The sequence below is a fragment of the Streptomyces sp. ATCC 21386 genome (genome assembly GCF_018728545.1).
GTDB lineage: Bacteria > Actinomycetota > Actinomycetes > Streptomycetales > Streptomycetaceae > Streptomyces.
On record NZ_JAAVVL010000001.1, the window covers coordinates 2,175,214 to 2,290,556 of the forward strand.

Here is a 115,343-nt window from a genome sequence, read left to right on the forward strand (position 1 = left end):
GGGTTGGAGCCGGGGGCGGGCCGGTGTGGCGCACATCTTCTCCTTCTGGGAGAGCCGTGCCTTCTACGACTCCTTCATGGCGCGCTCCCACGACCGGCTCGCCGCGTCGCAGTCGGGCACTTTCAAGGACATGCAGGCGAAGCTCTTCGACCACCGGTTCGACGTGAAGACCGGATTCGAGCCGCGCTTCACGGACGCCGATCTGGTGCGGGTGGCGCACTGCCGTGTCCACGAGGAGCGGGCCGAGCATTTCGCGCTGATGCAGGAGAAGGTCTGGAACCCCGCGATGGCCGGCTCCCCGGGCATGGTGCGCGGCCTCTTCGGTGAGGCACCCGCTCACGAGTTCATGATCCTCTCCATGTGGCAGTCGGCGGCCGAGCACGGCAAGTACCGCGTCGAACGCATCGAACGCCTCGCCCTCCGGGCGCAGATCGAGGCCGACGTCGCCGCCATGACCGGCGACATCGTGGAGCTGGAGCCGAGCTGGACGGTTTGAGATTCCAACTCGTACGAGTTTGATCTTCAAACCTGTGAGGTCGGCGGGCGGGACCCGTGTGACCTACGCCGTATGGCACCCGGACGAGTGCTCGATCCGCCCTCGTCCCCCTTAGGGTCTTGGCATGGCACGACCACGGCGCATCATCCTTGTCCGACACGGCGAGTCAACGGGCAATGTTGATGACACCGTGTACGAGCGCGAGCCCGACCACGCCCTCGCGCTCACCGACCTCGGCTGGCAGCAGGCGGAGGAGACCGGCAAACACATCCGCGACGTCGTCGGCAGCGAGCGCGTCAGTGTCTACGTCTCCCCCTACCGCCGGACGCACGAAACGTTCCAGGCGTTTCACCTGAACCCCGAGCAGGTGCGGGTGCGCGAGGAACCACGGCTGCGCGAGCAGGACTGGGGCAACTGGCAGGACCCGGACGACGTCCGCCTCCAGAAGGCCTACCGGGACGCCTACGGCCACTTCTTCTACCGCTTCGCGCAGGGGGAGTCCGGCGCCGACGTCTACGACCGGGTCGGCGGCTTTCTGGAGAGCCTCTTCCGCAGTTTCGAGGACCCCGACCACCCGCCGAACGTCCTGCTGGTCACCCATGGGCTCGCCATGCGTCTGTTCTGCATGCGCTGGTTCCACTGGACCGTCGCAGAGTTCGAGTCGCTGTCGAACCCCGGGAACGCGGAGATGCGGATGCTCGTTCTCGGGGAGGACGGCAAGTACACGCTCGACCGGCCGTTCGACCGCTGGCGGGACCCGGAGTCGTACGGGGCCACCAGTTAGAGTGGCAGGGCGATGACCGCTGACTCCTCTCCTCCCGGCCCCCTCGAACGGGCCCTCTCCAGCCTGCGCGGACTCGCGGTGGGGGACGCGCTGGGCTCGCAGTACTTCGTGCCCGTGAACTACCCGCTGCTCAAGCGCCGCGAGATCCCGCCCGGCCCCTGGCAGTGGACCGACGACACCGAGATGGCCTGCTCCGTCGTGGCCGTCCTCGTGGCCCACCACCGGATCGACCAGGACGAACTCGCCCGCTCCTTCGCCGTGCACCATGACTTCGACCGGGGCTACGGGCCCGCGGTCAACCGCCTGCTGCGGCTGGTCCGCGAAGGCGGTGACTGGCGTGAGCTGGCCTCGGCGCTCTTCAACGGGCAGGGATCCTGGGGCAACGGCGCGGCCATGCGGATCGCCCCGCTGGGTGCCTGGTACGCCGACGACCCCGAGCAGGCCACCCACCAGGCGGAGATCTCGGCCTACCCCACGCACCAGCACCGTGAGGCCGTCGTCGGCGCCATGGCCGTCGCCGCTGCCGCCGCCCTCGCGGCCGATCCCGCCGGACCGCCGAGCCCCGGCGATCTGCTCGACGGGGTCATCGCCCTCGTGCCGAAGAGCGCCGTCGGCGCCGGCCTGCGGCGCGCGCGGGACATGCTCGACTACGCCGACGCGGACACCGTCGCCGCCGTGCTGGGCTGCGGGCGGCGTACAACCGCGCACGACACCGTGCCGTTCGCGCTCTGGTCGGCGGCACGCGCCCTCGGTGACTACGAGCGGGGCTTCTGGACGACGGCCCAGGTGGGCGGCGACGTCGACACGACCTGCGCCATCGTCGGCGGAGTGGTGGCCTCCGGTAAGGCCGGGGCGCCCCCCGAGGCATGGACGCGGCAGACCGAGGCGTTCCCGGACTGGCTCCGGGTGGGATGACCGACCGACCGGGGCCTACCTGCGCCGACCGCGGCGCGAGAGGCGTCGGGGGGTAGCGGACGTGCTTCCCCGGTCTCTTCGATCTCAAGCACCTCAACTGTCACAGGAGTGACACAGTGGCTTCCCAGGCCGACCCTGTGCGCTCATCTGCGGCATACCCTGGCCGCCACGCTGCCTGTTGATCATGACGATACGCGGCGACGAGGGACCGGTCATGAGCCGTCTGCCGCAGCCGCGCGCTGCGTGAGGTGGCGAGGAGGGCCGGTCCGGGAGGAGGGGGTCCCATGTCCGAGACACCGTCAGCACCAGCAACGCCAGAACCCGAAGGCCCGCCGCCGAGGGCCCGCGCGGGAACCGAGAAGGCCCGCGGTCGGTCGGCGGCCTCCGCGAACGCCGACCCGGAGGGCAAGGCGGACAGGCCCGGACCCCTACCGGGCGGGCCGGCGCGCATACCGTCTCGACCAGCGCCCTCATCGCCACTGAGCGACTTCGGCCCCGGTGAGCCCGCGCCGATCCGCACCGCGACCCTGTGGGCGGCCCTGGCCACCGGCCTGCTCAGCATGGCGCTGCTGGGCGACGGGCTGGCGATCAACCTGGTCTTCGTCGCCGTGCCCGCCACGCTCGCCGTGTACGCCGCGGGCCGTCGGGCGGGGCGACGCCCGCGTCCCTGGGCCCTCGTCTGGGGCGCCGGAGGGCTCGCCCTGCTGGCCGTGCCCGCACTGCGCGCCGCGGAGTGGCCCTCGTTCCTCGCCGTCGTCAGCGCGTTCGCGGCGGGTTCACTGGCCCTGCACGGCGGGCGCACCTGGCCGGCCGTCCTGCTCGGACCCGTCGGTGTCTTCACCTCGCTGGTCACCGGACCGGCCTGGGCCTGGCAGGGGCTGCGTGAGCGGATGGGCGGCAGTCGCGGCCGCCTGGCGCCTGTGCTGAGGGCGTTCGTCGTGGCCGCGGTCCTCCTCTTCGTCTTCGGCGCGCTGTTCGCCGGGGCCGACGCCGCCTTCGCCGATCTGCTCGGCGCTCTGGTGCCCGACGTCTCCGTGACCGACGGCCCCTGGAGGTTCCTGCTTCTCGTGCTCGGCCTGTTCGGCACCCTCGCTGCGGCCCGTACGGCGGCCGCACCCGCCCGTTGGGACCGCCTCCCGGTGCCGGCCGGCCGCGCCTGCGGCCGCGTCGAGTGGGCGCTGCCCCTGGTCGGACTGGTCGCACTCTTCGCCGTCTTCAACGCCGTTCAGCTCGCCGTGCTCTTCGGCGGCTACGACGCCGTCCTGAAGGAGACCGGCCAGACCTACGCGCAGTACGCGCGCCAGGGCTTCTGGCAGCTGCTCATGGCCACGCTGCTCACCCTGCTGGTCATCGTGATCGCCCTGCGCTGGGCCCCGCGCACCCGCCCGAGCGACCGGACGCTCGTGCGCGGGGTCCTGGGAACCCTGTGCGCACTGGCCCTCGTCGTCGTGGCATCCGCGGTGCGACGCATGGACATGTACGTGGAGGCCTACGGGCTGACGCGACTGAGGATCTCGGTGCTGACCATGGAGCTCTGGCTCGGCCTGGTCATCGTGCTCATCATGGCCGCCGGTGTGTGGGGTGCCCGGTGGCTGCCGCGCGCCGTCGTGGCCAGTGCCGTCGCGGTGCTGCTCGCGTTCGGACTGCTGTCGCCGGACGGACTGATCGCCAAGCGCAACGTCGAACGGTACGAGACCACGGGTCGCTTCGACCTCCCCTACGCCGAAGGCCTGTCCGCCGACGCGGTGCCGGCCCTGGACCGGCTGGAGGAGCCCATGCGGTCGTGCGCGCTGTGGAGCATCAAGGAGGAACTGGACGAGCGGCGCCACGTTCCCTGGTACGCCACGAGCTGGGGCGAGGCCGAGGCGAGGCGCATCCTGGAGGAGCGCCCGCCGACGGGGGGCGCGAGCGGACCGGCGTGCGGTGAGCTGGGACCGGAGTTCTACCGCTGACGGTCGCGGGTCCGCACGGGACGGACCGCGCCCGGGGACACGGTCCCCCGGGCGTGATCCGGCTGGTGGTGCACGCCCGGGGATCGGAGCCGGCGTGCTCCGGCTGCTGGTGCACGGTCGGCTCTGCGCTCTCCGTGCGTGTCGCGGCTGGTGGGCGGCCGCTTCCGTGACCGTCCCGTCAGCCCTCAGCCTCCGGCGGTGGGTCCGGCCGCGCCGGAGAGGGCTTCCAGGTCGCTCTTGCGAACCCTGATCACCACGAGGGCGGTGGCCAGGGCGAGGACGGCCATCGCGACAGCGGGTATGAAAGCCGTCGAGATGCCCTGGGAGAGCACCTCGTGGCTCCAGGGAGCCGGCAGCTGCTGGGTCTTGGCGAAGTCGGCCTTCTGCGCGTCCGTGGCCTGGGACATGAAGAGCTGGACCTGCTTTTCCGCCTCGTCGCGGCTGGCCGTACCGAAGACCGTCGTGAGGATGGACAGGCCGAGTGAGCCGCCCACCTGCTGCGTGACGTTGAGCAGCCCGGACGCCGCGCCCGCCTCGTGCGGGGCCACCCCCGAGACCGCGGTCAGGGTGAGGGTCACGAAGTTCAGGCCCATGCCGAAGCCGAACGTCACCATAGGACCGAGCACGCCACCGACGTAGGAACTGTCCGGGCTGATGAAGGTCTGCCAGGTCAGACCGAGCACCACGAGCGTGGAGCCGACCACCATGAACGGCTTGGGGCCGAGCACCGGCAGGAACCGCTGGGACAGACCGGCACCGGTGACGATCGCGACGGTCACCGGGAGGAAGGCCAGACCGGCCTCGATAGGGGTGTAGCGCAGCACGTTCTGCACGAACAGCACGATGAAGAAGAACATCCCGAACATCGCCGCCGCGAGGCTCAGCATGATCACGTACGTGCCCGAGCGATTGCGGTCGGTGAACATCCGCAGCGGGGTGATGGGCTCCTTGGCGCGCCTCTCGATCAGGCCGAACAACAGCAACAGGACCACCGCGGCCGTGAAGGAACCGATGGTCAGGCCGTCGCGCCAGCCGTGCTCCGCCGCGCGGATGAACCCGTAGACCAGCGAGGCCATACCGGCGGTCGAGGTGAGCGCGCCCGCGATGTCGAACCGTCCCGGGTGCCGCTCGGACTCGCTGATGTACATCGGGGTGAGGACTGCGATCAGCACGCCGATGGGCACGTTGACGAACAGTACCCACCTCCAGTCGAGCCACTCGGTGAGCATGCCGCCCGCGAGCAGGCCGATGGCGCCGCCACCGGCGGAGACCGCTGCGAAGACGCCGAACGCCCGGTTCCGCTCGGGCCCTTCGGGGAAGGTCGTCGTGATGAGCGCCAGCGACGTCGGCGAGGCGATCGCCCCGCCGACGCCCTGCAGCGCGCGGGCCGCGAGCAGCTGCCAGGGTTCCTGAGCGAGGCCGCCGAGCAGCGAGGCGAGGGTGAAGACGAGGATTCCGGTCATGAACACCCGGCGGCGGCCGAGGATGTCACCGGCCCGGCCGCCCAGGAGGAGCAGACCGCCGAAGGTCAGCGTGTAGGCGCTGACCACCCATGTCAGGTCGGTGGTGCTGAACTTGAGCGCGTCTTGAATGTGCGGGAGCGCGATGTTCACAATCGTCGCGTCGAGTACCACCATGAGTTGGCAGGCCGCGATGACGGTGAGTGCGATGCCGGGACGCCCCTCCCGGCGGGCGGCTCCCGGCTTCTGATCCTGAATCAACGGAGAGGTTGTCACTATGGTTCCCCCACAAGTGCCTTAGTGAACGCTTGCGTTCACTGACGCGTCCACGGTAGTGAGTCCCCCTTAGTGAACGCAAGCGTTCATTGAAGTCGCCGTCGTGGTGCGCGTCGTCCGTCCGCTTCCGCTTTCGGTATCCCCGCCCCCTGGCTCAACGGAGAAACACAGATGGTCACTTCGCGCTGGACGGCCGCTCCTGCCCCGACGGTCTCCCCGCGCCGGCGTGGCGCCGTGCTCGAGCGCGCCATCCTCGACGCGGCGCTGGAGCAGCTCAGCACGGTCGGCTGGAGCGGCCTCACCATGGAGGGGGTCGCCGCGGGCGCCCAGACGGGCAAGGCGGCGGTCTATCGCCGCTGGCCCTCCAAGGAGGACCTCGTCGCCGACGCCCTGCAGGCCGGGCTGCCGCGTTTCGAGGAGGCGCCCGACCTCGGGAACGTGCGCGAGGATCTGTTGGCGCTGTGCCGTCAGGCCCGTGAGGCGATGTTCTCGCGTCCCGGGTTCGCTCTGCGTTCGGTGATTCACGAATGCGACACCACCCAGGCCGAACGCTTCCATGGTGTGATCATCGAGGGTGTCGTGGAGCCGACGGTCAAGCTGCTGCGCGAGGTCGTCGAACGTGGAATCAGGCGGGGTGAGGTGCGCCCCGACGCGGCCAACGGCTATGTCTTCGACGCGATTCCGGCGATGATGATGTACCGCTCGAAGGTGTGCGGGAGCGAATGGAGTGAGCGGGACATCGAGGAGATGATCGACCAGTTGATGGTTCCGCTGCTCTGCCGGTGAGGCCCGCCCGGGCGGGCCGGCGAAAGGGCTCAGGTTGCCCGGGGAAACCTGGGTGTCGCGCGGGGACGCGGGCGGCGTAGGCTAAGGGCGCCATGCCGTACGAACCACCTACCCACACCGTCGAGCGCTCTCTGCGTGCCACGACCGGAGCGAAGGTCATCGCCGGTGTCGACGAGGTGGGGCGCGGCGCCTGGGCCGGTCCCGTCACCGTCTGCGCGGCGGTCACCGGACTGCGTCGACCGCCCGAGGGCCTCACCGACTCCAAGCTCCTGACGATCAAGCGACGCGAGTCACTCGCCGAGGAACTGCTGCGGTGGGTCAGCTCGCACGCCCTCGGTCACGCCTCTCCGGAGGAGATCGACGACCTGGGTATGACGGCCGCGCTGCGGCTGGCCGCCGTACGGGCCCTGGAGGCCCTTCCGGTGCGGCCCGACGCGGTCATTCTCGACGGCAAGCACGACTACCTGGGGTCACCCTGGCGGGTTCGGACGGTGATCAAGGGCGATCAGTCCTGTGTCGCCGTCGCGGCCGCCTCGGTGATCGCCAAGGTTCAGCGCGACAAAATGATGGCCGAACTGGGTGTCGACCATGCAGACTTCGGTTTCGCGGCCAACGCCGGGTATCCGTCGCCTGTCCACAAGGCCGCGCTGGCGGAGCGGGGCCCCACCCCGTACCACCGGTTGTCGTGGGCGTATCTTGATGCGCTGCCCCAGTGGCGGCACCTCAAGAAGGCCCGCAACTGGGCGAACGGAAGCGTTCCGGAGATCGAGGGTCAGCTCGGCTTCGATTTCTGACGGATTCGTTCGCACTCATGTGCCACCCGCCGACGCGAGTCGCACCGGCGTTTGATAAATATCAGCTCATGCCTCTCATTCCCGAGGAGCCTCAGATTCACGAGAGTGCCCAGGGCCCGCGTGCCACTCCGGCCAGCGGCCGGGTCGCGCCGACCCCCCGTCCCGTACCCGGTCCCCGTCCCGCGGCCCCGCCGCGTCCTGGTCGTCCGGGTCCTGCCCGGCCGGTGCCGGCTCAGCGCGCGGCTCACACCGCGCCCAAGCCCGGGCCGTCCGCCCCTGCCCCGACCCCGCAGATCCAGCTGATCCCGGCCTCGGCCGAGGGCGCGCTGGACGCCGCCGAGGAAGCCGTCGACCTGCTGTTGGATTCGGGCCGAGCCCCCGGTGACGTGCTGGTGATCACCACCGGCGAGTCGCACCCGTGGGCCGACCACGAGCTCTCCTTCGGCGAGGCGGCCTACTGGGCGCAGCACGACGCGGGCGACGACGTCTTCTACGCCGATGCCTCGGCCACCGACCGGGCCGCGCCGCGTCCCGTCGTCGTGGTCGCCGTCAACGGCGGAACAGATGCCGTCACCGCCCAGGCGCTGCCCAAGGCCCTCGGCCGGGCCCGGACCCTGCTGATCGTGTGCGGCGACCCGCAGACGATCAACTCGGTGCTGGGCGCCGGAGTCTGAGCGACTGCGGAGACCCGGCCCCGGTCGGCCCGTGAGGGCCCGCCGGGGAGCCGCGCATGCCCGCGAACGATCCGGGCGGCATCGCGGCCACACCCCGTGACGGGGCGCTTCGGCGTGCCTGCGGGGTGTTTCGGCGTGTCCGGGGGCTGCGTCGAGCGTCGTCGGCCGGTTCCCGGGGTGCCGTGGCTCTGCTTGTCGGTGCGGTGCGGTGCGGTGCGGTGCGGTGCGGTGCGGTGCGGTGTCGAGCGGTGCGACGGTGCCGGGCGTGACGTGCTGTGCGGCTGGGCGGTGCTGAGCTCCGCGACGGCGCGGTGCATGACGTGCTGTGTGCTGTTGCGCGAGGGCACCGAGGGTGGTGCTGCCCCACCCCCGTGGCCTTACGGGGATGGGGCGGGCGTTCGCGGTGTCCGGGCCGGGCGTGCCGAAGCCGGACGGAGTGGCCGCGGCTCAGCGCGCCGCGGCTCGGCGCAGTACCTCCGACGCGACGCCACCCGTGCGTGGCATGGGCGGCGGCGCCACGGCCGTGGCAAAGGGCTCGGCCGGTGAGTCCGCGTGCGGCCGACGGCCTCCCCGGCCCTCGCCGAGGACCTGCCAGCCGTCACGTGTCAGCGTGATGTACGCCCCGCAGCGCAGCCCGTGAAGGGTGCAGGCGTCCCGCAGCCCCCACATCCATGCCCCGTCCTCCTCCGTCCAACGCGCTTCGCCGTCACGGCAGTAGAGCAGCACGGCCGTACGCACCGGGGTACGCCGGCGCAGATCATGCGGAATGACCCGGCGCAGCTGCGCGAGGAGGGCGTTGCGGAACATCCACCCGTCGGCCGGGGTCGGGCGCCGGACGAACGAGGCGCTCGCCAGCAACCTCTCGTCCGGATCCAGGACGGCGATGACGGCCGTCGCGGGCCGGGGCTGATGCCGCGCGTGCAGCCCGCTGACGACCTCCCGGGGATTGCGCAGCAGCGGAATCCCGGCGGCGGCCCATTCCGCGGGCTCGAGCAACCGGTTGGCGGAAGTGGCGGAGAGGTCGGCAGAGGTCGACACGGAGCCCGCCGAGGACGGAGCGAATCCGAAGGTCACGATCCTCCCTTCGGCTACGCGCCCACACAGCGGGGCGAGGGTCGGACTTGGGGGAGCGCACGCCGCAGCAGAAGCCCTACCTTCACGAGGGGGCCGTGCGGGGAGCGGACTCCAATTCTTCCTGGCGAAGTTGGTTGCGGCAACGAGCAATTGGGGCCACTGACAGTTTTGTGGTGATCCACCGCTTATATCCCTGCGCATGGGACGCGTTCGCAACGCCCAAGCGGCACGGGGCTCACGCGCGGTTGACGGTCGGTCACCCCCGGACGGCGAGGACGAGCGGCAGCACCCCCTGCGCCCCCGCGCGCCGGAGCACGCGCGTGGCGACCGCGAGTGTCCAGCCGGTCTCCGTGACGTCGTCGACCAGCAACACGGGCCCGTCCGCCTCCGCGAGAGCGGCGCCCAATTCAGGGGGCACGGTCAGTGCCCCGTCGAGCGCCTTGAGGCGTTGCGCGCTGTTGCTCCGGGTGACCTGGGAGACAGCGCCGGTGTAGGCCACCGACCCCAGCAGGGGCAGGCGACCGATCTCGGCGATCCGCGCACCGAGGGAACCGATCAACTGCGGCCGCGTACGGGACGCCATGGTGACGACACCCACCGGACGGGGCTGTGCGTCGGCCTGGCCGGAGGCCCAGCCGCCGGGGCCCTTCGCCCAGTCGGCCAGTACGGCCACCACCGCCTTCGCCACATCGTCCGGCACCGGCCCGTCCGGGGCCTGCGGCGCGAGCATCGGCCGTAGTCGGTTGCCCCAGCCGATGTCGGACAGTCGCCCCAACGCTCGTCCCGGAGCGGCCTGTTCACCGGACGGAATGCGTCCCTTCAGATTGACGCCGACCGCGGGCAGCCCGGTCGGCCACATCTTGCGGGGCTCCACCTCGACCCCGGCCCGCCCCAACTCGCCGCGCGCCGCGTCCAGCGCCGCCGAGGACACGGTCTCCGCGAACCGGGGCTTCGCGCAGGTGTCGCAACGTCCGCACGGCGCAGCCTCCTCGTCGTCCAACTGCCGCCGCAGGAACTCCATCCGGCAGCCCGTCGTCGTCACGTAGTCGCGCATCGCCTGCTGTTCGGCCGCGCGCTGCTTGGCGACCCACGCGTAGCGCTCGGTGTCGTAGGTCCAAGGGACGCCGGTGGAGATCCAGCCACCCTGGACGCGGCGGACCGCGCCGTCCACGTCGAGGACCTTCAGCATCGTCTCCAACCGGGAGCGGCGCAGTTCCACCAGAGGCTCGAGAGCGGGCAGGGAGAGCGGTCGCTCCGCGTGCGCCAGGACATCCAGGGTCCGCCGCACCTGTTCCTCCGGAGGGAAGGCGACCGAGGCGAAGTACTCCCAGATCGCCTGGTCCTCCTTGCCTGGCAGCAGCAGCACCTCGGCGTGCTCGACGCCTCGGCCCGCGCGGCCCACCTGCTGGTAGTAGGCGATGGGGGAGGACGGTGAACCGAGGTGCACCACGAACCCGAGGTCGGGCTTGTCGAAGCCCATTCCCAGGGCGGAGGTGGCGACCAGCGCCTTGACCCGGTTGGCGAGCAGGTCCTCCTCGGCCTGCTGCCGGTCGGCGTTCTCCGTCTTGCCGGTGTACGACGTCACGGTGTGCCCGCACTGGCGGAGGAACGCGGTGACCTCCTCGGCGGCGGCCACGGTGAGCGTGTAGATGATCCCGGAGCCCGGCAACTCGTCCAGGTGGTCGGCGAGCCAGGCCATCCGGTGGGCGGCGTCCGGCAGTTCGAGCACGCCGAGGCTCAGGCTCTCGCGGTCCAGCGGCCCGCGCAGGACCAGGGCGTCCGTGCCGCCGCCCGTGCCCAGCTGCTCCGCCACGTCGGCCGTCACGCGCGCGTTGGCCGTCGCGGTCGTGGCGAGCACGGGGACACCCGGCGGCAGATCGGCCAGCATGGTGCGCAACCGGCGGTAGTCGGGGCGGAAGTCATGACCCCAGTCCGAGATGCAGTGCGCCTCGTCGACCACGAGCAGCCCGGTCGCGGCGGCCAGCTCGGGCAGGACCTGTTCACGGAAGTCCGGGTTGTTGAGCCGCTCCGGGCTGACCAGCAGCACGTCGACCGCGCCCGCCGTGACCTCCTGGCGGATGGTGTCCCACTCCTCCGTGTTCGACGAGTTGATGGTCCGGGCGTGGATGCCGGCGCGGGCGGCCGCCTCCACCTGGTTGCGCATGAGGGCGAGGAGCGGGGAGACGATGACGGTGGGGCCCGCGCCCCGCTCGCGCAGAAGCGCGGTCGCGACGAAGTAGACCGCGGACTTGCCCCAACCCGTGCGCTGCACCACCAGCGCTCTGCGCTGCTCCGCGACGAGCGCCTCGATGGCGTGCCACTGGTCCTCGCGCAGCCGCGCGGCGCCCGCGGGGGCGCCGACGAGGCGGGCGAGCACGGTGTCGGCGGCCGTGCGCAGATCTTGGCGGTCCGTGGAGGGCAGGTCTTCGTCGCTCATGGCCCCATGCAACCCGATGCCTCGGACATTGCGCGAACGAGCGGGGCGAAGTGTGGACAGCTTCTGACGTGATCATGGTCGGACTTATCCACAGGGCCAAGCGGAATCTCAAGATCCGCGAGATGGTCACGGCATGACGAATCACAGCGAAGCGGCCGGAACCTCCGGCAGCAGTGGCATCGGCAGGCAGAACGGATGCGGGCGCGGGAGCGAGCCCTCCGCCTACCTGGGGCACGGCACGAACACCGGACCCGCCGACGGACAGCAGGTCACCCTCCGCACCCCGGCCGAACTCGCCGATGCCCTGCCCTACCTCCTCGGATATCGGCCCGAGGACAGCATCGTCCTCGTCGCTCTGCACGACCGGGACGCGCGGGGACGCTTCGGCGGACGCGCACGGCTGGGCATTCCGGCCCAGGCCGACGACTGGCCGTCCGTGGCCCAGCAGCTGGCCCATGGACTGGTGACCGGAAGTGAGCGTCGAGGAGCCAGGCCGGAGAGCATGGTCGCCTTCCTCTGCCAGGACCCGGTGAGCGGTGAGTCTCCACGCGACGTCATGGAACGCCTGCGGCCCCTCGCCCAACTGCTGCGCAGGGCCTGCGGCGCCCTCGACGTCCCTGTGGTCGAGGCCCTCTGCATCTCGGACGGCCGCTTCTGGTCCTACTGCTGCCCCGGCAACGGATGCTGTTCTTCCGACGGAGAGCCGATGGGGCTGCCGGGTACCTCCGTGCTGGCTGCCGCCGCGACCTATGCGGGCCTCCAGGTGCGCGGCACGCTGAAGGAGATGCGGGCCAGGCTGTTGCCCTGGGAGACCGCTGCCGCGCTGCAGCAGGAGGCCGCCCTCGATGCCGCGCAGTCCGCGCTCGTCCCTCGCATCCTGCACGCGGAGAGCCGCGCGGACGTGGCCGAGGAGACCCTCGCCGTGGCACAGCGCGCCCTCGGGCGACTGGCCGCCGCTCCGGCCGTGCCCGGCACGCTGGACGCGGACCTGCACGACGACGAACTCGTCGGCCACGAGGACGCGGCCACACTGATCCTCGGCCTCCAGGACCGCGCCACCCGCGACCGCGCCGCCGAATGGATGGAAGGCGACGAAGCCGGCCCGGCTCTTCGGCTCTGGCGGGCCCTCGCCCGCCGCTGCGTCGGTCCCTACGGCGAGCACGCCGCGGCCCCGCTCACGCTCGCGGGCTGGGTCGCCTGGTCCTCGGGGGACGAGTTGGAGGCCCGCGAGGCCTTGGCCATGGCCCTCGCCGCAGACCCCGACTACCTCTTCGCCCGTCTCCTGCACCAGGCCTGCAACGAAGGCCTCGATCCCGAATCCATTCGCCGCTGCCTGCGCGCCGAACGCAGGGGACGCGACCTGACACCGGACCCTGCCAGTGCCAGTGCCAGTGCCAGTGCCAGTGCCAGTGCCAGTGCCAGTGCCAGTGCCGATGCCGATGCCGACGGTGGGGAGGGCCCTTTCGAGCAGCGTCCGGTTCCTCAGCCGGCCTCTGCCGAACCCTGCACCGCGACCGGCCCTCGACGCCGACGCAGGTCGCACCCGGGAGGGAATGCTGACGGCCGCACCGTTCGTCGAGCATCCGGCGCAGCTCCAGCCCGTCGATCGCGCTCCGCCACCGGCAACGCACCCGCAGGCCGTCGACCGGGCAGCAGGGCCGACGGAGCGAGTGCTCGGGCGCGGGCCCGCCGCGGTGGTGGGCAGCCCACGGAGGGGGAGACGTGAGCACGCCGATCAGGCAATGGGTGCGCTGCGTGGTGCTGTTCTGGTTCGGAGTGTGGCTGAGCGCGCTGCTCCCCTTCAGGTATGTCGTGGTCACTTTGCCGACCCGCTGGTCGCTCGGCTTCCCGGGCCAGGGGCGTGACCCGGAGCGGAGCCGCTCCGTTCACCTGAGTGGCGGTACCCGTGGCCTGGCCCCGCCGCCGTCGCACCCCGTCCCTCTCCGGCGCCCCACCTGGTGCCGAGCGCACCCCACGCGCGCCGAAGACAGAAGAAGCCACCCCATGCCCCTGCCCTCCATGTCCGATGCCGACGACGTCCCGTCCGTCCTCATGCCGGTCCAGCCCTCCGCCCGGGCCCGTGGCGAAAGAACCGGCGCTCCACGCACGGACAGACGCAGTCCGCTGCCCCGCGTCCCAGGTTCGCGTCCCGCGGTCGGGGCCGGCCCGGCGCTCGCCGTGCCCGGCGCGGGCGCCTCGACCGGGTTGCCGTACCCGGCCACCGCAAGCCCGTCGTCCCCGCAGGCGCCGCCCTCTGGTCCCCGCCGTCCCGCGGAGCTGCCACCGGCCCACACGACCCTGATCTGTGTCGCCCTGCCGGGCCTCGCGATCTCGTCGGAGCAGGGCCAGTTGAACGGCCGAGGGCTGGAGGGCTTCTACCGTGCCGGACGGCGCATGCTCTCGCGCTGCCAGGTGAGGGTGGCGGGTCGGGAACCGCTCGCCGTGCAGGCGCGGATGCTCTCCGCCGATCGAGCCCGGTTCATGGCGACGCTGCGCATGTCGGCCGGACCGGACCCGGACGTCATGGTCGAGCGCACGCGCCATGCGGACGGCACCGAGCGGATCACCCTGCACAGCACGGCACGCCGCCCGCTGCGCCTGCCCGTCGAGGTGTCGCTGGGAACGGATCTCGCTGAACTGGGCGCCGTCGCCTCCGGCAGAGCCGGTCCGGAACTGCCCGCGAGTGTGTACGACTCCGGCCTCCGTTGGTCGAGCGCGCACGGGCACTCCACGGTGACCGCGCATCCGCCGCCCGCCGACGCCCTGGCCTCCGCTGGTCTGCTGCGCTGGGAGCTGGAGCTGCCGCCCGGCGGCACCCGTTGCGTGGAACTGCGGGTACGCCCGGACGGCGCGGGTCCCATCAGGCCGGTGGGCCGGGGTGCCACGAGCCCTCTCTCCCAGGCCGGTGCGGCGGGCGACGACCCGACGGCGCAGCCCTTGCTGCGCACCTGCCTGGAGGACCTCGAGGCCCTGCTGCTGCGTGACCCGAAGAATCCCTCGGACATCCACCTGGCGGCGGGCGCCCCCTGGCGCTGCGGCATGGCCCCGGCCGACGCGCTGGTCGCGGCCCGGATGACCCTGCCGCTCGGTACCCGCCTCGCCGCGGGCACACTGCGTACCCTCGCCCGCACCCAGATCGTGGGCCGGGAGGCACAGTCCGGCATGATTCCGGGCCCGCGGAGGGACGCGGGCCCGCATCTGCCGCCGGGCTGCACCGGCACCGAGGCGACGCTCCTGTTTCCCGTGCTCCTCGCGGAGGCCAGGAGATGGGGACTCCCCGAGCAGGAGACTGAGGAACTGCTGCCGGCGGCCGAGCGCTGCCTGCGGTGGCTGCGGGGGGCCGTCGGAAGCGGTGTCTATCTGCCCGACCCGCGCCCCGGGGGCCCGCTGCGATGCGAGACCCAGGCGCACGCCCACCGCGCCGCGCTGCTGGGCGCCGACCTCCTCGAGGCCCACGGCCGGCCGGGCGGGGCCGAGCTGCGGGACTGGGCCGCAGACCTGCGGGCCCGCTTCACGGCGGATTTCTGGGTCGAGGACCGGGGTGGCGGAAGACCCGCGGCCGCGCGCACCCCGGACGGGCGGGTCGTGCCGCACCTGGGAGCCGGTGCCGCCCACCTCTTCGACACCGGGCTGCTCGGCGCCGGGGAGCAGGCCCCGGGACTTCTCGACAAGGTGCGGACCGAACAGCTCGCGCGGCTGCTCGGAGGACCCGCCATGGACTCGGGGTGGGGACTGCGGAGCCTGGGGGCGAAGGAAGCGGGATACAACCCCTTCGGCCATCGCAGCGGTGCCGTGCGTGTGCAGGAGACGGCGGTCGCGGTCGCGGGGCTCGCGGCCGCCGGGTACGAGAAGGAGGCGAGCGCGCTTCTGCGGGGGGTGCTGGCGGCGGCGGACAGCTTCGGCCGGCGGCTGCCCGAGATGTACGCGGGGGAGCAGCGGACGGCGGGGAGTGCCCCACTGCCCCACCCCGCCGCGTGCAGACCGGCCGCGACGGCGGCTGCCGCGGGCGTGCTGCTGCTCACCACCCTCGTCGGCATCCGTCCCGACGCTCCTGCGGGGACGGTGACCCTGCGGCCGGTGCGCAGCGCGCCGCTGGGCGAGATCGGTATGACGGGACTGCGCGTCGCGGGCTCTCCTTTCGCCGTACGTGTCAGCAGGCTGGGGCTCGCGATGGTCGAGGAGGCGGCGGACGGGCTGCAGTTGGGAGTGTGACCTCCTGTGACGAGCTGGGGAACGGCCGGCCGAACATGGTGCACGGGGTCGGCGGTCGATCAGCGAAGACCGGTAACGGACAGAAGTGGATCAAGTGGGGAAGTGACCAGCGAAGGGAGTGTTTATCGTCAGGCAGACGACTATGATCGCGGCATGCCCTACGACCCGTCGGACTACCCGCCCTTCGCCGTCACCGTGGACCTGGTCGTGCTGACCGTCCGTCGCCATGCGCTCTGCGCGCTGACGGTACGGCGGGGCGAACAGCCGTTCCAGGGGCGATGGGCGTTGCCCGGTGGCTTCGTCCGGCCGGACGAGGATCTGTCACAGGCGGCGGCGAGGGAACTCGCCGAGGAGACCGGGCTGACCGCCCACGAACCGTCCGAGCCCGCGCATGACAACGGCGCGCACCTGGAGCAGCTGGCGACCTACGGGGACCCGAAGCGCGACCCGAGGATGCGGGTCGTCAGTGTCGCCCATCTCGCCCTCGCCCCGGACCTGCCCGCCCCTCGGCCGGGTGGAGACGCCAACAGTGCGCGCTGGGCGCCGGTGGAGGAGCTGTTGGAGCAGGGCGGTTACGGGCGTGACGGCGAACCGGTGGCGCCCTTGGCCTTCGATCACGCGCAGATCCTCGCGGACGGGGTGGAGCGCGCCCGCTCCAAGATCGAGTACTCCTCGCTGGCCACGGCCTTCTGCCCCCCGGAGTTCACGGTCGGTGAGCTGCGGCGTGTCTACGAGGCGGTGTGGGGAGTGGCCCTCGATCCGCGCAACTTCCATCGCAAGGTGACGGGTACGCCGGGGTTCCTGGTGCCCACCGGCGGCACCACCACGCGGCAGGGCGGCCGTCCCGCCCAGCTCTTCCGTGCAGGTGGCGCCACCCTCCTCAATCCGCCGATGCTGCGCCCCGAGGTCTGAGGACCCGCGCGACCGGACTCCGTCTCGCCGCGTTCGGCTGGCTTGGCCGTGCGGTGAGCCTCAAGGTGCCCGAAAAAACGGACATACCGCGCTATCTTGCCTAGGGTGATCCAGGCCATCGGATTGACCAGCAATCCTCGCAAGGAGTTTCCGCCCGCCGTCGACGATGTGTCCTTCGAGGCGCACTCCGGTCGCGTCACCGCACTCCTCGGGGCTCCCGGAGCGGGCAAGTCGACAGCGCTGAGACTCATGCTCGAACTCCAACAGGGGCGTGGCGTCGCCTACTTCAGGGGGAGCCCCCTGCACCGCATCGCCCACCCCTCGCGCGAGGTGGGGGTGCTCCTCGGCGATGTGCCTGGCCACCCGGCCCGCACGGTCCGAGGGCATCTGCGCATGCTGTGCGCGGCCGCGGGACTGCCCGCACGGCGGGCCGACGAGGTCCTGGAGGTCGTGGGTCTGGCCAGTCTGCGCGAGGCGCGGCTCGGCACCCTCTCGCGGGGCATGGACCGCCGCCTCGGTCTGGCCTGTGCGTTGCTGTCCGACCCGCACACCCTCGTGCTGGACGAGCCGGCCGATGGGCTGGCCGTCCGAGAAGGCCGGTGGCTGCACGGGATCATGCGGGCGCACGCGGAGCAGGGCGGCACGGTCCTGTTCACCACCGGCGACCCCAAGGAGGCCGCACGGACCGCCGACCGGGTCCTCACCCTCGAACAGGGGAGGCTCATCGCCGACCAGGAGGCCGCCGACTTCTCCCGGACCCGGCTGCGGCCCAGGGTCGCCGTGCGCACCCCGTACGCCGCCCGCCTCGAGGCTCTGCTCACCAAGGAGGCCCGCACCGCCCGGCGTTCCGTGGAGATCGTGCCGGAGGGAGGCAACCGGCTGTCGGTGTACGGCAGTACGTGCGCGGAGGTCGGTGAGGCGGCGTTCCGGCACGGCATCCTCGTGCACCAACTCGCGGACGAGGTCGGTGACATGGGTCCTGTGCCGGCGATGCCACCGGCGGCGGTCGAGGACGATCAGGAGTGGGCTGACCACGCGACCGACTCGGAGGAGGCCCGGTGGTTCGAGACGCGCCCGACGGCCACCGAGGAGCCTCGGACGAGCGCGTTCGCGCCCCCGACCGTGACTGAGCCGCGAGCCCCGGCGTCGGCCCACGGCGCGGCGGAGGGCGACGCCGGGGCTGGGGTCGTTCGCACCACCCTCGTGACCGATGCCGAGCACTCCGACCCCGCGCCACCGCCCTCGGCCCACCTGTCCGAGGCCCACCTGTCCGAGGCCCACCTGTCCGAGGCCCACCTGTCCGAGGCCCACCTGTCCGAGGCCCACCTGTCCGAGGACCGCCTGTCCGAGGACCGCCCGTCCGACACGTCCGACGTCGACTCGGAGCCGTTCCCCCCTGCCCACCCGTCCGATGCCGATGCCGACCCGGCGTCGCTCTCTCCCGACCACCTGTCCGAGACGGGCCCGCTGGCGCCGTCGCCGCCCCTGCCGGTGCTTCCGCCGCCCATCACCGTGCGGTCGGCGCCGAGCCCGCTGCGTCCGCTGCGGTACGAGCTGCGGCGGGCGGGCGGCGTCGGTACCACCTACGTCACCGCAGCCGCCGTACTCGTCAGCTCTGCTGTCATGGCGGTGGTCCTGGCCAGGATCGGGCACACCCCGCAGCCACGACTGCTGGCCGCGTGGCCGCGGGAACTGCCGCTGCCGCCCGCCGCCATCGGCGCGGGACTGCTCGGGGCCATCGCCTTCGGTGACGAGTTCCGCCACCCCGCCCTGGCCGCGGACCGTGGCACCGTGCCCCGCCGCCTCGGACTGCTGGTCGCGAAACTCCTCGTCGCGGCGGGCACCGCACTGTTCCTGGCGGTCCTCGCCGTGGGCTGCGACCTCGAAGTGCTCTACCTCGTCTACGGGCCGGAGCTCATCTCCGTTCCCGCGGACTGGCTGCCGCTCGGCGCGAGTTGGGTCGGGCTCGTCGTGGGATGCGCCTGGGCGGGGGTGCTCGCGGCGGGGGTCTTCCGGTCCACGTCCGCGGGGCTCGCCGCCGTGGTCGCCGTGCCCCTCCTCGTCGTACCCCTGGTGCAGAAGGTGCTGGAGGGGTCGTCGGTGCGCAGTGCGATCGGGTTTCCGATGCGGCTGCGTGAGCTCGTGATGGTGCAGTGGCCGTTCGGCGGCGAGCGCTATCTGGAGGCAGTGGCGCGGGCCGTCGTCCAACCCGTGGGCGGGGCGCTGCTGTTGTCGCTGACCGCGCTGCTGGGCGCCTACGTCCTCACGAACCTGCGTGCTCGGGTCCGCGGATGATCGTCGTCATCCTTTCGTGCTCACCGTCCGTGCTCTTCCGTCGACGCAATGCGCGCAACTCCTCGTAGAACGCCCATTTCTTTCCGATAAGGCGTCAATTGCGACGGGGTGAGCGATCACCCTTTCGTGTGCTTTTCACCAAAGACCTCAAGGGAGTTGAGAACGCAGCCGACAAAGGATGCGTGAGTACCCTTGCGCACACCATGATGACCGCCGCCCGCTCCGCCGACTCCGGCCTCGCCGGACCGGGCGAACTCGACCGCTACCCCTACGCCGAGCACCCCGGTGTCGACCGCGTGGGCCTCCCCGCCTGGGACGGCGCGGAACCCGAGCTGGGGCGCGTGGGCCGACGCGCCGCCGGGAGCCGCGGCCGCGGACTGCACGGCCAACTCGTCCAGCAGCTCGGCCAGATGATCGTCTCCGGGGATCTGGGCGCGGATCGCCCCCTCGTACCCGAGGAGATCGGCCAGCGATTCGAGGTCTCCCGCACCGTCGTCCGTGAATCCCTGCGCGTCCTGGAGGCCAAGGGCCTGGTCAGTGCCCGGCCGAACGTCGGCACGCGCGTCCGTCCCGTCAGCGACTGGAACCTGCTCGACCCGGACATCATCGAGTGGCGGGCCTTCGGTCCGCAGCGTGACGACCAGCGGCGCGAGCTCAGTGAACTGCGCTGGACGATCGAGCCGCTCGCCGCTCGCCTCGCCGCAGGGCACGGCCGCGACGACGTCCAGCAGCGCCTCGGGGACATGGTCGAGCTCATGGGCCATGCCATGGCCCAGGGCGACCCGCTGACCTTCTCGCGCGCGGACGCCGAGTTCCACTCGCTGCTCATCCAGGTCGCGGGCAACCGCATGCTGGAGCACCTCTCCGGGATCGTCTCCGCCGCCCTCCAGGTCTCCGGTGGGCCGGTCACCGGATGCGACCGGCCGACCGAGTCGACGCTGGCGCACCACGGCCGCATCGTCGACGCGCTCGCCGCGGGCGACGGAGGGGCGGCCGAGGCGGCCATGCGGCAACTGCTCACCGTCCACCCCGAGGTGGAGCGTGTGGTGCCCGCGCCGCGCGAGCACTGACGGCGCCCGGAGCGGGACAAGGGCGCCGCGGCCGGGGCGTAGTTCCCTCCGTGGCGTCGTTCGACCGGCGGACCGTGCCGCCGGGCCCCATCGGATCCCCCTGGGATCCGGCGGGCTCCGGCGGCGCGACGCCGGAGCGGCGAGGTGGCCCGTCGTGCCGGGACGCCTCGTCTCGTCGCGGCCGGGTCGATGGGCCGGCCGGGGGCGGGGCTGTCCGGCGCGACGCGTGTTCCCGAGAGGGCCCCGGATCCCGCCGGGACAGTGATCCACATCGAGGAGTTCATTCGGGAATTGTTCGGGTACCTGTCTGAACAGAACCGAATGTGGCCTTGATCGATTACCTCTGGCAGTGTCTGACCGCTTTTGAGCGCTTACGGGGTGTGACTCGGGCCACGCAGATTGGGCGTAACGCTCGTGGGAACAGCGCGATGACCTAAGAGGTGACAGCCGCGGAGGGAATACGGACGCCGTTCACGGCGCTGTGCCTCTTCCCGGCCCCCGCCCGCACCGTCGGCCCACTCCCAAGCCGGTGGTCGGCTCCTGTCCGCAGTGGACGGGGCCGGAAGCCGTTTTCCAACGTTCCGAGAGGTTGTTCGTGTCGGCCAGCACATCCCGTACGCTCCCGCCGGAGATCGCCGAGTCCGTCTCTGTCATGGCGCTCATTGAGCGGGGAAAGGCTGAGGGGCAGATCGCCGGCGACGATGTGCGTCGGGCCTTCGAAGCTGACCAGATTCCGGCCACTCAGTGGAAGAACGTACTGCGCAGCCTCAACCAGATCCTCGAGGAAGAGGGTGTGACGCTGATGGTCAGTGCCGCGGAGCCCAAGCGCACCCGAAAGAGCGTCGCAGCGAAGAGTCCGGCCAAGCGCACCGCCACCAAGACGGTCGCGGCGAAGACGGTGACCACCAAGAAGGCCACCGCGACAGCCGCCCCCGCGGTGCCCGCGGCCGACGCCTCCGCCGAGGACGCCGCACCCGCCAAGAAGGCCGCCGCCAAGAAGGCGGTCGCCAAGAAGGCGGCCCCCGCGAAGAAGACCGTCGCCGCCAAGAAGACGGCGGCCAAGAAGACCACCGCGAAGAAGGACGACGTCGAGCTGATCGACGAAGAGGTCCTGGAGGAGACCCCGGGTGGCAAGCCGGGCGAGGAGCCCGAGGGCACCGAGAGCGCCGGCTTCGTCCTGTCCGACGAGGACGAGGACGACGCGCCCGCCCAGCAGGTGGCGGCCGCCGGTGCCACCGCCGACCCGGTCAAGGACTACCTCAAGCAGATCGGCAAGGTCCCGCTGCTCAACGCCGAGCAGGAGGTCGAGCTCGCCAAGCGCATCGAGGCCGGTCTGTTCGCCGAGGACAAGCTCGCCAACGCCGACAAGCTCGCCCCCAAGCTCAAGCGCGAGCTGGAGATCATCGCCGAGGACGGCCGCCGGGCCAAGAACCACCTCCTGGAGGCCAACCTCCGTCTGGTGGTCTCCCTGGCCAAGCGCTACACCGGCCGCGGCATGCTCTTCCTGGACCTGATCCAGGAGGGCAACCTCGGTCTGATCCGCGCGGTCGAGAAGTTCGACTACACCAAGGGCTACAAGTTCTCCACGTACGCCACCTGGTGGATCCGGCAGGCGATCACCCGCGCCATGGCCGACCAGGCCCGCACCATCCGTATCCCGGTGCACATGGTCGAGGTCATCAACAAGCTGGCGCGTGTGCAGCGTCAGATGCTCCAGGACCTGGGCCGCGAGCCCACCCCGGAGGAGCTGGCCAAGGAACTCGACATGACCCCCGAGAAGGTCATCGAGGTCCAGAAGTACGGCCGCGAGCCCATCTCCCTGCACACCCCGCTGGGCGAGGACGGCGACAGCGAGTTCGGTGACCTCATCGAGGACTCCGAGGCCGTCGTCCCGGCCGACGCGGTCAGCTTCACGCTCCTGCAGGAGCAGCTGCACTCCGTGCTCGACACGCTCTCCGAGCGTGAGGCGGGCGTCGTCTCCATGCGCTTCGGTCTCACCGACGGTCAGCCGAAGACCCTCGACGAGATCGGCAAGGTCTACGGCGTCACGCGGGAGCGCATCCGCCAGATCGAGTCCAAGACGATGTCGAAGCTGCGCCACCCCTCCCGCTCGCAGGTGCTGCGCGACTACCTCGACTAGGCGCGCGCCACCGGCTCGCGTGGTCGGTCCGAAGGCCCGGTTCCCTCGAAGAGGCCGGGCCTTCGGCGTGTGTGCGGCATGCGAAAGCCGGTCGTGTGGATCACTCTGGGTGTGCCACCCAAGACCCGGAGTGAGGAGCGCGCATGCGTCGATCGTTCGCCCGACTGCTGGCCGTCGCGGCCACCACGGCCGTCATACCGCTGGTGTCACCGCCACCGGCGACGGCCGAGGTCGTCATCGGCGGTCATCCGGTCGAGATCTCCCAGGCGCCCTGGACGGTGGCGCTCTCCAGCCGTGACCGGTTCGGAGGTACGAGGGCCGGACAGTTCTGCGGCGGTGTGGTGGTCGGCCCCACCACGGTGCTGACGGCGGCGCACTGCCTCAGCGAGGGCGTCCTCGGAGGCCCGCCGGAACGCGTCCCCGATCTGCGGGTCATCTCCGGGCGTGCCGAGCTGCAGTCGGCCGAGGGCGTGGAGATCCCGGTGAGCGGCGCCTGGGTCAACCCCGAGTACGACCCCTATACGAACGCGGGGGACTTCGCGGTGGTCACCCTCGCCGCACCGCTGCCCGAGAGTTCCGTCATCGCACTGGCGGGCGCGGGGGACGCGGCGTACGCGCCGGGCACGCAGGCCGCCGTCTACGGATGGGGGGACACCACGGGGGCCGGGGACTACACACAGGGCCTGCGGGCCGCCTCGGTGCAGGTAATGGCCGACGCCGTCTGTGAGCGGGCCTATCCCGGCAGCGCCGAGGGCCGGTACCAGTCCGACTCCATGGTGTGTGCCGGGGAGCAGAACGGCGGCCGGGACGCCTGCCAGGGGGACAGCGGAGGGCCGCTGGTCGCCCGGGGGAAGCTGATCGGCCTCGTGTCGTGGGGCAGCGGCTGTGGGCTCGCCGGGAATCCCGGCGTCTACACCAGGGGCTCGTACGTGGCCCGGGTGCTGGCGGAAAGCCGCTGAGGCGGCGCTGAGGCGCCGTACGCGGTCACGCGCCCCCGCGGGGGCGGGACGAGAGCGGGCGGCCACCCCGTGGGTACGGGAGTGGCCGCCCGGTCACCGGCCTCGAGCCGGTGGCGGCTCGTCGTCAGGTGCGAAGCGTCAGCGCTCGTCCTCTTCTGCGGTCGCGGGAACGGCCGTGAGCCGCTCCGTCTCGTCCTGTATCTCCGCGGCGATCTTCTTGAGCTCCGGCTCGAACTTGCGGCCGTGGTGGGCGCAGAACAGCAGCTCTCCACCGCTCAGCAGGACGACGCGCAGATAGGCCTGGGCGCCGCAGCGGTCGCATCGGTCAGCGGCCGTCAGCGGGGTCGCGGGGGTCAGAACAGTAGTCACGTCGCCTCTTCTCTAGCTCGACGAGCTGTCGTACCAGGGTCAACATCCAACCAGGCCGAAAACGTTCCCGCTCGCGGCTTTAACTCGAAAAAATCTTTCCGGGCCGGCTGTCTGCTGCCGGTTGGCGGCGAATGGGCCGTAGTGCGTGTCTTCGTGTCGTACGGGTTCGCGCTGTCTGTCAGTGGTTCTTCGGTGGTTCTGGCGGTTGTTCTTTCGGTTGTACGGTCCTCCCGGCTGGGTTGCCGGTTGTTCATGAGGACGTGCCCGGAGCCTAAATGGTTCATGCCTGGAAGGGAACGTGATATGTACTTCACCCCATCGAGGGATCGAACGTGTATGCGACTCTGGACTACTCTGAGTTTCGGACGAGGGTTGCGTTACAACGGCTCTACCAGGCCTCGGTACCCTCGGAGCGGCAACAGAGCCCGGCCCCTTACCCAAAAGGGCCTCACCTGAAATTCAGCGAGGAGCGAACCGCGTGACCGCCGATACGTCCGTGCCGTCCACAGCGCTGCTGACCGGAGCAGACCGGGACGGTTCCAACTACACCGCGCGGCACCTGCTCGTCCTCGAGGGGCTCGAGGCCGTGCGGAAGCGCCCCGGCATGTACATCGGCTCGACCGACAGTCGAGGCCTGATGCACTGCCTGTGGGAGATCATCGACAACTCCGTGGACGAGGCCCTCGGGGGCTACTGCGACCACATCGAGGTGATCCTCCACGACGACGCCTCCGTGGAGGTGCGGGACAACGGCCGAGGCATCCCGGTCGACGTCGAGCCCAAGACCGGCCTGTCCGGTGTCGAGGTCGTCATGACCAAGCTGCACGCCGGCGGCAAGTTCGGCGGCGGCTCGTACGCGGCCTCCGGTGGTCTGCACGGCGTGGGGGCCTCCGTGGTGAACGCGCTCTCCGCCCGCCTGGACGTCGAGGTCGACCGCAACGGCGGCACCCACGCCATCAGTTTCCGGCGCGGCGTTCCCGGCGCCTTCGCGGGCAACGGACCGGACGCCAAGTTCGAGGCGACCGGAGGTCTGCGCAAGGGCAAGCGGATCCCGAAGACGCGCACCGGTACGCGCGTGCGCTACTGGGCCGACCGCCAGATCTTCCTCAAGGACGCCAAGCTCTCCCTGGAGAACCTGCACCAGCGCGCCCGCCAAACCGCCTTCCTCGTGCCCGGTCTGACGATCGTCGTCCGGGACGAGTTCGGCCTCGGCGAGGGCGGCAGCAAGGGTGAGGAGTCGTTCCGCTTCGACGGCGGCATCAGCGAGTTCTGCGAGTACCTGGCCTCCGACAAGCCAGTCTGCGACGTCCTCCGCTTCTCCGGGCAGGGCACCTTCAGGGAGACCGTGCCCGTCCTGGACGAGCACGGTCAGATGACGCCCACGCAGGTCACCCGCGAGCTCGGCGTCGATGTCGCCATGCGCTGGGGCACCGGCTACGACACGACCCTCAAGTCGTTCGTGAACATCATCGCCACCCCCAAGGGCGGCACCCACGTCGCGGGCTTCGAGCAGGCCGTGGCCGCCACGATGAACGAGGTGCTGCGCGCCAAGAAGATGCTGCGCGTGGCCGAGGACGACATCGTCAAGGACGACGCCCTCGAAGGCCTCACGGCCGTCGTCACCGTGCGGCTCGCCGAGCCGCAGTTCGAGGGCCAGACCAAGGAGGTCCTCGGTACCTCGGCGGCCCGGCGCATCGTGACACAGGTGGTCGCCAAGGAGCTCAAGGCGTTCCTGACCTCCGCCAAGCGGGACGCCGCCGCCCAGGCGCGGGTCGTCATGGAGAAGGCCGTCGCCGCCGCTCGGACGCGCATCGCCGCACGTCAGCACAAGGACGCGCAGCGCCGGAAGACCGCGCTGGAGTCGTCCTCGCTGCCGGCCAAGCTGGCCGACTGCCGCAGCGACGACGTGGAGCGCAGCGAGCTGTTCATCGTCGAGGGCGACTCGGCGCTCGGTACGGCCAAGCTCGCCCGGAACTCCGAGTTCCAGGCGCTGCTGCCGATCCGGGGCAAGATCCTCAACGTCCAGAAGTCGTCCGTGACCGACATGCTCAAGAACGCCGAGTGCGGAGCGATCATCCAGGTCATAGGGGCGGGCTCGGGGCGGACCTTCGACATCGACGCGGCCCGCTACGGCAAGATCATCATGATGACCGACGCCGACGTGGACGGGTCGCACATCCGGTGTCTGCTGCTGACGCTCTTCCAGCGGTACATGCGGCCGATGGTCGAGGCGGGACGCGTCTTCGCGGCGGTGCCCCCGCTGCACCGGATCGAGCTGGTCCAGCCCAAGAAGGGCCAGGACAAGTACGTCTACACGTACTCGGACCGCGAGCTGCGCGACAAGCTGCTGGAGTTCCAGAGCAAGGGCGTCCGGTACAAGGACTCCATCCAGCGCTACAAGGGTCTCGGCGAGATGGACGCGGACCAGCTGGCGGAGACCACGATGGACCCGCGGCACCGCACGCTGCGGCGGATCAACCTGTCGGACCTGGAGGGGGCGGAGCAGGTCTTCGACCTGCTGATGGGCAATGACGTCGCACCGCGCAAGGAGTTCATCTCCAGCTCCGCGGCGACGCTGGACCGGTCGCGCATCGACGCGTAGCCGCCGCGCCGCGCCGGACCCGGGGCACCTGTGGCGCCCCGGCAGGCGCGTCGGGGGGCGCGCTTCCTCGGCCCGTACGTGAACCCGGTGTGCCTCCTGCGTCGCAAGTGCGGGAGGCCCGCCGGGGTTTCACCTGATGGGGTGAACAATCGGGAAGAGGTACGTCAGGGGTCTTTCCGTTCTGTCCATGCTTGGGCATGCAGTCAAGCACCGGCCGTCCCCGTCGACGCGGGGGTGGTTCTGAGAGCCCGGTTGAGCAGCACGAGGAGCACGGCCTCGCCAGCGCGGACGTGCGGTTCGACGATCCCTGGTACGACGCGCTGGCCTCAGGCTGGGGGGAGTTGGACGGCACCGGCGGTCCGGCCCCGGTCACGGTCGACGCACGGGAGAGCCGCGGCGAGGGCGCGGCGGACGTCTATCTGGAGGTCCAGCGGAGCGCGGCCTTCCAGGAGGTCCGCAGCCGCTACCGCAGGTTCGTGATCCCGGGAGTCGCCGTCTTCTTCAGCTGGTACGTGGCCTACGTCGTGGCGGCGACCACAGCCCCGGAGCTGATGGCACGACCGGTGGCGGGCGCGGTGAACGTGGCGATGCTGGCGGGGCTCGGGCAGTTCCTCACGACGTTCCTGTTCACCTGGGCCTACGCACGCCACGCGAGGCTGCGCCGGGACCGGGCGGCGCTCGATCTGCGCTGGGACACCCAGGAGTTGACGCGTGGTATCCGAGGGGGTGCGCGGTGACCGCCGATCATCAGACGCTGGCGCTGGTGCTGTTCAGCGTGTTCGTGGCGGTCACGTTGGGCATCACCACGTGGGTGAGCCGCCATCGGCACGGCTCCGCCGAGGAGTTCTACGCCGGCGGGCGGCTCTTCTCGCCCATGGAGAATGGTTTTGCCATCGCGGGCGACTACATGTCCGCCGCCTCCTTCCTCGGCATCTCCGGACTCATCGCGCTCTTCGGGTACGACGGGCTGCTCTACTCCGTGGGCTTCCTGGTGGCCTGGCTCGTGGTGCTGTTCCTGGTGGCCGAACTGGTGCGCAACTGCGGGCGGTTCACCCTCGCCGACGTCGTCGCGGCGCGGATGGACGAGCGGCCGGTGCGGATCGCCGCGGGAACCTCCTCGGTGGCCGTGTCCGTTCTGTACCTGGTGGCGCAGATGGTGGGCGCGGGCACCCTGGTCGCGCTGCTGCTGGGAGGAGAGGGCGAGGCGGCGCAGACCTGGACGGTCATCGGGGTCGGCGCGCTCATGGTCGTCTATGTGTCGTTGGGCGGGATGCGGGCCACCACCTGGATCCAGATCGTGAAAGCGGTCCTGCTGATGGGCGGGGCGATCGCCTTGACCGTGCTGGTACTGGTGCGGTTCCACGGCGACTTCGACCAGTTGCTGCGGACGGCGGCCGAGCGCAGTGGACACGGAGACGCGTTCCTCGCGCCCGGGCTGCGGTACGGCGGGGACTGGACCGCGCGGTTCGACTTCATCAGTCTCGGGCTCGCCCTGGTACTGGGCACCGCCGGGCTGCCGCACATCCTGTCCCGCTTCTACACGGTGCCCACCGCGCGAGCCGCACGCCGCTCGGTCGTCTGGTCGATCGGTCTCATCGGCGGCTTCTACCTGATGACGATCGTGCTGGGCTTCGGCGCGGCCGCCATCGTCGGCCCGGAGGCCGTGCGGGGGTCCAACGCCGCCGGGAACACCGCGGTTCCGCTGCTGGCCCTGGACCTGGGCGGCGGTGCCGACTCCACCGGTGGAACGGTTCTGTTCGCGATCGTCGCGGCCATCGCCTTCGCCACGATCCTCGCGGTCGTCGCCGGGATCACGCTCGCGTCGTCGGCGTCCGTCGCCCATGACCTGTACGCGTCGCTGCGGCGCAGGCGTTCGAAGCCGCGCAGTGAGGTCGCGGTGGCACGCACGGCCGCCGTCGGTATCGGCGTGCTCGCGATCGGGCTGGGGCTGCTGGCCAAGGACCTCAACGTGGCCTTCCTCGTCGGCCTGGCCTTCGCGGTCGCCGCCTCCGCCAACCTGCCCGTCCTGCTGTACTCGCTGTTCTGGCGGGGGTTCACCACACGGGGGGCGGTGTGGTCCGTCTACGGCGGACTGGTCCCCTCCGTGGTCCTCGTGCTGCTGTCGCCGGTGGTCTCCGGGAGCGCCGACTCGCTGTTCCCCGGTCTCGACTTCCAGTACTTCCCCCTGCAGAACCCCGGGATCGTCTCCATCCCGCTGGGCTTCCTCGCCGGCTGGCTCGGCACGGTCGCCTCCGCCGAGCCGCCCGACGAGGCGAAGCACGCGGAGACGGAGGTGCGGTCGCTCACGGGCGCGGGGGCGGTGTGAGCGCTCCGGAGACCATGCACGTTCCTCAGGCGCGCGTCGCCCACTCGTAGCGGTGTTCCGGGCGGCCGGCGTCGCCGTATTTGAGGGTCAGCCGGGCCCGGCCCGTGCGTTCCAGGAGCTTCAGGTAGCGCTGGGCGGTCTGGCGGCTCAGGCCCGTCCGCTCGGCGATCTCCTGGGCGGACAGCGCGCCCTCGGCGGTCATCAGGGCACGGCGCACGAGCTCGGTGGTGGTGGGGGAGTGCCCCTTGGGCAGCTCCGGTTCGCCGCCTGCGGAGAGCGCGCCGAAGATCCGGTCGACCTCGGCCTGTTCGGCCTCTCCGCCGCCGTCCAGGGTGCGCCGCAGCTCCGCGTACGCGTCCAGCTTCGCCCGCAGCCCGGCGAACGCGAACGGTTTCACCAGGTACTGCAGCGCGCCCTGACGCATCGCGGCCTGGACGGTCGACACGTCACGGGCCGCCGTCACCATGATCACGTCGGTCTCGTGGCCCCGGCGGCGCATCTCCTGCACGACCACGAGGCCCGTGCCGTCCGGCAGATAGTGGTCCAGGAGGACCAGGTCCACGTGCGGCGACGTCTCCAGCAGGTGCAACGCCTCAGCCGCGTTGTGGGCCACACCGGCGACGTGGAACCCGGCGACCTTCTCCACGTAGGCGGCGTTGACGCGGGCGACCCTGACGTCGTCGTCCACGATCAGGACCTCGATCATCGCGACTCCTTGTCGGCGACAGTGACGGCGGCTTCGGTTTCCTGCTGCGGGCCCGGCTCGGCGAGTGCGTCCGGCAGGACGACGGTGAACTCCGCGCCCCCGCCCTCCGCCTCGCCGACCCGGGCACTGCCCCCCTGCCGTTCGGCGAGCCGGCGGACCAGGGAGAGCCCGATGCCGCGTTCGCGATGGGCCGGGCGCGTCTTGGTGGACCAGCCGTCCGCGAAGATCAACTCCCGTCTGTCGGGCGGGACCCCTGGGCCCGTGTCCCGTACCCGGAGGATCGCCGTGCGGCCCTCGGCGCGCAGATCGACCTCCACACGCGCGTGCGGTGTGCCCGCGACGGCGTCCAGGGCGTTGTCGACGAGGTTGCCGACGACGGTGACCAGCCCTCGGGGGTCGATCAGCCGATCCGGAAGCATCGTGCCCTCCGCCACCGACAGGGCCACGCCGCGTTCGGCCGCGACGGTCGCCTTGCCGACCAGCACCGCGGCCAGCAGCGGATCGTGGATCTTCTCGGTGACCTGCTCGGCGGTCGCACGGTGGTCGCCGACCACCTCGCCGACGAACTCCACCGCCTCGTCGTACATCTCCAGTTCGAGCAGGCCGAGGAGCGTGTGCATCCGGTTGGCGTGTTCGTGGTCCTGGGCACGCAGGGCGTCCGTCAGGCCGCGCGTGGAGTCGAGTTCACGGCTCAGCTGCTCCAACTCGGTGCGGTCGCGCAGGGTGGCTACGGCGCCCCCGTCGTCCGTGGGCATGCGGTTGGCGACCAGCACGCGGTGGCCCCGCACGGTCAGCAGATCGGTGCCCGTGACCCGGCCCGCCAGTACGTCGGTCGTACGGCCCGGGCCGAGCGCGTCGTCGAGCGACCTGCCGACAGCCTCGTCACCGATCCCGAGCAGCCGCCGAGCCTCGTCGTTGAGGAGGCGCACGCGCCCGGCGCGGTCCAGCGCGACCACGCCCTCCCGGATGCCGTGCAGCATCGCCTCGCGCTCCGCCAACAGCCCCGCGATGTCGGAGAAGGCCAGGTCACGGGTCTGGCGGTGAACTCGCCGGGAGATCAGATACGCGGCCAGCGCTCCGACCGCCATGGCACCGCCGGCGTATGCCAGGAGCCCGGGGATCGCGTGGATCAGGCGGGCGCGCACACTGTCGTACTCGATCCCCACCGAGACGGCGCCGACGATCGCCCCGTCGGCGCCGCGCAGCGGCACCTTGCCCCGGGCCGAGCGACCGAGGGTCCCCGAGTCGATCTCCATGACCTCGTTCCCGGCCAGAGCCCGGCGCGGGTCGGTGGAGACGAGCCCGCCGATCTCCGCCGGGTCGGGGTGGGACCAGCGCACCCCGTCCCGGTCCATCACGACCACGTACTCGGCGCCGCTGGCCTTGCGGATCCGCTCGGCCTCGACCTGCACGGGACCGTTCAGGGACGGCTTCGTCGAGACCAGGTCCTCCGCGATCTGCGGCTGGGCCGCCGTGGTCTGAGCTATGGCGAGGGCCCGGCGCATCGCCTGGTCGTCCAGCTGTTCGCTGAGCGGTGCGAGGAACAGCCCGGTCGCGAGGACGGCGACACCGGCGGCGATCGCCACCTGCATCAGCAGGACCTGCGAGAACACCCGCCGCGGCATACCGAGACGCAGACGACGTGCGGGTGGAGTGGGGCTCATACCCAAGACGGTACGTGGCCGGGGTGTGCCGGACGTAGTGGGGTGTGACGCGGATCTCACTCGCCCGGTGTTTGCACGACGACGCGACCTGGCGGGGGTTCGCCGAGGGGGAGGGGCCAGGTGCTGCGGTGGACCGTGCCGCGTGGGCTGTGGCGGGACCGCGCGTCGGTCGGCTAGCGGAAGGCGCCCGCCGGTGTCAGCTCGCGTACGGTCAGCACGTCCATGCGCGCCGGGGAGCCCAGCGCGGAACCGCAGCTCTCCTGGCGGGGCGGCTCGGCGGTGCCCTGGGCGACGGTCACGGTCCAGCGGCGGCCGTCGATGTGGGCGACGACGACGTCCCAGCGGGGAGCCGCGCCGTCCGTGCGCACGACGGTCAGGGCGCCGGCCGTCCCCTCACCGATCTCCGTGCGTACCGCGAGCTCGGCGGCCTGCCCGGGGCGTTCCCAGGCGGAACTGCCGCGGCACCCCTCTGTGACGACGCGGCCTTCCCGCACGCCTTGGAGGACCTCCTTGACGTGATGGGCCTCGGCGCGGCCGTACACGTATCCGAAAGGCAGTACGAGCAGGGTCGGGGAGAAGCGGTGACCACCCAGATGAGTGACTTCCCAGGTGCCCTCGACCCCGGAGGCGGCCAGCTCGGCGGCGAGCGGTCGGCCGAGGAGCGCGCAGCAGCGGTCGCGCTTGCCATTGGTGCAGACGAGTGCGAGAGGGTCGCCCGTGTGGGGGCGGCCGCGCAGAACCGTTCCGACGGTGTGGTGGTCCCCCCGGCCGAGTGCGGCGAGATCGAGGTCGAGCAGCCGCTCGGGGGCGGACGTCGTGGCGCTGTGCAGCCAGACGTTTCCCGGCGCGGTGTGGGCCACGAACACCTGGCGTTCGCGCACCTCGCGGCAGTCCGCGTGGCGGCCGGGGCGCCGGATGAGCGCCACGCGTACGCCGGTGCCCTCCGCCGCGGCTTCGAGGGCGCGGCCGAGCGCGGGATCGAGATGGCTGGAGGTGAGAGCCTTGACGCCCCAGGGCCCCGGCTGTTCCAGCAGCAGCCATGTCCTCGCCGTGGCGGCGGTCCCGGCGAGAGGCTCGTCGAGATGTCGGGACGCGGATGTGCACGTACTCACAGAGGTGAGCCTAACCTGACTTGCTCGCGACCGAACTCCGACTGGGCCGACGGGGGTGGGTGGGGGTCCCAGGGCTTCGTGCGCTACGACGGCCCGAGGGGCCCGCGCTGTAGTGCAGGCGAGCCCCCGTTCAGGATCAGGCGTCGGGGATGTCCGACTTTGCCCGGATGAGAGTCTCGCGGCTGATGACCACGATCCTCTCGTAGGAGGCGCGCGAGGCGTCGGCAGGAAGCTCGGGGTCGAGTTTCTCTGTCCGATCTGTCCCGATTACTGCGAAATTACCGTCCTGCAGTTCGAAGATGTCTGGGCACGTCTGCCCCGCGGCACTGCCCCTCTCGCGGGGCGACGCACCGATGCGGCGCACGATTTTCAACGGGTCGGATCCTTGGGTCGTTGGTAGTGATACGAGCGGTGTTAACTCTGCCCCAAGAACACGGTTGATGCGCATGCATCGAAGGCGCGATGGAGTGAAGTCAGGGGTGGGGGTCGCGCTGTGTGACGCGAGCGCCGTGCGAGGTGAAGGGCTTCATTCGGCGGGAGGTTCGCCCACGACCCACCACTCGTCCGTGCTCGCTTCCTCCAGGTCGGTGATCAGCGTGTCGACCATCCTGCCGATCTCCGACTCCTCCGAGCCCTCTTTCAGGCTCGACCGGTGGTGGCGCGTGGCGGCCCAGTAGTCACGCATCAAGGTGCTCTGGAAGATGCCGCGGAGGTGCCCGTACAGCTCGGCCCGGCTGAAGACGCCCACCCGGTAGCCCTGGAGGACGTGGGTGTAGAGGAGGTTGGCGAAGAGGTACTGCCGTTGCCGGTCCGTGGACAGTTCCTCCTCGTAGGCGTTCAGGACCGGCAACAGGGTCGGGTCCGCGGCCGCCTTCATGACCAGGTCGAAGTTGTGCCGCTGGTAGGCGATCAGCGCCGCGCGCTGCTCCGTCTCGCGTTCCAGGCGTTCCAGGCGCCGAAGCAGGGTGCCGATACGCCGCTCCACGACGAACGCGCTCAGTGCTCCCGCCGCGAAGGCGAGACCCGCTGCCGCGGCGGGGCCGAGTCCCCGTGCCCCATGATTCTGTGTGGTCATGTCAATCCCCGATTCAGGCGGCCGTCCGCCGGTCGTCGGGTGTGGGTCGACAGGTTGGGGACCGGCGAGCGGTGGGCGGCGCTTGCCGTCTCCCAGTGTCGCCGAGAGGTGCTCGTCCACCGGGAGGCGGAGAGGAGGCGCACGGAAGGATGTGTGGGTCGCGCGACCCGGCGCCATGCCCATCGTGTGCCCCACGGGCGCCGCTGACAATCGCTCACTCGACGGGGTGCGCGGCCCCACTCGTATCCTGGTGCGGCATTCGATCGACCCCTGAGAGCAACGGTGTGGGAGTGGGCGCGTGTTGAGCCAGTCGTCGAGTTCGGACCCTGGTGCCGTCGTGCAGGGTTCGCCGCAGATCCCCGTGGTCGTCCTCGCCGGATTCCTCGGGTCCGGTAAGACCACCCTGCTGAACCACCTGCTTCACCGCAGCGGAGGCAGCCGCATCGGCGCCGTGGTCAACGACTTCGGCGCGATCGAGATCGACGCGATGGCCGTCGCCGGGGCGCTCGGGGACTCCACCGTGTCCCTGGGCAACGGGTGTCTGTGCTGTGCCGTCGACGTCAGTGAGCTGGACGCCTATCTGGAGCGGCTCGCCCGCCCCTCCGCCGGGATCGACGTCATCGTCATCGAGGCGAGCGGGCTCGCCGAGCCGCAGGAACTCGTGCGGATGGTGCTGGCCAGCGAGAACCCCCGAGTGGTGTACGGGGGGCTCGTCGAGGTCGTCGACGCGGCCGAGTTCACGCGGACGCGACAGCGGCATCCGGAGATCGACCGCCATCTCGCCATCGCCGACCTGGTGGTGGTCAACAAGCTCGACCGGGCCGAGGACGGGGCGGGGGTCCTGGCGCTCGTCCGCTCGCTCAGCGACCGTGCTGCGGTCGTGCCCGCCACCTACGGGCGGATCGACCCCGAGTTCCTGTTCGACTGCAGGCCCTCCGAGCAGCGCATCGGCCAGCTCTCCTTCGACGACCTGCACCGGCACGACCACGACAGGCACCACGACGGGCACCAGGACGGGGCCGACCACGCCGGGCACCTGCACACCGGCTACGACAGCGTTTCCTTCGTCTCCGGCGTGCCGCTCGACCCCAGGCGGCTCATGGAGTTCCTGGACGGGCGGACCGACGGGCTCTACCGCATCAAGGGGTACGTCGACTTCGGCCCGTACGACCCGCGCAACCGCTACGCCGTGCACGCCGTCGGGCGGTTTCTGCGGTTCTATCCCGAGCCGTGGGCGAGCGGCGAGCGGAGCCGTCTCAGCCAGCTCGTGCTCATCGGCGCCGGAATCGACACCTCCGCCCTGACCAAGGAGTTGGAGGCGTGCAGAGGCGAGAAGGACGCCCCGCACGCCGACGAGCACGGCATGTGGGGCGTCCTCCGCTACGTCCGGGAGGCAGAGGCCGACGAACCCGAGGCCTCATACGCTCCCGAAGCCCCCTACGCTCCCGAGGCCTCATACGAACCCGACGCGTCCTACGACGGCGTCTGAAGCCTCGGCCTCACACCGGCCCCGCCACCGAGGACACCGTCTTGCCCAGGGAGACACCCGAGCCGTCGCGGCGCGGGTCCATCTCCGGGAGGTCCGCCGGCGTGCCGTTCTTCTGCGCGGCGCGGGCCGGGGCCGGGCCCGCCCAGGCGACGGACAGGCAGTCCTCGCCCTTGAGGAACCGCTGGCAGCGGACACCGCCCGTGGCACGGCCCTTGCGGGGGTACTGGTCGAACGGGGTCAGCTTGGCCGTGGTCTGGACGGAGTCGTCCAGGGTGCCCCGGGAACCGGCGACGGTGAACACCACCGCGTCCACGGCCGGGTCGACGGCCGTGAAGGAGATGACCTTCGCGCCCTCGGTGAGCTTGATGCCCGCCATACCGCCGGCCGGGCGGCCCTGCGGGCGGACCTGGGCGGCCTGGTAGCGCAGCAACTGGGCGTCGTCCGTGATGAAGACCAGGTCCTCCTCGCCGGTCCGCAGTTCGACCGCGCCGACGATCCGGTCGCCCTCCTTGAGGGTGATGACCTCCAGCTCCTCCTTGTTGGACGGGTAGTCGGGGACGACGCGCTTGACGACACCCTGCTCGGTGCCGATGGCCAGCCCGGGCGAGGACTCGTCGAGCGTCATCAGACAGATGACCGTCTCGCCGTCCTGGAGGGAGAGGAACTCCGCGAGCGGTGCGCCGCCCGAGAGGTTGGGGGCCGCCGCCGTGTCCGGCAGCTGCGGCAGGTCCACCACGTTCAGGCGCAGCAGGCGGCCGGTGGAGGTCACCGCGCCCACCTCGCCCCGGGCCGTCGCGGGGACCGCGGAGACGATGACGTCGTGCTTGACGCGCTTGCCGTCCGCGTCCGGCGCGAAGGGCTCACCGTTCGCCGTACGGGCCAGCAGCCCTGTCGACGACAGCAGCACCCGGCACGGGTCGTCCGCGACCTGGAGCGGAACCGCGGCCACCGGGGCGCCCGAGGACTCCAGCAGGACCGTACGGCGCTCGGTGCCGAACTTCTTCGCCACCGCGGCCAGTTCGCCGGAGACCAGCTTGCGCAGCTCCGCGTCCGACTCCAGGATCCGGGTCAGCTCGGCGATCTCGGTGTTGAGCTTGTCCTTCTCGGACTCCAGCTCGATGCGGTCGAAGCGGGTGAGGCGGCGCAGCGGCGTGTCGAGGATGTACTGCGTCTGGATGTCCGACAGGGCGAAGCGCTCCATCAGGCGCTCCTTGGCCTGCGCGGAGTTGTCGCTGGAGCGGATCAGCCGGATGACCTCGTCGATGTCCAGCAGCGCGGTGAGCAGGCCCTCGACCAGGTGGAGCCGGTCGCGCTTCTTGCCGCGGCGGAACTCCGAGCGGCGCCGGACGACCTCGAAACGGTGGTCGAGGTAGACCTCCAGCAGCTCCTTGAGACCCAGGGTGAGGGGCTGGCCGTCGACCAGGGCCACGTTGTTGATGCCGAAGGACTCCTCCATCGGCGTGAGCTTGTACAGCTGCTCCAGGACGGCCTCCGGCACGAAGCCGTTCTTGATCTCGATGACGAGACGCAGGCCGTGCGCGCGGTCGGTGAGGTCCTTGACGTCGGCGATGCCCTGGAGCTTCTTCGCCCCGACCAGGTCCTTGATCTTGGCGATCACCTTCTCCGGGCCGACGGTGAAGGGCAGTTCGGTGACGACGAGGCCCTTGCGGCGGGCCGTGACGTTCTCCACGGCCACCGTGGCACGGATCTTGAAGGTGCCGCGGCCCGTCGCGTACGCGTCCTTGATGCCGGAGAGCCCGACGATCCGCCCGCCGGTCGGCAGGTCGGGGCCCGGGACGTGCTTCATCAGCGTGTCCAGGTCGGCGTTCGGGTACCGGATGAGGTGGCGGGCGGCGGCGATGACCTCGCCCAGGTTGTGCGGCGGCATGTTGGTCGCCATCCCGACGGCGATGCCGGACGCGCCGTTGACCAGCAGGTTCGGGAAGGCGGCGGGCAGCGCCACCGGCTCCTGCTCCTGGCCGTCGTAGTTGGGCGCGAAGTCGACCGTGTTCTCCTCGATCGACTCCGTCATCAGGCTCGTCGCGTCGGCCATCCGGCACTCGGTGTACCGCATGGCGGCCGGCGGGTCGTCGTTGCCCAGGGAGCCGAAGTTCCCGTGGCCGTCCACCAGGGGGAGCCGCATGGAGAAGGGCTGGGCGAGGCGCACCAGGGCGTCGTAGATCGAGGAGTCGCCGTGCGGGTGCAACTTACCCATGACCTCGCCGACGACGCGGGCGCACTTCACATAGCCGCGGTCGGGGCGCAGACCCATCTCGTTCATCTGGTAGACGATCCGGCGGTGCACCGGCTTCAGGCCGTCGCGGGCGTCGGGCAGGGCTCGGGAGTAGATGACCGAGTACGCGTACTCCAGGAAGGAGCCCTGCATCTCGTCGACGACGTCGATGTCGAGGATCTTCTCCTCGAACGCGTCGTCGGGCGGCGGGGTCTTCGTGCTGCGGCGGGCCATCGCTGCCGGCTCCTCTTTTTCTGGTCGCTCACCTACGGGGCGCTCACGTCTCCAGCTCACTCTCACCGGGAGGTGAACGGGATCTGACGCGCACCATTGTGGACTGCCGCACTGACAGGCCCGACACGACCCGGCGCCGACCGCCGGGCACGCCCTCCCGGGCCGCCGCGTCAACGGCGTGCGCCGACTGTAACCAGTGACCGTCGCCCGCAACCGCCGTCTCGCTCTCGGCGTACCGGCCCCGGGAACTTCTCCAGGCGTCCGCGCGCTTGCATACAGTGGCAGGACCGGCAGGAAAACAGCGGATTCCGCGACGATTCCACGTTCGGACAGACCGCGGATTCCGCGACCACAGCACAGCGATCGAAGGGACGTACCGCCCATGGGTCACACGGCCACAGCCGAGGCCGGCTCCGAAGGCCTGACAGTGAGGGAGCACCGCCTGGACAACGGCCTGCGTGTGGTGCTCTCCGAGGACCACCTGACCCCGGTCGCCGCGGTGTGCCTCTGGTACGACGTCGGCTCGCGCCACGAGGTCGAGGGCCGTACGGGCCTCGCCCACCTCTTCGAGCACCTGATGTTCCAGGGCTCCGGCCAGGTCAAGGACAACGGCCACTTCGAACTGGTCCAGGGCGCGGGCGGTTCGCTGAACGGCACGACCAGCTGGGAGCGCACCAACTACTTCGAGACCATGCCCACCCACCAGCTGGAGCTCGCGCTGTGGCTGGAGGCCGACCGCATGGGCAGCCTGCTGCTCGCGCTCGACCAGAAGAACCTGGACAACCAGCGGGCCGTCGTCAAGAACGAGCGCCGCCAGCGGTACGACAACGTGCCCTACGGCACCGCCTTCGAGAAGATCTTCCGCCTGGCCTACCCCGAGGGCCACCCGTACCGGCACACGCCGATCGGTTCGATGGAGGACCTGGAGGCGGCCAGCCTGGAGGACGCCCAGCAGTTCTTCCGGACCTACTACGCGCCCAACAACGCGGTCCTGTCGGTCGTCGGCGACATCGACCCCGAGCAGACGCTCGCGTGGATCGAGAAGTACTTCGGCTCCATCCCGTCCTACGACGGCAAGCCCGCGCCCCGTGACGGCGCGCTGCCCGATGTCATGGGCGAGCAGCAGCGCGAGGTCGTCGAGGAGAACGTGCCCGCGCGCGCGTTGATGGCCGCCTACCGGCTGCCGGAGGACGGCACGCGCGCGTGCGACGCGGCCGACCTGGCACTCACCATCCTCGGCGGCGGCGAGTCCTCCCGCCTCTACAACCGGCTCGTACGCCGTGACCGCACGGCCGTCACGGCCGGCTTCGGGCTGCTGCGGCTCGCCGGAGCCCCCTCCATGGCGTGGATGGACGTGAAGACCTCCGGCGACGTCGAGGTGCCCGTCATCGAGGCCGCCGTCGACGAGGAGCTGGCCCGGTTCGCGGCCGAGGGCCCCACGGCCGAGGAGATGGAGCGCGCCCAGGCTCAGTTGGAGCGCGAGTGGCTGGACCGGCTCGGCACGGTCGCGGGCCGCGCCGACGAACTGTGCCGCTACGCGGTCCTGTTCGGCGACCCGAAGCTCGCCCTGACGGCCGTCGACCGGGTCCTGGAGGTGACGGCCGACGAGGTCCAGGAGATCGCCAAGGCCCGCCTGAGGCCCGACAACCGCGCGGTGCTCGTCTACGAGCCCGTCGCGGGCGAAGAGAGCGCCGAAGAGGAGACCGCCGCGGCCGAGGCCGCCGAAACCACCGACGAGACCGAGGAGTCGGCGAAGTGACCGAGCTCGCGACCATGGACTTCCACCCGCAGCCGCAGGCCGGCGAGGCCCGGCCCTGGGCGTTCCCGGCGCCCGAGCGCGGCACCCTGGACAACGGCATGACCGTGCTGCGCTGCCACCGGCCCGGCCAGCAGGTCGTCGCGGTGGAGGTGCTCCTCGACGCTCCCCTGGACGCCGAGCCCGCCGGCATCGAGGGCGTCGCCACCATCATGACCAGGGCCTTCTCCGAGGGCACCGACAAGCACACGGCAGAGGAGTTCGCCGCCGAGCTGGAGCGCTGCGGCGCCACCCTCGACTCGCACGCCGACCACCCCGGTGTGCGGCTGTCCCTCGAAGTGCCGGTGTCGCGGCTGGAGAAGGCCCTCGGCCTGCTCGCCGACGCCCTGCGGGCGCCGGCGTTCGAGGACGCGGAGATCGAGCGGCTGGTGGCCAACCGGCTCGACGAGATCCCGCACGAGACGGCCAACCCGGGCCGCCGGGCCGCCAAGGAGCTGTCCCGGCAGCTGTTCCCGGCCACCTCCCGGATGTCGCGGCCCCGCCAGGGCACCGAGGAGACCGTCGAGGGCATCGACTCCGCGGCCGTACGCGCCTTCTACGAGCGCCACGTGCGCCCCGCGACGGCCACCGCCGTGGTCGTCGGCGACCTCACTGGCGTCGACCTCGACGCCCTGCTCGCCGACACCCTGGGCGCCTGGACCGGTTCCCCGGGCGCGCCGCGGCCCGTGCCGTCGGTGACCGCCGACGACACGGGGCGCGTGATCATCGTGGACCGGCCCGGTTCCGTGCAGACCCAGTTGCTCATCGGCCGCGTCGGCGCCGACCGGCACGACCGCGTGTGGCCGGCGCAGGTGCTCGGCACCTACTGCCTCGGGGGCACCCTCACCTCCCGCCTGGACCGCGTCCTGCGCGAGGAGAAGGGTTACACCTACGGCGTGCGGGCGTTCGGCCAGGTGCTGCGGGCCGCGCCCGACGGTTCGGGCATCTCGATGCTCGCCATCAGCGGTTCCGTCGACACCCCCAACACCGGTCCGGCGCTCGATGACCTGTGGACGGTGCTGCGCACCCTCGCGGCCGAGGGCCTGACCGACGCCGAGCGCGACGTCGCCGTGCAGAACCTCGTCGGGGTGGCACCCCTCAAGTTCGAGACGGCCGCGGCCGTGGCGAGCACGCTGGCCGACCAGGTCGAGCAGTACCTGCCGGACGACTACCAGTCGACGCTGTACCGCCAACTCGCCGCCACCGGCACCGTGGAGGCCACCGCGGCGGCCGTGAGCGCCTTCCCGGTGGACCGTCTGGTGACCGTCCTCGTCGGGGACGCAGCGCAGATCGAGGAGCCCGTCAGGGCCCTCGGAATCGGCGAAGTCACCGTCGTCCCGGCCGAGTAGGGGGCGACCGGACGGACGCGTGTCAGTGGGGCCCTGGTGACGGAACAGTCACCAGGGCCCCTGTTTGTCCGTATTGATGGCGGAGGTTGTGTGTCTGCCCTGTGGCGTAGTTAACAAATCCTGTGATCCGTTTGTTATTTCGAAGACGTCCCACTTAGCGTCGGTCCGGCTGTTCGTCAGAAGTTCGCCGCAGCCGCGGCACCGGACAGTCATCGCCGAGTCCCCACATGGCGCGAGCCAGGGGAGCCGGGGACCCATCACAGTCCCTGGGGTGAATCGGGTGCCCTTCGCGGAGCGACGCGAAACGAGGGGTGGCCGTAGGAGACCTTCCTGCTCCGAACCCGTCAGCTAACCCGGTAGGCGAGAAGGAAGGAAAGGACCAGCCACTTCATGGCGTTCACCCGCGCCCCCGGGAAGCACCGCCGTCCGAGCCGTGTGCAGCGCGCGACCACGAGGAACGTGGGCGTGGCCGCTCTCACCACCACCGGCGTCTTCGGCACCCTGGCCGGCCCCGCGCTCGCCGCGGAGGAGCCCGCCGTCGAGCAGACCGGCCTGAACCAGATCATCACCCTCGGCGACACGGTCGCCGACCAGGTCGACGCCCAGGCCGCCGCCCAGGAGCAGGCGGCCGAGGTGGCCGCGGTGAAGAAGAAGGCACAGGAGGAGGCCAGGAAGGCCGCCGCCGAGAAGGCCGAGCAGGAACGTGCCGCCGCCAAGGAGCGCGAGGAGATCAAGGCCCGCGCCGCCCGCGCGGCCGAGCGTGAGCGCCTCAACGCCTATGTCGCCCCCATCAGCGGCTCCTACATCTCCACCGGCTACAAGACCGGCGGTGCCGTCTGGTCCTCCGGCAGCCACACCGGTGTCGACTTCCACGCCGCGTCCGGCACGGCCGTCCTCGCGGTCGGCGCCGGCACCGTCGTCGAGGCGGGCTGGGGCGGTGCCTACGGCAACAACATCGTCATCAAGATGAACGACGGCACCTACACCCAGTACGGCCACCTGTCGTCCATCGGCGTCTCCGTCGGCCAGACGGTCACCCCGGGGCAGCAGATAGGCCTCTCCGGGGCGACCGGCAACGTCACCGGGGCGCACCTGCACTTCGAGGCCCGGACGACGGCCGAGTACGGCTCGGACATCGACCCCGCCGCGTACCTGCGTTCGCACGGCGTGAACGTCTGACGCGTACCCGACGCTTCCCTGGAGGCCCCGGCTCACCGAGCCGGGGCTTTCCTCGTTCGCGCATACCCGCCGTGTGACGTAGCTCCTGTCCAAAAAATATCCTCGGATTCCGGTCCGCCATCGGAAATTCCCGCCCGCTGCAATAGAGTCGCTGGAACACACGTCAATCATCGACGTTTCACGGGGATTAAGGCGGAGGTCGGTCATGCGTATTCCGGCGCACTCGGTATGCACGGCGATCCGTGATGACATCGTCGCGGGTGTCTACGAGCGCGGCAGCCGGCTCACCGAGGAACTGCTCGCCCGCCGGTACGGCGTCAGCCGGGTGCCCGTGCGCGAGGCCCTGCGCACGCTGGAGGCCGAGGGGTTCGTGGTGACCCGTCGGCACGCGGGCGCGTGCGTCGCCGAGCCGACCGAGCAGGAGGCTGCCGACCTGCTGGAGATGCGCATGCTGCTGGAGCCCCTGGGGGCCGCCCGCGCCGCGCAGCGCCGTACGGAGGCGCACCTCAAGGTGTTGCGCGGCCTGGTCAGGCTGGGCCAGGAGCGGGCCAGGAGGGGCAACAGCGAGGATCTGCGCTCCCTGGGCGGCTGGTTCCACGAGACGCTCGCACAGGCGTCCGGCAGCCCTGCCCTGACCTCGACACTCGCCCAGCTGCGGCACAAGATCGCCTGGATGTACGCGGTGGAGGCGCCGTCCGACCCCGTGGAGTCGTGGGCGGAGCACGGCAGCATCGTGGACGCGGTCGCGCGCGGCGACAGCGACCGGGCCCGGACGATCACGTCCCTGCACACCGAGCGGGCCACCGCCGCGCACCGGCTCCGATTTCCGGCCGGGGGCGGCGGGGCGGAGCGTCCGGAGCGTGTGAGGACTTCGCAACACCCCGTAAACATGCCGAGCCTGCGGCATTAACACGTACGCCGTATACAAAGAGGGAAGAATTCCGAGGGGCATTTTTTCTGCTGCCCGCAGACCGGAAATAAGAGGTAAATGCGAAGGGCCCGTCCGATAAAATGGACGAGCCCTTCGATGTGTGCGGGGGTGGCCTTTCAGGCCTTTCCGCTCGGGTTACCTGGTCGCTCAGACCGTCTCGGGGAGTTCTTCCAGCCCCTCGGCGACGAGCTTCGCCAGACGGTCGAGCGCGACGTCCGCGCCCTCGGCGTCGGAGGCGAGCACGATCTCCTCGCCGCCCTGGGCGCCGAGGCCCAGGACCGCGAGCATGGAGGCCGCGTTGACGGGGTTGCCGTCGGCCTTGGCGATCGTCACGGGGATACCGGAGGCCGTGGTGGCCCGGACGAAGATGGATGCGGGGCGGGCGTGGAGGCCCTCGGCCCAGCCGACGTTGACGCGGCGCTCAGCCATGTGATGCTGCCCTTCAGGTGTCTCGGGTGCTGCAGAGAGGTCTAGACCGGGTTGTCTAGACCAGTTTCCCATATGGGGCGACGTACCGGAACGGGCCCACGGCCTGACCACGAACCGGCTGTCGCGCTTGTGTTGTGCTTCTGTCGTGCCACCCCAGACTGCCCCGCGCCGTTGTCGGACGCGAGCCGTACTCTGGGGCCCATGCAGACCTCGTCGGACCGGCACGAGTACCCCGCCCACTGGGAGGCCGACGTGGTGCTGCGCGACGGCGGCACCGCACGCATCAGGCCCATCACCGTTGATGACGCCGAGCGTCTCGTCAGCTTCTACGAGCAGGTCTCGGACGAGTCGAAGTACTACCGCTTCTTCGCGCCGTACCCTCGCCTGTCCGCCAAGGACGTCCACCGCTTCACGCACCACGACTTCGTGGACCGGGTGGGGCTCGCCGCCACCGTCGGCGGCGAGTTCATCGCCACCGTACGCTACGACCGCATCGGCGCCGACGGCATGCCCGCGTCCGCGCCCGCCGACGAGGCCGAGGTCGCCTTCCTCGTGCAGGACGCCCACCAGGGCCGCGGCGTCGCCTCCGCCCTGCTCGAACACATCGCCGCCGTGGCCCGCGAGCGGGGCATCAGACGCTTCGCCGCCGAGGTGCTGCCGGCCAACAGCAAGATGATCAAGGTGTTCACCGACGCCGGGTACCAGCAGCAGCGCAGCTTCGAGGACGGCGTCGTCCGACTGGAGTTCGACCTGGAGCCCACCGACCGCTCCGTGGCCGTCCAGCGGGCCCGGGAGCAGCGAGCCGAGGCCCGGTCCGTCCAGCGGTTGCTCGCCCCCGGCTCGGTCGCCGTGATCGGCGCGGGGCGCACACCGGGCGGAGTGGGCCGCAGCGTGCTCGCCAACCTCCGGGAGGCGGGGTTCACCGGGCGGCTGTACGCGGTGAACAAGGCGCTCGGGGAGGACGAGAAGGAGCTCGCCGGGGTCCCCGCGCACCGGTCCGTCACCGACATCGAGGGGCCCGTCGACCTCGCGGTCGTCGCCGTCCCCGCCGCCCACGTCCCCCAGGTCGTCGCCGAGTGCGGGGAGCACGGGGTGCAGGGCCTCGTGGTCGTCTCCGCCGGATACGCCGAGAGCGGGCCCGAAGGCCGCGAACGCCAGCGCGAACTGGTGCGCCAGGCTCGCACGTACGGCATGCGCATCATCGGGCCGAACGCGTTCGGGATCATCAACACCGCCCCCGACGTCCGGCTCAACGCCTCGCTCGCCCCCGAGACCCCGCGCTCCGGGCGCATCGGTCTGTTCGCCCAGTCCGGCGCCATCGGGATCGCGCTGCTCTCCCGGCTGCACCGGCGCGGGGGAGGGGTCACCGGGGTCACGGGCGTCTCCACGTTCGTCTCGTCCGGCAACCGGGCGGACGTCTCCGGGAACGACGTCCTGCAGTACTGGTACGAGGATCCGGACACCGATGTCGTCCTGATGTACCTGGAGTCCATCGGCAACCCTCGTAAGTTCACCCGACTCGCCCGGCGCACGGCCGCGGTCAAGCCGCTCGTGGTGGTGCAGGGGGCGCGCCATGGCTCCGCGCCCCTGGGGCACGCCGTGCGCGCCACCCAGCTGCCGCACACCACCGTGTCCGCGCTGCTGCGCCAGGCCGGGGTGATCCGGGTCGACACGATCACGGAACTGGTCGACGCGGGGCTGCTGCTGGCCCGGCAGCCGCTGCCGGCGGGGCCGCGGGTGGCGATCCTGGGGAACTCCGAGTCGCTCGGGATGCTCACGTACGACGCGTGTCTCTCCGAGGGGCTGCGACCGCTGCCGCCGCTGGACCTGTCGACGGGGGCCTCGGCGCGGGACTTCCACTCGGCGTTGTCGCGGGCCCTCGCCGACGACTCGTGCGACGCGGTGGTGGTGACGGCCATACCCGCGCTGGGCGAGACGTCGCCGGGGGACGCGGCCCTGGCGGAGGCCCTGCGGTCGGCCGCCGCCGCGAACCCGTCGAAGCCGGTGCTGGTCGTCCACGTGGAGCTGGGCGGCCTCGCGGAAGCGCTGTCGGCCGCGGCCAGCACGGCCCCCCAGTCCACCGACAGGCCCCTCGGCGCGGGCCCGGAAGGCGTCGCGAGGCCGAAAGACGTCGCGAGTCCGGAAGGAACCGGTGAGGCGGTCGGGACGACGGACCGGCAGGCATCCGCAGGGGCGGACGGGATCCAGCGGGCGGACGCGACGCGGCGGGCGGCGGGAACGAGCGCGGCCGCGGTCCCGCCCGGCGGCGCGACGAACCCCGCCGGCTCCGGCGCGGCAGGTCAGGGAGCTGCGGGCGCCGGCGAGGCCCGCCCGGGTGCGGCGCTTCCCGGCGCGGCAGGTGGACGGGGCGGGGCCGTGTCGGAAGGTACGGGTGTGGAGCCCGGGGCGGCGATGCCGCCGGCGTCGGGCGGGTCTCGGCTCATCCCCGCCTATCCCGCCGCCGAGCGGGCCGTTCGGGCGTTGTCCGAAGCCGTGAACTACGCCCAGTGGCGGCGGGAGGCGGCGGAGCCGGGGCGGGTGCCCGAGTACGAGGACATCGACGAGAAGGGCGCTGCCGAGCAGATCGACGCGCTGCCGGCCAGGGGAGAGGGGCTCACCCTCGGCGAGGACGAGACGGGCGCGCTGCTCGCGCGGTACGGCATCCGTCTGCGGCAGGCGCGCCCCGCGCCGACGCCCGACGAGGCCGCGAGGGCGGCGCGGCTCATCGGCTATCCCGTCGCGCTCAAGACGACCGCCCCCCACCTGCGGCACCGGGCCGACCTCGGCGGCGTACGGCTCGACCTGGCGGACGAGGAGCAACTGCGGCGGGCGTACGCCGAGTTGACGGAGCTCTTCGGGGGCCCGGACGAGCTGCGTCCGGTCGTGCAGGGCATGGCTCCGCGCGGCGTCGACACGATCGTGCGGACGGTGGTGGACCCGGCGGCCGGAGCGGTCCTCTCGTTCGGTCTCGCCGGCCCCGCGTCGCAACTGCTCGGCGACATGGCGCACCGCCTGATCCCGGCCACCGAGCGGGACGCGGCCGCACTGGTCCGCTCGATCCGGACCGCACCCCTCCTCTTCGGCTGGAGGGGCTCGGCCCCCGTGGACACCGAGGCCCTGGAAGAGCTGCTGCTGCGGGTGTCGCGGCTGGTCGACGACCACCCCGAGGTCGTGGCGGTCTCCCTGGAGCCCGTCGTGGTGGCCCAGCAGGGCCTCAGCGTGCTGGGCGCCACCGTCCGGCTCGCGCGCCCGCCCGTCCGCGACGACCTCGGCCCGAGGACCCTGCCCGTGTACTGAGAGCGCGTCGCACGACCCCCACGTTGATCCGTCCACGACAGAACGGAGACGGCAGAGCGGTCCCTCGCAGTCAGTGCGCCCCCGTAGGATGGACGTCATGGCCAAGACCAGTACGACGACCCAGGGGCTGCGTGCGGCGATCGAGCGCAGCGGCTACTACCCGGCCCTCGTGGCCGAGGCGGTGGAGGCCGCTGTCGGCGGCGAGGCCATCAAGTCGTACCTGGTCCATCAGGAGACGACGTTCGACGCGAACGAGGTGCGGCGCCATGTCACCGTCCTCGTCCTCACGGGCAACCGCTTCATCGTGAGCCACACCGACGAGCAGGCCGCGGACAGCACCTCGCCGACGCCGTACGCCACGACGTCGACCGAGTCGGTGAAGATCGGCCGGATCTCGTCGGTCGTGCTCAGCCGGGTCGTCGCCAACCCCGAGTCGTACACCCCGGGCACCCTGCCCCGCGAGGTCGTCCTGACCATCGGCTGGGGCGCCGTCTCCCGCATCGACCTGGAGCCCGCCGCCTGCGGCGACCCCAACTGCGAGGCGGACCACGGGTACACGGGCAGTTCGACGGCGGACGACCTCAGCCTGCGCGTCAGCGAGGCCGGGGACGGCCCGGAGACCGTCCGCCAGGCCCTGGCCTTCGCGCAGTCCCTCTCCGAGGCCACCGCGGACACCGCCCGCTGATGGCGCTGCCCACCTGGGACCACCCGGAACCCCTGGCCCTCGGCTCCGCCCCCGTCCCCGAGTACGGCGCCGGTTCGCTCGCCGACCTCCTGCCCACCCTCGCGGCGGGCATGGGCGTTCCCGACACGACCGCCTCGATACCGGAACTGACGGGGACCGACCGGGCCTGTGTGTTCCTGGTCGACGGCCTGGGCTGGGAGCAGCTGAAGGCGCACCCCGACGAGGCGCCCTATCTGACGGCCCTGCTGGCGTCCTCGCGCGGCGGCACCGGCCGCCCCATCACCGCGGGATACCCGGCCACCACCGCGACCTCCCTCGCCTCCGTGGGCACCGGCCTCCCCCCGGGTGCGCACGGTCTGCCCGGCTACACGGTCCGCAACCCGCAGACCGAGGAGCTGATGAACCAGCTCCGCTGGCAGCCATGGACCTCGCCGAAGGCGTGGCAGCCGTACCCCACGATCTTCCAGCTCGCCGACCGGGCGGGTGTGCACACCGCCCAGGTCACCTCCCCGGCCTTCCAGAACACGCCCCTCACGCAGATCGCGCTGAGCGGAGGCACCTTCCACGGCCGCCTCTCCGGCGAGGAGCGCATGGACCTGGCCGCCGAGCAACTGGCCGCCGGGGACCGCGCCTTGATCTACACGTACTACTCCGAGCTGGACGGCGCGGGGCACCGCTTCGGTGTCGACTCCGACGCGTGGCGCGGCCAGCTCATGCACGTCGACCGGCTGGTCCAGCGTCTGGCCGAGCAACTCCCGCCGCGCACCGCCCTGTACGTCACCGCCGACCACGGCATGCTCGACATCCCGTTCGACGAGCGGCACCGCATCGACTTCGACGAGGACTGGGAGCTGCGCGCCGGGGTCGCCCTGCTGGGCGGCGAGGGCCGGGCCCGCCATGTCTACGCGGTGCCGGGCGCCGAGTCGGACGTCCTGACCTGCTGGCGCGAGGTGCTCGGCGAGCAGTTCTGGATCGCCTCGCGCGACGAGGCCGTCGCGGCGGGCTGGTTCGGCCCGCACATCGACGAACGCGTGTACGCCCGCATCGGGGACGTGGTCGCGGCGGCCCACGACGACGTCCTGATCGTCGCTTCCGAGCGGGAGCCCAAGGAGTCGGCGATGGTCGGCAACCACGGTTCGATGACCCCCGTCGAACAGCTGGTCCCGCTCCTCGAAGTACGCTCCTGAGAGGCCCTGCCGCCGCCCACCACGCCCGCCCTCCGGACCCGCCGCCCCCTCGCCCTCCTCGCCGAAAGGTGCTCAACTCGCCATGCCCGAGCTGGTGTTCTTCTCCGGAACCATGGACTGCGGGAAGTCGACGCTGGCCCTCCAGATAGAGCACAACCGCTCGGCGCGCGGCCTCCAGGGCATGATCTTCACGCGTGACGACCGCGCGGGCGAGGGCAAGCTGTCGTCACGACTGGGCCTCGTCACGGACGCCGTGGAGGTCGAGGACGGCCAGGACCTCTACGCCTATCTCGTCGACCACCTCTCCCAGGGGCGCCGCGCGGACTATGTGATCGCCGACGAGGCCCAGTTCCTCGCCCCCGGGCAGATCGACCAACTCGCCCGCGTCGTGGACGACCTGGGCCTGGACGTGTACGCCTTCGGCATCACCACCGACTTCCGTTCCAAGCTCTTCCCCGGCTCCCAGCGGCTGGTCGAGCTGGCCGACCGCGTCGAGGTCCTCCAGGTCGAGGCCCTGTGCTGGTGCGGTGCTCGCGCCACCCACAACGCCCGCACCATAGGCGGTCAGATGGTCGTCGAGGGCGCCCAGGTCGTCGTCGGCGATGTCAACCAGCCCGACGACATCGGCTACGAGGTCCTCTGCCGCCGTCACCACCGCCGCCGGATGACGGCCGCCACGGCCCACGCGAGTGCCCTTTCCCCGGACGTCCTCCCGGTCGAGACGGTCTGACCCGAGCGGTCCGGCGCCGGCCCCCGCCCCGGTTCACTCGACCGTGTGACCGTCCCCGTCGGCGGTCCGGTCTTCCGTGCGCACCACCGCGAACTTCGCGCCCTCCGGATCGGCCAGGGTGGCCACCGGGCCGTGCGGGGTGTCATGGGCCGGTTCGAGGACCTGGCCGCCGAGTTCGATGACGCGGTCGGCGGCCTCGTCGGGGTCGGCCACCTCGAAGTAGGTCAGCCAGTGGGGCCCCCGGTCCCGGGGGAGCGCGCTGCCGACGCCATGGATGCCGGCCACCGGGCGGCCCCCCACGCGCAGGGTGATGTAGTCGAGGTCGGTGGAGACCACCGGCTCCTCCTCGTAGCCGAAGACCGTCTCGTAGAACTTGGCCACCAGCGAGCTGTCGACGGTGAGGAGTTCGTCCCACGCGGGCGTTCCAGGGACGCCGGTGATGTCCGCGCCGAGGTGTCCCGCCGCCTGCCAGACGCCGAAGACGGCGCCCGCGGGGTCGGAGGCGATCACCAGCCGGCCCGCGTCACCGGCGTCCAACGGGCCCACGCCGACGGTGCCGCCGCAGTGCCGCACGGCCTCCGCCGTCCGGTCCGCGTCGGCCGAGGCGAAGTAGGGCGTCCAGGCGATGGGGAGATGACGGTCCGGCGGCAGCTGGCCGATCCCCGCCACCTGCCGCCCGTCGAGCAGGGCCCGCACGTACGGGCCGAGCTGCTGGGGGCCGGGCTGGAACTCCCAGCCGAACAGCGCCCCGTAGAACTCCTGGGTCGTGGCCGTGCCGTGCACCATCAGACTCACCCAGCAGGGTGTGCCCGGTGGATACACGGTGCCGTTCAGGCCGGTCGACCCCCGTGCCTCGGTCATCGTCACTCTCTCCTCGGCCCCTGGCGGTGGCCGTGTCCGTCGCCCTCGGTACGCGTGTACCGCGTCCACGCGCGATCACGCCCCGTGCCGATGCTCGCACCACCCGTAGCGCCGAGGGTCCGCGCCGCACCGCCGCTCGACGCGCGGGTACGCGAGGATGCCCGGCTCGCCGGTCCAGGCTCTCGTCCAACACCGCCGCCGTATGGTGTCCGTCAGTTGTACTGCTCGTGCCTGATCCCGTACGCCCGGTGATCGGCACCGCTCGGCGGGCAGAGTAGCGGGAGCCGGGCGAGGCGGCCACCCCGTGCGCGAGGATGGGGCCATGAACGCCATCATCTCGGCCCCCGAACTCGCCAACGAGCTGGCGGGAGCCCGTCCGCCGGTGATCCTGGACGTCCGCTGGCAGTTGGGCGGCCCCAACCTGCGCCCCGAGTACGAGAAGGCGCACATCCCGACAGCCGTCTTCGTCGACCTGGACGCCGAGCTCGCCGGTCCGGCCGGTTCCGGCGGCCGCCATCCGCTGCCCGACCTGGACGGTTTCGGTACGGCGATGCGGGCGGCCGGTGTCTCGGCCGACCGTGCCGTCGTCGTGTACGACGGCGGGCTCAACTGGGCCGCAGCGCGCGCGTGGTGGCTGCTCCGCTGGGCCGGCCACCCCTCGGTGCGGGTCCTGGACGGCGGTCTGGCGGCCTGGACGGGCGCGCTGACGGCGGAGATCCCGGAGCCCGCCCCGGGGACCTTCGAGCCCGTTCCCGGCGCGCTGCCGCTGCTCGACGCGGACGGCGCCGCGGCGCTTGCCCGCACCGGGCTGCTCCTGGACGCGCGGGCCGCCGAACGCTACCGGGGCGACGTGGAACCCATCGACCCGGTCGGCGGGCACATCCCGGGCGCGGTGTCGGCCCCGACCACGGAGAACGTGGCCGAATCCGGCCTCTTCCGGACCGCCGCCGAACTCACCGACCGCTTCAAGGGACTCGGCGCGACCGCCGACTCCGAGGTCGGCGTGTACTGCGGTTCCGGTGTCTCCGGCGCCCACCAGGTGCTGGCGCTGGCCGTGGCGGGAATCCCGGCGGCCCTCTACGTGGGCTCGTGGTCGGAGTGGTCCCGGGACGGCGACCGCCCGGTGGCCACCGGACCCGACCCCCAGTGACCTGGCGCTGACGGCACGTGTGGGGCCCACGTCTGAACGACGTGGGCCCCACACACGTATGAATGACCGATCCCGCACCTCGCGATGGCACCCGAGACCCGTACCCGAGAGAAACGGATCTGCTGCTGGAAGGAGCGACCGCTCGGACCCCCACCGTCGGAGGCCCGCTACTCCTGTTTCTTGCGTCTCGTACCGAAGACGATCTCGTCCCAGCTCGGCACCGCGGCGCGCCGACCCGGTCGGACGCCGTCCGCCTCGGCCTGGCGGTCGGTGGCACCGATCAGCCGGTCCCGGTGACCGTTGACCGACCGTGGCATGAGGACGTCCGCGTAGGCGGAACCGGCCGAGGCAGCGGGAGCCGCGGACTCCTCCTCCGCAACTTCCTCGACGGAGACGGAGTCCTCCTGCGGTTCGGCGGAGGGCAGTTCGGGCACCACCAGGTCGCCCCGGTAGCTGGGGACGGCTTCCAGGATGCTGGTGAGCGAGTCGCGCTCGCTCACCATCTCCTCGTCGGCCTCGGGCGGCGCGGGCAGGACGGGACGTTCCGCCTGGCGGTCCAGGGGGCGGTCACGGGGCAGCCGCGCGATCCTCGGCACGAACGGGAAACTCGGCTCGGGCGTCCCGAGGTCGTCGGATTCGCCGATCAGCGACCGCGCCTCGTCGTCGACGGCCTGGACGAGCCGCCGGGGCGGGTCGTAGGTCCAGCTCGCCGAGTGCGGTTCACCCGCGACGCAGTACACCAACAGCACTTCCCAGGTGCCGTCGTCGCGGCGCCACGAGTCCCACTGGACGGTGTCCTTCTCGGCACCGCGCAGCAGCAGTCGCTCCTGGACGGCCTCGCCGAGCTGGGGTCCCGCGGCGTTCTCGCCGGGGCGGCGGACCGGGGTCTTGCGCGCCCGCTCTGCCATGAAGGCACGCTCGGCGAGGACGGGACCCTCGAACCGGCGGACCCGGTCGACGGGAATGCCGGCGAGCTGCGCGACCTCCTCGGCCGTGGCACCCGCGCGTATCCGCGCCTGGATGTCACGAGGCCGGAGATGGCTCTCCACCTCGATCTCGATCTGGCCGAGGCGGGGACGGTCGCCGCGCACGGCGGCACGCAGCCGCTCGTCGATCGGCAGCGTGTACTCCGTGGAATCGGCAGCCTTCAGCACCAGCCGTGTGCCGTCATTGGAGACGGCCACGACACGCAGTTCGGGCATGGGGACCTCCCGGGTGGTGCCTGCCGACGTCACGTGCGTCGCTGCTTCCGCTAGTCGAGTGTGGCCTGCCCGGGTGCAGCCTGCCACAACCTTGCCGAGTTGCCCGGCGTGTCGGGCGTGAGCCCGAGGTCGCCGTTATGGCACGGTTATCAATTCGCAACGCTAAGTGACGAACCTCATCACCCTGTGCAACGATCCCCCTCCCGGCGGTCCTCGAAGGCCCCGGACACCCTGGCGGGAGTCCGGACCCAGGGCTCGCAACAGTACTCCATTCGGGCCACTTGCGTGGATCGGCACGCCGCCCAACTTCTCATGGGAGACGTCAATACGCCGCCGGAACAGACCTTTTCGTGACCCCGGGAGGGACGTGCTTCACATGATCGCCAGACCCGTCCGCCCGGCTACGCCCCGAGCACGCGGCGCAAGTAGTCGTTCTGGAAACGCCGTTCGGGGTCGAGCCGGTCACGCAGCGCGGTGAACTCGCCGAAGCGGGGATAGACCTTGGCGAAGTAGTCCGTGTCCCGCGTGTGCACCTTGCCCCAGTGCGGCCGTCCCTCGTGTGCGGTGAAGATCCGCTCGGCGGCGGTGAAGTAGGCCTGATAGGGCGTGCCCCTGAACATGTGCACGGCGACATAGGCGCTCTCGCGGCCGGAGGCGGTGGAGAGCGTGATGTCGTCGGCCGGCGCGGTGCGCACCTCCACGGGGAAGCTGACGCGCAGCTTCGAACGGTCGACCATCGCCTTGAGCTCACGCAGCGTGTCCACGACGGCCTCGCGCGGAACGGCGAACTCCATCTCCACGAACCGCACTCGGCGCGGAGAAGTGAAGACCTTGTAGGGGATGTCGGTGTAGGTCCGCGCGGACAGGGCGCGGCTGGAGATCTGCGCGATCGTCGGTATGGTCGCGGGGACCGCCTGGCCGACCCAGTTGGCCACCTGGAAGACGCCGTTGGAGAGGAACTCGTCCTCGAACCAGCTGTTCAGCTGCGGTATCGGCTTCTCGGGGCCCGCGCTGCGGTTGTTGCGCTTGGTGTTGGTGTTGCCGGTGTGCGGGAACCAGTAGAACTCGAAGTGCTCGTTCTCGGCGTGCAGTTCGTCGAACTCGGCCAGCACCCGCTCGAACGGCATCGGTTCCTCGCGCGCCGTGAGCAGGAAGATCGGCTCCACGGCGAAGGTGATCGCCGTGACGATGCCGAGGGCGCCGATGCCGACCCGGGCGGCGGCGAACACGTCGGGGTTCTCCGTCGCGGAGCAGGTCAGCACCGACCCGTCGGCGGTGACCAGTTCGAGCCCCCGGATCTGGGCGGCGAGCGAGGCCGAGTCCCGGCCGGTGCCGTGGGTGCCGGTGCTGGTCGCGCCGGACACCGTCTGCTCCATGATGTCGCCCATGTTCGTGAGCGAGAGCCCCTCGCGCGCGAGAGCCACGTTGAGCCTCTTGAGCGGAGTGCCGGCGGCGACCGTGACGGTCATGGCCTCACGGTCGATCTTGCGTATGCCCGTCAGCAGTTGGGGGCGGACCAGTACGCCGTCGGTCGCGGCCGCGGCGGTGAACGAGTGGCCCGTGCCGACGGCCTTGACCCGGAGGTCCTCCTCGGCCGCCTTCCGTACGGCCGCGGCGAGTTCCTCGACGGTGGCCGGGGTGACCTCCCGTACGGGGCGGGAGGCTACATTCCCCGCCCAGTTACGCCACGTGCCGTTCTTGCCGATCACTGTGGTGCTCATGGGGCCCTCCCCGCCTTGGAGCCGGCCTGCGCAGCCGGCGGTACCCGAGAAAACCGACCGCGACCGCGACGGCCCCGGACGCCGCCGGAACCACATACCCCGCCTTCGCCCCGGCCGCGTCGATCACCCAGCCGGAGACCGAGGATCCGAGCGCCACCCCGACCGCGAGCCCGGTGCCCACCCAGGTCATGCCCTCGGTCAGTTGCGTGCGTGGTACGTGCTCTTCGATGAGGGACATCGTCGTGATCATCGTGGGTGCGATGGACAGACCCGCAAGGAAGAGCGCCACGGCCAGAAACGGCAAGTTTCCGACCAGTAGGAGGGGGATCATACTCACGGCCATGCCGCACACGCCCAGCAGCCATCGACGTTCCGCCGCCCCGGAGAAGCGCAGCAACCCGAAGACGATGCCGGCGGCGCAGGAACCGGCCGCGTAGAGGGCCAGGACCACGCTCGCGGCGGCCTTGTGGCCCCGCTCCTCGGCGAAGGCCACGGTGACCACGTCGACGGCTCCGAAGATCGCTCCGGTGGCCACGAACGTGGCCACCAGGACCTGCAGTCCGGGTGAACGCAGCGCCGAACGCCCCTTGTCGTGCCGCTCACGCGGGTGCGGCGCCGGCTCCGTGGCGCGCTGGGCCGTCAGCCAGAAGACCCCGGCCGCGAGGAAGCAGGCGGCGAGCAGCGGTCCGGCCTCCGGGAACCACGCCGTGGACAGCCCGATGGAGATGATCGGCCCGAAGATGAAGCACACCTCGTCGACGACCGACTCGAACGAGTACGCGGTGTGCAGTTGCGGGGTGTCCCGGTACAGCGCCGCCCAGCGCGCCCGGGTCATCGCCCCGAGGCTCGGCACACAGCCGATGCCGGCCGAGCAGAGGTAGAGCACCCAGTCCGGCCAGCCGTAGTGCGCGGCGACCAGGAGCCCCGCGGAGGCGGCCAGGGCCACGAGGGTCGCCGGACGCAGCACCCGCCGCTGCCCGTACTGGTCCACCAGACGGGAGATCTGCGGGCCGAGCACGGCGGCGGACAGGGCGATGGTCGCCGAGAGCGCGCCGGCCAGGCCGTACCGGCCGGTGAGCTGGGAGATCATGGTGACCACGCCGATGCCCATCATGGACAGCGGCATCCGGCCGAGGAGTCCCGCGGCGGTGAAGCCCTTGGTGCCGGGTGTGGCGAACAGGGCGGTGTAGGGGCTGGGCACGGGGGCTCCGGTCGTTCCGGGAAGCGGAGGGGTGAGTTCCTCGTAAGGCGCGAACTCCGTCGATACAGCTTACGAATGAGGTCACCCTAAGTCATCCTCGGGATGGGCCGGGATCCCGCCCGTCGGTGCCGGGTGGCAGGATCGGAGACATGCCACACGCGCACGACGCCACCCCCTACGACGCCCTGCTCCTGCTCTCCTTCGGCGGGCCGGAAGGCCCGGACGACGTGGTCCCGTTCCTGGAGAACGTGACACGGGGTCGAGGCATCCCCAAGGAGCGACTGAAGGAAGTCGGGCAGCACTACTTCCTGTTCGGCGGGGTCAGCCCCATCAACGACCAGAACCGCGCCCTGCTGGACGCCCTGCGCAAGGACTTCGCCGAGCACGGCCTGGACCTGCCGGTCTACTGGGGCAACCGCAACTGGGCGCCCTATCTGACCGACACCCTGCGCGAGATGGTCGCCGACGGCCGCCGCCGCATCCTGGTCCTCGCCACCAGCGCGTACGCCTCGTACTCGGGCTGCCGCCAGTACCGCGAGAACCTGGCCGACTCGCTCGCCGCCCTGGAGGCCGAGGGCCTGGAACTGCCGAGAATCGACAAGATCCGGCACTACTTCAACCACCCCGGCTTCCTGGAGCCCATGATCGACGGCGTCCTGGAGTCGCTCGCCGCCCTCCCCGACGACGTCCGCGACGGCGCCCACCTCGCCTTCTGCACACATTCCATCCCCACCGCCTCGGCGGACACCTCCGGCCCGGTCGAGGACCACGGGGACGGCGGCGCGTACGTCGCGGAGCACCTGGACGTCTCGAAACTCATCGCCGACGCGGTGCGCGAGCGGACCGGTGTCGAACACCCCTGGCAGCTCGTCTACCAGTCCCGTTCCGGCGCCCCGCACGTCCCGTGGCTGGAGCCGGACATCTGCGACCACCTCCAGGAGCGCCACGCGGCCGGTGTCCCGGCCGTCGTGATGGCACCCATCGGGTTCGTCTCGGACCACATGGAGGTCCTGTACGACCTCGACACCGAGGCCATGGCCAAGGGCGAGGAACTGGGCCTGCCCGTCCGCCGCTCGGCCACGGTGGGCGCCGACCCCCGGTTCGCCGCCGCCGTCCGCGACCTGGTACTGGAGCGAGCGGCGACCGAGCGCGGCGAGGACGCGGTCACCCCCTGCGCCCTCGGCACGCTCGGCGCGAGCCACCACCTGTGCCCGGTCGGCTGCTGCCCGGCCAGGACCCCCAGGCCCGCCGCCGCGGGCGTCGACAGCCCGTACGCGTGAGGAGCACCGTGACCGACCAGCCCGAGCGTCCGGACGGCCTGAAGGCCGAACTGCTGGAGATCGCCCTGGACGCCGCCCGCCGAGCGGGGGACTTCCTGCGCGACGGCCGGCCCGCCGATCTCGGCGTCGCCGCCACCAAGTCCAGCGCGGTCGACGTCGTGACCGAGATGGACATCGCTTCCGAGAAGCTGATCACCGGCCTGCTGGCCGAGCGCAGGCCGGACGACGGCGTGCTCGGCGAGGAGGGCGCCAGCGTCGCGGGCACCAGCGGCGTCCAGTGGGTCATCGACCCCCTCGACGGCACCGTCAACTACCTCTACGGACTGCCCAGTTGGGCCGTCTCCATCGCCGTCCGGGTGGACGGCGAGACGGTCGTGGGCGTGGTCCACGCCCCGGTGCGCGGCGAGACGTTCCGGGCCGTCCTCGGCGAGGGCGCGTTCCTGAACGACCGCCCCGCGCGCGTCCGACCCGCTCCGGAGCCGGAGCTGGCCCTCGTCGGCACCGGCTTCGGCTACCTGGCCGAGCGCCGGGCCAAGCAGGCCGACGTACTGCGCGAGCTGATCCCGCACGTCCGGGACATCCGGCGCGGCGGCTCGGCCGCGATCGACCTCTGCGACGTGGCCGTGGGCCGCCTCGACGCGTACTACGAGCGCGGTCTGAACCCGTGGGACTACGCGGCGGGGGACATCATCGCCAGGGAGGCGGGCGCCCTGACCGGTGGCCGCCCCGGAGAGCCCCTCTCGACCGACCTGACCGTCGCGGCCCCACCGGTCCTCTTCGAGGCCCTCCAGACCCGCCTGGACGCCTTGGGCGCCTGGCACGACTGAGTCCACACCGGAGCCACACCGGAAAAGGGCGCCCTTCGGCGAGTGAGCCGAAGGGGCGCGCCTGTGTCGAGACGGCGATCGCGCGCAGTGCCCGACGAAGGAGGGGCCGATCACGATCGCCGTCTCGACACAGGCACAAGCGCCCCGGAGGCGAACCGAGCCCTGAAAAAGCAGCGATCCCCCCGGTCTGGATCTGCCGGGGGGATCGCTGTCGTGCGTGCGGGCCGTGGATCAGACGCTCTGCGCGCCGACCTCCACACCGTGGTCGGCGGCGAGGCGGCGCAGGTCGTCGAGCTCGCCCTGCTCCACCTCGACGAGGAAGTCGTCGCCCTCGTCGCGAGCCCTGGTCAGGTCGGACTCGGTCGCCCTTATGCGCTGCAGAAGTCCTGCGGTGAATGCGTCCATGCTGCGCCCCCTCGTCCTGGGTCGTGGGTCGTTGGCACGGGGGTGTGCCGTTCGGAAGGGGCGATCACGTCTCCTGTGGATGCCCAGCGCCACCCCGGCCGGGCGGCGACGGTGCCGGACACCCACGCCCACTCTGCGGAAAAGCGGATCGGTGCCGCATGGTGGTGCGGCACAAGCAGAGCGTGATCGCGGGGTGTAAAGCCGTCCTCCCCTCGGTCTCTCGGACGGAAACCTCAACCGGACGAAAAAATCCCGCATTCCCGGTCGAGCGCCCCCGCTCTTCCCGCACGGGGTCGCCTTACAGCCGACTTACGGCCGAAAAAGGCAGGATGGAGGTCACACACCCACGAACACCCTGCCCGAGCGCGCCTGTGACGCGCTACGCGGGTGGACAGAGGAAGGACAAGCGACGTGCGCGTACTCGTCGTCGAGGACGAGCAGCTGCTCGCCGATGCGGTGGCCACCGGACTGCGCCGGGAGGCCATGGCCGTCGACGTCGTGTACGACGGTGCGGCCGCCCTGGAGCGCATCGGCGTCAACGACTACGACGTGGTCGTCCTCGACCGCGACCTCCCCCTCGTCCACGGCGACGACGTCTGCCGCAAGCTCGTCGAGCTCGGGCTGCCCACGCGCGTGCTGATGCTCACCGCGTCCGGCGACGTCAGCGACCGTGTCGAGGGCCTGGAGATCGGCGCCGACGACTATCTGCCCAAGCCCTTCGCGTTCAGCGAGCTCATCGCACGCGTGCGCGCCCTCGGCCGGCGGACGAGCGTGCCGCTGCCGCCCGTCCTGGAACGCGCCGGCATCAAGCTGGACCCGAACCGCCGCGAGGTCTTCCGCGACGGCAAGGAGGTCCAGCTCGCGCCGAAGGAGTTCGCGGTCCTGGAGGTGCTGATGCGCAGCGAGGGCGCCGTCGTCTCGGCGGAGCAGCTCCTGGAGAAGGCCTGGGACGAGAACACCGACCCGTTCACCAACGTCGTCCGCGTGACGGTCATGACGCTGCGCCGCAAGCTCGGCGAACCGCCGGTCATCGTCACCGTGCCCGGTTCCGGTTACCGGATCTGATCCGCCATGGCCACGACCCCCGCGCCCCCGCTGGCGCCCCCGAAACCCACCTGGGACCCCAGGCGGCCCCAGAATCCGCTCCCGTGGCTGCGCCCGACCATCCGGATACGGCTCACGCTGCTGTACGGCGGCATGTTCCTGATCGCCGGGATCCTGCTGCTGTCGATCATCTATCTGCTGGCCGCCCAGGCGGTGAACACGGGAAACGCGCCGCTGTTCAAGATCGTGGGCGGCACGGACATCAGCGTCACCAGCGAGAAGTGTCCCGCGGTGGACGCCGGCTCGACCAACGTGCGGCTCGCGGACTTCAACGCCGCGATCTCCGCCTGTATCGACGCCCAGCGCCAGGTGGCCCTGGACACCCTGCTGAGCCGGTCCCTGCTGGCGCTGCTCGGGCTCGCCGTGATCGCCTTCGCCTTCGGGTACGCGATGGCGGGCCGGGTCCTCGCGCCGCTCGGCCGGATCACCCGCACCGCGCGCGCGGTGGCCGGCTCCGACCTGTCCCGCCGTATCGAGCTGGACGGCCCGGACGACGAGCTGAAGGAGCTGGCGGACACCTTCGACGAGATGCTGGAGCGGCTCCAGCGGGCCTTCACGGCCCAGCAGCGGTTCGTCGGGAACGCCTCGCACGAGCTGCGGACACCCCTCGCGATCAACCGCACCCTCCTCGAAGTGCACCTCTCCGACCCGAACGCGCCGACCGAGCTGCAACAGCTGGGCAAGACGCTGCTGGCCACCAACGAGCGCAGCGAACAACTCGTCGAGGGTCTGCTGCTGCTCGCCCGCAGCGACAACCAGATCGTCGAGCGCAAGCCGGTGGACCTCGCCGAGGTCGCCTCCCGGGCCATCGACCAGGTGCGCTCCGAGGCGGAGGCCAAGAAGGTGGAGATCCGCGGGGAACGGGCCCCCGCGGTCGTGCAGGGCAACGGCGTGCTGCTGGAGCGGATCGCCCTGAACCTCGTCCAGAACGCCGTCCGGTACAACGTGCAGGGCGCGGACGGCTGGGTGGAGGTCACCACCGAGCTCCAGCACGGACATGCCCTGCTGGTGGTCACGAACACCGGGCCCGTGGTCCCGGCGTACGAGATCGACAACCTTTTCGAGCCGTTCCGGCGGCTGCGTACGGAACGCACGGGGAGCGACAAGGGGGTGGGCCTCGGCCTGTCGATCGTCCGCTCCGTGGCCCGCGCGCACGGCGGCCACATCGCCGCCCGGCCACGTGAAGGAGGAGGGCTCGTGATGCGTGTGACCCTTCCGGTCTGAGAAAATGACCTCCGGTTCCGGGACGTGTTCGCTTTGCGCGGAATTTCCCGGGCGCCTGATCGAAACGGTCGTGCACGACCGATGTGTGATCGATCACAAGGGCGATTTTCCAGCCATCTACCGAGCGTGATCATGAGGCCGTCGTAAAGCCGGGAAAATCCGGGTTTTCGGGGGTTGAGATCACGGGAAGTACATGCTGAGGCGCCTTTGAAATGCAGCCTCAGGACCGTGTACGGTCCCGTTCGCCATCCAAGCCGATCACTCTTGAGGGGTCCGGTTGGGTGTCGATTGAGTAACAGACCTTGATGTGAGGCAAAATCTCCGCCTCAGGTCGGGCACAAGTCCGGCCTCTCACGCGTTACGTGCGCTGGAGACACCGCAGACACCCAGAGGGGGAGAGCGCGACATGGCAACGGATTACGACACCCCACGCAAGACCGACGACGACGTCGACTCGGACAGCCTGGAAGAGCTCAAGGCTCGCCGGAACGACAAGTCGACGTCCGCCGTGGACGTAGACGAGTTCGAGGCCGCCGAAGGCCTGGAACTGCCCGGGGCCGACCTCTCGAACGAGGAGCTGGCCGTCCGGGTGCTGCCCAAGCAGCAGGACGAGTTCACCTGCATGAGCTGCTTCCTGGTGCACCACCGCAGCCAGCTGGCCCGCGAGAAGAACGGTCAGCCGATCTGCCGCGACTGCGACTGAGGCAGGGTCGGCCGTGACTGGCTCGACCCCTCCTTGGAAGCGCCGCGCCCGCAAGGGGGCGGACCAGGAGCCGTACGACGGCTCCGACGGCGTGCGTGACGACGAGCGGGGCTCCTCCGAACAGGGAGCGGCCTCGCTCGAACGTGCGTCCGGCGCGGCGTCGGGGAAGGCCACGGACGAGCAGGGACGCCTGCCCGTTCCGGTGGAGAATCCGGCGCCGGTCGCCAGACGGCGGGCGGCCGTCGCCGCCGTCCGGGACGGAGTGAAACAGGGCCTCAAGGCAGGGGCCCGCAAGAGCGGTGACCGGGCCCGCGCGGGGCTCGCGTACATCACCGACCGTGTCATCGAGATCGCCCCACGGATCCCCGTGCGCGATCTCGCGACCCTGCGCGCCCAGTTCCCGGGGCTGGGGCCCGAGCAGATCGCCGACAGGCTCGTCGCGGGGGCGGCCAACGCGACCTCCACGGTGGGGGCGGGTGTCGGGGCCGCGGCGATGCTGCCGGCGCCGCCCGCCATGCCCGCGGAGCTGGCCGCCGAGATCACCGGTGTCGCCGCGATCGAGCTGAAGCTCATCGCCGAGCTGCACGAGGTGTACGGGGTGCGGCCGCCCGGCAACCTGTTGCAGCGCAGCACCGCCTATCTGGACTCCTGGTCCGGTGAGCGCGGGATCGACGTGACCAAGCCGTCGACGATCAACTCGGCGCTCGGTGGACAGATGAAGCGGCAGCTGCGGCAGCAGATCATGAAGCGGATGGTGCGCAATCTGCCGAACCTGATGCCGTTCCTGGTCGGTGCCGCGGTGGGGGCGGTCATGAACCGCCGGGACACCAAGCACCTGGCCGAGCGGATCCGCAAGGACCTGCGGCGCATGCAGGTGCCGTGGGAGGCGTTGCCGGAACTGCCGCCGCTGGAGAAGCCGGTGGATCCTCTGACGATGGGGGAGCTGCCGAAGGAACTCGGCGGCGGTGACGCGTGACGCTGCCGGTCGGCTGTGAAGAGCGCCGATCCAGCGCGCGCCCCGATCGGCACCGCCGCCAGGCCGCTGTCGTGACTCATGGCCGTTGCGGCGGGAAGAACGTGGCCTGAGGGACGGACCGGGCAGAAGGAAGGGCCGGGTTGACCGCAGGGCCGGGCCGGCGGTCGGGCCTGGTCCGGCCGCAGGGCCCGGACCGGAGCGTCGGATCTGGACCGGCCCGTGGGGCCTGGACCGGCCGAGGGGCGGCTCGTGGGAGGGGCTGGCGCGGCGGCCGAGGGCTTCTCGGCGGTAAGAGTTCAGTAGGGAACCCCGCGCGCCGCACGGCTGTGCGGGTCGGCGACGGGGCCGCTCCACCGCCGCGATTCTGTTTCGAGCCGGGTGACCGGCCGCGCGCTGCGAGCCGCCATGTTCGTCCACCGCCGAGCGGCTCGCCGTGTCGCCGTGCGCAGCCTCGTCGACCGATGAGCCGCCGGACCCGGCGCGCGGGTGCCGCCGGGAGTGGCTGGGTGACCGACCGTCGGCCGTGTTGGGCTGTGCGTGGCCGACAGCTCGTGCGCTGCACGCGGCGTCGGTCCGGGAGCCGTGACCTGCGGCGCCGTGTGTCATCGGTCAGCAGGTCGCGTGCGGGGCCGCCGTGCCGGTCGGACCGCTGGACGCTCGCTACGCCGTCGTCTTCTTCGCCGCTGCCAGGGCCGCGACCACGGCCTCGGGGTTTCGGGTGGACAGGTAGACGTAGGGGGTCGGGTCGTCCGGGTCGGTGATCGGGATGCGGAGGGCCGTCGGGATGTAGGCGCGCAGGAGCATGAAGGCGTGGGGGTTGGCCTTGTGCGTGCGCCAGGCCTGGGCTTCCGCCCGGTCCAGGATCTCCGGTTCGCCGAGGGCGCTCACCGGGATCTTCGCCTCGCCCGCGATCAGGGAGTCGCCGACGACACGGATGCGGATCGAGCCGTAGGAACTGGTGACGACCGCCGCGATCGCGGTCCCGCCCACTAGGCCCCCCAGCAGGGGGAGCGTGCCGAACGGCAGCATGACCAGGGCCATCGAGACGCCGACCAGGAGGCAGACGAGCCACCAGGTGCGGGGAGCCGTGAGCCGTTCTTCGTACGGCGGGACGGAGAGCTGCATGGCGTCAAGCTTGGCACGCGGACCCTCCGGCCCCGGACTTAGGGGCGTCCGAGGGGAAACCCTGCCCGTAGGGGCGATGGCCGGACGCTGACGGACGGGTAAGGTCTGCGGCTGTGAGAGGTACTTCCGCGGCCCTGCGGCCCCCGGCGGACGCCACGGCGCCCGTACGCCATCCCGAGGCACCCGCCCCCGGCGAGCTGCTCGGCGCGCACTACGGGCAGTGTTTCGGCTGTGGTGGCGAGCAGCCCCACGGGCTGCACCTGGAGGCCAGGGCCGGCGAAGGCGTCACTCTCACCGCCGAGTTCACCGTGCGGCCCGCGCACCAGGGCGCCCCGGGACTGGCCCACGGCGGGGTCCTGGCCAGCGCTCTGGACGAGACCCTCGGCTCCCTCACCTGGCTGCTGCGCACCATCGCGGTGACCGGGCGCCTGGAGACCGACTTCCTGCAGCCCGTCCCCGTGGGGGCCGTACTGCATCTGCGGGCCGAGGTCACGGCCGTGGCCGGGCGGAAGATCTTCGCGCGGGCCGAGGGACGTGTCGGGAGCCCCGAGGGACCGTTGGCCGTCCGAGCCGACGCGCTCTTCGTCGAGGTCAAGGTCGACCACTTCATCGACCACGGCCGCGAGGAGGAGATCCAGGCGGCCATGAAGGACCCGGACCAGGTCCGGCGGGCCCGAGCCTTCGAGGTGAACCCGTGAGCGGCGGCCGTCCACCTCTCGAGGTCCTCGTCCGGCGCGTCGACCCCGACGTGCCGCTGCCGGACTACGCGCGGCCCGGTGACGCGGGCGCCGATCTGCGCACCACGGAGAGCCGGGAGTTGCAGCCCGGTGAACGGGCCGTGCTGCCCACAGGGGTGTCCATCGCGCTCCCCGAGGGGTACGCGGCCTTCGTGCACCCACGCTCCGGTCTCGCCGCCCGCTGCGGCGTCGCCCTGGTGAATGCCCCGGGGACGGTTGATGCCGGGTACCGTGGGGAGATCAAGGTGATCGTGGTGAATCTCGACCCGTATGAAGCCGTACGGTTCGAGCGCTTCGACCGGATTGCCCAACTGGTCGTCCAGCAGGTCGAGAAGGTGCGCTTCCAAGAGGTGGCGGAGCTTCCCGACTCGGCGCGGGCCGAGGGGGGCTTCGGGTCCACCGGCGGTCACGCCGCCGTGGACGGAGCAAGCGGCACAAGCAGCACAAGCGGCACAACGGGTGGGAATCGATACGCTTCGGTCGTATCCGACCGGGAAGGACAGTGACGTGTTCGGACGTCGCAAGAAGAAGGGTTCCGCTGAGGACGCGGCGGACGCGGCGAGCGAGGCCGAGCAGGTCGACGGCGTTGCCGGGGAAGCCGACGCTGAGGCGGACGTCGAGCGGGAGCGCGTGCGGCTCGAGCCCGAGCCCCGGCCGGACGGGCCGTGGGACAGCTCCGAGGTGCGCGAGCCCGGCGAGGGCCGGGTCGACCTCGGGGGCATCTTCGTGCCCGGAGTCGACGGCATGGAGCTGCGGGTGGAGGTCGCCGGTGACGCGATCGTCGCCGCGACCGTCGTGCTGCGCGACAGCGCGGTCCAGCTGCAGGCCTTCGCCGCGCCCAAGCGCGAGGGCATCTGGGGCGAGGTCCGCGAGGAGATCGCCTCCGGCATCACGCAGCAGGGCGGGGTCATCGACGAGGTCGAGGGTCCGCTGGGCTGGGAGCTGCGCGCTCAGGTGCCGGTGCAGCTGCCGGACGGCACGGGTGGCTTCCAGGTGGTCCGCTTCGTCGGTGTGGACGGGCCCCGTTGGTTCCTGCGCGGAGTGATCTCCGGGCGGGGCGCGGTGGAGCCGCAGACCGCCGGGCTGCTGGAGCAGATCTTCCGGGACACGGTCGTCGTCCGCGGTGAGGGCCCCATGGCTCCGCGTGACCCGATCGTCCTGAAGCTGCCGAACGACGCGCAGATGGTCCCCGAGGGGGTCCAGCAGGAGGAGCAGGCCGGTTCCCGCTTCTCCGGCGGCATGGGACAGCTGCAGCGCGGGCCGGAGATCACCGAGGTCCGCTAGCCGTTCCGGCCGAGGCCGTCCGGGAACTGCGGGTCCGCGCGACCGGTCGCGCAGTTTCCCGTGCCCCTCGGGGCGTCGGCGTCAGAGTTGTGTCAAAGAGGCGGCCCCCGGCCAACTCTGTCCTTTTTGCCGTGATTGTTGGCCGTAAGGTCGACGCTGCGTGGGCAGTGTTCACGGGAAGACAATGGGGACATGGGACGCGGAAAGCTCCGGATCTACCTCGGTGCGGCACCGGGCGTCGGCAAGACGTACGCGATGCTGTCCGAAGCGCACCGCCGGATCGAACGCGGCACCGACTGCGTGGTGGCCGTCGTGGAGCATCACGGCCGGCCGCGCACCGAGGTGATGCTGCACGGACTGGAGCAGATCCCGCGCCGGACCCTGGACTACCGGGACGCGGTCTTCACCGAGATGGACGTGGACGCCGTGCTCGCCCGGCGGCCCCGGGTCGCCCTCGTGGACGAGCTGGCCCACACCAACGTGCCCGGGTCCCGCAACGACAAGCGCTGGCAGGACGTCGAGGACCTGCTCGCCGCCGGTGTCGACGTGGTCTCGACCGTCAACATCCAGCACCTGGAGTCGCTCGGTGACGTCGTCGAGTCCATAACCGGTGTACGGCAGCGCGAGACCGTGCCCGACGAGGTGGTGCGGCGGGCGGACCAGATCGAGCTGGTGGACATGTCGCCGCAGGCGCTCCGGCGACGGATGGCGCACGGCAACGTCTACCAGCCGGACAAGGTCGACGCCGCCCTGTCGAACTACTTCCGGCCCGGGAACCTGACCGCACTGCGGGAGCTGGCGCTGCTGTGGGTGGCGGACCGGGTCGACGAGTACCTCAACGCCTACCGCAGCGAGCACCAGGTGTCGCGGATATGGGGCTCCCGCGAGCGGATCGTGGTCGGGCTGACCGGCGGCCCCGAAGGGCGGACCCTGCTGCGGAGAGCCGCCCGGCTCGCCGAGAAGGGCGCGGGCGGCGAGGTCATGGCCGTCTACATCGCCCGCAGCGACGGGCTGACCTCCGTCTCGCCCAAGGAACTCGCCGTCCAGCGCACCCTCGTCGAGGACCTCGGCGGCACCTTCCACCACGTCGTCGGCGACGACATCCCCGCCGCGCTGCTGGCCTTCGCGCGCGGGGTGAACGCCACCCAGATCGTGCTCGGCGTCTCGCGCCGCAAGAGCTGGCAGTACGTCTTCGGGCCGGGCGTCGGCGCCACCGTCGCCCGGGACTCCGGGCCCGACCTGGACGTCCACCTGATCACGCACGACGAGGCGGGCAAGGGGCGCGGGCTGCCCGTCGCCCGGGGTGCACGGCTCGGCCGGGCCCGGACGATCTGGGGCTGGCTGGTGGGGACGGCCGGGCCGCTGCTGCTCGCGCCGGTGCTGGCCAACTTCGAGACCGACCTCGGTCTCGCCAACGACATGCTGCTCTTCCTGACGCTCACGGTGGCCGCGGCCCTGCTCGGCGGTCTGCTGCCCGCCCTGGCCGCGGCCGTGCTGGGCTCGCTGCTGCTCAACTGGTTCTTCACCCCGCCGGTGCACACACTGACGATCGACGACCCGACGAACATCGTCGCCATCGTGGTCTTCATAGGGGTCGCGGTGGCGGTGGCCTCCGTGGTGGACCTCGCGGCCCGGCGCACGCACCAGGCGGCCAGGCTGCGCGCCGAGTCGGAGATCCTGTCCTTCCTCGCGGGCAGTGTGCTGCGGGGGGAGACGAGCCTGGAGGCACTCCTCGAACGGGTGCGCGAAACCTTCGGGATGGAGTCGGTCGCCCTGCTGGAGCGCGAGAGCGAGGTCGACCCGTGGACCTGCGCGGGCAGCGTGGGCCCCCGGCAGATGGACCGGCCCGAGGCCGCGGACGTGGACATGCCGGTCGGCGACCACATGGCGCTCGCCCTCTCCGGCCGCGTCCTGCCCGCCGAGGACCGCCGGGTGCTGGCCGCGTTCGCCGCCCAGGCCGTGGTCGTCCTGGACCGTCGGCGTCTTCAGCAGGAGGCCGACCAGGCCAAGGCGCTGGCCGAGGGCAATCGCATCCGCACCGCGCTGCTCGCCGCCGTCAGCCACGACCTGCGCACCCCGCTGGCCGGCATCAAGGCCGCCGTGTCGTCCCTGCGCTCCGACGACGTGGCCTGGTCGGAGGAGGACGAGGCCGAACTGCTCGCAGGGATCGAGGACGGCGCCGACCGGCTCGACCACCTCGTGGGCAACCTCCTCGACATGTCCCGGCTGCAGACCGGCACGGTCACCACCCTGATCCGCGAGATCGACCTCGACGAGGTGGTGCCCATGGCGCTCGGCGGCGTCCCCGAGGGCAGCGTCGGGCTGGAGATACCCGAGAGCCTGCCCATGGTCGCCGTCGACCCCGGGCTGTTGGAGCGCTCGGTCGCCAACATCGTCGAGAACGCCGTCAAGTACAGCCCGCCCGGTATGCCCGTCCAGGTCTCCGCGAGCGCCCTCGGCGGCCGCGTCGAGGTCCGGGTCACCGACCGCGGGCCCGGCGTCCCCGACGAGGCCAAGGACCGAATCTTCGCCCCCTTCCAGCGCCATGGCGACGCCCCGCGCGGGGCCGGCGTCGGCCTGGGTCTCGCCGTCGCCCGTGGCTTCGCCGAGGCCATGGGCGGCACGCTCGACGCCGAGGACACCCCCGGCGGCGGACTCACCATGGTGCTGACCGTGAGGGCGGCACAGAACGGCTCCGGGCCCGTCACGGCCTCTTCGTCGGGCACCGACCCGGCCGTGGACACGTCTACATCGGCGGACGCCGTCCCGTCGGCGGGCCCGCCCGCCGACGCACCGGTCGGCGCGGCCACATCGGCAGAGAGGCGAACCACATGAGGCGGCAGCTGATGCGACACCTGCGGCGGCGGCTGGGGCGACACCTGAGGCGGGCCGTATGACCAGAGTGCTCGTGGTCGACGACGAGCCGCAGATCGTGCGTGCGCTCGTGATCAACCTGAAGGCCCGCAAGTACGAGGCCGACGCCGCCCACGACGGGGCGAGCGCGCTCGCCCTGGCCGCGGCCCGGCACCCCGACGTCGTCGTCCTCGACCTCGGACTGCCCGACATGGACGGCGTCGAGGTGATCAAGGGACTCCGCGGCTGGACCAGGGTGCCGATCATCGTGCTCTCCGCCCGGCACACCTCCGACGAGAAGGTCGAGGCCCTCGACGCGGGCGCCGACGACTACGTCACCAAGCCCTTCGGCATGGACGAGCTGCTCGCCCGGCTGCGGGCCGCCGTCCGCCGCGCGGAGCCCGTGGGCGGCGAGGACGGCGACGTGATCGTGGAGACGGACGACTTCACCGTCGACCTGGCCGCGAAGAAGGTGAACCGGGACGGCAGGGACGTCCGGCTGACCCCCACCGAGTGGCACCTGCTGGAGGTGCTGGTCCGCAACACCGGACGCCTGGTCAGCCAGAAGCAGCTGCTCCAGGAGGTGTGGGGGCCCTCGTACGGCACCGAGACCAACTATCTGCGGGTCTACATGGCGCAGCTGCGGCGCAAGCTGGAGGGCGACCCTTCCCGGCCCAGGCATTTCATCACCGAGGCGGGGATGGGTTACCGCTTCGAGAAGTGAGACGCCGGGACGCGAGACGCCGGACGCGAGACGTCCTGACGCGAGACGCAGCGTTGCGGCCGGGCGGCCCATGTACGGGGGTGCTGGACTGTCGGCGGGCCCCGGTACGCTTTTTGTCATGAGTGCTGTTCCTCGTTCCGAGAAGCCGGCGGGCCGGTTCCGGCGCATGCTCGGCCGGCTCTCCTCGTCCCAGACGGACCTGGAGTCGGAGGAGCTGCGCGAGGACGCGGACACCGCCGGCTGCACGCGCATATGTGACTGTCACGACCGACAGGTGGTGACCGTTACTGGTACCTTGCGCACGGTCACGCTGCGCCCCCGGGCGGGTGTCCCGGCGCTGGAGGCCGAGCTGTTCGACGGTTCGGCCGCCCTGGACGTCGTGTGGCTCGGCAGACGCTCCATCGTCGGGATAGAGCCGGGGCGCAAGCTGATCGCATCCGGCCGGATCTCGATGAGCCGGGGCCGTAGGGTGCTGTTCAATCCGAAGTACGAACTCAGACCGCTCGGACGGGAGTAGCCGGTGACGTCGCTCGACAAGCCGACGGAAGACGCCCAGCGCGGCGTCCAGGACGCCGAGGGCGGACAGGACGGCTCGCACGACTCCAGGGCGGTGACGGAGGCCGCGCTGTTCGAGGCGTTCGGTGGCGTGCGCGGCATGGTCGAGACCGTGCTCCCGGGCCTGCTCTTCGTCTCCATCTACACGATCAACAAGGATCTGCACTCGGCGGCCCTCGCGGCCCTCGGTGTCTCCGTCCTGCTGGTCGTGGTGCGGCTGGTCATGAAGGACACCGTCAAGCACGCCTTCAGCGGTGTCTTCGGGGTCGCCTTCGGTGTGGTCTTCGCGATGATGACCGGCAACGCCAAGGACTTCTATCTGCCGGGCATGCTCTACACGCTGGGCCTCGGCTGCGCGTACATCATCACGACGCTGGCCGGTGTGCCGCTGATCGGCCTGATGCTCGGCCCGGTCTTCAAGGAGAACCTGTCCTGGCGGACCCGCAACCCCGGGCGCAAGAAGGCGTACGCGAAGGCGAGTTACGCCTGGGGCGCGATCCTGCTCGGCAAGTGCGCCATCCTCTTCCCGCTGTACTGGTGGGCCGACACCACACAGCTGGGCTGGGTCCTCATCGCCCTGAAGATCCCGCCGTTCCTGCTCGCGGTCTGGCTGACCTGGATCTTCCTGGCCAAGGCGCCCGCCCCGATCGACGTGTTCGCCGAGATGGAGGCCGAGGAGCGGGCGGCGGAGGAGCGGAAGGCCGCGGCGCGGGCCGGGGACTAGGCACCCCGGGCTGGTGCGGGCCCCGCGGGGCTGCGCCACCGGGCCCCGCTTCGCCCGGTACGTACGTGATGGGGCGCCCGGAAGCCTCCGGGCGCCCCATCGTCGTCGCACACCCCGCGTCAGCTCGTCGCGTCCTCGCGCCGTACCGACAGCAGGTCCTCCAACTGCTCCTCCCGCGCCTGCGCGGCCACGAAAAGGAGCTCGTCGCCCGCCTCCAGGGAATCGTCCGAGGTCGGGGTGAGGACCCGGGTGCCGCGGATGATCGTGACCAGGGAGGTGTCCTCCGGCCACTCGACCTCACCGACCTGGGTGCCGGCCAGGGCCGACTCGGGCGGCAGGGTCAGCTCGACCAGGTTGGCGTCGCCGTGGCTGAATCGGAGCAGCCGGACCAGGTCGCCGACGCTCACGGCCTCCTCGACCAGCGCCGACATCAGCCGGGGAGTCGACACGGCCACGTCCACGCCCCAGGACTCGTTGAACAGCCACTCGTTCTTGGGGTTGTTGACGCGGGCGACGACCCGCGGAACGCCGTACTCCGTCTTCGCCAGGAGGGAGACGACCAGGTTGACCTTGTCGTCCCCGGTCGCGGCGATGACGACGTTGCAGCGCTGGAGCGCCGCCTCGTCCAGGGACGTGATCTCGCAGGCGTCGGCCAGCAGCCACTCCGCCAGGGGCACGCGCTCGACCGAGATGGCGGTCGGCGCCTTGTCGACGAGAAGGACCTCGTGGCCGTTCTCCAGCAGTTCGCCCGCGATCGAGCGGCCGACCGCTCCGGCTCCGGCAATGGCGACCCTCATCAGTGACCGCCCTCCTCGTCGGGGCCCTCGGCGAAGGACGCCTCGACCTTCTCCACGTCGTCCGTCCGCATCATCACATGCACGAGGTCACCCTCCTGCAGCACCGTCTGCGAGGTCGGCAGGATCGCCTCGCCCAGGCGGGTCAGGAAGGCGACACGGACACCGGTCTCCTCCTGCATCTTGCTGATCTTGTGGCCCACCCACGCCGACGAGGCGTGCACCTCGGCGAGCTGGACGCCGCCGGTGGGATCGCGCCACAGCGGTTCGGCCCCGGCCGGCAGCAGCCGACGGAGCATCTGGTCGGCGGTCCAGCGGACCGTGGCGACCGTCGGAATGCCCAGGCGCTGGTAGACCTCGGCCCGGCGCGGGTCGTAGATCCGTGCCGCCACGTTCTCGATGCCGAACATCTCGCGGGCGACCCGGGCGGCGATGATGTTGGAGTTGTCGCCGCTGGAGACGGCGGCGAACGCGCCCGCCTCCTCGATGCCCGCCTCGCGCAGGGTGTCGCGGTCGAAGCCGACACCGGTGACGCGTCGGCCGCCGAAACCCGAGCCCAGACGACGGAAGGCCGTGGGGTCCTGGTCGATCACGGCGACCGTGTGCCCCTGTTGCTCCAGGGTCTGGGCGAGGGTGGAACCCACTCGCCCGCAGCCCATGATGACGATGTGCACGACCGTCCTTCCGGTGTCAATAGCTACTGTTCAGCCGAAACGTCGAAAACAGGGTCTCAGACCGTCGCCCAAGCTACACACGCACGGTCCGCCGGGGGCACCCCCGTGCACCCACGGGTCGCATCGACGGGTCACATCGTGGGACTTCGCCGGCTGATCCGGCGGACACTGGCCCTCGTCAGCAAGCCGAGTCCGACGAGGGAGGCGAGAGCGCCGATCAGCTCAGCGGTCGCGGCCTGCATGGGGCCTCCAGGGAGTAGGTAGAGGGGGCGAGAACGTCATGGGTTCCGTCGGATGCCCGGTACACACGCGGTACACGGGCACGTGCACGGGATCCACTGGGTTCCTCAGGGCGACGGGATCCCTCATCTCGACGGGATTCGTCATACAGACGTAAGGACGCAGCCCATCACACCGGAGGATGCGTGACGTGACGCACTTCGCAGTCGTCGGCGGTCCGATTTCACCCCGGGGCCCGCCGGGATTTCACCCGGATGTGCCCAGAACCAGCCGGGGCGCTTACGATCCTCTGCGTGTCCAAACTGACCGACGTGCCCAAACGGATTCTGATCGGGCGCGCTCTGCGCAGCGACCGGCTGGGTGAAACGCTCCTGCCGAAGCGCATCGCACTCCCCGTCTTCGCATCCGACCCGCTCTCGTCCGTGGCGTACGCACCCGGCGAGGTGCTGCTGGTCCTCTCCATCGCGGGCGTGTCGGCCTACCACTTCAGCCCCTGGATCGCCGTCGCGGTCGTCGTGCTGATGTTCACCGTGGTGGCGTCCTACCGGCAGAACGTGCACGCCTACCCGAGCGGTGGCGGCGACTACGAGGTGGCGAACACCAACCTCGGCCCCAGGGCCGGCCTCACCGTCGCCAGCGCGCTCCTCGTGGACTACGTCCTCACCGTCGCCGTGTCCATCTCCTCCGGCGTGGAGAACCTCGGCTCGGCCGTCCCCTTCTTCGTCGAGCACAAGGTCCTGTGCGCGATCGGCATCATCGTGCTGCTCACGCTGATGAACCTGCGCGGGGTGAAGGAGTCCGGGAAGCTCTTCGCGATCCCGACCTACGTCTTCGTCGTCGGCGTCTTCACGATGATCGCCTGGGGCGCGTTCCGCGGACTGGTCCTCGACGACACGATGCGGGCGCCCACCGCCGACCTGGAGATCAAGGCCGAGCATCAGGGGCTCGCCGGCTTCGCGCTGGTCTTCCTGCTGCTGCGTGCCTTCTCCTCCGGCTGTGCCGCGCTCACCGGTGTCGAGGCGATCTCCAACGGCGTCCCCGCCTTCCGTAAGCCCAAGTCCAGGAACGCGGCCACCACTCTGGCCCTGATGGGCTTCTTCGCCGTCACCATGTTCTGCGGCATCATCGGCCTCGCCATGGCCACCAACGTGCGGATGGCCGAGAACCCGGCTGCCGACCTGCTGCGCGACGGCACCCCGGTCGGCGACTCCTACGTCCAGAACCCGGTGATCTCCCAGGTCGCGGCGGCCGTCTTCGGCGACGGCACCTTCTTCTTCGTCGTCCTGGCCGCCGCCACCGCGCTGGTCCTCTTCCTGGCCGCGAACACCGCGTACAACGGCTTCCCGCTGCTGGGCTCGATCCTCGCCCAGGACCGCTACCTCCCGCGCCAGTTGCACACCCGCGGCGACCGTCTCGCCTTCTCCAACGGCATCGTGCTCCTCGCGGGCGCCGCCGTGCTCCTGGTGTGGATCTACGGCGCCGACTCCACGCGTCTGATCCAGCTCTACATCGTGGGCGTCTTCGTCTCCTTCACGCTCAGCCAGACGGGCATGGTCCGGCACTGGAACCGCCATCTGCGCACCGAGAAGGACCCGGCCAAGCGGCGCCACATGGTCCGCTCCCGAGCGATCAACACCTTCGGTGCTTTCTTCACCGGGCTGGTCCTGATCGTCGTGCTCGGCACCAAGTTCACGCACGGAGCCTGGGTGGCCCTGCTCGGCATGGTGATCTTCTACGCGACGATGACGGCCATCCGTAAGCACTACGACCGGGTCGCCGCGGAGATCGCGGCACCGGACGGCCCGAGCGACGACGTCGTCCGGCCGTCCCGGGTCCACTCGGTGGTCCTGATCTCCAAGATCCATCGGCCCACCCTGCGCGCCCTCGCCTACGCCAAACTGCTGCGCTCCCACACGCTGGAGGCGCTCAGCGTCAACGTCGACCCGGCGGAGACCAAGGCGCTCCAGGAGGAGTGGACGCGGCGTGGCATCGACGTGCCGCTGAAGGTCCTCGACTCGCCGTACCGCGAGGTCACGCGGCCCGTGATCGAGTACGTCAAGGGGCTGCGCAAGGAGTCCCCGCGCGACGCGGTGTCGGTGATCATCCCAGAGTACGTGGTCGGCCACTGGTACGAGCACCTGCTGCACAACCAGAGCGCACTCCGGCTCAAGGGCCGCTTGCTCTTCACGCCGGGTGTCATGGTGACCTCCGTGCCCTATCAGCTGGAGTCCTCCGAGGTCGCCAAGCGCCGGGCGCGCAAGCGGCAGGACTGGAGCGCGCCGGGGTCCGTACGGCGCGGTCCGGCGAACGAGCGCCCCAAGGAGTCATCGGCCAAGACTTCGGGCAAGTCCCCGGACAAGTCCTCGGCCGACAAGAGCTGACCCCGGCGAAGCCGGGGCTCGCCCGCGAGCCGCCGCTCGTGGTCAACGGTCGGAGAGCACCCACGTAGACTGGTGGGCTGTTGTCCGGCCGTTTCCGCTTTCCTCTCTTCTGGAGTCACCCCACCATGCAGGCAGAACCGAAGAAATCGCTGGTGGGAGAGGAGTACGAGGTCGAGGTGGGCCCCGTCGCCCACGGCGGCCACTGCATCGCCCGTACCGCCGAGGGACAGGTCCTCTTCGTCCGGCACGCGCTGCCCGGTGAGCGGGTCGTGGCGCGGGTGACCGACGGCGAGGAGGGCGCGCGCTTCCTGCGGGCGGACGCGGTCTCGATCCTGTCGGCCTCCAAGGACCGCGTCGAGGCGCCCTGTCCCTACGCCGGCCCCGGCCGCTGCGGCGGCTGCGACTGGCAGCACGCCAAGCCGGGCGCCCAGCGCCGTTTCAAGGGCGAGGTCATCACCGAGCAGCTGCGGCGCCTCGCGGGTCTCACCCCCGAGGAGGCCGGCTGGGACGGCACGGTGATGCCGGCCGAGGGCGACAAGCTGCCGGCGGGCGAGGTCCCCGCATGGCGTACGCGGGTGCAGTACGCGGTGGACGAGTCGGGGCGCGCCGGTCTGCGCCGTCACCGCTCGCACGAGGTCGAGCCGATCGACCACTGCATGATCGCGGCACCGGGCGTGTCCGAGCTGGGCATCGAGAAGCGCGACTGGACGGGCATGGCGTCGATCGACGCGATCGCGGCCACCGGGTCGCAGGACCGTCAGGTGATTCTGGAGCCCCGGCCCGGGGCGCGGCTGCCGCTGGTCGAGCTGGACAAGCCGGTGTCCGTGATGCGGGTCGAGGAGAAGGACGGGGGCGTGCACCGCGTCCACGGCCGCCCCTTCGTCCGCGAGCGCGCCGACGACCGTACGTACCGGGTGGGCAGCGGTGGCTTCTGGCAGGTCCATCCCAAGGCCGCGGACACCCTCGTCAAGGCCGTCATGCAGGGTCTGCTGCCCCGCAAGGGCGACATGGCGCTCGACCTCTACTGCGGTGTGGGGCTGTTCGCGGGCGCCCTCGCCGACCGCGTCGGCGACAAGGGTGCGGTCCTCGGCATCGAGTCCGGCAAGCGGGCGGTCGAGGACGCGCGGCACAACCTCGCCGAGTTCGAGCGGGTGCGGATCGAACAGGGCAAGGTCGAGGCGGTGTTGCCGCGTACGGGGATCACGGAGGTGGACCTCATCGTCCTGGATCCGCCGCGTGCGGGGGCGGGCCGCAAGACCGTCCAGCACCTCGCGTCCCTGGCGGCCCGCCGCATCGCGTACGTGGCCTGCGACCCGGCCGCGCTGGCCCGCGACCTGGGGTACTTCCGGGAGAACGGGTACCGGGTGCGGACGCTCAGGGCGTTCGATCTGTTTCCGATGACGCACCATGTGGAGTGCGTGGCGATTCTTGAGCCTGCCGGAAAAGGCGCCTGACCTGCCGTTTTAGACAGTGTGCGTTATGTGCACTGTGGGCGTTACGGGCGATATCTTGACGCATGTTTGACGCATGCGGCGTATGTTTGACGCACGTTTGACGCATGTTCTGACGAGTAATCAGGTGCGGGAAGGTCGCCTGCCAACCAGGCTTTGAGCGGGTCCGTCGGCGGCTCTTCGCTGATCCCGAGGGTCAATAGTCACCCTGCCGTGCCTCGTATGTGCCGGTCGTGGATGTCGCCGATGTCGATCGCTTGCAGACCGTGCGGTGCCCCTCGTTGGACGGGTTGCGGCGCGTTCACGACCGGGGTGTGAGCCCCAGGAGGGTTCCCGCGTGGCTCCCTGGGTGGGGGATGTCGACGCCTTCCCGGAACAGAAGTGCGGCTCGCTCGTTCATCGGCAGGATGTGGAACTGACCGTTTACTGATGCAACTCGATCGTCACCTGTGCGGCGGTCTGATGTCGCCCGCATCCGGGATCTCAGACCTGTCAGGGGTGGTCGGCAAAGCGAGGCGAGGCTGCCTTGCTCTTCCGACGTGGGCCGTCGAGGGGCACGGCAGGTGAGGGAGTGAAGAATGGAGTGGGGCGCTTAGAAGGCACCTGCTCTATCCACTGAGCTACGGGGCTGAAACTGCGAAAACAGCTTCCTAGCCTGTCCCCCGGGTCGCGGGGGACGCATGGGGGCAGTGTAGTTAGATCCCTGGTGACCAGGGGACGCAAGCGCTCCCCAGTCAGAACCGAACGTAGAGTCTCACACTTTCTTCACGGCACCGAAGCCTCCCGCGGAAACAATCCTGCACCTGCCCGGCGTTGGTGATCTCCGAGCTGAGGAGGGGAAGGTGTCGGGCCTGAAGCTGTTCCACACGACAAACAGCGGCGTGACCGAGGTCGCGCCGCGTCTTGCTGAGGTCGAGGCGGATGTGCAGGATCTCATTGAGGCGCACATGGAGACCATGCTCGGGGTGCGGTTCCTGGCGAGCGAGTACAGCACCGGTCCCGTCCACGGCGGGCGCATCGATTCGCTGGGCATCGACGAGAACAACGCGCCCGCGATCGTGGAGTACAAGCGCGGTACCGACGCAGGCGTGATCCATCAGGGTCTCTTCTACATGGCGTGGCTGATGGACCACAAGGACGCGTTCCGGCACCTGGTCCGCGACCGGCTCGGGGCTGCGGTCGCGGCCCAGGTGCTGTGGAGCGCACCGAGGCTGATCTGCGTGGCTGGCGACTTCACTCGCTACGACGTTCATGCCGTGCGCGAGCACCGCCGCTCGATCGACCTGGTCCGTTACCGGTTCTTCGGCAACGAGCACATCGGCCTTGAGACGGTCGCCTCCGTCACCGGCCAGACTGCCGTCTCCACAGCAGGCCGGCGTCGCCACGGGGTGGAGGCGCTGCGCGGCCGTCGGGAACACGGGGCGATAACGGAGTTGGCGGCTGCGGTCGACGAGGTACTGCTCGGGCTCGGTGACGACATCACCAAGGTCGAGAACCGGACCTACCGGGCGTACCAGCGGCTGCGGAACTTCGCCTGCGTCTGCCCGCCGCAGAAGACCAAGCTGCTGGTCTACCTCAAGGCCGACCCCAAGGAGGTCGACCTCGTCCCCGGGTTCACCCGGGACGTGACGGGGCTCGGGCACCACGGAACCGGCGACCTGGAGGTGCGGCTGAGCACGGACCGGGACCTGGAGCGCGCCCAGGACCTGTTCCGCCTCAGCTACGCCGCGGCGTAGTGGCTTCTTGTCCCGGTGGACGGCAGGCCGGGCTATGCGGTTGTGGGGCTTCGTCGTGGCTCTGCCTTTCGACGTGGTGGTCAGGGAATGGCGGTGGATTACTAAGGGTGCGGGGGATCCCCGGTTTCGCTAACCGGGGATCCGGTGCTATAAGGCATCGCCGATTTCTAACGTCACTAAAGGTGCAGTTTCCCACCCTGTGCTTGAGAAGCACTGTCGCCCATGGTTACTTTGCCTTGACGCGAGCGCTCTTACGGTTGCGACCGCCGGTCGCCCCAAAAGACGGCCGCCACATTGGCGTGGCGCCCTTGGACAGGCCGCCGAAGCCGTTGCGATTCCCGGTCGTCCCGGGGGGCGACCGCCACGTGGTCCGGACCGGACTTCTTGCGGTCGGTGTCGAAGCTGCGATCCTCGGTCGCCCCAAGGACGGCCGTCGCCACCGTGATGTCGCGCTGGTGGGTGTCGCCGCCGCCGTTCCCTCGCTACACCTCTGAGGCCGCCCGGGCGACGATCTCGGCAAGTCTGGGACTTTGTCGGGCCATGGACTCCAGCCAGTGGTCCGTCACGAAATCCCGCTGGGTGGTTACGAGTTCTCTGGAGGCCCTCGTCACGAGGGATCCGGCCTCGTCAGAGACGTCCCCAACGATCTGCTTGCGGTCCACGGAAAGGGGCGGGGGTGTGGGGGAGCCGGTCAGGTTGACCACGGCTCCGTGCAGGGCGTTCCGGCGCCGGGAGTCGGCGAACACCCCATGGCGGACGGAAGGCTGTACGAGCAGCCCGTCGGCCAGGAGCGCTCCTCCGGACTCGCACCAGACCACTTGGCCGGCAAGCGTGTGGACCACCCAGCCACGAACGTCGATGACGTCGTGGTGACGCGGTGCCTTCTTTCTGGGCCACAGTTCGTGCGGTTGCCATGATGCGGATCGGTCGCCATGTCGGGCCGTGGTCGTGTACTCGGCGATACCGAGGACCTTCTCCAACACGTCGACGCAGGAGGGGGCATTCCGTTCGTCCCTGAGAAAGAGGCGTACCCGGGTACCCGGGATGGTGCCCTGAGTACGCACCCGGGTGATCCTGGCTGGCTGCCCTGGGCTGGGCACGGTCATCTTCAGCACTGGGCCGGGAAATCCCTGCGGGTCCATGCGGCATGTCGTTACGTCGATCTCGTCGGCAAGCATGAAGTAACTCAGCACGCCGATGCCGAAGCGGCTGTTGGGGTACATCTGCACCGGTGGTTCACACGTTTCCCACTGGGCCTTCTCCTCCCGGAACTCCGGCAGTTCGGGGAATCGCAGCCCGACTCGGGAAAAGGATGTCCTTAGCTCCTCCTCCCCCATGCCGATCCCGTTGTCGACACAGTCCAGGAAGGCGCGGCCCTGCTCGTCAACGCCTTGGGTGAATTCAATCCTCCCCTGCCAGAGGTCGCTGAGACTGTTTGTCCGGCTTAGGTACTCGCGCCGCGCAGAGCGGTACCGGCAGGCATCGAGCGCGTTCTGGTACAGCTCGCGGACCGCCAATCCGCTGTCCTTGTACAGTTGCGTGTCCATCAGGAGTTCACGGATGCTGTCATCGGGGAGGGTGAAGCGCCCCAAGGACGCTCGGCGCTTATCGCCCTCCGGTCCGTCGGCATAGGTGCTCGGTTCGGAGGTCCGATCGGGCTGGCGCACCACACGCAACCTGGCGGTCCCTGTGCGACGGCCCGGAGCGGTGCCGTCTGTCGTGATGTCTGAGGGCGGGGCTACAGGGGTGCCGATGAACGCGACACCGTAGAGGTCGCGGACCTCCAGCGAGGTGCCGGCCGATGGATTTGCGTACTGCACCAACTGCTGAATCGCGGCGTACGCATCGGTGCCCGTGGCCGCCATGGCCTCACGGAAGGCAGGACGCGTTCTGGACGCGGAGTCGGCACCGGCAACCTCGCGCAGTACTTCCTCTGCTTTCTCGGAGCGGGCTAGGGATGCTGCGATGCCGTCCCCGATGCTGGTGAGCCGCCTGCTGAGGGCAAGGTCAGCTCGTGGATGGACCGGCGATGTGGATCTCTGAGGCTCGCGCCGCTCCGTTCCCAGGGAGGCCATCAGAGGCAGGAAGATGTGCTCGCGGACCTCGTCGTAGAACTCCGTGTCCTCCTGGGCGTGGCCGCGGGCGGATTCTGTGCCCCCGGCCCCCGGAACGGCGTCCTGCCCGGCATCCTCCAGACGAGTCTCCGCGAGGAACGCCTCCTCCGCCCGCCCGCGACCCAGCCCCGCTGTACGCAGACGCTCCGCTACGACAGTCAGGCGCGCCGCGTCACCGTGGCCCCACCGGGCAGCGCGAAAGAGCCACTCGACCGCCATGAAGGCGGTGGTCTTTCCTCCCCCTATGGGCGCGCTGATGACCAAGAGCTGGCCATCCTGGGGGGCCTGCCTGTGCTCCCGCAGGTGAACAGCGGTCAGGCGGAAGGCCGCTCCTGGATGTTCCTGCTCCGAGGCGATTTCGAACCAAAGGCGGGCCGTTGGCAAGTCCTCGCGGCGCAATGCCTTCGTGCCGAGGCGGTAGGCGCTATTGGCGTCGCGACGCCGATCGCCGTACCCGGAAGCGTGGGTGGCGCCGACAGCCGTTGACGAATTGCCCCAGTCGCCTGACGGGCGGTCCCAGAAGTCGGTCTGGGACTGGGACTCGGCCAGCACCTGTGTCCAGCTCGGTGGGAGCTGGGAATCGTTGGGATTCACGTCACTCACCACTTGACCCTTCGCCGAGCCCGACGTGCCGTCTCACTTCTCGCAGGGCCCGGTGTCTCTGCACACTCACCTGGTTCTTCGACACACCCAGATGCGAGGCGATTTCATCGTCCTCACGACCGTCGCGCTGCATCATGAGCACTTGGCGGCCCTGCGCGGAGCGGACTGTGGCGATCGCCGGGTCGATCTCCTCACGCCACAGCAGCAAGGTGTCGTCCTCCGGAGTGGCGGCATCACCGAGCACCTCCAACGGGACTTCCCGCCCGCGGCGCCGTAGAAGGTCCTTCGCCAGATTCCGGGCGATCGTCCAGATATACGGCAGCGGCTCTCTGTTGGGGTCGAAGCGCTCGTCCCGCAGGGCTCGGATCCATGCCTCGTGAGCGATGTCCCCAGCCAGGTCCATCAGACCAGCCTTTCGTAATCTGGTGATGATCAGGGTGTTGTGCTCCCTATACGCTTTGTGCAGGACCCGCTCTCGGTGGGCCTTCGGATCAGGGCGGTCCTCAGGGCTGCTCACCACGGGCGGATTTTCCCCTGCCTTGGAGGCGCGGACTGCGGCGGCACCTTCCATGCCGTCAGAGTGCTTCCATCACCCGACTGGTAGCGCACAACCGCGCCGTCGGGCACGTGCTGCAGAACCGTGGCAATCACGGAAGGATCGCATCCGGCTCGCGCGTCGCGAGCCCCCGGATCTCTGCCGGCGAGCCGCTGCACCCGTAGACGGCGTACGACAGTGCCCAGCGCCGCCACCAAGGCGGTGCCGGACGTGACGTAGTCGGCAAACTCCATAAGAGTCACAGGACGCTTCCCTCGGATCGAAGCCCATGGGGCGCACATGCGCCCTCACATCCCATACGCGGCAGAGAGGTCTTGCCTTAACAGCCTTCTTCGAGATCTTTTCCGACTCTGCTGCCAGCCCGCGTTCAACGCGGGCTGGCAGCAGAATCGGCGATGAGGGCAGACAGCGGGCGGGCCGACGCTCGCCCGCACGATCCGCCAACGATGGGACCGCGAGGGAGTCCCCCCACGCACAACGTCTCGGCGAACTGTCGCCAGGCGGACGGACGGCACGGGGACGGGGAGCCGGTGAAGGTGCACCACTCCTCGGCGCCGGTGCACCGGATGCGGAACGGGCTCAGGCGGTCGCTTGCTTCCGTCGGCGAAGTAGAGCCAGAACGGCCACTGCTGTAAGGGTCATCCATGCTTTGCCGAGGATCTGTCCTGGCAGGTACTCGAACGAGCCGAAGGCCAGCTTGAGGAACAGGAGGCTGTCCGAGAGCAGACCGATCGCATTGGAGGCGAGCATCGCGATCAACAGGCCACGCTGCCGCAGAGGTTCGTAGACGGCGAAGTCCATGGTTTCAGCGACCCCGAAGGCGGCTGCCGAAGCAACGGCGAGCGCCGGATCGGCGAGGAAGTACGAAAGGATGGTGCCGACGGCTATGGCCGCGAGGACGGCTATGCGGCCGGTTGATTCTCGGGCGAGGTCGCGAAGGACGAGTGCGAGGCCGACCATGTATACCCCGGCTGGGGCGGCGTAGCCGAAGCCGACGGGGACGGCTCCGAAGTGGGTGACGGCGAGGTTGGCCGCGGGGATGGTGGCGACGTAGGCGACGAGGGTCGTGATACCGGCAGGTGCGGGGACGTTCACAGTCTTCTTTCTGTCTCGGTGAAGTGGTCGATGCGCCGATGCCACGCCGGGGACGGACGGCGGGGTGAGCGCGCAGACAGTACAACCCACACCACTGACACCAGTGCCCAGTCCAGACGTCGAGACTCTGGCCGGGATTGAGTGCACTGCCGGAGGCATATGCGTATTCCGGGGCCGTGAAGGTCTGGGCGCCAAGAAGTAGCGAGGGAGTCACCTCGCGTGAACTGGCGCAGGTCATGCGGCGGATCAACTTCCCACGACTGTGCACGCCAGTGGTGACGCGCGCACCTCATGTCGGGCCGTGCAACCTCCGGGCAGGGCTCCGTTTCGGTCATATTCTGTGGCGCGTCACACCTGGCAACCGTGACCGGGATGACCATTTTCCGACGATTAGCGGTTCATGTCGCATCGACTCTGCGTCACCGGCGGCGCAATGGCACTCCGTATTCGAATGTGCATGCGAATTTTCGCATTACTCCGTCAATCGCGTTGTCAGTGGCTGCCCCTAAGCTCATGTCAGTCGTTAAACCAGCAGGTGGGGGGCGAGTAGAAAGATGCCTTCGGGCTTCGCAGTCGGGCACCTTGTCGAGTTCAAAGGGGCGCCTGGAATCGGCCGTGTAGGAGCGGTCAACGGTGACACTCTCCGCATCGACTTCTTCGAGTCTGTCGCCGAGCCGGAAGTCGAGTCACACACGGTGCCAGCAACTGCATGCCGGCACGCCGTACTCCAGCGGGAGACTCGCGTCTTCTGGCGCAATCCGAACACGGGCGCCTGGCTGGCCGGACGCGTCCAAATGGCTCAACGCCCCATGTATTTCGTGCACTTCCCCAATACGGAAGCTGATCTTCCAGTGCCGGAGGCCGAGCTTCGCGTCCGGTGGGACAAGCCAGTGCGCGACCCTCTCCAGGTGCTGGTATCGGGTGGCAACGAGTCCGGCTACTTCCACAACACACGGCTCCCCCTGCTTCACAACCTCGTCGGCCAACGCGCGGCCAGCGCCAGCACCCCCGCCCTACTGTCGTCCGCGGTGGAGATCTACCCCCATCAGATCCATGCCGCACTGACCGTGTTGTCCGACCCTGTTCAGCGGTACCTTCTCGCCGATGAGGTCGGACTTGGCAAGACCATCCAAGCTGGCTACGTCATCCGGCAGACCTTGATCGACAACCCGCGCGCCCGGGTGACCGTACTTACCCCCGAGGTCTTGCGGCGCCAGTGGCGAAGCGAGATGTGCGAGAAGTTCTTCATCGACGACTTCGTAGACGCCCGCGTACGGTTTACATCCCACGAGACGCCGGAGAAGTGGGCCCAGTACCACGACAGTGAACTCGTCGTGGTGGACGAGGCCCACGACTTGGTGCATGACGTGGACAACGACGACCCGAGATACGGCGAACTTTGCGCGCTGGCCCACACCGCGCCCAAGCTCCTTCTCCTGTCGGCCACTCCAGTCACGGCAGGCCCGACAGCCCATCTCGCGCTTCTGCATCTGCTCGACCCTGCCCTGTACGGCTGGGAGAACCGGGACGCGTTCGAGGGCCGTCACGCGCTGCGCGAGATACTCGCGGACCGCGTCTCCGGGCTCGATGACAAGCTGCCTCCTCTCCTGCCATCCACGATCGACCGCATCAGGGACGTCATCCCCGAGGACCCGCTCTTCGAGGCCTTGGCACCCCAAGTACTCGATCTCCTCGACGAATACGACGAACTCGCCGACGACGCGGACGCTCCCGAACTCGCCCTGCGTGTGGAAGCGCTCCGCGCTCACATCAGCGAGACGTATCGACTGGATCGTCGGGTAATTCGGCATCGCCGAGCCCGCATCCTTCGAGACGACGAAGAATCCGATCTGCTCCCCTACGTAGTCCGCGGTCGGGCTCGCCCCCAAGTCCTCGGCGAGGGATCGCTGCACTCTTTGGCCTCGGAAACCCTCCGCACCTGGCAGCGGCACACGTGGGATCACCTCCTCGATGAGAGCCTCGATGATCGGCAGACCGAGTACGGTCTGCTCCTCGGCGTCCTCACCTCGCGACTCGGTGGCCCTTCAACGGACTTCCTCGACGCGATGCGGTGGCGTGTACGCCGAGACACACAGGCGGCAACTCGCGCTGGCCTCACGGACCAGGAGCGTGAACTGCTAGTAACCCCGCCTCAGTTCGCGTACGAGGTCGCGCTCGTGGAGCGGCTCGAAGCCATGCTTGACCAGGGTGGTCTGAAGGACGAGACGGACGAACTCGTTCACGCACTGCTGCCTCTGATCTCGAAGGCCGCCAGAACCGTGATCTTCGCGGGACCCGGTTCACTCGCGTCGGAGCTCACGGCAGAACTGAGCCGCCGCCTTCCCGGCACCTCCATCGCCGAGCACACTCGGCGTGCCGGCTCTGAGGCATCGAACCAGGCCGTAGACGCGTGGCGGGCGCCACGTAGGAAGGACATTCGGGCTACGAGGAGCACCGAGAATCCGCCCCGCATTCTCGTCGTGGACGACTCAGCGGACGACGGTCTGAACCTGCAGAGCGCGGACACGGCAGTGCACCTGCGCCTTCCCTGGTCGCCGAATCGTCTTGAGCAGCGTCTCGGCCGCATCGACCGATACCCCGACTTCGAGGCGACCGGACACGGCCCTGCCGACCAGTTCGTTCTTGCCGAGACCGAGGAGTTCAACGGCGCCTGGCTGACCCTGCTGCAGGACGGCTATCAGGTCTTCACCGAGTCTGTGTCCACCTTGCAGGACCCCATCGCAGGTAACCTCTCGACTGTGTGGTCCAAAGCACTCGTGCAGGGACCAGGAGGACTGGCGAACTCCGCCGAGGAGGTCTTGGCCCAACTCGGAGCCGCTCGGGCCGCCATCGCGAAATTCGACAGGCTCGAATCCGTCCACGAGTCCTCTACTTACGAGACGGACATCGCCGCTGACCTCGGCAAGTTCGAGCAGCCGTGGCGCAAGACCCAAGACGCCCTCCTGATGTATGCGGGCGACGAATCCTCCGGCATCAAGCTGCGCCACTGGACCCGAATCGAACGCGGCTGCGAGCGCCACAAGTTCAACCTCGCTTCGCAGCCCCTGGTCTCGCCCCACCTCTACCAGGCGTTGAAAGCTAAGGTGCCCGCTGAAGCCGCTGAAGCAGCGTTCATTAGGGCCGCAGCGCTCCGCGCCCCAGGCACGCGCCTGTACCGCATCGGCAATCCTCTGGTCGACATGCTGGCATCGGTGATCTACACCGACGACCGCGGTCAGGCCACTGCCTTCTGGCGACTTGATCCACTCCACCGGGGAGAACTGGAGCCGTACTTCGGCTTCGACCTCGTGGTGGAAGCCGACGTCACAAACGCCTTGGCCCTGGTCGCCAACGAGCAGAAGGCACGCGCCGCACTGCAGCGGCAGGCAGATCGGATCCTCCCACCGTTCACGCTCAAGGTGTGGGTTCCCGCAGGCAGCACGAAAGCCGTCACCGACGAACAGACCCTCAGGTGGCTTGAAAAGCCGTACGACAACAGCAAGGACCACAACTACAACTCCAAGCTGATCCGTGAACTGGTCGACCTCTTCGGTGGCTGGAATTACTACGAGACCGCAGCAAGGTCGGCCAACGGGGTCGCCCTTGATGAACTTGAGCGAGTGACGGACCTTGCAGCCCACTGCGCCCGTGCCCAGCAGTCGGCTCGTCGTCGTCTCGCCGTGGCCAAGGCCCAAGCCCAGTCTCGTCAGGCGGCCGGACACCTCCTGGGAGACACCGAGAGCTACCTGTTGGACGTATCCGTCGCGGACGCCCTCGTCGAAGGGCTGACGCGGCCGAACGTGAGGCTCGTCGCGGCTACGTGCATCGTGAAGAGCGGCTACAGGAGAGTCCGGCATGACTCGTGACGCACGCAACGCCTTCCTCCCGCAAGGTGACCTGAACGTCGATAGCTGGACAGGAGCCCGCGAACTGCTTCGTGCCTGGCCTTCGGTCCCGCAGTTGAACGACGACATCCGGGGCACGCTACGGCGGCTCCGCGACGCCCTCGCCGGTCTGGAGAGTGGAACATCCGGATGGAGGGATGTGGCGGCTCTCCTACGCCAGGTCCTGCTTGAGGCGCAGGCACGCGGGAACAACACAGGCCTCGTCGTGCCCAGCCACCCTCTGCTGCCCACTCACGAGCAGTGGCCCGAGGTCCACTGCGATGCGATGCCGAACGAACGCGGCTTGTACATCACAGCAAAGCCGTGGCATCCGCCTGTGCCTGAGAGCGACGCTGCAGCGGTGGCTCGGGAGGATCTTCGACAGGTACATCTTGGGCGAGAGGCGGAGCACCGTCGCCACCTTGAGCCCTACCCTGCTGACCCATTCTGGAGGGAAGCCCTCGGTGCCACACGCGACCAGTACTTGTCGATCGGGCAGCGGCAGGCCGCGCGCGCGGTTGCGCTCGCGCAGCCGGGCAGCACTGTGATCGTTTGCTTGCCCACGGGCCACGGTAAGACCGATGTCATCCTGGCCCCCGCCATCCTGGCGAGCCGGAGCGCCGGCGTCTCCGTCGTCGTTGTTCCCACTGTCGTTCTTGCCCTCGACATGGAGCGCCGTACCCGGCCGCTGATGGAAGCACAGGGATGCTCAAGCCCCACTGGGCGCTATGCATACGTCGGTGGTCTGTCCGAAGACGTCAAGCGGCAACTCCGCGAGGACATCCGCACCGGCCAGCAGCGCCTAGTATTCACTTCGCCCGAGGCACTCGTCAGGGGACTGCGCAAGCCACTCGAAGACGCCGCGGAAGTCGGTCTGCTTAAGCATTTCGTTATCGACGAAGCTCATCTCGTCGAGCAGTGGGGCAACGGCTTCCGACCTGAATTCCAGACAATGTCCAGCCACCGCCGCACCTGGCTCAGCAAGGCTCCCGACGGCCTGGCCCCCGTCACTGTGGCCATGAGCGCCACCCTCACCACGCAACAGGTCAGCACGCTCGAAGAGCTCTTCGCCGGACCAGACGAAGCTCATCTCGTCTGGGCTTCACAACTCCGCCACGAACCTACCTACTACATCAGCGCATCTGAGACGCTTCAAAACCGGCAGGATTCGGTTCTTGAGGCGGTGTCGCTCCTGCCTAAACCCCTGGCCTTGTACGTCTCCACAGTCAGAGACGCAAAGGAATGGGGGGAGCGCCTTCGGGCCTCTGGGTTTTGCCGCGTAACTCAAGTGACCGGTGACTCAAGTGACCAGGACCGTCGCGGTGCCGTTGAGGGCTGGGGGGGAAAATCTACCGAAGAAAACAGCAGAATCTCTACCCGCTTTGACGTCGTCGTAGGCACGTCAGCATTCGGGCTAGGTATCGACCTGCCGGACGTGCGAACAGTGCTGCACGCCTGCCTGCCCGAGACCGTTGACCGGTACTACCAAGAGATCGGCCGTGGTGGGCGAGACGGAAACCCCTCTGTCGCCTACATGGTGACGGCACCCGGGGACCGAGACGTCGCCGAGACTCTCGGCAGCGAACCGGTCATCACCTCTGAAAAGGCGCGGAAACGTTGGGACGCCATGTTCCGGCGCGAACAGCAACTCGGCGGTAGCCGCTATCGTCTCGACCTGGACTCCCGCCCGAGCCACGTCAGTGAGGACTCCGAAACCAACAGGTCCTGGAACGTTCGCGTCCTCAACCTTATGGTTCGCGCCAAGCTGATCGAACTCCACGTACCTCAACCGCCCCAACGCGAAGAGGGAGAGCTCGAATCCGTATGGGCAGAGCGTGTAGACGAGTTCAGGAAAAATGTGGGGACACGGGCTGAAGTCACCATCAAAGACCCTCAAGTCAACACTGCGGAGCGATTCATATCTCGCTTCGAGGCAGAGCGACAGAAGCTTCTGGATCACCAGAAGGAATCCCTCACGGGTCTGGAAGAGGCACTCGGTGGAAGTCAGTGCATCGGTGACGTACTCGGGGAGTACTACCGCCTGCGACGAGGCCGAACTTCCCTGCCTACCCGTGTCACCTGCCGTGGTTGCCCGAACTGTAGGGCGACCGGGCGCCCAGACAAGTCCGGCTTCTACAGGCTCGCCGGGGAGCCTCGTCCGTGGTTGCGCTTCCCAGTACCTCCTCCCAACGATCCACTGGCCCGCTACCGTGACGGTCTGTCCTGCTTGAGCCTGTGGTGGGAGGGCGAGCAGGAGCAACGTCTCCATGTACCCCGCCTCCTGGAGCGACTGGTGCGCCGTGGGATCGCCGTCGTAGGCGGCCCTGGTGTTACGACACGGTGCCGGGATGTACTCCGTAAGGCAGCCCGTACATACCCTGTTGTGTTCGATGAGGATGCCGAGTTGCTGAAGTCATGGGCTGGCCCTGTGGTGTGGATCCTGGACGACTCGCCCTCACTGGACTATGACACCGCAGCACGGTTCAGTTCAGAGGACATCACGTACCTCCTTCACCCACGCCACACTCGACACCCGGATCGGACCAACGATCCGCTGATCGATATCCACCGCGCCAAGCTTCCGGTCTTCCGCGCCTTGGAGGAAATCTGATGACGCTCCTAAATCCCCGCGGCGCAGCCTTGCCCACTCAAGCATGGGCAGTCGTGCGGTTGCTCGCCTATTTGGAGAAGGCAGTCCCGTTGGAGGAGGCACGTTCTCTGCTGTCCCCGCCGTCAATTCGCGGCGAGAAGACGAAGGACAAGCCGCCGTTCGACAAGGCAATCAGCACTCTCGACGAGTTGGGCCTGATTCGGATCGGGGGCGAAGATCAGCAGCTCTCTCTGGCTGGTGCCGCTACGACACTTGACGGGCAGGACGTATCCGCGTTCAACTCCGTACTCCGCCAGGCGGTTCTCGATCAGGCCAAGAACACTTCGCTCGGCGATTCTGCCGACCAGACCGGACCTCGCGACCTTACCCGCGCACTGGCCTGGCTGCTCTCGCTGGATCCGACAGATCCGATGGACTGGTACAGGGTGCAGAACGACCAGCGAGAAGCGTTGCGGCCGGAGGCAGGTCCCGTATTCTCCAACGAAACTCGGTGGAACCACTTCAACTACTGGGCCCCCGCTTTGGGGTTGGCCGCACCCCCGCTCTTCCAAGTCGAAGGAAGCGCAAACAGACTTGTACCCGATTGCACGACTGCGGTCCGACAAACGGCGGCCGAACTACAGCAGACCGAGGTGAGGATGAACGCTGTAGAAGTGCTGCGAATCCTTCGTGAGAGGCTTCCCGTGCTGCCGGGCGGCGCACACTCACGGGCTGTGGGACTCCGTTCTCCAGGTGACACTACGGCCGGCGCGGCTCTCTCCTTCGCGCTGCTGCGTGGCGAAGACGAGAAGTGGTTGCGCCTTGAGCACGACGATGACGCACAGCACGTGCTCCAGGTTCACGACCCGGACAGGTCATCTGCGCGACCGGTCAGTGCCATCACCATCCTGGAGGTCATCAATGGCTGACTTCCGCGGCATGCTCTGCTGGGACCCGCCGACCGCATCTGCAACGATCAACACCGAGGCCATCAGCCCCCACCGGTCCGTCTTCCTTGCCACGCATGCACCTTTGCGCATCAAGCGTGCCTTGGTCTCAGAGGACAAGCAGGTGCAGCCGATCGGCGATCTGATCAATGAACGGTCTGTAGTCAACGACTTCCTCACCAAGAAGTCCGACTCAGGCGCCCTCCTCATGCTGGTCCTGGGAGACTCAGGATCCGGTAAGTCCCATCTAATCCGATGGGCGCGCGAGAATATCCCAACGTTCGTTCCAGATTCGGACACCCACGAGGTCATCTACCTCGAACGCTCCATGACCAGCCTCAAGGCCGTGGTCAAGGCTCTCATCGCCAAGGCGGACAGCAGCGAACTAGCGCAACTCAAGGAAGATGTCGACAGGTTCACTGCCGACATCGATCAAGAGTCGCTCGGCCGTCGCATCCTCAATGAATTGAGTGAGCTTCTATCCGCGACAGTGCCGAAGGATATCCCGGGGCCAGGACGGGTACTTGCCGGCCCAGGGAGGCTGGCAGCGATGCTGCACGACCCGTTCATTCGACAGCACATGTTGTCGGAAGGAAAATTTGTTCCGCGGCTTGCGGCTCAGCTTCTCAGGGATCGCCGCAGTGGGCAGGACGAGCGTCCTGAGACCTTCACTTTTGAAGACTTGCCCTTGGATGTCGACTACGACAACGCCGCTTCAGATATGGTCGCTCGCCTGCTTAACCAGATCGCCACGCGAGACGACCTCCAGGCCACCGCCGTGGACCTACTCAACAAGCACTTGGAATCTGCGGTTAAGAATGCGGCCAACCTTGGCGCGGGGCGCCTCTTGGACGCGATGATGCAAGTCCGCGAGGAGTATCAGCGACGCGGAAAGGAAATCATCCTCCTCATCGAGGACTTTGCTCTCATTCAGGGAGTCCAGCAAGATCTCTTGGACGCTGTGATCGAGGCAGCAAATCGGGACGGAAGTACGTCGCTCGCCCCCATCCGCACGCTCATGGCTGTCACGCCGGGCTACCTGGAACAGATTCCGGAGACGGCGCTCACCCGAATCCGGGCCACCGCTGGGTACGTCTACAACCTGGATGTCCCCTTCAGTGCGACCGACACCGGAAGCCAGGAAATCTCTTCGTTCGTCGGACGCTATCTCAACGCAGCTCGCGTAGGCCGGGACGCGCTGGAGCGCGCTCGCGACGGCGAAACACCCAACGCGTGTGAAGGTTGTCCTCTCCAGGAACGATGCCACGACGCCTTCGGTGTCACGCCAGAAGGGTACGGCCTGTATCCCTTTAACTCGTCTGCTCTCGTCAGAACCGTCCACTCAACCGCAGACCCGAAGAAGCCATGGTCTTTCGTTCCTCGAACCGTTCTCGGCAGTGTCGTACGACCGTTGCTGATCGATCACGCCGAATCCATCCGGCGAGGTGAATTCCCAGACTCTGAATTTCGACGCCGGTTCTCGAGGGCTGACATCGATAAAGTGTTGAGCCGAGAGGCGCATGCCTTCATTGACGAGAATGATCGCGTCGAACCTGAGCGACGAAAGTCCCTTCTTTTGTTTTGGGGAGATGCTCCCGCGGACGCCAATACGATCGATGGCACGATCCTGGAAGCATTCTCTCTTCCTCCCTTGGACGGCCAATCGCGGCGGATCCCGACAGGGGCACGTCCACCTTCGACGCAGAGGCATCACGACGAATCCCTCGACAGGGAAACCGAGCCTGCTTCCGAGACGGACAACATTCCTCGATCTCTCAAGAAGAAGCTGGAAACGGTCAATGTTTGGCTTACCGACGAAGAAGTCCTAGACAATTCCACCGCACTTAACGTCCGCACTATCATCGCGACGGCCGTGCTGCAGCGATACCGCTGGGAATCACCGCTGATGCACGAGCAAGGCAAGCGAGTGATGGTAGGAGTAGGAGGGGCTTGGCCCAATAACGCAACAGTGGTTTCAGTAGCTGGGGCGGACGAGCGCCTGGCCGGCGCTGCTGACGCGCCCATCCGCTTCGGACGCACAGCCAAGGACAGCTACTTCTTCGAAAGTCTGCTGTGCGCCGAGTCGGGCAAGGGACAGGTCAGAAGCCAGGACATCCGGCGTCTCGCAACCTACGCCGAACAGTACGCGCCAGCCCTCACGTCACGCGTTCAACGTCACCTGGAGATCTCCGACGAGCAGTTGGTACTTGGCCTACGTGCTTCTCTACTCGGCGCGATGCTCGCCGGCCAGGCGTACCCGGGGATGGAAGCCGCCGCGCTACTCACCGCTGTCCTGGACGAAGGTCAGGGATGGGAGCGGGCGGACGTTGCGTTGAGGACAAAGCAGTGGAACGACATCTTGAAGCGTCACCTGGATGCGCGTCCTGTTCTCGTTGAGCGGCTCAGGGAAGCCGTAGGTGTCGCGCAGGGCGTGACCGGGGCCGTGCGGATGATTGACGCTGCCCGCATGTTGCCGCTGCTCAAGCGGACGACATCTCAGTGGGAATGGACGCTCGACAGGACACAGGTCCCATCGTGGGTGCAGAAGGCGGTCACCGGCTTCTCCACTCTGTCTGTCCTGGTGGACGAGCAACTGAACCTGCTTGAGAACCAGTTGGCGGAGATCCGGCAGCGGCACCCTCGCGGCACCAACAGCGCACACACGCTCACCGCGATCGAGGGCGCCCTCACCACGGCCCAGGAGGTCGGCGGGCTGATGCCACTCGGAACGGACCAAACACTCCGCTTCGAGTCGCTCCTTGAGCGGGGCAGGCAGGTCGAATGGACCGCGGTGTCCGAACTGGAAGACGACCTCGGCCGAGCATCGGATGAAAACCGGACTGACCGAGCCCGACAGGCCGCTCGCATAGCTGCTGCAGCACAGGACCGCGGAACGGCCATCCAGGACATCCATTTCTTGCTCTCCGAGAGCGAATCGTGGCTGGAAGCTGCACTCAGGAGGGCTGACGCGCGAACGGGCAGCACTGCAGTCGACAGCGTCTCTCTCGCTATGCAGACCGTGCTCGGTGAATGGAATGAGGTAGCACGATTGGCCTCTGATGCATCGAGGTCAGCCGAAGCCTCCGCCACGCTGGAAGGAGACGCCGAGTGACACAGAGACCTGTGTATGAGATGGCGCTGCAACTGCAGGATCGAGCCCGGCAGTTGGCTGAGGGCGAGGCGGGCGTGAAGGAGGCAGCCCGGGTTTCGTCGCGTATCAACGAACTGAGTGCACGCCTGGCGGATCTCCGGAAGGAAGTTACAGTGGCACTCGCCTTGAAGAACCAGGGCGCAGCAACGGGCCCCGGCCTCTTGGCGGCCAGCGACGGGCTTGAGGCGTTCACGCGGAGGGCTCAGAACGGGTGGCCTGGCGATCAGGCTTTCAACACGGCCAGGCGGAAGGTCCAGGCGGCAGCCGACGCCATCCGAGAAGAGAACCTCGCAGCATGGACCGAGTGGTCAGGTCGCCAGTTGGCTTCGCTTCCTCTGGCACGGATTCCGATGTTGCCTCCGCAGGAGCAAGTATTGGCTCGATCGCGTCGTACTGATCTTGAACGTACCGCGTCAGCCAAGACCGTTACCGCCGGGGACATCACCCTATTCGTGACCAAATGCGAAGCACTCGCAGAATCACTGCGTGATGCGAAGGAGCCGCCAGCGGAACTCCTCGCGCTTCTTGAGCGACTCGACCGTCGCCCGGCTCCAACTCTATTCGATATCACGAACCAGGAAATTGCCCTCTTGCGTGAATTCGCAATGGACGGCCAAGTCGCACTGACAAGGAAGGGCGCGTGACACAGCTTATCAAGCAAGGGTTCGCCAATGCGCTTCTCAACCGGCTGGAAGACCGCGAACTCCCCCTGCTCTCCTGGGGAGTGACGGAGAGCGCCCTCTCTGAAGCTGAGGTTTTGGAGACCATCGACGAACTCCTTGTCACCCGACAGGACGCACCGCCCGGGGCCTCGACCGACGAGGTGCTAGAGGAGTGCCTCGATCGTGCCCTGCTGTTCGAAGTGCCCGTCCCCGTTGTCTCGCCTCCGCGGTACCGCACCCGGCTGGCCGAGACCCTGAGGCTGACTACCGGGCTACGACAACTCTTTGCGCGAGGTGGATGGGCCAGCCAACCCGACCGGGGCTGGTGGCGGCAGCAGAAGCGTCTGGTCGCCGACTACCGACTCCACGTCGCGCCGCGCCGCTACCCTCGCCGTGACATCCCCGCAGAGGATGCCCTGGCGGAGCTGGCCCGCCTTGACCAGTGGCGTGACCTGCAGCAGCACGTCGCGGCAGCCCACGTGCGGGACTACAAGCTGGCTCGCTTCCAGTTGGACGCCACGCGCACTGTGTTCAAGGCGCTCGGTGGTCCGCGATCAACGGGAATCATTGTCGGCGCGGGTACGGGTAGCGGTAAGACCCTCGCGTTCTATCTGCCGGCATTCGCGGCGATGGCGGAGCACGCCCGTCCTGGTACAACGTCCCGGGTACACACCCTTGCCCTCTATCCCCGCCTGGAGCTCCTACGAGATCAACTCCGGGAAGCAATTCGTGGGGCCGACGGCATCGAGGGAGCCCTGCGTGCGCAGGGACGTCGTGCTCTGCGTATCGGCGCGCTCTATGGCAACACCCCTTGGAACGCGCGGGACCTGAAATTGGAACCGGGTGGCAGGGTGGCCGGAGCGTGGGCGCGAACCCCTGAGGGGGCCATTTGCCCGTACCTCCCGTGCCCAAATCCCGAATGTGGGACCGGTGACTTGGTGTGGTCCGACAGTGATCGGCTCCAGGGGCGCGAGCAGTTGACCTGCGTGAAGTGCGGCCACACCATCAAGGATGGGCGCCTCGCACTCACGCGCGAGTCGCTCAAAGCCAACGAGCCAGATCTACTCTTCACCACCACCGAGACCCTCAACCGCGCCAGTGCTGACAGCTACCTCGAGCGCCTGCTCGGGTGGCGCGGAGGCAACCCTGGCCCCGCCCTTGTCCTCCTTGACGAGGTTCACACGTACACCGGCGTACACGGGGCACAGGTCGCCCTCCTTCTCCGTCGTTGGCGTGAAGCGGTTGGCCGGCCCGTCACGTTCGTCGGTCTGAGCGCCACGCTGCGAGACGCCAGACACTTCTTCGCCCAACTGATCGGGCTGCATCCGGGCGACGTCGAGCCGATCGAACCGGCTGAGGACGCCATGGAGACCGAAGGCCGCGAGTACGCGCTCGCACTACGTGGCGACCCCGTCGCCGGCGCCAGCCTGCTGTCCACATCGATCCAGACCGCGATGCTCTTCGGACGCACGCTGGACCAAGAAAGTGACCGCTTCCTTTACGGCTCAACGGGTTTTCTGTTCACCGACGACCTCGACGTAACCAACCGTTTCTACGACGATCTCCGTGATGCAGAGGGAGGTCAGTACCGGTCCGGCGGTCGCAGTGGCTGGAAGCCTGTGCTCGCTGGCCTTCGCTCCCCAGATCGAGACGAGCACGATGCCCGCTACCGGGATGGTCAGTCCTGGGACATGGTCGAGAAGATCGGGCACGATCTCGATCCTGGCCTTCGACTCCACCACCTACGGATCGGCCGGACCTCGTCACAGGATGTGGGCGTCGACCACAACGCGGATCTCACGGTGGCCACGGCCTCTCTTGAAGTCGGCTTCAACGATCCTCGGGTCGGGTTGGTCCTGCAGCACAAAGCACCCCGCGACGCCGCCGCCTTCATCCAGCGCCGCGGTCGCGCCGGGCGTCAGCGCGGAACCCGTCCGATCACCGTGGTCACACTTTCGGACTATGGTCGAGACCGTCTTGCCTACCAGGCGTACGAGACGCTGTTCGCCCCGGAGGTACCGGCCCGAACGTTGCCCATCGGCAACCGGTTTGTGCTGAAAATTCAAGGCACGCAGGCCCTCCTGGACTGGACTGGCCGCAAGCTCCGCAGCAGACGTCAGTGGGCGGACCCGCGCAAGCTGCTCAAGGCGCCCCGCGGCGGCGTCGTGCGCCAGGAGGATCAGGCGGCAAGCGAGATGCTCGCCGAGCTGCTCCAGGCGCTCCTGGACAATTCCGGTCTGCAGGATGAACTTGCCAACCATCTGGTGCGGGCACTCCGTATCAGCGCCGACGAGGCTCAAGCATTGCTCTGGGAGCAGCCCCGCTCGCTCCTCCTGGCCGTAGTGCCGACAGCCCTCCGCCGGCTGCGCAGCCAGTGGCGGCCGCTGCGCGACGACTCGGGGGCCCGGGACGGCGCGATGCTTCCCGAGTTCGTCACCCAGTCGTTGTTCGCGCCATTGAACCTGCCAGAGGTGGACCTGCTGCTGCCCTTCTCTGAGGGGGACAGCATCGAGCAACTTCCCATCGCTCGGGCTCTGCGCGAAGCGGTACCGGGGCGAGTCAGCCGCCGCTACGGACACCGCCGTGACGAGCACCGCACCTGGCTTCCGATGCCTCCCGACGACACGGATGCGCTGCCGCTCACTGACATCGTCCGGAGTGGCGATCCTGAAGGAATGTGGTTTCCCCACGGGCACGGCTCTTCCGGATTTCAGGTGTTCCGCCCGCAGCAGCTCATCCTCGATCAACCCCCTCAGGAGATCGACACCCGGTCGCAGGGCATCCCTCGCTGGGGCACGCAGATCGTCGTTCCAGAGGATGCGTCCCTGAGCTCGGCGGACGTTCCAGAGCCTTCGTTGTGGTCGCAGCGCATCGCCTCGGTCAACTTTGCAACCCACGCCGCTGGCAACCCCATCGAGGTTCGGCGCATGACGATGGGGGCAGACTGCGAGATCGCTCGTAAGCGCGGGGACAGTGAGAAGCGAACTGTCCGCTACGAAGTGCAGGGTCAACCGGCTGCCCTCGGCTTCCGGCTTGAGGTTGACGCCTTCCGCGTCAGGCTCATGCCGCTGGATCTCACCGAGCCCGCCGTACGGGACTATCTGGATTCTCCACAATGGCGCTCTCTCGCGTTCTCCCACGCCGTCGCCGAGGATCCGACGCTTGCCGAGATCACCAACAAGTTCCAGCGTGAGTGGCTGACTCAGGTGTATCTGACTGCATTCGCCCTGGCCGGCCTGGACGGCACGCGCACCGGTGAGCAGGTGAGGGCCTCACTCGCCGACGGATCGTGGAGCCAAAACCTCGCTGAAATCTTCAAGGTTCTCTACCGGGACAACAGTGAGTCCGAGCAGCCCGTAGACGGGGACCGCCTGGTAGCCGCACTCCTGGAGTTGTCCCACGACAGCCGCGTCATCTCAGCACTCGACGGAGCAGCGGAACTTCTGGTCGCGCCCGACGTCGCCGCGCACACCGAAGAGTTGGCGCAACGCGCATATCGCGACACCCTGGCCGCTGCGATATCCACGGCGGCTCAGCGGGCCTGTCCCGATGCGCAGGACGGCGACCTAATCGTCGACGTGCTGCCCGGAGACGGCCTGGGCGACCCGGCCACCGTGTGGTTGAGCGAGACGTCCATCGGAGGATTGGGGGTCATCGAGCGTCTTGTGCAGTACTACAGCGAAGACCCGCGCCGGTTCTGGGGACTCGTAGCCAGTGCACTTGCCCCCAGCGACTACGAGTATGTCGATGCGACGCTGACCCGTCTCCTTCGACACCTCATTCAGGAGCCCGGCGGTGAGGCCGCGCAGATGATGAATGCTCTGCGCAGCGCAGAGGACTCCACGGCGGCGGGCACCGCCCTCCGGGGGCTTCGGGCGGCCTGGGAGCGTCTGGATGGCCCTCCTCGGCGTACTGCAGTGTCCGCCATGTCGACTCGACTCCTCCGCCCCGGTTCCAGCCCCGACACAGACGCGGTAGCCCTGGGACTTGTCGATGCATGGAGCGAGTTGGAACAGCGCCTCGGTATCGAAATAGACGCACGCGTCCTGGCTTACGCCGCCGGCGCCGGACGCCTCACGGTTAGCAGCTCGCGGGAAGTGACTGCGGACCAGGCGTTCAGTCTGCTCTGGCCGCGCGGGCGACAGGCCAGAACCCAAGATCTCCAGCACTACCAGCCCTATGTCGGGCCCCCTGTGCTGGACCGGCTCCTCGTACAGGCTGCACACGACGACAACATCGCGCAGATCGACGTCACAGGCACCGACTGGACGCTGACCTACCAGAAGGCAATGGCGGAAGGCGCTGCTGTACAGCTTGTATGTCCAGCCAGGGAAAGCACGGCAATGGCGCAGGCCCTCGTACGCGTGCCGGCGCTGCCCATCGACCGGGACTTCCTGAAGGTGTTCGGCGAAGTTCGCGGGTTCGCGCGCCACAGAGATCAACTGCAAGTGCGAGTGGAACTACGGGAGGCAGCACAGTGAGCGTCCTGGAACGCACCGTCCGCATCGGAGCGCGCACTGGTCTTCGTGTCGATTCGATGCTGTCGGCTGCCTTGATCGCTGAGGCGGTGAACCCGAGCAGTGAACTCTGGTTGGTCTCACCGTGGATTACCGACGTCCAAGTACTGGACAACAGCCACGGCGCCTACGACTCGTTCTTCGGAGATGTTCCGCCACTGGGCTGGCGGCTTTCGGAGGCCCTGGCCCGTATCGCGAGCCCTGAGGCACGTGTACACGTGGTCACACGCCCTGCCCCGCATAATGCCGCCTTTCTGCAGCATCTGGAATCGGCTCCGGAACGGGACTACATCCGCATCGTGCAGAGTCCAGATGTCCATGAGAAGACGCTCTGCGGGGAGGACTGGATTCTGACCGGGTCGATGAACTACACGATCCGGGGCATGGCGGTGAACGACGAATCAGTCACGTACAAGGTCGGCGGCCCGGACGCGGGCCAGGCGCGGCTGGACCTCAGGCAGCGGTGGGGGGCTGGCGCGTGAATCAGAGCCAACAGCGCACGCGGGAGCAGACCGAGGAGTTCTTGCAACGATTCTTCGGAACAGGAAACCGTGTCTGGCCGAACCTCGATCCTGCCTACCAGCACGCTGGCCGGACCCTTCCGTTCGTGGAAGCCTTCCGCCGTGGCGACGACGCTCCTATCGTGCTGCCTCGTACCTACCCCGACCGGGACTGGTTCGTGATGTACGTCATCGCGAGAGATACTGCGGACGCAGCGAAGACGGCCGACTTGATCCGTTCGTTCGCGGGCCCGACGTACATCGCGTACGACCCGCTACGGGGACTCCGCCCGGCTCCACTCGCCCCTGATGATCCGGTCGAGAAGGCGATCCTGGACTTCTTCGGTCCTCGCGTCACGTTCCGACTCGACACCGGCAAGACACGCCAGCACCGCACGAACCTCGCTGAGGCGCTGCAACTCATGCAGCGGACCGTCGCAAGCCGGCCCCCCAGATTGTGGCGACTCGCCAAGCCAATGGGACGACTCCTGGCCGAGTTCGATGCCTCCCTGTCGGCCGGCGGAGACTCCGCTTCGCTCGATGCGCTTGAGCAGTTGGCCGCAGGTGGCGGCATCACGGCAACCAACCTGGCTAACCTGCATATCAAGAGGCTGGACCGGTTGGGGCGGAGCGCAGATGTCCTGGCCTTCCCCGGACTGCTTGACATTGTTCGCCAGAACCCTCCGGCGCCAGTACGAGAAGCGATCCTCAATGCCGTCTATTCAGTGGCGCTGGAGGAGCCGCTCACGGAAAACGACCTCACCGCTGCAAAGAGCAAGCTGGTCGAATCAGGGAGGGTTGTCCCTGATCTGATCCCCAGCGACGCCAGTGGGTACGGGCCGCAGGCAATGACCGTACTGCTGCTCGCGGTTGGAATCCGTCAGGACCTGACTACCCTGCAACGCCTCGCGACATCAGTCGAGGCAAGCGGCCGGGTGGATAAGATCCCGTCGCTCGTATGGGACCACGTCACGGAGTTGCTGCCGACGGTCCAGCCGACAGAAGTCACAACCGCTCCGGTTCCCGAGCCACAAGAAATCCTGGCTGAACGTACAGCAGAGGCATCGACGGGGCGCCATGAGCCAGTTGTGTCCTGGAGCAGTCTGCTGAGTTCGATTGCCGCAGGCCACGCTGACGGCAAGGCGGCGTTGGAGGACCGTACGTGGATGGTCTGGCAGAGCCCGGCCACCGACGATGCGGCGCTCGCCGAGTTCCTGGATGGCTTGCAGGATCACGAGGCGGACAGGGTGTGGAGCGCAGTCGGAGCCTTCATCGACGCCGTGGGATACGACGCGCCCGCGGGCCAGACGGCTCACGCGTTCATCCGGAACGCGCTGACCTTCGACCGATTCGGTCCAGGCGATCTTGCTGTCCTGCAGGCGCTGACGGAGATTGCCCTCCGGGCAGCCCCGGCCGAGGCGGAGTACAGGGAACTCCTTGAGGAGATCGGGTCGGAGCGGAGCCGGTGGGTCGCTGCTGAACGGGCTGCGGTCGCGCTCGACTTCGTCGATCGCCTGTTCCTTGCTGCGTGCCCCAGCAACGAGGCTCGCAGCAACCTGGCGTACGCACTCCTGGAACCCCTCTGGCTGCATCAACAGCGCCTCAACGAGGCGGACTTGGCCTTCGCCCAGCGCCTTTCCCAAGAGCTCGGCATCGACTTCGAGTGGGAGTCTCCCTCCGGGGAAGGCAGTGAGGACGATTCGTCGTCTGCAATCCCGCCGCTGACATTGCTGCTGTACTCCCTGGACGAAGCCGTACTCGCCCGCTGTCGGGAAGAGATTGAGCGACTTGCGCCGGCCGTGAAGGTAACGACGGCCTCCGACCGTGTCGGCACGCCGCAACTGCGCCAGAAGGCCCGCACGGCTGACGCGATTGTTCTGGCCACGCGCTGCGCGAAGCACGCGGCGACCGGCTTCATCGATCAGCACGCGGCAACCGAGCACATTGGATACGCGAACGGTAGCGGCTCGGCGTCTCTTCTGCGTGCGGCGGTCGACGAGCTTCGCGCCGCGGCAGCAGCGTCCTGACAGCAAGGTGGCCGCCCAGGTACCGGGCGGCCACCTTGATAGGGCACACCGTCAGGTACTACTCCCGGACTCGGGCCTGCAGGTAAGTGCTGAGCAGCCGTACGTCGTGGGACGTGTTCTGCAGACTGTTCCAGCGGCGCTCCTGGCCGTCCGGGAACGTCCATGCGCCGGACGTCCACGCCACATGCTCTTCGAGGCCTCGCAGAACGGAGCGGACCTCGTCCCAGTTGACCTTGTCGACCGGGATATCGGTGGTGAGCCGGTCCATGACGAAGCCCATGGCCTGGATACCCACACCGTGCGTCAGCCTCGACTCCCTCGGGGGCTTGCCCCACGCGTCCTCGAAGATTTTCGAGACTGGCTTCCAGAAGGCCTGGAGGTGCGCGAGCATGCGCTCCTCGTCCCCGGTGCCGTCGGTGGCATTGCGGTACTGGAACAGCGCGCCCTCGTAGATGCTGTGCTCCAGCATCTTCAGCACGCTGTTGTCCTTGATGTTGCCCTTGGGAGACGTAGGGCTGTTGATCCTCCCGTAGAAGGGTCCATCTTGGGTGTTCAGGAGAGACATGATTCGTGCAGCGAGCCTGCGACGCTCGTGTGAACGCGGCAATTGACCGGTCGTCTCAGGCAGCAGCTCGTATACAAGCCCCTTGGGGAGCGGCTTGGTCGAGTTGACCAAGATGAACTGCGATCGCTGCTCCGCCTGCCCGGAAGCGATGAAGCCAACCGCGGCGACTGGGAATTCAGCGAGGTCCGCATCCCTAATCGCGGCGCTTCGCTGCTGTCCGTCGACCAGCCATGCCGGCTTGTCTTCGTCGGCTAGTGACTCGTCCACGGGGATGACCAGTTCACCGGGCACGGAGTACTCCACGGCGCCGCCACGGCCCGCGGGAACGAACTTCACGCGCTCGTCGAAAGCGAGGACCACCGCGTTGGGGAGCATCGCTCCATCGGACTCGAGGTAACGGCGGATCGAGCGGATGTGGCTGAGGACCTCGGGCCGCTGGTACCCCTGCAACCGCTTCTCGTCGTCTCGGCGGATGCGCGAGACGGCGGCGAAGTCGTGCAGCTTCTTGCCGTCGACTGCGAAGCAGTAGATCTCCTTGCTGCCTTGGCTCACCTTGAGGGCGGGTAGCTTGAGCTCGTAGCGGTCGGCCACATTATCTCCTGTTTGGGATATTTGAGAGTCTTATGCGCGGTCTGGGTAATTATGTGAACGACAGCTTGCGCATCTTGGCTTCCAGGACAGTCATGTTATGGAATCCGCGGCGCTTGTTTCGCTCCGTTCCGCGGAAGATGACCATCTCGATCTTGTGTTCCTTGCATAGATCGCATGGGCAGTCCTCCCAGGGGCGATCTGCAAGGGTGGGCTTGTACCGCTCGACGTGCTTCAGCTTCTTTTCGTCGCCAAGGAGTGCCTGATAGCCGCGCAGCGCTTCCATGACCTCTTCGGCTTCCGCGTCGCGCTCGTCGTACTTGCGCAACAATCGGAGGCATTCTCGCTCCGCCTTGATGGCCTCCGACTGAGAGACGACGCCGGCGAGAATCAGTCTCTTGAGGGTTAGGTTCCCATCGACTTGCGGAACCCTGATCGCCGTGTAGGAACCGTTAGCGGTGTGGTAGTTGTTGCGCTCGTCCATAAAGGCCTGGCGAAATGCTGAGGTGCTGTCGAAACTTCCGACGTAGTACTTGGAAAATCGCTCCATGCTGTCCACGCGGGTGATCCCGAGCAAATGGAAGTAAACCTCATCTGCGCGGACTTTAGCAATACTCTTAAGGCAGGCAATGATTTCGGGTGTCTTCAACGGGACCATGCCGCCCAGGGCAATCCGCTTGTAGCCCATTTTCTGGAGTCGAACAACGCTGTCCGCGTAGCTATCTGGACTCCATCCCTGAGCAGCACCGACTGGTTCGAGTTTATCGTCCTCGTTGGCAATTTTGGCATTTCGGGCCCTGACGCCAGCAATGAACTCCTCGGCCAATTCAAGTGAAATCTCGCGACGCTTTGCCCATCCAGGATTTACATCCGTGTCGGAGATGTCGGGATCGTAGCCGAAGATCACATGGTCGATGCTGATCCCTGAATTGAATTGGCAGCCAAGGTAGAAGTCGAGGACCTGTTCAACAGAATAGGGAGGGCGTTCTTCGTCGATATAGTTGAACGCCCCGCAATCTCCGAGGCTCCTCATTGCCTTGGGGAGCCTGAAGAATTCTCGCACGCCAAGTCTGTAGAGTCGCTCGCGCTGAGGAGCGCTGTATTTCCCGGCGCCCTTTACGGACCCGTCGACGATGGCCTTGCTGACCAGGATGCCGTCGTATGGGGCAGGATTCACCGCTTGGTGAGCGTAGAGGTCGTCTCTCTGCCGAACCCGGTACGGAGAGTATTCATCATTGAGGAAGTCGTATGTCGGGCTAACCTGGTCCTGACTATCTGGAAAGTAGAACTTCACGATGCGCTCATCCTTGACTCACGGTAAACACGGATCAGATAGTTTGACAGGATGTTGATGTGCTTCGTGACGTTCTCCAGTTCATTCCAGGAGAAGTTGATCTCGGACCAGCGCCCCTTGGTCCAGTGGCAGTGGGGCCCAATAAGTGCCAGTTCCGCCATGACCCTGTCGTAGATGTCGTTAGAGTTGATGTCTACTTCAAACAACACCCGCTCCATGACGCGATCCATAAGGCGCCCCATGGAGCGAATGCCGACGCCATGCATCAGTCGACTCTTGGTCGGGGAGATTCCCCATGCGTCAGGAAATGTGTCCCTTACTGCAGTCCAGTAAACAACGAGAATGTTGCGGATAGTTGCCGTGTCAGTCGTTCCGCTGGACAAGTTTTTGTAAGGGAAGAGGACCCCGGAAGCCGACAAGGATTCCGTGATTGCCTGAAGGAGGCTATTGTCTTTAACGACAGTCTCTGGCTTCTTGCTGGCGATGGTTGACGCCTGCTTGATAAGACCTTTAAAGGGTGAGTCGCCATCCTGGTTCAGTGCATTTACCAGAGTTGCTGGGAGCTTACGGGCCGAGAGCCTCGTAGGCAGTTGGGTGTTCACCTCCGGCAGGAGTTCTGAGACCAAGTTCCCGGGAAGAGGTGACACCGTATTAACGCGCAGGAACTGGTCGCGTTGAATGTCCAGGTCCTCGGCTACAAATCCCGCGATGGTGATTGGCATCTTGGAATTCCGGGTGCGAGCAAGCGCCAGGCTCCGCTGCTGACCGTCGACGATGAGGGCTGGGCGTGGCGCTTCCCGTGATTCCGGGAGGGGAATCTCCAAGGTGCCAATGGTTGCGAGCCCGTCGCTTGGGTTAGGGCCGCGGCTCCCCTTGAAGCGCACCGCGGGGGGCAATGCGAGAATGAGGCCGTTCGGAAAGAGCACGTCGTCACCATCTAGGTATTCCAAGATCTGCTTGACGTGTTGCTTCTTCTCGGGGCGCTGATACCCAAACAGTTTGCCGGCCTCGTCACGCGAGATCCGCGCGACATCGGCGACGAGGTCGACTTCCCCTGCTTCCAGTGCAAACAGGTACAGGGGGATCTTGGGGTTCTGCTCGATACGCAGGGCCCTGCGTCTGATCAGGTTCTCTGTCACTGTTCCCCCATGGTGCGGATGAACAACCCGGCAAACCTGCTCTGCTCGCATGCTCGGCCGCTGTCTCGCAGTGCACGAAGGAGTCGCGTCCGTGAGATGCCGGGTGAGCAGGCGATCTGCTCCTTGATGAAGGTGATGACCTCTTCATCCGACATGGGCTCGCGGTTGTGCTGCTCAGGCTTAGACGCGCTCGCCGCCCACTTGCGCCAGGAGTCGTTGGTCGTGGGAGAGGTAAGTCGTCTGTGTTCGCAGTACTGGAGCCAGGACGCGGCCATGCGCGCGTTCAGACTCGTCAGGGTTCCGCCGAGCGCGTGGCGCAACCCTGCATCGGAGGCGACTCGTTGGATGCCGGGGATCTCTTCGACGCCGCCGACCATCAGAGCCTCGCTCGCAACTTCACCGAGGGCTCGAAGCTCTGCTTCCATCGCCTTCGCGTAGACCTCGGACAGCACCAGCAGCACCGGGCCGCCCTGGCCGAGTCCCTGCAAGGTTGCGCGCCCAACTCCTTCTTGGAGGTGCCGCCACCACTGACCGCTGTCTGCCGCAGAGGAAGCGACCGAGTCGGCGTGTCGGGTGCTGAAGGTCGCCGCGTAGGAAGGCGCCATTGCAGATACCGGCTGCAGGCCGAGGCCGGCGGACGCCACCCACAGTCGCGCGTCGAATCCGGCCGTTGCGGCCGCAGCAGTTAGCCGACGCGACTGCGTCCAGTGATCGCCGCGATAGAGCTCGGTGAGGGAGTGCGTGCGGGCGGCGTTCTCGACACGCTCCTTCCAGAGCGCCGAGCGTTCTTTCACTGTTCCGGCCGGGAGCGACCTTGCGTGCAGTGAGGCCTCTGGTGCAGCTGCCTTGCGGTCCGTGCACGTGACGACCAGTGAAAGTTGCCTCACGCGGCTCTGCTCCCGACGCCGATAACTGGAAGTTTGTTGGCGTCACTCTACCTGTCACTTTTCCCGTAAGCTGCAGCGGTACGCACGGAGCTAACTAGGGAGCAGGGCATGGCGGAGCGTCCCGCGATCGTTCTACTGAGTGGCGGCCTGGACTCGACGACCGTTCTGGCGATCGCCAAGGATCAGGGCTACACGCCGTACGCGTTGAGCTTCCGCTACGGCCAGCGGCACAGTGTGGAACTTGAGGCCGCGAAGCGGGTGGCGGGGGCGCAGGGGGTTGCCCGCCACGTCATCGCGGACATCGATCTGCGAGTTTTCGGCGGCTCGGCTCTCACGTCGGAGATCGAGGTTCCCAAGCACGAGTCTCTGGACGACGCCAGCAGCAAGGACACGGGCAGTAGCGTGCCCATCACGTACGTACCGGCACGCAACACCATCTTCCTGTCCTTCGCGCTGGCCTACGCGGAGACTGTCGGCGCGAGCGACATCTTCACCGGCGTGACCGCCGTCGACTACAGCGGCTACCCGGACTGCCGTCCCGAGTACATGGACGCGTACGCGAAAATGGCGAACCTGGCGACCCGTGCAGGCGTTGAGGGGACGCAGGAACTCAAACTCCACTCGCCGCTCATCGCCATGTCGAAGGCCGACATCGTCCGCGAGGGACTGCGCCTGGGCGTGGACTACTCCCTGACGTCTTCTTGCTACGACCCCGACGAGCAGGGTCGGGCCTGCGGGCACTGCGAGACCTGTCTGCTCCGTCTGAAGGGGTTCGCTGAAGCTGGTGTCACCGACCCCGTGCAGTACCAGGGCGCGTGAGAATGACCTATCTGGTCAAAGAGATCTTCTACACCCTTCAAGGCGAAGGGAGTCACGCAGGTCGTCCAGCCGTCTTCTGCCGCTTCTCGCGGTGCAATCTCTGGACGGGCCTGGAGAAGGATCGCCACCGTGCGATCTGCCAGTTCTGCGACACAGACTTCGTCGGTACTGACGGAGAAGGCGGCGGCCGTTTCGCGTCCCCGGACGATCTCGCACAGGCGGTGGAACGGGCGTGGCCCTCGGCCTCCAGGGAGCACCGCTTCGTGGTGTGCACCGGAGGAGAGCCACTCCTGCAGCTTGATGAGGCAGCGATCGACGCCCTTCATGCCCGAGGCTTCGAGATCGCCGTCGAGACGAACGGCACCCGTGTACCGCCGCAAGGCATCGACTGGCTCTGCGTCAGCCCCAAGATCGGCTCCGAACTGGTAGTTGAGCGCGGAGACGAACTGAAGCTCGTTTACCCTCAGTTGGGAGGCGACCCCAGTCAGTTCGAGCACCTGGACTTCCGGTACTTCCGGCTCCAGCCCATGGACGGTCCGGACGTTGAAGCCAACACCAGGGCGACGGTCGACTACTGCATGAAGAACCCGCGCTGGATCCTCTCTCTCCAGACGCACAAGTATCTGGGAATTCAGTAATGGAAATCTTCCGCGAGTTCACCTTTGAATCCGCGCACCGCCTGCCCAATGTGCCCGAGGGCCACAAGTGCGCGCGCCTGCATGGGCACTCGTACAAGGTCATCGTCCACGTCGAGGGGCCCGTCGGAGCCGAGTCGGGCTGGGTCATGGACTTCGGTGACGTCAAGCGCGCCTTCAAGCCCATCGAAGCGCGACTCGACCACTACTACCTCAACGAGATCGAGGGGCTGGAGAACCCGACCAGCGAGGTCCTTGCCCGCTGGATCTGGGATCGGCTGAAGCCGACACTGCCCGGCCTCTCCGCCCTCACCGTCCGCGAGACGTGCACATCCGGCTGCACCTATCGGGGCGCGTGAACATGCACGACATCCAGAACGAGACCGACTCCCGCGGCATCGAGATCGACGAGGTCGGCATCAGCGGCTTGCGCTACCCGCTGTACTTCGAGGACGGCCACCTCCGCCAGGACGGCGTCGCCGAGATCGAAGTGACTGTCCGGCTGCAGCACGACCGCCGGGGCACCCACATGAGCCGTATGGTCGCTCTCGCTCACGATCACCTTCGTCGATTCGATCCGCGCAAGTTGCCGTACGTCCTGAAGGTCGGTGCCGACCTCCTCGACGCGCCCGCACTCGCAGTCACGATCGATGTCCCGTTGAGTACCAGCGTGATCGCGCCCGCGAGTGGCGCTGAGTCGTGGCAGGTCCACGACGCTCGTTTCGAAGGACGCTGGGACGACGGCGACACGACGGTGATCACCTCGGTCACGACCGAGGTGACGAGCTTGTGCCCGTGCTCGAAAGCTATCTCGGACTACGGCGCCCACAATCAGCGCAGCCGCGTCACGCTGTCCGTGATGGGGCACGGGGACACGCCCTATCCCCTCGGGGTGCACGAGGCTGTACGGATCCTGGAACAGTGTGCATCCGCCCCTGTCGTGCCCTTGGTCAAGCGGCCCGACGAACGCGTTCTGACGATGCAGGCGTACGACCACCCCGTGTTCGTCGAGGACATGGCGCGCGACGTCAGCCTCGCCTGCCGCGAACGGGGCCTGGAGCATGCTGTACGCGTTCGAAACCTTGAGAGCATCCACAGCCACGACGCTGTCGCTCACATCACCGGGTGATGACAGAAGAGCCTGGGCCCAGCGCTTTCACGCTGGGCCCAGGCTCTTGCTGCGCGAACCGGACCGACAACGTGTAGCGCGGCACCTTCGGTGCACGGCCCCTCTCAGGCAGACGTTCGGCTGGGGCGGTGGCGGTTCAGCGGGTCCGGGTGGAATCGGCTGCAGGCGCCCGCCCAGGAGAGGCGGGCGCCTGGGCGGGCGTAGTCAGCATCGCTGGTCGCGAAGTGGTAGCAGCGGGGACCTGGCGGCGTCCTTGCCCTTCGGCGAGTTCGAAGGTGAGGTCCTGCAGGACGGCCGCCGGGGTGTACGGGGAGAAGTGGAGTGCCCAGGTGGGCTGGTGGACGGCGCCGCCACCCCATACGGTCCAGGTCGGCAGGGGGCTGTTGCGCTTCTGGGCGGCGAAGGCGTCGAACTGGACGCCGGCGGCGTCCTCGCCCGGTGCCTCCCACCGGATCCAGCGGCCGTCGACTGTGTGTTCCCACCCCGCGCTCACAAGTGGACTGGTTGCCTTGGTGATGGTCTTCTCGGAGACCTGGCTGCCCACTGCCATCTCCCAGGCGGTGCCGGAGGCGAGGGTGCCGAGGAGTGTGCGCACGATCTCCACGGGGGTGCTGGCGGTGACAGTGGCGTACCAGAGGCGCTCGCCGACGGGTGACTCATAGGCGGCGAGCGTCCAATTGGTATCGCGAGGGCCGGTTTCGTGGACGAATTCGGCGCGCAGAGTGAGCGATTCGTGGACGGCGTGGGTGGTCTCGTCCGACCACGTGCGGTACTTCTCCCAGTCGTTGTTCTCCGTGAGGAAGTCGTTCAGCAGGGCTTCGTGATCGCCAGGGTCGGCGGCGTAGGAGGGGACCCTCTCGACACGAGGGGCGGCGGGGGCTTGCGCCGTGTCGGGTGAACGGAGGCTGGTGCGTGCCTGGGCAGTCTGCTGTTCGATGTCGGTCATGGGTGCGGGTCCGGGGCGTACGGCGTCGCCGTGGAGGCGTTGGAAGGAGGCGAGGGCCTTGGCGGGGGATTCGAGTCTGTCGGCGATCGAGCGCAAGTGGTTCTCGCCGTGCAGGGCGACGGTCCCCCCGTCGAGGTAGGTCCCGATGGCGACGGTGGTCCAGCCGTCGTGGGCATGGGCGTGGATGATGAGCCGGCCGTAGCGGATGTCGTCGTAGATGGTCTGGGCTGCGTTGGAGACCTCCCGTACCTCGGCGCGGGTCAGCCAGTGCATGGGGTAGTTCGCCCAGGTCCATTCCTCGTCGATGGCTTCTCGCAGCCGGGGTGTGATCTCGGTCGTGATGCCTTCGGCGTGCAGGGCGTGGGTGGCTTGATGGGCCCAGTAGGGCTCTTCGTGGTCGATCCGGGCCAGGACCATGGTGTGCTCGTCGAGGGGTTCGAAGCCGCGGGCGGCCAAGAGGGCCCGGGCGGCGCGGTGGTGGGTGCCGGTGAGGGTGGCGGTCACGGCGCTGGTGTGGGCGGGGTGGGTGTCGAAGCGGGCGTGGGCCTCGATCGAGTGGTCGGACATGGGGATGGGGCTCGATTCGGGTTCGGGCGCGGCTGGTGAGTTGGCCGGGCCCGGTGGTTGAGGTCATCGGTGGGCGCGCGCGGCGGTGAGGGCCGGCCGGTTGGGCGGACCGGCCCGGGGGGCCGTGGCGGGGCGTGCCTGCGGACGGGCAGCGGGCGAGGGGGCTGGAGCGGTTGCGCGGTTCCAGCGGGTGCGCAGGGAGTTGAGCTCGGCCAGGGCGCGGCGGCTGCCGGTGATGAGCTGGTGGGGGGTGTTCGCGGGGTCGTCGGTGTAAGCGGTGATCCGGTCGGCGACCGCGTGGGCGCGGGCGAGGAGGGCGCGCTGGAGGATTCTCTCGCCCCAGTACTCGGGGGAGCCGGCCGGCGTGGAGACCAGGGCCATCAGATCTTTGGGGGTCAGGGAGTCGGTGAGGAGTCCGCGGTGCTGGGCCTCGCCGAGAACGGTGACCGGGTCGACCATGTCGCCGCGGTGCACCAGGGCTGTCACGGACTGCCAGAGCGCGGCGTGCAGGGGCAGCGTGAAGTCCTCCGCGGTCAGCCACCGCATCTGCTGTACCTCTGCCGGATAGGCGGTGGCGGTGGCCAGGAGGAGGCGTTCCTCGTCGAGGTCTTCCTCGCTGCTCCGGTACGTGACGGCTGCTGGCGGTGGGGTGCGGGGGAGGGAGCCGGGGTGGGGGGCGAACTGCCCGGCGAGGTCGTCCAGGAGGCGACCGAGGGCATCGGCTTCAGCGAGGACGGTGGCCGCCGGGTTGGGCAGGGTTGGGTCGGTCGCGGTGCGTGCGAGGCGCTCGGCGTGCCGGCTCAGGGTGCGGCGGGCGTGGTCGGCGCGGATCAGCCGGGTGTAGGCCGCGGCGTGCTTCGACTGTGGGCAGAACTGGATGAGGGCGTGGATGTAGGAGGCGCTCAGGCCGGGGGCGTGGGGGCGGGCCTGCTCCAGGACCGCGTTGAGCCAGGTCGTGTCCTTGGCATGGTCGTCGGGATCGGGCGGGGGGACAGCGCGGATCGCGGTGAACAGCGCGGCGTGGGTGTGGCTGTCGAAGTGCCCGGCGTCCAGCGTGCCGGTCTCGGCCAGCCGCTGGGGTTCGAGAAGCAGGGCGCCGAGGAGGGCCTGTTCGGCGTAGTGCACAGGTTTCGGGGCCGGTATGCGGTCGAGGTCGTCGTCCTCGTAGGTGTCGGGGGTGTGGGGCATCAGGCGGCGAGGGTGAAGTCGTCGGGATTGAGGGACGTGTTGAGGTGCGGGGCGAGCAGGTGTGCGGCCAGGCGCGGGGGGACGGCGTTGCCGATCTGGGAGAACTGCTGGCCCTTGTTGCCCTGCCAGGGGTAGTCGGCGGGAAAGCTCTGCAGCACGCCCGCTTCCCGGGCGGTGATCCGGATTGCCTCCGGGGCAGGCAACTGCTCGGGGCCCGCTGTCTCGGCGGAGGGTTCGGCGACCCAGGTGCACTCGTTGGCTCGGTGACCGAAGAAGAGCGTGCCGGCGGGTTCGTCGGCCCGGCGGACGGTGGCGTTGGCCTGGTTGTTGTTGCGCAGCGACCACGACCAGCGGTGCGCCTCGGCGGTGAACGTGGGGGCAGGGGCCGCGGCCGGGCGATTCTCGCGGGTGCCGTGTCGCGCGGCCCAGTCGGAGCCCTCACGCCGGGAAGCCAGGACGATCTCCGTGTCGATCCGGGGTGTCCAGGTTCCGCGGTCGCGGGCGTCGGTGAGGGTTTTGCGGGAGCCGGAGGGGAACGGTTCGGGGCCTCCGCCGGGTCCGCCGCCGGCGCATACGGTGGGCACGGGACGGTCGGTGGCGCCCCAGCCTAGGGCCTCGGCCATGGACACCCACCGGGCGCGGCCGGGGCCGAACAGTGACTCCGGCTCGGCGGCCTTCGCGTGGGTGGGCGGCGGGGGCTCGGCGACGCGTACGCGGGAAGCGAGCAGGATTGCCCGCTTCCTGGTCTGGGGGACGCCGTAGTCGGCAGCGTTGAGGATCCCGGTCCACACGGAGAATCCCCAGGTGCGCAGGATGGCCGCGTACTGCCGCCACAGGGGCAGGACGTCGGGAACTTCCTCCATGACCACCCACTCGGGCTCGCCCACGGTGTTCAGGGCGTGCAAGTAGCGCATGGGTTCGGCGGCGAGGAGGGAGCGTTCGTCCGCGCACGCGCCGAGCAGTTGCTCGCGGGTGTCGCGTCCGACGGCGAGGTCGGCGACGGCCTGGTGGACGAGCGGCTGGTCGACCAGACCGAGGCGCTTGCCGGCCATGCTCCATGCCTGGCACGGAGGGGAGGCGATCAGCCCGAGGATACGGCCGGAGAAGATCCAAGTCGGATATCGGGCGACGTCCGTACGGATCGTCAACTGCCCAGCCACGGCACGGGTCTTGCAGGCCCACTCGTCCCATTCCAGGCCGATGTCCCGCGCGCCGATGGCGGTGAGAGCGTGGCTCCAGCCGCCAGGACCGGCGAACAGGTCGAGGATGATCCGTCTCACGAAGCCAACCCGATGGGGGCCTGGTCGAGGGGGACACGGGAGCGGTGCAGGAACGCCTGCCCGAGCAGCCGGTTTCCGGAGGCGTTCGCCCGGGCGTTTCCCTGACGGATGGCCGCATCGAATGCGACCGCGTCCGTCCATTCCTGAGGGCTGGTGTCCCGGATATTCCGCCACTGCGCGTTTCCGTGAAAGGGATAAGTTATTGAGAATCGAGACAGGAGTGTGACCTTTCGGTGGGTGAAGGCGGGGCCGCCTGGAGGCGGTCCATCGAGATGCGTTGCGGCGGTTCTGGACTGGCTCGTAGGGTGCTCCGATGCCTTTGTTGAACCTGCGTCACTCGGTCCGTGCGATCGTTCTGGACGAGGAGGACCGGATCCTGCTGTGCAGGTTCGCCCTTCCGGAGAGGGCGGTCTGGGCAACTCCAGGAGGAGGTATCGAGTCCGGCGAGACACCTCACGTGGCACTGCGTCGCGAGCTGCACGAGGAGATCGGGCTCGTACTCGACGGGACTCCGCCGCATGTGTGGCATCGGAGGGTTGTCGAGCCTGGCTATGTGACCGGGTATGACGGCGCGATCCAGGACTACTTCCTCGTCCGCACCGCTGCCTTCCGGCCGAACGGTGCACTGTCGAGTGACGAGTTGGCCGCCGAGAACATCACGGAGTTTCGGTGGTGGCGGCTGGCGGAGATCACTGACTATCAAGGGCCGGACCTCTTTGGTCCGCGTGATCTCGCTGGCCTATTGACCAGGTTGATCAAGGACGGGGTCCCCGAACAGCCACTGGAGCTTGGGCTGTGAGTCTGGTTGGCCCGCTGGCGAGGCGGGCGATGCGGTCGCTGATGAGCGCGGGGTGGCGGATGGGCAGGGCGTGCATGGTGCGGGGGACGATTTCCAGGCGGGCGGCGGGCAGGCGCTCGGCCAGCTGCCTGGTGTGGGCGGCGGGGATGTGCCGGTCGTCCGCGCCAGCCATCAGCAGCAGCCGCCCGCCGAGCTGCTCGAGCACGGCCAGGCGGCGTGCCCGGTATCCGCGCAGGGACTGCCAGAGCGCTGCGAGATCCGCGGTGGGGGTGTGGCGCACGCCGTGCCGACAGGGCGGCGGTCCGTCGTCCGCCCCGGTGGCAGTGCGGGGTGTGAGGGTGTAGCGGTGGGTGTCGGGCAGCAGGCGCCGCAGCCTGTCCACAGCCCAGGGCGCGTGGGCGCAGGCCATGGCGAACAGGCTGCGTCCGGCGGCCAGAAGCAGGTCGCGCGGGCCGCGGCCGGGCAGTACGCTCGCCCCGTGGGCGGTGGCCGACAGCAGCACCACGCCCCGGATCCGAGGCAGGAGTTGGGGGCGTAGGGCAGCGAGTTCCTGCAGGATGAGTGCGCCCAGGGAATGGCCGGCGAGCACCAGCGGCCCGGTAGGGGCGAGGGCGCACAGGATCTGGTTCAGGTCGTCGGCGAGCTGATCGATGGTCAGCGGTGCGTCGCCGCGCGGAGTTCGGCCGTGCGCGCGCTGGTCGTAGCGCAGGACTCTGAAGCCCAGGCCGGTCAGGTGCCGGGCATGGACGCGCCACAGGTCCGCGGTGACCGACGCGCCGTGCACCAGGACGATCGTCGCGCCGTCGGACCGTGGGCGGGCCGGGGTGTCGCGATATGCGGCCAACGGGGTGCCGTCAGTGGCGGAGACCGACAACACCTCAGTGGCAGAACGAGGATTGAGCACAGAGGATCTCCAGAGGGAATACGTAGGGTGCAGCCGTGCGCCGTCCAGACGGCGCTGGCGATGCCGGCCGTTCGGCCCGTACTGCGGCTGGCCACGTGACGGGGCCGGGCGGATGTCCGGAAGCGGTCTCGGCGCGCGGGCGGTCAGCGGCGACGGGCACGGGGTGCCCCGGCCTCTTGGACGCTGGGGCGTGAGGTGAAATGCGGCGGCGGAGCGGGCGGCCAGAGTTCGGTCGCCGTAGACGGGTACGTGGCGCGGGTGAGGGAGTTGAGGACGGCCAGTCCCTTGGGGGGCAGTGCCAGGCGCTGGCCCATGATGGACGCGGGGTGGGCAGTGTGATCGTGGTAGGCCAGGCCCTTGCGTTCCAGTGCGCGCACGTCGTGAGCGCGATGTGCGTCGAGGTTTGGGTGTCCACATAGTGCGAGCCGTTGCTGTGTTGTCGGACTCGGCTGGGCGTCCGTGCGAGAACCCGCAGGGCGGCGCGCTGCTGCCAAGTCAGGCGACGCGCGACGGGCGACCGCTCGGACGTGGAGAACGCTAGTTCGGCAGGGCCGGAGGTTGAGGTGTCGCTGCGTCGCGGGGAACGAGACGGCGGGATGGATGGGGTGGTGTCGGTCATCGCGTGCGTCCCGAAGACTGCTTCGTTGCTGGAGGCGTCACGGCCGCAGCTCGGTCGAGGGCCGGGGTGGGCTTGTGCTGGGCGAGGGCACGCTCGCCTTCGGCGGTGACGCTGACGCGCTGGCCCTGAACCAGCGACCTCGTGGCGTTGACGCGGACCAACCCCCGCACATTCAGGGCGTTGAAGGTGGTGATGTTGAGCGTGACACCGCCCGTGGTTGAGGCACGCAAGGTGCCCTTGCGGCCGGACGGGTAAAGACGGCCACCGTCTTGGGACAGCGCGGACAGCGCGGCGTACTGGATGTCGGTGATCCGTGGCGCTGGCATCGTCTGGTGCTGTTCGGCGTGCTGCTTCAGGTCCCGGGTGATGCCGCTGGCGAGGTAGTAGCAGCCGGTGTGGGCCAGGTCGAGCTGGTGGGCGGCGTCCGCGAGGTGCTCCGCCATGGCGGGGACCGCCTCCGCGTGCCGTACCTTGCGCACGGCTGCTTCATCGGCCGGCGGGCCGGGGAACGGGGCGCCCTCCAGCGGGTTGGCCTCCAGGGCGCAGGCCAAGTCGGATGCGGCGACACTGGCGGCGGAGACGACGGAGGCGAGAGCTTCCAGAGCCGGGCGGCTGCCGGGTACGGCGGTGTACTGGCTGCCGTCGAGGGTGCCAAGGCGTTCCATGGCACGTTGGACCAGCTCGTTCGTAGCCACGATCTTTGACGTGAGCTGCTGCCGGGCGTCGGTGCCGGGTGTGAGGGTGAGCGAGCGGATCTCGCTGTGCAAGTCCTCAAAGTCGCTGCCGAGTTGCCGCAGTCGGGCGATCTCGGCTTGCAGGTCGATCTGGCGCATGGTGCTGCTCCGAGTGGGGCCGACGGTGGTCAGCGGCTGCGCCGCTGCCTCTGTGTGGTGGGCGGCGGTGCGGGCGCGGCACCGGGGCGGGATGGTGTAAGTGGGATGTCCTGAGTGGTCTCGATGCCGAGGTCGATGCGCACGCTGATGCCGTCGGCGTAGAGGTGGGCCTCGGCGCGGACAACGGCGTTGAGCGCGTCGCGTTCACTGAGCCCGGGTGACAGCGCGTACCGCCGCTTCGCCCCCGCTGGCGTGAAGCCGTGCTGGACGAGGATGGCGCCGGCCTGGTCGGTGACCGCGGTCGCGGTGACCGTGCCGTTGCTGAAGCCGATGGACACGCCGGGCTGGGCAGCCGGGCTTGCGCCGTGCTGGCGCGTGGTCCAGGCGAGGTCGACGAGATCCAGGGTGTGGGCCATGAGCCCGTAGGCCGCGACGCCAGCGCGCTCGTGCGCGTCCTCGGCCGTCTCGGGCGGGAGGAGGTAGACGGTGCGGCCGTGGTGCTCGCGGGCGGTGAACCCGGCCTCGGTGAGAATCCGACGTGCGGCGGGAAGGCGCCGGTTGAGGATGACGAAGGTGTGGCCGTCGTCGGTTGAGCCGACGAAGACGTCGTGGTGGTCGGTGAGAGCGATGGGTCATCCCAGGGAGTCGGAGGGGTGCTGCCGGCGGTCAGGCGGCGGGGCCGTAGTCGCTCTGCTTCGGTGCGGCCTTGGCGACCGCGCGGGCGGTGATGGCCTTGGAGGCGCGGGCGGAGGCGGCGGACAACTGCTCGGCGCCGGGCTCCAGGTACCAGGGGCGCAGGTCGAGCATGGCGGCGCGCATGCCGGTGGCGAAGCACAAGGCGGTGCCCTTGGGTAGGGCGCGGATCGCGTCGGCGGGCAGGATCCGCTCCTGCCGCATCGACACGGAGGTCGACTTCCCCGAGTCGGAGATGGACGTCGAGGTGGTCTCCACGTCGTGGTCGCCGATGAGCCGGGAGAGCTTGTCGGCGAAGTCGGGATCATCGATGCCGGAGCCGATCACCTTGACCGTGCTCGCGGACCACATGGCGTCCATGCCCGCGTCGCCCCAGACCTTCTGGCCCTGCCGGTAGGACTGAAGGATCGTGATCGGGATGATGCCGCGCGAGCCCAAGTGCGAGTACAGGTCGGGGAGATCGGAGATTTTGCAGACGTTGGCGGCCTCGTCGAGGATCGCGAGCATCGGCGGGTCGAGGCGTCCGCCGACGCGTTCGGCCTGGGCGGTTGCGGCCCGCATCACGGAGTCCGCGCACGCGGCGATCAGCGCCGAGGCGCCGCCACCGCCGTCCTTCGACAGCAGGTAGAGGGTGTCGGTGCTGGCGACGAACGCGGACGGCCGGAATTCCCGTACGCCCTTCTGCGGGGTGACCCACGCGGCGATCTCGCTGTTGAGGAGGGCTGCGGCGTACTGTCGGGCCGTCTCGTAGATGCCGTCCCTTGTTTCCGGTGGACCCTCGACGGTGCCCTTGAGCTGGGCTGCGACCGCGGTGAAGCTGTGGTCGCGAAGAATGTCGAGGGGGGTGCGGTCGGCGGGGAACGCGAGCCACTGCATGACGTCGGTGATGGGCCGTTCGTCCAGGGCGGCGGCGAGGAAGAGCTGGCTGAGGATGTTGGATCCGGCCTTGGACCAGAAGTCGCCCTGCTGGGAGGCGTCGACGCTCGCGGCGAGGAAGTGGCCCGCCAGGCGGCCCGCGCCGTCGAGGGTCTTGGCGTCGGCGAGCGGGTTCCACCACATCTCCCGTTTGGCGTGGGCGATCTGCTGGGGGTCCATCGACCATGTTCGCCCGCTCTGCCGCCGCGCGGCGAGAGTGGTGGTGTAGGCGTCGCCGGCCGCTTTATTGGAGGTCAGCAGGACGGGGCCGGGGGCGTTGAGGATGGAGGGGATCGCCAGCGAGGTGGTCTTGCCGGAGCGCGGCGCCATGATCGCG

Annotated in this window: 90 protein-coding genes, 1 pseudogene and 1 riboswitch (1 of these 92 running past the window's edge); of the genes and pseudogenes, 56 read left to right on the forward strand and 35 right to left on the reverse strand. The window is 69.1% G+C overall.

Annotation, left to right across the window (positions count from 1 at the left end):
* From GWK25_RS09460 to GWK25_RS09475, 4 genes are all read left to right on the forward strand, one after another.
* Positions 1 to 496: DUF4937 domain-containing protein (locus GWK25_RS09460; RefSeq protein ID WP_251828788.1), on the forward strand; the 496-nt coding region annotated here is incomplete at its 5' end.
* Between the two features lie 124 nt (positions 497 to 620).
* Positions 621 to 1,280: a histidine phosphatase family protein gene (locus GWK25_RS09465; protein ID WP_215449339.1), complete on the forward strand. Its 660-nt coding sequence runs from the start codon at positions 621 to 623 to the stop codon at positions 1,278 to 1,280.
* A 12-nt stretch (positions 1,281 to 1,292) separates the two neighbouring features.
* Entirely contained in the window at positions 1,293 to 2,195 is a 903-nt protein-coding gene (locus tag GWK25_RS09470; RefSeq protein WP_215449340.1) for an ADP-ribosylglycohydrolase family protein, read from the forward strand.
* A gap of 284 nt (positions 2,196 to 2,479) precedes the next feature.
* Positions 2,480 to 4,147: a DUF4153 domain-containing protein gene (locus GWK25_RS09475; protein ID WP_251828789.1), complete on the forward strand. Its 1,668-nt coding sequence runs from the start codon at positions 2,480 to 2,482 to the stop codon at positions 4,145 to 4,147.
* Positions 4,148 to 4,332: 185 nt separating this feature from the next.
* Here GWK25_RS09475 and GWK25_RS09480 read toward each other — a convergent pair whose 3' ends face one another.
* A complete protein-coding gene (locus GWK25_RS09480) occupies positions 4,333 to 5,883 on the reverse strand; it encodes an MFS transporter (protein ID WP_215449341.1) in 1,551 nt (516 codons plus the stop codon).
* A 171-nt stretch (positions 5,884 to 6,054) separates the two neighbouring features.
* Between GWK25_RS09480 and GWK25_RS09485 the strand changes: the two genes are divergently transcribed.
* From GWK25_RS09485 to GWK25_RS09495, 3 genes are all read left to right on the forward strand, one after another.
* Complete coding sequence (locus GWK25_RS09485; RefSeq protein ID WP_215449342.1) at positions 6,055 to 6,669, forward strand: TetR/AcrR family transcriptional regulator; 615 nt, start codon at positions 6,055 to 6,057, stop codon at positions 6,667 to 6,669.
* A 92-nt stretch (positions 6,670 to 6,761) separates the two neighbouring features.
* Positions 6,762 to 7,463 carry a ribonuclease HII gene (locus GWK25_RS09490; RefSeq protein WP_215449343.1) on the forward strand — a complete coding sequence of 234 codons (702 nt, stop codon included), beginning with the start codon at positions 6,762 to 6,764 and terminating at the stop codon, positions 7,461 to 7,463.
* 68 nt (positions 7,464 to 7,531) lie between these two features.
* Entirely contained in the window at positions 7,532 to 8,137 is a 606-nt protein-coding gene (locus GWK25_RS09495; RefSeq protein ID WP_215449344.1) for a hypothetical protein, read from the forward strand.
* 447 nt (positions 8,138 to 8,584) lie between these two features.
* Here the strand turns inward: GWK25_RS09495 and GWK25_RS09500 are convergent, their stop codons facing one another.
* Together GWK25_RS09500 and GWK25_RS09505 are read right to left on the reverse strand one after the other, a co-directional pair.
* Complete coding sequence (locus GWK25_RS09500) at positions 8,585 to 9,211, reverse strand: hypothetical protein (protein ID WP_215449345.1); 627 nt, start codon at positions 9,209 to 9,211, stop codon at positions 8,585 to 8,587.
* Between the two features lie 256 nt (positions 9,212 to 9,467).
* On the reverse strand, positions 9,468 to 11,648 hold the full coding sequence (locus GWK25_RS09505; RefSeq protein WP_215449346.1) for a RecQ family ATP-dependent DNA helicase: 2,181 nt from the start codon (positions 11,646 to 11,648) through the stop codon (positions 9,468 to 9,470).
* Between the two features lie 133 nt (positions 11,649 to 11,781).
* Here GWK25_RS09505 and GWK25_RS09510 point away from each other — a divergent pair, with 133 nt between their 5' ends.
* From GWK25_RS09510 to GWK25_RS09540, 7 genes are all read left to right on the forward strand, one after another.
* On the forward strand, positions 11,782 to 13,374 hold the full coding sequence (locus tag GWK25_RS09510) for a DUF4192 domain-containing protein (protein WP_215449347.1): 1,593 nt from the start codon (positions 11,782 to 11,784) through the stop codon (positions 13,372 to 13,374).
* Between the two features lie 278 nt (positions 13,375 to 13,652).
* On the forward strand, positions 13,653 to 15,860 hold the full coding sequence (locus GWK25_RS09515) for a glycogen debranching N-terminal domain-containing protein (RefSeq protein WP_251828791.1): 2,208 nt from the start codon (positions 13,653 to 13,655) through the stop codon (positions 15,858 to 15,860).
* A gap of 153 nt (positions 15,861 to 16,013) precedes the next feature.
* Entirely contained in the window at positions 16,014 to 16,772 is a 759-nt protein-coding gene (locus GWK25_RS09520) for an NUDIX domain-containing protein (RefSeq protein ID WP_152172151.1), read from the forward strand.
* A 105-nt stretch (positions 16,773 to 16,877) separates the two neighbouring features.
* Positions 16,878 to 19,067, forward strand: a complete 2,190-nt coding sequence (locus GWK25_RS09525) for an ATP-binding cassette domain-containing protein (RefSeq protein ID WP_215449348.1) — start codon at positions 16,878 to 16,880, stop codon at positions 19,065 to 19,067.
* 182 nt (positions 19,068 to 19,249) lie between these two features.
* Entirely contained in the window at positions 19,250 to 20,137 is an 888-nt protein-coding gene (locus GWK25_RS09530; RefSeq protein WP_215449349.1) for a FadR/GntR family transcriptional regulator, read from the forward strand.
* A 589-nt stretch (positions 20,138 to 20,726) separates the two neighbouring features.
* Positions 20,727 to 22,277: an RNA polymerase sigma factor gene (locus GWK25_RS09535; protein WP_221523669.1), complete on the forward strand. Its 1,551-nt coding sequence runs from the start codon at positions 20,727 to 20,729 to the stop codon at positions 22,275 to 22,277.
* Positions 22,278 to 22,420: 143 nt separating this feature from the next.
* Positions 22,421 to 23,236 carry a trypsin-like serine protease gene (locus GWK25_RS09540; RefSeq protein ID WP_215449350.1) on the forward strand — a complete coding sequence of 272 codons (816 nt, stop codon included), beginning with the start codon at positions 22,421 to 22,423 and terminating at the stop codon, positions 23,234 to 23,236.
* A gap of 138 nt (positions 23,237 to 23,374) precedes the next feature.
* Here GWK25_RS09540 and GWK25_RS09545 read toward each other — a convergent pair whose 3' ends face one another.
* Complete coding sequence (locus GWK25_RS09545; protein WP_184900160.1) at positions 23,375 to 23,605, reverse strand: hypothetical protein; 231 nt, start codon at positions 23,603 to 23,605, stop codon at positions 23,375 to 23,377.
* A 478-nt stretch (positions 23,606 to 24,083) separates the two neighbouring features.
* Here GWK25_RS09545 and GWK25_RS09550 point away from each other — a divergent pair, with 478 nt between their 5' ends.
* The 3 genes from GWK25_RS09550 to GWK25_RS09560 all read left to right on the forward strand — a co-directional run bounded on the left by GWK25_RS09550 (position 24,084) and on the right by GWK25_RS09560 (position 28,533).
* The gene (locus tag GWK25_RS09550) at positions 24,084 to 26,207 is read left to right on the forward strand and encodes a type IIA DNA topoisomerase subunit B (RefSeq protein WP_215449351.1); all 2,124 of its coding nucleotides are present in this window, start codon (positions 24,084 to 24,086) and stop codon (positions 26,205 to 26,207) included.
* A gap of 197 nt (positions 26,208 to 26,404) precedes the next feature.
* Entirely contained in the window at positions 26,405 to 26,944 is a 540-nt protein-coding gene (locus tag GWK25_RS09555) for a DUF485 domain-containing protein (RefSeq protein ID WP_215449352.1), read from the forward strand.
* Positions 26,941 to 28,533, forward strand: a complete 1,593-nt coding sequence (locus GWK25_RS09560) for a cation acetate symporter (protein WP_215449353.1) — start codon at positions 26,941 to 26,943, stop codon at positions 28,531 to 28,533. Before GWK25_RS09555 ends, GWK25_RS09560 begins: the two co-directional genes overlap by 4 nt.
* A 25-nt stretch (positions 28,534 to 28,558) precedes the next feature.
* On the opposite strand, the gene GWK25_RS09565 is transcribed toward GWK25_RS09560, so the two are convergent.
* The 5 genes from GWK25_RS09565 to GWK25_RS09585 form a co-directional block, all read right to left on the reverse strand.
* The gene (locus GWK25_RS09565; RefSeq protein WP_215449354.1) at positions 28,559 to 29,239 is read right to left on the reverse strand and encodes a response regulator; all 681 of its coding nucleotides are present in this window, start codon (positions 29,237 to 29,239) and stop codon (positions 28,559 to 28,561) included.
* Entirely contained in the window at positions 29,236 to 30,903 is a 1,668-nt protein-coding gene (locus GWK25_RS09570; protein WP_215449355.1) for a sensor histidine kinase, read from the reverse strand. Before GWK25_RS09570 ends, GWK25_RS09565 begins: the two co-directional genes overlap by 4 nt.
* 173 nt (positions 30,904 to 31,076) lie before the next feature.
* Positions 31,077 to 32,015, reverse strand: a complete 939-nt coding sequence (locus tag GWK25_RS09575) for a sucrase ferredoxin (RefSeq protein WP_215449356.1) — start codon at positions 32,013 to 32,015, stop codon at positions 31,077 to 31,079.
* 136 nt (positions 32,016 to 32,151) lie between these two features.
* Positions 32,152 to 32,388: a hypothetical protein gene (locus GWK25_RS09580; protein WP_215449357.1), complete on the reverse strand. Its 237-nt coding sequence runs from the start codon at positions 32,386 to 32,388 to the stop codon at positions 32,152 to 32,154.
* Between the two features lie 153 nt (positions 32,389 to 32,541).
* Entirely contained in the window at positions 32,542 to 33,090 is a 549-nt protein-coding gene (locus tag GWK25_RS09585; protein ID WP_215449358.1) for a DUF6082 family protein, read from the reverse strand.
* Between the two features lie 298 nt (positions 33,091 to 33,388).
* Between GWK25_RS09585 and GWK25_RS09590 the strand changes: the two genes are divergently transcribed.
* Positions 33,389 to 34,579: a GTP-binding protein gene (locus GWK25_RS09590; protein ID WP_308404198.1), complete on the forward strand. Its 1,191-nt coding sequence runs from the start codon at positions 33,389 to 33,391 to the stop codon at positions 34,577 to 34,579.
* Positions 34,580 to 34,589: 10 nt separating this feature from the next.
* On the opposite strand, the gene GWK25_RS09595 is transcribed toward GWK25_RS09590, so the two are convergent.
* Complete coding sequence (locus tag GWK25_RS09595; protein ID WP_215449359.1) at positions 34,590 to 37,046, reverse strand: DNA topoisomerase (ATP-hydrolyzing) subunit A; 2,457 nt, start codon at positions 37,044 to 37,046, stop codon at positions 34,590 to 34,592.
* 382 nt (positions 37,047 to 37,428) lie between these two features.
* Here GWK25_RS09595 and GWK25_RS09600 point away from each other — a divergent pair, with 382 nt between their 5' ends.
* The 4 genes from GWK25_RS09600 (at position 37,429) to GWK25_RS09615 (ending at position 42,279) form a co-directional block, all read left to right on the forward strand.
* On the forward strand, positions 37,429 to 38,805 hold the full coding sequence (locus tag GWK25_RS09600; protein WP_215449360.1) for a pitrilysin family protein: 1,377 nt from the start codon (positions 37,429 to 37,431) through the stop codon (positions 38,803 to 38,805).
* A complete protein-coding gene (locus GWK25_RS09605; RefSeq protein ID WP_215449361.1) occupies positions 38,802 to 40,190 on the forward strand; it encodes a pitrilysin family protein in 1,389 nt (462 codons plus the stop codon). Before GWK25_RS09600 ends, GWK25_RS09605 begins: the two co-directional genes overlap by 4 nt.
* Positions 40,191 to 40,393: 203 nt before the next feature.
* Positions 40,394 to 40,568, forward strand: a riboswitch (cyclic di-AMP (ydaO/yuaA leader).
* A 12-nt stretch (positions 40,569 to 40,580) separates the two neighbouring features.
* Complete coding sequence (locus GWK25_RS09610; RefSeq protein WP_215449362.1) at positions 40,581 to 41,369, forward strand: M23 family metallopeptidase; 789 nt, start codon at positions 40,581 to 40,583, stop codon at positions 41,367 to 41,369.
* Positions 41,370 to 41,574: 205 nt separating this feature from the next.
* On the forward strand, positions 41,575 to 42,279 hold the full coding sequence (locus tag GWK25_RS09615; protein WP_215449363.1) for a GntR family transcriptional regulator: 705 nt from the start codon (positions 41,575 to 41,577) through the stop codon (positions 42,277 to 42,279).
* A gap of 168 nt (positions 42,280 to 42,447) precedes the next feature.
* Here GWK25_RS09615 and GWK25_RS09620 read toward each other — a convergent pair whose 3' ends face one another.
* Entirely contained in the window at positions 42,448 to 42,729 is a 282-nt protein-coding gene (locus GWK25_RS09620) for an HPr family phosphocarrier protein (RefSeq protein ID WP_037700813.1), read from the reverse strand.
* Between the two features lie 201 nt (positions 42,730 to 42,930).
* On the opposite strand from GWK25_RS09620, the gene GWK25_RS09625 reads away from it, so the two are divergent.
* The 4 genes from GWK25_RS09625 (at position 42,931) to GWK25_RS09640 (ending at position 48,628) form a co-directional block, all read left to right on the forward strand.
* The gene (locus GWK25_RS09625) at positions 42,931 to 46,026 is read left to right on the forward strand and encodes a bifunctional GNAT family N-acetyltransferase/acetate--CoA ligase family protein (RefSeq protein WP_215449364.1); all 3,096 of its coding nucleotides are present in this window, start codon (positions 42,931 to 42,933) and stop codon (positions 46,024 to 46,026) included.
* Positions 46,027 to 46,123: 97 nt separating this feature from the next.
* Positions 46,124 to 46,711: a DUF5998 family protein gene (locus GWK25_RS09630; protein ID WP_184900191.1), complete on the forward strand. Its 588-nt coding sequence runs from the start codon at positions 46,124 to 46,126 to the stop codon at positions 46,709 to 46,711.
* Positions 46,711 to 47,898, forward strand: a complete 1,188-nt coding sequence (locus tag GWK25_RS09635) for an alkaline phosphatase family protein (protein ID WP_215449365.1) — start codon at positions 46,711 to 46,713, stop codon at positions 47,896 to 47,898. Before GWK25_RS09630 ends, GWK25_RS09635 begins: the two co-directional genes overlap by 1 nt.
* A gap of 82 nt (positions 47,899 to 47,980) precedes the next feature.
* Positions 47,981 to 48,628: a thymidine kinase gene (locus GWK25_RS09640; protein ID WP_215449366.1), complete on the forward strand. Its 648-nt coding sequence runs from the start codon at positions 47,981 to 47,983 to the stop codon at positions 48,626 to 48,628.
* A gap of 33 nt (positions 48,629 to 48,661) precedes the next feature.
* Here the strand turns inward: GWK25_RS09640 and GWK25_RS09645 are convergent, their stop codons facing one another.
* Positions 48,662 to 49,489 carry a VOC family protein gene (locus GWK25_RS09645; RefSeq protein ID WP_215449367.1) on the reverse strand — a complete coding sequence of 276 codons (828 nt, stop codon included), beginning with the start codon at positions 49,487 to 49,489 and terminating at the stop codon, positions 48,662 to 48,664.
* A gap of 322 nt (positions 49,490 to 49,811) precedes the next feature.
* Here GWK25_RS09645 and GWK25_RS09650 point away from each other — a divergent pair, with 322 nt between their 5' ends.
* A complete protein-coding gene (locus tag GWK25_RS09650; RefSeq protein ID WP_215449368.1) occupies positions 49,812 to 50,639 on the forward strand; it encodes a sulfurtransferase in 828 nt (275 codons plus the stop codon).
* A 167-nt stretch (positions 50,640 to 50,806) separates the two neighbouring features.
* On the opposite strand, the gene sepH is transcribed toward GWK25_RS09650, so the two are convergent.
* The 3 genes from sepH to GWK25_RS09665 form a co-directional block, all read right to left on the reverse strand.
* Positions 50,807 to 51,841 (reverse strand): septation protein SepH, encoded by a 1,035-nt coding sequence (gene sepH, locus GWK25_RS09655; RefSeq protein ID WP_215449369.1) that lies wholly within the window; start codon positions 51,839 to 51,841, stop codon positions 50,807 to 50,809.
* Positions 51,842 to 52,242: 401 nt separating this feature from the next.
* The gene (locus tag GWK25_RS09660; protein WP_215449370.1) at positions 52,243 to 53,562 is read right to left on the reverse strand and encodes a D-arabinono-1,4-lactone oxidase; all 1,320 of its coding nucleotides are present in this window, start codon (positions 53,560 to 53,562) and stop codon (positions 52,243 to 52,245) included.
* Positions 53,522 to 54,763, reverse strand: a complete 1,242-nt coding sequence (locus GWK25_RS09665) for an MFS transporter (protein WP_215449371.1) — start codon at positions 54,761 to 54,763, stop codon at positions 53,522 to 53,524. Before GWK25_RS09665 ends, GWK25_RS09660 begins: the two co-directional genes overlap by 41 nt.
* A gap of 149 nt (positions 54,764 to 54,912) precedes the next feature.
* Here GWK25_RS09665 and GWK25_RS09670 point away from each other — a divergent pair, with 149 nt between their 5' ends.
* On the forward strand, positions 54,913 to 56,043 hold the full coding sequence (locus tag GWK25_RS09670) for a ferrochelatase (protein ID WP_215449372.1): 1,131 nt from the start codon (positions 54,913 to 54,915) through the stop codon (positions 56,041 to 56,043).
* Positions 56,044 to 56,051: 8 nt separating this feature from the next.
* Complete coding sequence (locus GWK25_RS09675; protein ID WP_215449373.1) at positions 56,052 to 56,870, forward strand: inositol monophosphatase family protein; 819 nt, start codon at positions 56,052 to 56,054, stop codon at positions 56,868 to 56,870.
* Between the two features lie 231 nt (positions 56,871 to 57,101).
* On the opposite strand, the gene GWK25_RS09680 is transcribed toward GWK25_RS09675, so the two are convergent.
* A complete protein-coding gene (locus tag GWK25_RS09680) occupies positions 57,102 to 57,275 on the reverse strand; it encodes a hypothetical protein (protein ID WP_184900211.1) in 174 nt (57 codons plus the stop codon).
* A gap of 411 nt (positions 57,276 to 57,686) precedes the next feature.
* Here GWK25_RS09680 and GWK25_RS09685 point away from each other — a divergent pair, with 411 nt between their 5' ends.
* The 4 genes from GWK25_RS09685 to GWK25_RS09700 all read left to right on the forward strand — a co-directional run bounded on the left by GWK25_RS09685 (position 57,687) and on the right by GWK25_RS09700 (position 61,282).
* Positions 57,687 to 58,340, forward strand: a complete 654-nt coding sequence (locus GWK25_RS09685; RefSeq protein WP_009340866.1) for a response regulator transcription factor — start codon at positions 57,687 to 57,689, stop codon at positions 58,338 to 58,340.
* A gap of 6 nt (positions 58,341 to 58,346) precedes the next feature.
* The gene (locus GWK25_RS09690) at positions 58,347 to 59,603 is read left to right on the forward strand and encodes a HAMP domain-containing sensor histidine kinase (protein ID WP_215449374.1); all 1,257 of its coding nucleotides are present in this window, start codon (positions 58,347 to 58,349) and stop codon (positions 59,601 to 59,603) included.
* A 406-nt stretch (positions 59,604 to 60,009) separates the two neighbouring features.
* The gene (locus GWK25_RS09695) at positions 60,010 to 60,306 is read left to right on the forward strand and encodes a DUF4193 domain-containing protein (RefSeq protein ID WP_005481602.1); all 297 of its coding nucleotides are present in this window, start codon (positions 60,010 to 60,012) and stop codon (positions 60,304 to 60,306) included.
* Between the two features lie 13 nt (positions 60,307 to 60,319).
* The gene (locus GWK25_RS09700) at positions 60,320 to 61,282 is read left to right on the forward strand and encodes a hypothetical protein (RefSeq protein ID WP_215449375.1); all 963 of its coding nucleotides are present in this window, start codon (positions 60,320 to 60,322) and stop codon (positions 61,280 to 61,282) included.
* A 660-nt stretch (positions 61,283 to 61,942) separates the two neighbouring features.
* On the opposite strand, the gene GWK25_RS09705 is transcribed toward GWK25_RS09700, so the two are convergent.
* Positions 61,943 to 62,407, reverse strand: coding sequence for a DUF3093 domain-containing protein (locus tag GWK25_RS09705; protein WP_215449376.1), 465 nt, complete (start codon positions 62,405 to 62,407; stop codon positions 61,943 to 61,945).
* A gap of 113 nt (positions 62,408 to 62,520) precedes the next feature.
* Between GWK25_RS09705 and GWK25_RS09710 the strand changes: the two genes are divergently transcribed.
* The 7 genes from GWK25_RS09710 (at position 62,521) to GWK25_RS09740 (ending at position 69,284) form a co-directional block, all read left to right on the forward strand.
* Complete coding sequence (locus GWK25_RS09710) at positions 62,521 to 63,105, forward strand: PaaI family thioesterase (protein ID WP_215449377.1); 585 nt, start codon at positions 62,521 to 62,523, stop codon at positions 63,103 to 63,105.
* Positions 63,102 to 63,650 (forward strand): dUTP diphosphatase, encoded by a 549-nt coding sequence (dut, locus tag GWK25_RS09715; RefSeq protein ID WP_215449378.1) that lies wholly within the window; start codon positions 63,102 to 63,104, stop codon positions 63,648 to 63,650. Before GWK25_RS09710 ends, dut begins: the two co-directional genes overlap by 4 nt.
* 1 nt (position 63,651) lies before the next feature.
* Positions 63,652 to 64,428, forward strand: coding sequence for a DUF3710 domain-containing protein (locus GWK25_RS09720; protein ID WP_033525191.1), 777 nt, complete (start codon positions 63,652 to 63,654; stop codon positions 64,426 to 64,428).
* Positions 64,429 to 64,620: 192 nt separating this feature from the next.
* Positions 64,621 to 67,263 carry a sensor histidine kinase KdpD gene (locus tag GWK25_RS09725; protein ID WP_215449380.1) on the forward strand — a complete coding sequence of 881 codons (2,643 nt, stop codon included), beginning with the start codon at positions 64,621 to 64,623 and terminating at the stop codon, positions 67,261 to 67,263.
* 58 nt (positions 67,264 to 67,321) lie between these two features.
* A complete protein-coding gene (locus GWK25_RS09730; protein ID WP_184900224.1) occupies positions 67,322 to 68,005 on the forward strand; it encodes a response regulator in 684 nt (227 codons plus the stop codon).
* A 118-nt stretch (positions 68,006 to 68,123) separates the two neighbouring features.
* Positions 68,124 to 68,522: an OB-fold nucleic acid binding domain-containing protein gene (locus tag GWK25_RS09735; protein WP_215449381.1), complete on the forward strand. Its 399-nt coding sequence runs from the start codon at positions 68,124 to 68,126 to the stop codon at positions 68,520 to 68,522.
* A 3-nt stretch (positions 68,523 to 68,525) separates the two neighbouring features.
* Positions 68,526 to 69,284, forward strand: a complete 759-nt coding sequence (locus GWK25_RS09740) for a DUF3159 domain-containing protein (RefSeq protein WP_184900226.1) — start codon at positions 68,526 to 68,528, stop codon at positions 69,282 to 69,284.
* A gap of 119 nt (positions 69,285 to 69,403) precedes the next feature.
* On the opposite strand, the gene GWK25_RS09745 is transcribed toward GWK25_RS09740, so the two are convergent.
* Together GWK25_RS09745 and GWK25_RS09750 are read right to left on the reverse strand one after the other, a co-directional pair.
* The gene (locus GWK25_RS09745; protein WP_184900230.1) at positions 69,404 to 70,081 is read right to left on the reverse strand and encodes a TrkA family potassium uptake protein; all 678 of its coding nucleotides are present in this window, start codon (positions 70,079 to 70,081) and stop codon (positions 69,404 to 69,406) included.
* A complete protein-coding gene (locus GWK25_RS09750; RefSeq protein WP_215449382.1) occupies positions 70,081 to 70,752 on the reverse strand; it encodes a TrkA family potassium uptake protein in 672 nt (223 codons plus the stop codon). The genes GWK25_RS09745 and GWK25_RS09750 overlap by 1 nt, the downstream gene beginning before the upstream one ends.
* A gap of 533 nt (positions 70,753 to 71,285) precedes the next feature.
* On the opposite strand from GWK25_RS09750, the gene GWK25_RS09755 reads away from it, so the two are divergent.
* From GWK25_RS09755 to GWK25_RS09765, 3 genes are all read left to right on the forward strand, one after another.
* Positions 71,286 to 73,373 carry an APC family permease gene (locus GWK25_RS09755; RefSeq protein WP_215449384.1) on the forward strand — a complete coding sequence of 696 codons (2,088 nt, stop codon included), beginning with the start codon at positions 71,286 to 71,288 and terminating at the stop codon, positions 73,371 to 73,373.
* Positions 73,374 to 73,498: 125 nt separating this feature from the next.
* Positions 73,499 to 74,827 (forward strand): class I SAM-dependent RNA methyltransferase, encoded by a 1,329-nt coding sequence (locus tag GWK25_RS09760; RefSeq protein ID WP_215449386.1) that lies wholly within the window; start codon positions 73,499 to 73,501, stop codon positions 74,825 to 74,827.
* Between the two features lie 839 nt (positions 74,828 to 75,666).
* A complete protein-coding gene (locus GWK25_RS09765; RefSeq protein WP_215449388.1) occupies positions 75,667 to 76,560 on the forward strand; it encodes a DUF5655 domain-containing protein in 894 nt (297 codons plus the stop codon).
* Between the two features lie 482 nt (positions 76,561 to 77,042).
* Here GWK25_RS09765 and GWK25_RS09770 read toward each other — a convergent pair whose 3' ends face one another.
* The 3 genes from GWK25_RS09770 to GWK25_RS09780 form a co-directional block, all read right to left on the reverse strand.
* On the reverse strand, positions 77,043 to 79,277 hold the full coding sequence (locus GWK25_RS09770; protein ID WP_215449389.1) for a hypothetical protein: 2,235 nt from the start codon (positions 79,275 to 79,277) through the stop codon (positions 77,043 to 77,045).
* A complete protein-coding gene (locus GWK25_RS09775; RefSeq protein WP_215449390.1) occupies positions 79,270 to 79,848 on the reverse strand; it encodes an RNA polymerase sigma factor in 579 nt (192 codons plus the stop codon). Before GWK25_RS09775 ends, GWK25_RS09770 begins: the two co-directional genes overlap by 8 nt.
* Before the next feature lie 564 nt (positions 79,849 to 80,412).
* A complete protein-coding gene (locus GWK25_RS09780; RefSeq protein WP_215449391.1) occupies positions 80,413 to 80,928 on the reverse strand; it encodes a VUT family protein in 516 nt (171 codons plus the stop codon).
* 554 nt (positions 80,929 to 81,482) lie between these two features.
* On the opposite strand from GWK25_RS09780, the gene dpdE reads away from it, so the two are divergent.
* Genes dpdE through dpdD form a run of 8 tightly spaced genes read left to right on the forward strand, consistent with a single transcriptional unit; the run spans position 81,483 to position 99,206 of the window.
* Positions 81,483 to 84,794, forward strand: coding sequence for a protein DpdE (dpdE, locus tag GWK25_RS09785; protein ID WP_215449393.1), 3,312 nt, complete (start codon positions 81,483 to 81,485; stop codon positions 84,792 to 84,794).
* Positions 84,784 to 87,423 carry a protein DpdF gene (gene dpdF / locus GWK25_RS09790; RefSeq protein ID WP_215449395.1) on the forward strand — a complete coding sequence of 880 codons (2,640 nt, stop codon included), beginning with the start codon at positions 84,784 to 84,786 and terminating at the stop codon, positions 87,421 to 87,423. The genes dpdE and dpdF overlap by 11 nt, the downstream gene beginning before the upstream one ends.
* A complete protein-coding gene (gene dpdG, locus GWK25_RS09795) occupies positions 87,423 to 88,331 on the forward strand; it encodes a protein DpdG (RefSeq protein ID WP_215449397.1) in 909 nt (302 codons plus the stop codon). The genes dpdF and dpdG overlap by 1 nt, the downstream gene beginning before the upstream one ends.
* On the forward strand, positions 88,324 to 91,461 hold the full coding sequence (dpdH, locus tag GWK25_RS09800; RefSeq protein WP_215449399.1) for a protein DpdH: 3,138 nt from the start codon (positions 88,324 to 88,326) through the stop codon (positions 91,459 to 91,461). Before dpdG ends, dpdH begins: the two co-directional genes overlap by 8 nt.
* An 11-nt stretch (positions 91,462 to 91,472) precedes the next feature.
* Entirely contained in the window at positions 91,473 to 92,144 is a 672-nt protein-coding gene (locus GWK25_RS09805) for a hypothetical protein (RefSeq protein WP_215449400.1), read from the forward strand.
* Positions 92,141 to 96,643 carry a protein DpdJ gene (dpdJ, locus tag GWK25_RS09810; protein ID WP_215449401.1) on the forward strand — a complete coding sequence of 1,501 codons (4,503 nt, stop codon included), beginning with the start codon at positions 92,141 to 92,143 and terminating at the stop codon, positions 96,641 to 96,643. The genes GWK25_RS09805 and dpdJ overlap by 4 nt, the downstream gene beginning before the upstream one ends.
* Positions 96,640 to 97,161, forward strand: a complete 522-nt coding sequence (gene dpdK / locus GWK25_RS09815; protein WP_308404199.1) for a phospholipase D-like domain-containing protein DpdK — start codon at positions 96,640 to 96,642, stop codon at positions 97,159 to 97,161. Before dpdJ ends, dpdK begins: the two co-directional genes overlap by 4 nt.
* Positions 97,158 to 99,206, forward strand: coding sequence for a protein DpdD (gene dpdD / locus GWK25_RS09820; protein WP_215449402.1), 2,049 nt, complete (start codon positions 97,158 to 97,160; stop codon positions 99,204 to 99,206). Before dpdK ends, dpdD begins: the two co-directional genes overlap by 4 nt.
* 58 nt (positions 99,207 to 99,264) lie before the next feature.
* Here dpdD and dbpB (GWK25_RS09825) read toward each other — a convergent pair whose 3' ends face one another.
* From dbpB (GWK25_RS09825) to GWK25_RS09840, 4 genes are read right to left on the reverse strand one after another with little or no spacing between them, the layout of a single operon-like run.
* Positions 99,265 to 100,362 (reverse strand): DGQHR domain-containing protein DpdB, encoded by a 1,098-nt coding sequence (gene dbpB / locus GWK25_RS09825; RefSeq protein WP_215449403.1) that lies wholly within the window; start codon positions 100,360 to 100,362, stop codon positions 99,265 to 99,267.
* A 49-nt stretch (positions 100,363 to 100,411) separates the two neighbouring features.
* Positions 100,412 to 101,653 carry a tRNA-guanine transglycosylase DpdA gene (gene dpdA / locus GWK25_RS09830; protein ID WP_215449405.1) on the reverse strand — a complete coding sequence of 414 codons (1,242 nt, stop codon included), beginning with the start codon at positions 101,651 to 101,653 and terminating at the stop codon, positions 100,412 to 100,414.
* Positions 101,650 to 102,792: a DGQHR domain-containing protein DpdB gene (dbpB, locus tag GWK25_RS09835; RefSeq protein WP_215449406.1), complete on the reverse strand. Its 1,143-nt coding sequence runs from the start codon at positions 102,790 to 102,792 to the stop codon at positions 101,650 to 101,652. Before dbpB (GWK25_RS09835) ends, dpdA begins: the two co-directional genes overlap by 4 nt.
* The gene (locus GWK25_RS09840) at positions 102,789 to 103,586 is read right to left on the reverse strand and encodes a hypothetical protein (RefSeq protein ID WP_308404200.1); all 798 of its coding nucleotides are present in this window, start codon (positions 103,584 to 103,586) and stop codon (positions 102,789 to 102,791) included. The genes dbpB (GWK25_RS09835) and GWK25_RS09840 overlap by 4 nt, the downstream gene beginning before the upstream one ends.
* Positions 103,587 to 103,787: 201 nt before the next feature.
* Between GWK25_RS09840 and queC the strand changes: the two genes are divergently transcribed.
* From queC to GWK25_RS09860, 4 genes are read left to right on the forward strand one after another with little or no spacing between them, the layout of a single operon-like run.
* Complete coding sequence (gene queC, locus GWK25_RS09845; protein ID WP_046914116.1) at positions 103,788 to 104,498, forward strand: 7-cyano-7-deazaguanine synthase QueC; 711 nt, start codon at positions 103,788 to 103,790, stop codon at positions 104,496 to 104,498.
* Between the two features lie 2 nt (positions 104,499 to 104,500).
* A complete protein-coding gene (gene queE / locus GWK25_RS09850) occupies positions 104,501 to 105,136 on the forward strand; it encodes a 7-carboxy-7-deazaguanine synthase (protein ID WP_215449410.1) in 636 nt (211 codons plus the stop codon).
* Entirely contained in the window at positions 105,136 to 105,492 is a 357-nt protein-coding gene (gene queD, locus GWK25_RS09855) for a 6-carboxytetrahydropterin synthase QueD (protein WP_215449412.1), read from the forward strand. The genes queE and queD overlap by 1 nt, the downstream gene beginning before the upstream one ends.
* Before the next feature lie 2 nt (positions 105,493 to 105,494).
* Positions 105,495 to 106,262 (forward strand): GTP cyclohydrolase I FolE2, encoded by a 768-nt coding sequence (locus GWK25_RS09860; RefSeq protein ID WP_215449414.1) that lies wholly within the window; start codon positions 105,495 to 105,497, stop codon positions 106,260 to 106,262.
* A gap of 136 nt (positions 106,263 to 106,398) precedes the next feature.
* On the opposite strand, the gene GWK25_RS09865 is transcribed toward GWK25_RS09860, so the two are convergent.
* From GWK25_RS09865 to GWK25_RS44505, 4 genes and pseudogenes are all read right to left on the reverse strand, one after another.
* Positions 106,399 to 107,775 (reverse strand): DUF317 domain-containing protein, encoded by a 1,377-nt coding sequence (locus tag GWK25_RS09865; protein ID WP_215449415.1) that lies wholly within the window; start codon positions 107,773 to 107,775, stop codon positions 106,399 to 106,401.
* Positions 107,776 to 107,838: 63 nt separating this feature from the next.
* Complete coding sequence (locus GWK25_RS09870) at positions 107,839 to 108,963, reverse strand: DnaB-like helicase N-terminal domain-containing protein (RefSeq protein ID WP_215449416.1); 1,125 nt, start codon at positions 108,961 to 108,963, stop codon at positions 107,839 to 107,841.
* Positions 108,963 to 110,234 (reverse strand): DNA cytosine methyltransferase, encoded by a 1,272-nt coding sequence (locus tag GWK25_RS09875; RefSeq protein WP_215457292.1) that lies wholly within the window; start codon positions 110,232 to 110,234, stop codon positions 108,963 to 108,965. The genes GWK25_RS09870 and GWK25_RS09875 overlap by 1 nt, the downstream gene beginning before the upstream one ends.
* A gap of 20 nt (positions 110,235 to 110,254) precedes the next feature.
* Positions 110,255 to 110,437, reverse strand: a pseudogene (locus tag GWK25_RS44505) (hypothetical protein); the annotation flags it as partial.
* Positions 110,438 to 110,556: 119 nt separating this feature from the next.
* Between GWK25_RS44505 and GWK25_RS09880 the strand changes: the two are divergent.
* Complete coding sequence (locus tag GWK25_RS09880) at positions 110,557 to 111,042, forward strand: NUDIX hydrolase (RefSeq protein ID WP_215449418.1); 486 nt, start codon at positions 110,557 to 110,559, stop codon at positions 111,040 to 111,042.
* Here GWK25_RS09880 and GWK25_RS09885 read toward each other — a convergent pair.
* The 5 genes from GWK25_RS09885 to GWK25_RS09905 form a co-directional block, all read right to left on the reverse strand.
* On the reverse strand, positions 110,999 to 111,886 hold the full coding sequence (locus tag GWK25_RS09885) for an alpha/beta fold hydrolase (RefSeq protein ID WP_251828794.1): 888 nt from the start codon (positions 111,884 to 111,886) through the stop codon (positions 110,999 to 111,001). The genes GWK25_RS09880 and GWK25_RS09885 overlap by 44 nt on opposite strands.
* A gap of 203 nt (positions 111,887 to 112,089) precedes the next feature.
* A complete protein-coding gene (locus GWK25_RS09890) occupies positions 112,090 to 112,323 on the reverse strand; it encodes a hypothetical protein (protein ID WP_215449421.1) in 234 nt (77 codons plus the stop codon).
* Positions 112,324 to 112,561: 238 nt separating this feature from the next.
* Positions 112,562 to 113,398 carry a hypothetical protein gene (locus tag GWK25_RS09895; RefSeq protein ID WP_215449422.1) on the reverse strand — a complete coding sequence of 279 codons (837 nt, stop codon included), beginning with the start codon at positions 113,396 to 113,398 and terminating at the stop codon, positions 112,562 to 112,564.
* A gap of 29 nt (positions 113,399 to 113,427) precedes the next feature.
* On the reverse strand, positions 113,428 to 113,814 hold the full coding sequence (locus GWK25_RS43305; RefSeq protein ID WP_251828795.1) for a hypothetical protein: 387 nt from the start codon (positions 113,812 to 113,814) through the stop codon (positions 113,428 to 113,430).
* Positions 113,815 to 114,064: 250 nt separating this feature from the next.
* Positions 114,065 to 115,343, reverse strand: the 3' portion of a protein-coding gene (locus GWK25_RS09905) for a type IV secretory system conjugative DNA transfer family protein (RefSeq protein WP_215449423.1). 521 nt of this gene lie beyond the right edge of the window; 1,279 of the gene's 1,800 nt are visible here — the last part of the coding sequence; the start codon falls outside the window, past its right edge; it ends in the stop codon at positions 114,065 to 114,067.

Coding starts and splice junctions, on each gene's coding strand:
- GWK25_RS09465 (WP_215449339.1), top strand. CDS start 621: ATGGCACGACCACGGCGCATCATCCTTGTCCGACACGGCGAGTCAACG.
- GWK25_RS09470 (WP_215449340.1), top strand. CDS start 1,293: ATGACCGCTGACTCCTCTCCTCCCGGCCCCCTCGAACGGGCCCTCTCC.
- GWK25_RS09475 (WP_251828789.1), top strand. CDS start 2,480: ATGTCCGAGACACCGTCAGCACCAGCAACGCCAGAACCCGAAGGCCCG.
- GWK25_RS09485 (WP_215449342.1), top strand. CDS start 6,055: ATGGTCACTTCGCGCTGGACGGCCGCTCCTGCCCCGACGGTCTCCCCG.
- GWK25_RS09490 (WP_215449343.1), top strand. CDS start 6,762: ATGCCGTACGAACCACCTACCCACACCGTCGAGCGCTCTCTGCGTGCC.
- GWK25_RS09495 (WP_215449344.1), top strand. CDS start 7,532: ATGCCTCTCATTCCCGAGGAGCCTCAGATTCACGAGAGTGCCCAGGGC.
- GWK25_RS09505 (WP_215449346.1), bottom strand. CDS start 11,648: ATGAGCGACGAAGACCTGCCCTCCACGGACCGCCAAGATCTGCGCACG.
- GWK25_RS09510 (WP_215449347.1), top strand. CDS start 11,782: ATGACGAATCACAGCGAAGCGGCCGGAACCTCCGGCAGCAGTGGCATC.
- GWK25_RS09515 (WP_251828791.1), top strand. CDS start 13,653: ATGCCCCTGCCCTCCATGTCCGATGCCGACGACGTCCCGTCCGTCCTC.
- GWK25_RS09520 (WP_152172151.1), top strand. CDS start 16,014: ATGCCCTACGACCCGTCGGACTACCCGCCCTTCGCCGTCACCGTGGAC.
- GWK25_RS09540 (WP_215449350.1), top strand. CDS start 22,421: ATGCGTCGATCGTTCGCCCGACTGCTGGCCGTCGCGGCCACCACGGCC.
- GWK25_RS09555 (WP_215449352.1), top strand. CDS start 26,405: ATGCAGTCAAGCACCGGCCGTCCCCGTCGACGCGGGGGTGGTTCTGAG.
- GWK25_RS09565 (WP_215449354.1), bottom strand. CDS start 29,239: ATGATCGAGGTCCTGATCGTGGACGACGACGTCAGGGTCGCCCGCGTC.
- GWK25_RS09570 (WP_215449355.1), bottom strand. CDS start 30,903: ATGAGCCCCACTCCACCCGCACGTCGTCTGCGTCTCGGTATGCCGCGG.
- GWK25_RS09585 (WP_215449358.1), bottom strand. CDS start 33,090: ATGACCACACAGAATCATGGGGCACGGGGACTCGGCCCCGCCGCGGCA.
- GWK25_RS09595 (WP_215449359.1), bottom strand. CDS start 37,046: ATGGCCCGCCGCAGCACGAAGACCCCGCCGCCCGACGACGCGTTCGAG.
- GWK25_RS09600 (WP_215449360.1), top strand. CDS start 37,429: ATGGGTCACACGGCCACAGCCGAGGCCGGCTCCGAAGGCCTGACAGTG.
- GWK25_RS09610 (WP_215449362.1), top strand. CDS start 40,581: ATGGCGTTCACCCGCGCCCCCGGGAAGCACCGCCGTCCGAGCCGTGTG.
- GWK25_RS09615 (WP_215449363.1), top strand. CDS start 41,575: ATGCGTATTCCGGCGCACTCGGTATGCACGGCGATCCGTGATGACATC.
- GWK25_RS09620 (WP_037700813.1), bottom strand. CDS start 42,729: ATGGCTGAGCGCCGCGTCAACGTCGGCTGGGCCGAGGGCCTCCACGCC.
- GWK25_RS09625 (WP_215449364.1), top strand. CDS start 42,931: ATGCAGACCTCGTCGGACCGGCACGAGTACCCCGCCCACTGGGAGGCC.
- GWK25_RS09630 (WP_184900191.1), top strand. CDS start 46,124: ATGGCCAAGACCAGTACGACGACCCAGGGGCTGCGTGCGGCGATCGAG.
- GWK25_RS09635 (WP_215449365.1), top strand. CDS start 46,711: ATGGCGCTGCCCACCTGGGACCACCCGGAACCCCTGGCCCTCGGCTCC.
- GWK25_RS09640 (WP_215449366.1), top strand. CDS start 47,981: ATGCCCGAGCTGGTGTTCTTCTCCGGAACCATGGACTGCGGGAAGTCG.
- GWK25_RS09645 (WP_215449367.1), bottom strand. CDS start 49,489: ATGACCGAGGCACGGGGGTCGACCGGCCTGAACGGCACCGTGTATCCA.
- GWK25_RS09650 (WP_215449368.1), top strand. CDS start 49,812: ATGAACGCCATCATCTCGGCCCCCGAACTCGCCAACGAGCTGGCGGGA.
- sepH (WP_215449369.1), bottom strand. CDS start 51,841: ATGCCCGAACTGCGTGTCGTGGCCGTCTCCAATGACGGCACACGGCTG.
- GWK25_RS09660 (WP_215449370.1), bottom strand. CDS start 53,562: ATGAGCACCACAGTGATCGGCAAGAACGGCACGTGGCGTAACTGGGCG.
- GWK25_RS09670 (WP_215449372.1), top strand. CDS start 54,913: ATGCCACACGCGCACGACGCCACCCCCTACGACGCCCTGCTCCTGCTC.
- GWK25_RS09680 (WP_184900211.1), bottom strand. CDS start 57,275: ATGGACGCATTCACCGCAGGACTTCTGCAGCGCATAAGGGCGACCGAG.
- GWK25_RS09690 (WP_215449374.1), top strand. CDS start 58,347: ATGGCCACGACCCCCGCGCCCCCGCTGGCGCCCCCGAAACCCACCTGG.
- GWK25_RS09695 (WP_005481602.1), top strand. CDS start 60,010: ATGGCAACGGATTACGACACCCCACGCAAGACCGACGACGACGTCGAC.
- GWK25_RS09705 (WP_215449376.1), bottom strand. CDS start 62,407: ATGCAGCTCTCCGTCCCGCCGTACGAAGAACGGCTCACGGCTCCCCGC.
- GWK25_RS09725 (WP_215449380.1), top strand. CDS start 64,621: ATGGGACGCGGAAAGCTCCGGATCTACCTCGGTGCGGCACCGGGCGTC.
- GWK25_RS09730 (WP_184900224.1), top strand. CDS start 67,322: ATGACCAGAGTGCTCGTGGTCGACGACGAGCCGCAGATCGTGCGTGCG.
- GWK25_RS09735 (WP_215449381.1), top strand. CDS start 68,124: ATGAGTGCTGTTCCTCGTTCCGAGAAGCCGGCGGGCCGGTTCCGGCGC.
- GWK25_RS09745 (WP_184900230.1), bottom strand. CDS start 70,081: ATGAGGGTCGCCATTGCCGGAGCCGGAGCGGTCGGCCGCTCGATCGCG.
- GWK25_RS09760 (WP_215449386.1), top strand. CDS start 73,499: ATGCAGGCAGAACCGAAGAAATCGCTGGTGGGAGAGGAGTACGAGGTC.
- GWK25_RS09775 (WP_215449390.1), bottom strand. CDS start 79,848: ATGGAAGGTGCCGCCGCAGTCCGCGCCTCCAAGGCAGGGGAAAATCCG.
- dpdE (WP_215449393.1), top strand. CDS start 81,483: ATGCCTTCGGGCTTCGCAGTCGGGCACCTTGTCGAGTTCAAAGGGGCG.
- dpdF (WP_215449395.1), top strand. CDS start 84,784: ATGACTCGTGACGCACGCAACGCCTTCCTCCCGCAAGGTGACCTGAAC.
- dpdG (WP_215449397.1), top strand. CDS start 87,423: ATGACGCTCCTAAATCCCCGCGGCGCAGCCTTGCCCACTCAAGCATGG.
- dpdH (WP_215449399.1), top strand. CDS start 88,324: ATGGCTGACTTCCGCGGCATGCTCTGCTGGGACCCGCCGACCGCATCT.
- queC (WP_046914116.1), top strand. CDS start 103,788: ATGGCGGAGCGTCCCGCGATCGTTCTACTGAGTGGCGGCCTGGACTCG.
- queE (WP_215449410.1), top strand. CDS start 104,501: ATGACCTATCTGGTCAAAGAGATCTTCTACACCCTTCAAGGCGAAGGG.
- queD (WP_215449412.1), top strand. CDS start 105,136: ATGGAAATCTTCCGCGAGTTCACCTTTGAATCCGCGCACCGCCTGCCC.
- GWK25_RS09860 (WP_215449414.1), top strand. CDS start 105,495: ATGCACGACATCCAGAACGAGACCGACTCCCGCGGCATCGAGATCGAC.
- GWK25_RS09865 (WP_215449415.1), bottom strand. CDS start 107,775: ATGTCCGACCACTCGATCGAGGCCCACGCCCGCTTCGACACCCACCCC.
- GWK25_RS09870 (WP_215449416.1), bottom strand. CDS start 108,963: ATGCCCCACACCCCCGACACCTACGAGGACGACGACCTCGACCGCATA.
- GWK25_RS09880 (WP_215449418.1), top strand. CDS start 110,557: ATGCCTTTGTTGAACCTGCGTCACTCGGTCCGTGCGATCGTTCTGGAC.
- GWK25_RS09895 (WP_215449422.1), bottom strand. CDS start 113,398: ATGCGCCAGATCGACCTGCAAGCCGAGATCGCCCGACTGCGGCAACTC.
- GWK25_RS43305 (WP_251828795.1), bottom strand. CDS start 113,814: ATGGCCCACACCCTGGATCTCGTCGACCTCGCCTGGACCACGCGCCAG.